Here is a 115343-nt window from a genome sequence, read left to right on the forward strand (position 1 = left end):
TTTTTAGTGACCGTCAGGTTTTCTTCATTGGCAACGGTGCCGATATCAACCGTATCACCCGCTTTGATTGCACCGGCATTGGCACCATTGCTTTGCAGATTCCAGCCTTTATCCAACTCAGTGATGGCATCGCCAACATTGCTCACGTTATTGCCATTGACGCTATAACTTGGTGCACTGACCGTACCATCTGGATTGACAACCGAGCCACCGCCTAAAGCATCCGATACGCTCTTCGCTGTTCCTGCCAATTGACTGCCATTAATGGCATCGGTCGAAGTCGCATTGATATCGCCTGCGGCAACACCACTGATTTTGCCCGTCGTGCCATCAAGATTGATATCACCTACTTTTACTGAATCAAAGGCAACATCATTGGCTGTGGCAACGTTATAGATATCTTGTCCATCTGTACCCGTGGTTTTGGTCACGGTGATGTTTTTACCTTCAGTCACTTCAGTTTTAGCGGCTGCGGCTGCATTGTCGAGTTGACCTTTATTCACCGCATCAGTGTTATTGACACCTGCTGCAACATTTGTAATTGAATTTCCTGCGGCATTAATCCCCGACTTGGTCATGCTTGGGCCATTGCTGATGGTCACGCCATTGTCATTAATGACGGTATCACCTGCAGTTACGCTATCAACTTTCAGATTACGGTTTAAACCATATTGAATCGTCTTGCCATTTTTAGTGACCGTCAGGTTTTCTTCATTGGCAACGGTGCCGATATCAACCGTATCGCCTGCTTTGATTGCACCGGCATTGGCACCATTGCTTTGTAGATTCCAGCCTTTATCCAACTCAGTGATGGCATCGCCAACATTGCTCAGGTTATTGCCATTGACGCTATAGCTTGGTGCACTGACCGTACCATCCGGATTGACAACTGAGCCACCGCCTAGATGATTAGCTGTGGATTCTGCAAGGTTTCCTAAGGCTTGTTGTGTCGAATAAAGCTGAGAACCATTAATTGCATCGGTACTTGTTTCGCTGACACGACCAGCTGCCACATTGGTCACTTGACGTTCATTACCAGCACTACCCACACTAACCACACTGCTTGGGCTTGTGTCTGCATAGTTATAAGTGACACCACCTACCGTACCATTGGCAGTTGGATTGGCTGCATCAGTCACAGAGCCCGAGCCCAATGCAACGTCACTGGCATTGGCTGCCGTTGCACCCGAACCAAGCGCTATACCACGCACTGCCTGTGCACTCGCATTATCGCCCAATGCGATTGCACCTGCCGCCGCTGCCACAGAAGTATGTCCTAATGCCACAGAACCTTGACCGATGGCCTGATTTTCATAACCGAGTGCAACTGCACCATTCGCTGCAGTATTTCCTGCAGTGTCGCCTGCTGCTCTATTGTTTTTACCTAGTGCAACAGCTCCATCTCCATTCACGACGTTCGGATCACCTATTGCAACAGCACCATCACCTGTCGCTGTTTGAGCTCGCCCGATTGCAACTGCACCACCTATACCAGTTCTAGAATTGGCTGTGGTGCCATCCGAACCAATCGCAATATTTTTTCCAGTTGCACCAGTAGTGACACTATTCCCCATAGCAATATTATCGCCACCCGATCCTGCAGCTGTCGCGGCATTACGTCCAATGGCAATATCATTATTACTTATTCCTTTTGCACCTGTCCCTAATGCAATGCTATCCATTCCAATTGCATTGGGTGCCGTAGCGGTATCATTCTGCGCCCCACCCGTGCTGCTGCCAATCGCTATACCACGTACTCCTGTTGTAGTTGCGGAGTTTCCTAAAGCAATCCCTCCTGTCGCTCCAGCTGCCACTGTCGCTGTATTACCCTGTGCAATTGCAAAATCAGCCAGTGCCTGTGTACCACGCCCCATGGCAATACCCGTATTACCACTAGCAATATTATTCACCCCAATTGCGGTACTACTTATCCCTTTTGAAACATCATTACCAATACCAATACCTGTATTGTATGCTTGACTTGCCAAGTTACCCTGACCAATCACAACATTATAACCTGCAAGAGCAGGATCGCTGGCCGCCGTAATGCTGTTATTACTCCCTATTGCAGTTCCTGCGCCACGATTGGTTATTTTATTGTTTTGACCAACGGCAGTACCTCGACTGAGTACATTATCTTTACCGTCTGGATATACATTAGTTGCCCCAGCTACATTACTGCGACGGTCTGCCAACCGTTGCTGCATGCCAATATCTGTCCCTGTTACTTCACTGCCAGCACCAATTGCAACAGATTCAAGTGTACTTGCATTGGTTCGTGTTCCAACAGCAACAGAGTCCTCTGCCGCATTTGCAGATGTACCAGGGTCATAGTTCCGAATTCCTGAAGCACTTCCAATTGCTACCCCATGCTTGCCTGAAACTGTAGCTGAAAAGCCCAAGGCTATCCCTCCAGTTGCCCCTCGCTGCACTGTTGCAACATTTCCTTGGGCAATTGAGTAATCTGCATCGGCATAACTTTGACGTCCAAAAGCAATGGACGTTTGCCCTGTAACACGGTTTGCAACTCCAATCGCAATACTGTTAGTACCAACTCCTGTACCATCGGTTGAAGCAGCAGCATCGTCCACAATCTGGTTACCAATCCCCATTAATGTATTATAGCCGCCAGTCCCCACTGTACTATTACCTTGGCCCATCAATACATTATGAAAATTAGAACTCGTGTTCGAAACATTAGATGAACCGAAAGTTGTCGCTCCACCAGCTCCTCTGATAATATTTTGCCGACCAACTGCAGTTGATGAACCAAATACTCCTCCAGTATCACCTACGGGCACTCCTGGTGCATAACCCACATCTGTTGTACCTCTTCGGTTAACAATCTGCTGTTGAAATCCGGCATTCGTACCACTGATATTATTACCACAGCCAACTGCTGTGCCGTTGTCTCCATTGACTGAAGCCTGTCCTCCCGTACCACACTGAGCCCCCGTTGGTGAAATCGCCATACTGCTGCCATTACTATTGTTCACCACCCCTCCATTGGTGTTGGTCGCAGCAAAAGCTCCTGTACTAAAAAAAACCGAGCTTAATGCAAGAGCAATAAGAGTCGGTTTAAGTTGGGCTTGTTGATCTGTAACAGCAGAAGAGTTGATCTTTGTTTTAATTGAGATATTTGTGTTTACATTGCGTTTTTTAGTTGTACCACGTGCATTTTCAGAAACTACAGTCCATAAATTTAGACTCTTATTCCAAACTAAACGATAAATTTTATTCATAATAAGTACTACTTTAGAGGATTCTAACCTGTACAAATCTAAATAAATAAAACCTACATAAACTTAACAACCAATACACAATTTTAACAATCACATCACATATTTGTTTAATTACATGAATCATTCCTCAAAAGAATATTATTAAACATGATTGTCATAAATCTTTAACAAAATGGGACTTTAAATCTCAAACTCATAAAAATATATTCAGCTGATGTATAAGTATTTTAGATCTATCTCTTAATTTTATTTTAAAATTTATGAAAAAACAAATGCTTAACATTCACAACGATTATCTAAAAATACTTGTGGATACTGCAACCACATTTGGTGTCCCAAAAGGTGAAGTCATTCGATATTGTCAAATTCCTTTATCTTTGCTAACAGATAATAACAACAATGACCGTATAACTTTTGATCAATGGACCGATATTGTGATTCGGTTACTTGATTTATTACCTAACAAAGGAGTTGGCTATCAATTAGGGCTAAATTGTAAATTGACTGCCCATGGTGCGATCGGATTTATACTCTTGAGTAACAGTACAATTGGGAGAGTACTGATTGATTTACAAAAATATTATAGTATGCGCATTCATAAAATGGATTTAGCCATCCTTAACAAAAACAATAAAATTATTATTCGACTTACCCCACTCTATCAACTACCCGATCATTTAAACGAAGCCAAAAAAAATATGATCAATAAGTTCTTCATAGAAAGTGCATTGATTGACATTATTACTAATTTACAAATGATCACTAACTTTAATTTAACCGGGATTAATATTCATGTGACATGGGATAAAGAGGAATATCACAATCTCTATGAAAAACGTTTACCTGCTTTTCATTTCAATCGGGATCATAATCAAATTATTTTTGACCTTAAATGTCTAGATCTTCCTCTGACTTTTAGTTCAGATACTGCTTACCAACTTGCAATGGAACTGGTCAATAAAGAGTATCTTTTTTATAGAGATCAAGATAATAAAATTATTTTAAAGGTCAATCAGCAACTCAAATTTACACCTGGTCTAGGTTTTCCTAGTCTCGTTGATGTTGCAAATAAACTAAAAATATCAGAAAGAACCTTAAAAAGAGAATTGGCACTCGCTAATACAACCTTCTCGGCATTGCTGCAATCCAAAAAATTTGAATTGGCAAAAAAGTTAATTGATTCAAATCGAAATATTCAAGAAATATCTGATTTATTAGGCTATAGCCATATTAGCGCATTTTCCAGAGCATTTTTTGGCTGGACGGGGAAAAAACCGAGTGACTATATTCGTGAACAAAGGGTTTCTATTAAAAACTATTATCTAGAACCACCACAAAAACCATATTAATCGTTTTTTAATTATTCCTTTTTCACCGACTGACTAAACATATTAACTCTTAAAATTAAACAGATTATGCCTTTTCAATAAAAGTCATTTCTTTATTTTAAAAATGAGGTTAGATTATAAATACTCAGTTTCCCCCTCAGTTGTCGATACCCCGAATTAGGCAACTGAGGCTTTTTATTTTTTATCAAAGTGATTTTTTAACATCTAGTTAATTTAATATACTAAATCAGCATCAAACAATTAATTTAAACTTTCAGTGAACATCGTCTAAATTTTTCAAATGGTTATCTTTATATATTTTCAACCGTAATATACATTTCTGATTAAAAAGAACTAAATTTCTCTAACTCATCAATCAGTTGTTTCTTTAATTCATCATCATAAATTTTAAATTTTAGGTTTTCAGTATAACTTTCCGCAAAAATTAAACGGCTAAACTCACTGTTCGCCAACCCCTTGGTCAGCAAGAATGCCTGATAGGCTGCCAGTAAAGCACTCACTCGATGATTGAGTGGCTTTTTATCTCTTGTATTAACCCTTTCATTCTGCATATAAATATTTCCCTCATCCTTAAAATCCCCATATCCACAGTGATTTAAAGTTCTCAAGATATAGCTTCATCTTTTTATCATTATTTTTTATTATGTAAATTACCATAATATTTTTACATGACATTTTTATGACAACCAACACATTCATAAAAAAGCAATTAAGATCAGCTAGATAAGTTTTCTTATATAGACTATGCTGTATAAGCCTCTGATATGTGATCTATAACAATGAGCGATACCAGTCTGTTAATCGAATTGAATCAAATGATTGATTATTATATTTCGCGTAACGGCTATCGTCCGACTCGGATTCTGCTAGGCTATAAATCCTATACCGCACTGATGCAAGATCAACATTTTGCTCAAGATGTTATAAATTCTGCTTTAGATCCAAATAAGCGAAAATATAAGAAGCTGAAAATCAAAGTCACCAAAGATGACCATCAATTAGAACTTGAATAATCAAAGTGATCACTTTTATGTCGAATTCAAAGGATAGAAATCTCTCATAAAATGCTTGAAAATAGCCCCCATAAGACAGCCTGCTTGAAGTGAATCCATGATTATAAAAGCAACCCAACACGATCATTCTACGTTAATAGAAATATGGGAAAAATCGGTTAGAGCGACACATGACTTTTTACCTGAAACCATGATTTCAGAACTCAAACCGCTGATCCTGAATGAATATTTTCATCATGTTACACTGCATAAATATGTGATTGAGCATAAAATTGTCGGCTTTTTAGGCTGTAGTAGCGACAATATTGAAATGCTGTTTATTCTGCCAGAATATCGAAGATCAGGGATCGGCAAAGCTTTACTCGATTTTGCAGTTAAACAACTTCAGATCTATAAAGTTGATGTCAATGAACAGAATCTCCAAGCTGTTAACTTTTACCAAAAAATGGGATTTCATACGGTAAGTCGCTCAGAACTCGATGGCCAAGGTAATCCCTATCCGGTTTTACATCTACAAATGACCCCTTAAGCAGCAATGCTTAGGGGGCTATTCTCCCTCATAGATAAACACTTGTTCAATGCTCAATCCAAAGGCATGTGAAATCTTAAAGGCAAGCGTTAGACTTGGATCATAACGCTCCTTTTCAATCGCATTGATGGTTTGCCGCGACACGCTGACATAATCCCCCAAGTCACTTTGCGACCAGCCTTTGTGTTTTCTCAATTCAGGTAGATTATTTTTCATCTATATTTCCAAGTTCCAACGATGGTCGCAATCGACCAAAGCATTGCCATCATTGGCCAAATGATAAACATTGTGAGTTTTGGAAATCCAACATTTTCCAGAAAACCATAACTAAAGGTGATCAGTGATGTTCCGATAAAACTCATACCCAAGGCTTGTAATTGTATCTTCTGTTGCAGCTCATCAAAGCGCTTGAATTGTTGAATAATCACCCATGCAATGACCAATGCAGGTAACATCGGCGTTAATGAAACAACAATTTTAAGCCATTGTATATCAATAAAATTTAAGGATTTTAATGAGCCAATCAAAACCACCATATAAATTGAAATTGCGATGAGCAATTGCAACAAGTTTCGAGAATGATTCATACTGCACCATGTAAAGTAAGCTTTACAACAATATATAAACCACTCCGCAAAATGTAAAGTACACTTTACATTATTTTTTATTCAATCCTTAACATTTTGTGTTTATCTCCTTACCGAATTGATCATTTTGAAAGACAAGTTAAGCAAATGAGTCACTGAGCAAATTTATTTTTTCTTCTAATATGCCGCTATTGAATAGCAACCTTCGAGCTTTAGGTTCACATGACTCAATCACCAAAAGTTAAACGCAGTTTTCTTCACAGTCCAACTGCACAAAAAATGCTGAATAGCCGTAGGGGACGTCAGGCACGCCAAGTCCTCTCCAATGCAACAGATCGTCTCTTACGTGGTCAGCAACTGGCACTTTCAGGCAGAACACCTTTTGATATTGTGTATCAACGTGAAATTATTAGCTTACGCCACTATACGGTTGCAACAGACAGTACCGTAAAGCATCGTATTCCTTTGGTCATCGTGCCACCGCTTGCCGCGAATATGCTGATCTATGACTTATTCCCAAGCCGTAGTCTGGTGGCTTATTTTCTCGCACAAGGTTTTGATGTTTATCTGATTGATTGGGGGACACCAAGCCTACGCCAAGCCAAATATAATCTGGGTACATATGTGAAAACCTTTATGCCAGACTTTATTGAGAAAATCCGTGCGCATAGTGGTCAGCAACAATTATCGCTGTATGGTTGGAGCTTGGGTGGTGCGTTATCACTCTGCTATACCGCGCTGTTCAAAGATAAAAACATTCAGAATATGGTCATCTTGGCATCCCCGATTAATACCCATAAATCGGGTTATATGGGTAAGTTCTACCAACGCCTGACCGTTCCAGCACAATGGATTCGTAGCAATACCAAGTTTCGTATCCATCAAGTGCCTAGTCGCGTGTTTCATATTCATGGCTGGCAAAATACCTTAGGGTTTAAATTGACCGATCCAATTGGCAACTTTAAAAATTATTGGGAACTGCTAAAAAATCTGAATGATCGCCAATTTGTGATTAACCACGCCACTTCCAGTTCTTTTGTCGATCATATGCTGGCTTATCCAGGTGGCGTGATGCGCGATATTATTCTACGTTTCTGGATTGATAATGAGCTATCTACAGGCTCAGTCCAATTTGGTGAGCAAAGTGCCAACCTGAAAGATATTGATTGTTCCGTACTGGCAGTAGGCGGTCGTACCGATATTATTGTAACGGCGGAAGCAGTGCGCCCTCTTATGGATTTAATCAGCAGTACCGACAAACAGTTTGAAATTGTTCCTGGAGGGCATATGGGCTTGGTTTCAGGAAGTCAGGCACCCGAATTGGTCTGGCCTGTCGTCACTCAATGGTTAGCGCAACGTTCTGACTAAAATTATCCTTAAAACAAAAAGGCTGCCGATAGGGGCAGCCTTTAACATAAGCCGATCTTCGATTTATCCATCATGCAAAGTGCTGATAGCGATGCAATACCAGACCTTCTATATTGACGGGCGTACCTAATAAATAGCCTTGTAGTTGATTGCATCCCAAACTGGTCAGGATATCCGCTTGCTGTTGTGTTTCAACCCCTTCTGCTGTCACGACTAAGCCCAATTTTGCAGCCAGATGGATAATACTTTCTAAAATGGCCTCTTCTTTTGAATTCGGTTTCAGATCAATCAGGAAACCTCGATCAATTTTCAATTCATCGACTGGTAAATCTTTTAAATACAAGAAACTTGAATAGCCTGTACCAAAGTCATCAATTGCAATTCGAATCCCAAGTTTACGTAAACGTTCCAAGGTACGAATACTGGAATCAATATGATGCATTGCTGTAGATTCAGTAATTTCAAGAATGAGATGATGCGGTTGGATCTGATATTGTTCTAATAATTGTTCTAATACACTAAAAAGCTTTTTATTTTCAAATTGCAGAGCAGATAAATTAACAGCGATTGGATAAAAAGGACTGCTACTTCGTTCCCACTGCTGAATCTGTATACAGGCCTGTTCAAGTGCCCAATATCCCATCGGAATAATCAATCCAGTTTTTTCAGCACCCTCAATAAACATTTGCGGTGTCAATAAGCCCAGTGTTGGGTGTTTCCATCGAATTAAGGCTTCTACCCCACAGACCTCATAATTCGAGGTAAATTTGGGTTGATAAAACAGCACAAATTGTTGCTCATCAACCGCCTTATAGAGATCATTGATCAGTTTGGACTGACTGCGTACATCTTGCTGATCTGACATTGAGTGGAACATGGTATAGGTGTTACGGCCCTGATCTTTGGAAATCAGCATTGCAACATCCGCATTAATCAACAGGTCTTGAACATTGGTACCATGTTCAGGGTACATTGCAATCCCGACGCTGGCAGAAATATTAATATCTTTTGCCGCAATCAGATAAGTTTCCTGAATGTAATGCAAAATATCTTCTGAAAGCTGCATCGCTTCATTGATATCGGTATTCTCAGAAATTAAGACGAACTCATCTCCACCAATCCGAAACAGCTTATGACTTGAGCCCAGCTTATTGTATAAACGATTCGCCATCTGAATCAGTAACTGATCACCAATATGATGACCAAAAGCATCATTTACTGATTTAAAGCGATCTAGATCGATATATAAAAATGCCGCTTTTTGCTTATTTAAGCGATGATGATTGAAGACCTCTTCTGCATGCTCAGTCAGGTATAAACGATTGGGTAATTTGGTCAGTGTGTCATGTAAAGACTGGGTGGCTAGTTCTTTATTAATTAAAGTGAGTTGCTCATTCCTTTCTTCAAGTCTAGCCTCCAGTATCGCAACGGCAAAACCAGCAACAAAAACCAGACTGGTAATAAAAATAATCGTAAACAGTAAAACGCTTTGCCCTGTCTGCTCTGAAGTCAAAACTTGCGCCAGACTTTCATCAAAGTAGGTTGCAGCCATCCCTGTATAGTGCATTCCCACAATACTAAAGGCCATGAGCACAGCAACAACCCCCTTGAGCAAGGTACGATATTTGACTGCTGTTTTATATTTAAAAATAAAAAAGAAACTTAGACCTGAACCACTAATTGCAATTAAGACTGAACACAAGACCAGTAAAGGGTCGTAATGCATGGCATGATGTTCAACCGTCAGTGCCGCCATACCCGTATAGTGCATTCCGGATATACCAAGTCCCATAAACACGGCACCGAGAATCAAGCGCGGGATAGGCAAAGTCGGTCTTGAAGTCAGCCAAACAGCAAAGGTAGAAGCAACGGCCCCCACTAGGTAGGAAAGAACGGTCAAATTAACATCAAAAAGATAGCCTTCTGGCAAATGGCTAGCCAGCATTCCCACAAAGTGCATTGACCATATGGCTAATCCTAAAATCAGCCCACTCGCCATTAAAATGCTTTTTTCAAACTTTTTATAAGCAGCTTTAAAAACGAGTTCTTCCATCGAAACTGCAGCGTAACATGTCGCGACTGCAACCAAAATGGAAACGATGACCAATGTGCTATCGTAATCAACGTGAACCATAAAGGACTTCCATGATTATTCAGTACTTTTTTTTATATGATGAGCAAAAATGCCCGAAATCCGAACGACGTTTCACACCCAAAGAAGCCATGAAGACTGGATTCATAAACTTTCCTTAACAATAACATCATCTAGCATAAGGTCAAGTCTTTTTCACTTTATAAATCAATAGAATAAAAGCACATAATCATTTCAAACCAATGAAAAATCTTGTTTTTTTATTACATTTTTTTTACCAAAAGACTCATTTATTTTTACTAGATCATTTTAATTTTTAAGTCATGACAAATTCTTTGTTTTTAATCGTGCAGATACCCCAAAGCATGCAACACTTTTTCTATTTAATCAGAACCTCTTACAGCAATCAAGCTGATTAAAACACCAACAATATAAGCTTATTTTTTTATCTATATTGTTATAACTCTGTTATTGACTGGCATAAAAAAGCTCGCTTATTTCAACATGTTTTTTTGCTGAAATGAGCACCTAACCTCGTTCTTGTTTTTACCTACGGTTTTGTTCGCTGGAATCCTGAATAGGATCTTTTTCACAACGGTGGTGATATGCTTCGCTAACGCATGTAGCAGCTCGATTATCCAATAAAAACCCCCTGTACAAACCGGGGCTTTTAAAGATTAGAGCAGAACTTAGTTCTTCTCTTTATCTACGATTTTGTTTGCTTGCTTGAATCCAAGGTATGAACAAAAATGGGAAGCGTTGCTTCCCATTTTTTGTGTAAGGCACGTAACCTTAGTTCTTTTCTTTATCTACGATTTTATTCGCTTGAATCCAAGGCATCATCGCACGTAACTTGTTACCTGTTACTTCAATACCATGCGCAGCGTTTTGACGACGACGTGCTGTCATTGATGGGTAGTTTAATGCACCTTCTTGGATGAACATCTTCGCATATTCACCAGACTGGATACGTTTCAATGCATTACGCATTGCTTCACGAGACTGTTCATTAATGACTTCAGTACCCGTCACATATTCACCATATTCAGCGTTGTTAGATACTGAATAGTTCATGTCCGCAATACCGCCTTCGAACATCAAGTCAACGATTAACTTCAATTCATGCAAGCATTCGAAGTAAGCCATTTCAGGTGCATAACCAGCTTCAACCAAAGTTTCGAAGCCCATTTTAACCAATTCAACTGCACCACCACAAAGAACTGCTTGCTCACCAAACAAGTCAGTTTCAGTTTCTTCACGGAAAGAAGTTTCGATGATACCGGTACGACCACCACCTACACCAGAAGCATAAGAAAGCGCAACGTTACGCGCATTACCAGAAGCATCCTGGTGGATCGCGATTAAATCAGGAACACCTGAACCACGTTGATATTCCGAACGTACAGTGTGACCTGGTGCTTTTGGAGCAACCATAATCACGTCTAGGTCTTTACGTGGAACAACTTGGTTATAAAGAATAGAGAAACCATGCGCAAATGCTAAAGTTGCGCCTTCTTTGATGTTTGGTTCAATCACGTCACGATAAAGTTGCGATTGAAACTCATCTGGTGTCAAGATCATGACTAAATCAGCTTGAGCAACCGCAGCTGGAACTTCAGAAACTTTAAGACCTAAGTTTTCAGCTTTTTTCCAAGAAGTAGAACCAGCACGTAAACCAACAGTTACGTCTACGCCAGAGTCTTTCAAGTTAAGTGCATGTGCATGACCTTGTGAACCATAACCAATGATTGCAACTTTCTTGCCTTGGATGATTGATAAGTCACAGTCTTTATCGTAAAAAATTTGCATCTGTTTTCTCCGCTAAAATTTTTGTCATTTCCCTTGTTCTGCAAGGACAGATCTTTTGTAGGCTCCCCCATGATTACCGTTCTGGGTGATCCCCCCTCTTTTTCAAAGAGGGGTTTGGGGGAGATTTTTTAAATTGTTAAAACTTTTTCACCGCGCGCGATGCCTGATACACCAGAACGAACAACTTCTAGAATGGTATTTTCTGCCAGCGCATCAATAAAACCATCAATTTTTTCAGTTGTTCCTGCGATCTGAATCGTATAGGTCGTTGGTGTTACATCCACAATCTGAGCACGGAAGATGTCAGCCGTACGTTTGATTTCCGCACGTGCCGCACCCAATGCCTTGACTTTGATCAGCATCAATTCACGTTCAATGTGTGAACCTTCAGACAGATCAACCACTTTCACTACTTCAACCAATTTGTTCAATTGCTTGGTGATCTGCTCGATTTTGTGGTCATCGCCATAAGTGGTTAAGGTCAAACGCGATAAGGTTTCGTCTTCTGTCGGTGCAACATTGAGGGTTTCAATGTTGTAGCCACGTTGACTAAATAAGCCAACCAGACGAGAAAGCGCACCAGCTTCGTTTTCAACGAGTACTGAAATAATATGTCTCATTATGTACGCTCCCCTTTACCTAACCACATATCCTTCATGGACTGACCTGCAATCAACATTGGATACACATGTTCTGTACGATCAACCATGACATTAATGAACACGCATTTATCATTAATTGCCATCGCTTCAGCTAATTTAGAATCGAGCTCGTCAGCATGGTTAATCTGAATGCCCACATGACCATAGGCTTCCATTAACTTGGCAAAGTCAGGTAATGAATCGACATAAGAACTTGAATGACGTCCTTCGTAGTTCATGTCTTGCCACTGCTTCACCATGCCTAACGCCTGGTTGTTCAAGCAAAGAATTTTCACATTCAAGCCATATTGCTTGCAGGTCGACAATTCTTGGATACACATCTGAATTGATGCTTCGCCTGTAATACACACCACCTGCTGGTCAGGGAATGCCAGCTTTGCAGCCATCGCATACGGTAAACCAACACCCATAGTGCCTAAGCCACCAGAGTTGATCCACTGACGTGGACGTTTGTATTTGTAGTAGTTCGCACCAAACATTTGATGCTGACCCACGTCAGAAGTAATGATGGCTTCACCATTGGTCGCACGATCTAATGCCTCAACCACTTGCTGAGGTTTCATTACACCATTTTGACCTGCTTCATAACGCAAGCCATGTACTTTACGCCATTCATTGATCTGAGACCACCATGCTGCAATTGCTTCAGGGTTTGGCTTCGATACATTCATTTGTTTCAATTGCGCCAACATTTCTTGAAGAACAGGCTCTACTGCCCCCACGATTGGGATATGCGCCATAATGGTCTTCGAGATGGTTGCCGGATCGACATCAATATGAATGACTTTTGCATTGGTACAGAATTTTGCTGGGTTATTGGTCACACGGTCATCGAAACGTGCACCAATCGCTAAGATCACATCGGCATTATGCATCGCCATATTGGCTTCATAAGTACCATGCATCCCCAACATTCCCACGAATTGCGGGTCGTTACCCGGGAAAGCACCTAAGCCCATTAAAGTATTGGTGACTGGGTAGCCCAACAAGTGTGCAAGTTCAGTCAATAATCCAGAGGCATTACCTTGAACTACACCACCACCCGTATAAATCATCGGACGTTTCGCGGTAATTAACTCATCAATCGCTTTGCGAATTTGACCCGAGTGACCACGTGAAGGCGGCTGATATGAACGCATCTTCACTTTTTCAGGATATTCGTAGGCAAATTTTTCCGCAGGATTCGTTGCATCCTTTGGAATATCAACCACAACAGGACCCGGACGGCCAGACGCAGCGATATAGAAGGCTTTCTTAATAATTGCAGGTATTTCACTCGCGTGACGCACTTGGAAACTGTGTTTTACGATTGGACGAGAAATACCCACCATATCAGTTTCTTGGAACGCGTCTTCTCCAATCAGATGGCTTGCAACCTGACCAGACAAAATCACCATTGGGATTGAGTCCATATAGGCTGTTGCGATTGGAGTGACGGTATTGGTTGCGCCCGGTCCTGAAGTGACCAGTACTACACCAGTCTTACCTGTTACGCGCGAGTATGCATCTGCCATGTGACCAGCAGCTTGCTCATGACGAACGAGGTAATGGTTAATTTTGTCTTGTTGAAATAGCGCATCATAAATATGTAATACAGCGCCGCCTGGATACCCAAAAACATGCTCTACGCCTTCGTCCGCAAGGGCACGAACGAGCATTTCACCACCAGATAAAAGTTCCAACGTGATTCACCCTAGTGTTAGCACAATTTATGGGAGACATAAATTGTGTGTTATTCATTAACTTTTGCACTTCTTATAAGTGTGCGTATTCTACTCGTTTTTGCTGCAATAGGAAAAATTTTCTGAGACTCATCAGCCGTATAAACTTGATGACATCTCGAATCAAAATGTGCTGGGATAAGCAGATTTCAAAACGTCATTCTCTCGGCTAGAAAGAATGTCCATTGCAAGCCATGACATTTATTCGAAGGGTGATCAAATAAACACATATAAAACTTGAGAAAGCATTCTTGTTTCTTTCATAAGCAATGTCAAGAACAAAGAAAAGGTTTTTAACGAATATTTTTTGGCTGTTGTTTTTTTAAACACATTTCACGAAATATTTTGGTCTTTTTAAATGCCCTTTTATCAAAAAACTATTTTCTTTTTATTGAAAACTAGGCATTGTAAACTACTTGATTAGGCACTTTGGTCGAATATAAATATATTTTCTTGGGGAGATCAAATATGAAATCATCTTATTTAAAAACAAGCTTATACACGATTACAGCAACGATAATGCTGCTCTGTTCAAGCCAAAACCATGCACAGCAATATTATAAATGGGTCGATGCCAGTGGTTCGACCCATTACACCACCACACCACCACCGAAAGGTGCAAAACGTTTGGACAAAGTTTCGACTTATGGCAATAGCCATCAAACCACCACCCCAACCACTCAGCAAGGGCAGCAAGCCAATCCTGAAGCTGCGCCCAATATACCGCAACAGACATCTCAAACAGCACCTGTAGCACCAGCAAATACAGTTAAACCGCAGAGCCCGCCACCTGCCTCTGCTGTATCTGCTAAATAAACACAACGACAATCCTGCAAGGTCATCTTCAATACAGTGGCCTTGTAGATAAAATCCCGATCTAAAAACTGACAATTACTACAATTTTGCGCTATGCTGTGCAGCAATCTTAACTTTACTTTTTTGTTGTATCGCATATCCCTATGACGACTTCTCACATTGACTCCGAATATCAAGCAAGTGCCATTGAGCCCCAAGTTCAACAAGACTGGGACAATCGCAAAGTTTTTAAAGTTGCAGACACTGTAGAGGGCAAACATCGCTATATCCTGTCGATGTTCCCGTACCCAAGTGGCAAACTGCATATGGGGCATGTGCGTAACTATACCATTGGTGACGTGATTAGCCGTTTTTATCGTTTAAAAGGCGAAACCGTATTACAGCCGATGGGTTGGGATGCATTTGGTTTACCTGCTGAAAATGCAGCGATTGCGCATCAGGTAGCACCTGCAAAGTGGACCTTTGAAAACATCGCTTATATGCGTGATCAATTAAAAAAATTGGGTTTGTCTGTGGATTGGGATCGCGAATTTGCGACCTGTACACCAGAATACTACCACTGGGAACAATGGTTATTCGTACAACTTTATAAGAAAGGCTTGATCTATCGTAAGCTTTCAACTGTCAACTGGGACCCTGTAGACCAGACCGTGTTGGCCAATGAACAAGTTGAAAATGGTCGTGGCTGGCGTTCAGGTGCATTGGTAGAAAAACGTGATATTCCAATGTACTACTTCCGCATCACTGACTATGCACAAGAATTATTAGACGACCTAGATACCTTGCAAGATGGCTGGCCACAACAGGTCTTGACCATGCAACGTAACTGGATTGGCCGTTCGACGGGGATGGAGATTACCTTCCCTTCTGCCAATACTGAAATCTATGCAGATGGCTTAACGGTTTATACCACACGTGCTGATACCTTGATGGGGGTGACTTATGTTGCTGTTGCAGCAGAGCACCCTCTGGCCCTCAAAGCAGCCGAGAACAACCCTGAACTTGCTGCATTTATTGAAGAATGCCGTATGGGTTCAGTCGCAGAAGCTGATTTAGCCACCGCTGAAAAGAAAGGCATGGCAACAGGCTTATTTGTGAAGCATCCAGTGACAGGCGAAGACCTCCCTGTTTGGATTGCCAACTATGTCTTAATGTCATACGGTTCAGGCGCGGTGATGGCGGTGCCTGCACACGATGAACGTGATTTTGAATTTGCCAATAAATTCAACTTGCCAATCAAGCAAGTGATTGATGCCAAAGGCGCCGATGATGCTGAATACTCAGCAACTGAATGGCAAGAATGGTATGGTTCAAAAGAAGGCAAACTGGTAAATTCTGGCGAGTTTGATGGTTTAGCATTCCAAGCTGCTTTTGATGCTTTCCTTGCAAAATTAGAACCACAAGCTTTGGCCAACTCTAAGGTTCAATTCCGTTTACGTGACTGGGGGGTTTCCCGTCAACGTTACTGGGGTTGCCCAATTCCAATGATCAACTGTAACAGCTGTGGCCAAGTGCCAGTTCCAGAAGATCAATTGCCTGTGGTATTACCAACCGACGTGGTTCCAGATGGTTCTGGTAACCCATTGAACAAGATGCCAGAGTTTTACGAAACCAAGTGCCCAAGCTGTGGTGCCGATGCGCGTCGTGAAACAGACACCTTGGATACCTTTGTAGAATCATCTTGGTACTATGCACGTTATGCCTCTCCTGATTTCACTGGTGGTATGGTAAAACCTGAAGCGGCGCAAAACTGGCTTCCAGTCAACCAATACATCGGTGGTGTTGAACATGCGATTCTGCACTTACTTTATGCACGTTTCTTCCATAAATTGATGCGTGATGAAGGCGTAGTACAAGGCAATGAACCATTCACCAACTTGCTCACCCAAGGCATGGTGTTGGCCGATACCTTCTATCGTGAAGCGGAAAGTGGCAAGAAAACCTGGTTTAACCCTGCTGACATCGAATTAGAGCGCGATGAGAAAGGCCGTATCCTGTCTGCGAAATATTCAGGTGATGGTCAGGAAGTTGTGATCGGCGGACAGGAAAAAATGTCCAAGTCGAAAAACAACGGTATTGATCCACAAGCCATTATTGACCAATACGGCGCAGATACTGCACGTGTCTTCATGATGTTTGCTGCACCACCTGATCAATCATTAGAATGGTCGGATGCTGGTGTTGAAGGCGCCAACCGCTTCTTGAAACGTGTCTGGCGTTTGGCAGCTGGTTTCCTTGAAAAAGGCAATCAAGCGATTGCGATTGATACTGCGAATCTTTCTAAAGATGCACAAGACTTACGTCGTAAAACCCATGAAACCATTCAGAAAGTGGGTGATGACATCGAGCGTCGTCATGCCTTCAATACGGCGATTGCTGCATTGATGGAATTACTCAATGCCAGCAACAAGTTTGAAGCAAAAGATGACAACGATGTTGCTGTTGCACGTGAAGCCATCACCACCTTGTTAACTTTGCTTGCTCCATTTGCACCGCACTTGAGCCAGACCTTGTTAACCCAGTTTGGTTTGGAGTTAACAACGGTTGAATTCCCGCAAGTGGATGAGTCAGCGTTAACCCGTAATACACAAACGATTGTTGTACAAGTGAATGGTAAACTTCGTGGTAAGTTAGAAGTCGCTGTCGATATGTCTAAAGAGGACGTATTGGCTTTGGCAAAAGCATTACCTGAAGTTCAACAATTCTTGACTGGTCCAACCAAAAAAGAAATTGTGGTACCGAACAAACTCGTTAATTTAGTTGTTTAATAATTCGTTCTTGCCTCTCTTTGTAAAAAGAGAGGCATCCCCTCGTGAAACCAGAGGGATAAGAATAGATTTCATTAGAGGAATAAATATGCACTTAGCGCAACGTGCAGCTGCTATCGTTCTCACTTTAGGCCTAAGTGCAGGCTTAGTCGGCTGTGGCTTTCACTTAAAAGGAAGCAACACTACAGCAGCACCATTGGTTTATAACAAACTAACTTTAGTATTGCCTGACAATACCGATGAGTTGGAAAATCGTCTCAGTATCTATCTCAGTGCGACAGGTGTACAGCTCAGTAACGCGAATGATGCTTATGTACTTCGTATTCTGGATTACACGCCGCGTCGCCAATTGTTGAATGGTAAGTTGACCGAAGTATTGCTACGTTTAACCGTGACCTTCCAGATTGAAGACCGTCAAGGTAAGAAAATCACTGAACCACGTACCTTAACCGCCTCTCGTACCTATCAATACGATGTGGCTACAGTGAACACGGATAACCAACAAGAAATCTATCTCAATCGAATTATTGTTGATGATATTGCACAGCAAGTGACTCGTCAGATTGCGGCGAACCGTTTACCCAAAGCTCAGCCATAATCACGCTTTATGAAACTGGATTATGTTCAAGCCTTAAAACGTGTAGGTGAGGCTCGCGGTGCATGGATTATCCATGGACAAGAGCCTTTACTGGAGCAAAACCTGCTCGATGCATTCCGTAAGAGCTGGCAACAGCAAGAAGTTGAACGGCAACGCTATGATATCAATAGCGTGAATGACTGGAAAAATGTCTTTAACGCACTGAATAGTTTATCCCTGTTTTCACAACAACTTGCGATTGAAGTACATGGCAATATCAAGCCCGATGCCAATGGCTTGAAACAGCTGAAAAGCTATATTCAACATAATGAACATAACCTCTTATTGGTTGTTTTACCCAAACAGGACAGTAGCAGCTTAAAGTCTGCCTTCTTCCAAGTGGTTGAGGCCAATGGTGTGGTGGTTCCACTCACCGCAACCTATCCACAAGATCGACAACGTATCTTAGCCTTAGAAGCAGAAAAGCTTGGTATTCAGCTCAATCATGATGCATGGCAATGGCTGATGCAGCATCATGAACATAATCTTCTGGCTGCCAAAAATAGCCTGATGCGTGTTGCCGATACCTTTCCCGATATTCAACAGATTCAGATTGAACAGCTTTATGCCTGCTTACAGGATCAATCGCGTTATACCACCTATGATCTAAGTGATGCTTTACTGGCAGGAAATCTGGCACAGTCCGTCAAGATTTATCAATATCTGATTGCTGCGGGTGAACCTGATAGTCTGATCTTATGGACCCTGAGCAAAGAAATGCGCTTATTGATGCAATTGTTTGAACAACCGCATAATGCAATTCAACTCGGGATCTGGAAAACCAAAGTTTCACAGTATCAACAAGCGCTACGCCGTTTAAATCCAAGACAGTTTCTAACTTGGTCTGATTTATTATTGCGTATTGATGCAGCGATTAAAGGCATGTCTAAGGAAAATCCAGAACAACTAATGCTACAAGCTTTAGCTGAACTCTGTGGTACGACCTTATTCACACAACCTAGTTAAGCCTAAGCATCCAAAAATAAAAATAAGGGATGACATGATGTCTTTTGATTTAAATCCCCTCTACATTGAGCAGATAAAAAATCTATTTAAGCATGCAGACAGCCTGATCATCAGTGCTGGTGCGGGTATGGGTGTCGATTCAGGTTTACCTGATTTTCGGGGCAATCAAGGCATGTGGCAAGCTTATCCAGAGCTGGGCAAACAGCGCATCGATTTTAGCGAAATTGCTAACCCTGCTGCGTTTAAACGGCATCCACATTTAGCTTGGGGTTTTTATGGGCACCGCTTGGCACTCTATCGCCAAACCACGCCTCATCAAGGCTTTGCCCTGCTGAAGCAATTGGCTGAGCAATTAGAACTGCCCTATTTTGTATTTACCTCGAATGTCGATGGGCAATTTCAAAAAGCAGGCTTTGCACCTGATCAAATTTATGAATGCCACGGCAGTATCCACTATTTGCAATGTCTGAATGTCTGTCAGCAGCATATCTGGTCAGCGAATGAATTGAGTCCAGACATTGCTCAGTCAAGATGCAACCTCACGTGCCGAGCTGGAAGCGGCATTAGCCAACTTTAAAACAGCACAGGCACAGATCACATCGATTAGCGCGCAGATTGAGCAGTCCCGCTTAACCTTGGCAACAGCGAAGGAAAATTTAGGCTATACCCGTATCATTGCGCCGATGGATGGAACCATTGTGGCCATCGTGACCGAAGAAGGTCAAACGGTAAACGCGAACCAAACGGCGCCGACCATTGTCAAATTGGCGAAACTCGACACTATGACCATCAAGGCGCAGATTTCTGAAGCAGATGTCATGAAAGTTGAAAAAGGCCAAACCGTTTATTTCACCACCTTAGGGAATAGTGACAAGAAACATTACGCAAAATTGCGTCAAGTTGAACCCGCACCAAATTCAATTAATACCGAAACCAGCAGTAGCAGCAGTTCATCAACCTCCAACGCTGCGGTTTACTATAACGCGCTATTTGATGTCCCGAATGAAGATGGCAAACTCCGTATTGATATGACCGCACAAGTGTATATTGTGCTGGCAGAAGCGAAGAATGCACTGACCGTTCCTGCTGCTGCCATTCAGACCCAACGTGGCAACCGTGGTAGTGGTAAAGGTAATTCAGCCAATGCCAACAAATCAGAACAAGCGAAAAAACCAGATGCTGACCAGACCCAACGTCCAAAACGTCTGGAGTTGAGCGAAGAAGAAAAAGCCTTGATTGCACAAGGTAAAGCATCAACAGGTATGGTTCGAGTCCTACAAGCCGATGGTACAGCTCAACCACAGCCTGTACTCATTGGTCTGAATAACCGTGTTACAGCACAAGTGCTGAAAGGCTTAAAACTGGGTGATCAAGTGGTGATTGCCGATGCATCTGACAGCTCAAATGAAGCAGCCAAACGTAGCAGCCAACGTGCAATGAGAATGTAATATGACTCAAGATCAAATACATTCATCACAGCCACTGCTCGAGGTCAGTCAGCTCACCCGTGAATTTCCGGCAGGTGAAGGAACAGTACAAATCCTGAAAGGGATTGATCTCAAGATTTATGCAGGTGAACTGGTTGCCATCGTTGGACAATCAGGTTCTGGTAAATCGACCCTGATGAATATCTTGGGGTGTCTGGATAAACCGACTGCAGGCAGTTATCAGGTCAATGGTCGGGAAACACGCCAGCTTGAACCGGATGAACTGGCACAGTTACGCCGTGAATATTTTGGTTTTATTTTCCAGCGTTATCATTTACTTGGTGATTTGAGTGCTGCGGGCAACGTTGAAGTCCCTGCCATTTATGCTGGCGTAGACAGTCACATTCGCCAAGAACGTTCTGCGGAACTGTTATCTGAACTGGGCTTGGCTGAACGGTTGCACCATCGCCCGAGCCAGCTCTCAGGCGGTCAGCAACAACGTGTTTCGATTGCCCGTGCGTTAATGAACGGTGGGGATGTCATTCTTGCCGATGAGCCCACAGGTGCCTTGGATAAACATAGTGGTATTGAGGTGATGCGTATTTTGCGTGAACTGAATGCCAAAGGTCATACCATTATTCTGGTCACCCACGATCTCAATGTTGCCAAAAATGCGACACGTATCATCGAGATCAGTGACGGAAATATTATTTCAGACCGTGCCAATACGCCCGAAAATACCGATCCTGACCTAGAACGCCAGCCACTGCAACGCACAACACAGAAGAAAACCTCTGCTTGGCGCTCTTTCTTCGACCGTCTGGGTGAAGCCTTCCGTATGGCGCTGCTGGCCATGAATGCCCATCGCATGCGTACGTTTTTGACCATGCTTGGGATTATCATCGGGATTGCATCTGTGGTCTCGGTAGTGGCGCTCGGCAATGGCTCACAAAAACAGATTCTGGAAAATATCAGTAGTCTGGGAACCAACACCATTACCGTCTATCAAGGACGTGGTTTTGGTGATAATTCACGTGCCTCCCAAGTTAAAACACTGGTTCCCGCCGATGCAGAAGCACTGGCTGAACAACCTTATGTTGATGGGGTCAGCCCTTCAGCCAATACCAGTGTGACCTTACGTTATAAAGATACCGAAGCCTCAGCAACGGTCAATGGTGTGAGTGCTGACTTCTTCTATGTTCGGGGTCTGACCTTTAAATCGGGGCAGCCTTTTGATAAAAGCAGCGTTACCCAACGTGCGCAAGATGTGGTGATTGATACCAATACGGAAAAGACCTTCTTTGCGGATGGTACCAATCCTGTTGGTCAAGTCCTGCTCTTGGGGAGCGTGCCGAGCCGTATTATTGGCGTGATTGACGCACAGCAAGGCTTCATGAGCTCAGACAGCCTGAATGTCTATCTGCCCTACTCGACCGTGATGAGCCGGATGTTAGGACAATCCAATGTCCGTAGCATCATCGTGCGGATTAAAGATGAATATCCAAGCAGTGCTGCCGAGAATGCGATTTTAACCCTGCTTGAACAGCGCCATGGCGCACAGGATGTGTTTACCCAAAACTCTGACAGCATTCGTGAAACCATTCAGCAAACTACAGCCACCATGACCTTGCTGATTTCAGCAATTGCCGTCATTTCTTTGGTTGTTGGTGGTATTGGCGTCATGAATATTATGCTGGTCTCGGTGACCGAACGTACACAGGAAATCGGGGTGCGTATGGCAGTGGGTGCACGACAAAGCGATATTTTGCAGCAATTCCTGATCGAAGCAATTCTGGTCTGCTTATTAGGCGGCGTGCTTGGTGTTCTCCTGTCCTTGGGGATTGGACAAATCATTGGCCATTTTGCCAAAGGGGTAATTGAAATGAGTTATTCAACCACCTCCATTGTCGCAGCCTTCGTCTGTTCAAGTCTAATTGGTATTGTATTTGGCTTCTTGCCTGCACGAAACGCAGCACAACTCGACCCAGTTGCTGCCTTAGCGAGAGAATAAGGAATTTGAGTATGTCTTTTCAATTCACAAAATTAGGACTCGCCCTGGTACTTACTGGTTCCTTAGCTGGCTGTTCTGCTGTGGTCAAAACACCCTATAACGCACCAACAGTCCAAGTGCCGCAACAGTTCCAATACGATGCACAGAAAAACAAGAGTCTGAATCTAACCGATCAATGGTGGACCCTGTTTAATGACGCTCAACTAAATCAGTTGGTCTCTCAAGTCTTGGCTAAAAACAGTGACTTAAGCGTTGCAGGGATAACCCTCAAGCAAGCACGACTACAAGCAGGTCTGGCTGAAAACAGACAAGGGATTCGAACCAGTTCCAGTGTTTCCGCAGGGCATAATATTGATCTACGTTCCGGCGATGGCTCTGACCGCGGTTTATCCACCAGCGTCGGTGTCAGCTATGAACTGGATTTATTTGGCAAACTGGCCAATCAAACCGAAGCCAGTCGTTGGGAAGCGCTCGCAACTGAACAGGACTTACAAGCAACTGCTCAAAGTTTGGTAGCAACCACAGCCAAACTGTATTGGCAACTGGGTTATCTGAATGAACGTTATCAAACCATTCAGCAAAACTTGGCATCAACCCAAAAAATCTATTCTTTGGTTCAATCACAGTATAAAGCGGGTGCCGTATCTGGTTTGGATTTAACCCAAGCTGAGCAATCGGTACAAAGCCAGAAAGCCAGCCTTAGCCAGATCGAACAGCAACGCGTCGAAGCACGTACCGCGATTGCCGTTTTGCTACATGAACCTGTACAACAACTGAATATTCAAGAGCCTGCGCAGTTACCTCGTAATGCCCTCCCGAATATTGCGGTCGGACTCCCTGCTGATATTTTATCGCGTCGTCCTGATTTACAAGCATCTGAGTTACGCTTGCGTAAGACTTTAGCCAATAAGGATGCGACCAAAGCCAGCTACTATCCGTCGATTAACCTGACTGGGAGTCTCGGCTCTACAAGTACATCATTAACTCAGTTATTGAAGAACCCTGCTCTAACCTTGGGTGCGAGCCTGAGCCTGCCCTTTCTTCAATATAACGATATGAAGAAAGACATTGCGATCAGTGATCTTGAATATGAAAAAGCCATAATCCAATACCGCCAAACGCTATACCAAGCTTTTGCCGATGTAGAGAATGCGCTATCCAATCGTACTCAACTGAATCAGCAAGTACAGTTACAGCAACGTAATGTTGAGCTGGCAGATAAAACTGAACGTTTAACCGAAGTGCGTTATCGCAATGGTGCGATTGCCTTAAAGAACTTACTGGATGCGCAGGAAACCACACGTAATGCACGACTGAGTTTGGTTGAAACCAAGCAGAATCAATATATTGCTTATGTGACTTTAATGCAGGCCTTAGGTGGCAGCCCAGTAAAAGAACTGCCATAACCCTAATTTAGACTGCTATGTTTTTGTATTCACTCTACAACAGGCGTTGCAGCATTTTGAATGAGCTTGGCACTTTTGATATTGTCTCGATCATCAAAAACAACCTCATATGAAAGTTGTTGACCATTGAAATATATTTCTGTGGGAGAACCAATAATCTCCCACAGACCAATGGTCGCAATATCCGCGGTGGTATGCCACAGTGTACGGCTGATTCTTGCCCCTTTTGAATATCCCTGCTGGAAGGTATAGATCTCTTTGCGTTCACCATTCTGGATTTCAGATGTGACTGGCGCGCCAAGTTCAGAAATCACATTATTTCGATGTTTGCCAACTTCTAAAACCGATAGATTCTTTTTATGCGGTTGGTTACTTGCCATCACTGCGGCACAACCTTGCAGTGAAAGTACAATTACCAGTCCTAAAGCCACATATGTTTTCTTCATGTTTAAATTAACTTCCCCGAACGCTAAAAAATAATCTGTTTATCGAGGCTTTGTTGCATAAATAAATTTCATCCCCATACATGTTAGATGAATACAGAATCAAAAAGCCGATATAAAACAACGAACTGGTCTGAGTACAATCAGGCTTTACGTCAACGGGGTGCTTTCACCATTTGGTTTGATCCCCAAATGCAATGGTCTGCAACACCTAGTGGAAAAAAAGGACGTCAACCTACCTACACTGATATAGCAATTCAATTTGCCCTGACGATACGAAACCTGTTCCAACTGGCTTTACGCCAAACACAAGGTTTCATTCAAAGCCTTTTTCAAATGGCTCACCTCGACTGGAATGTTCCAGACTTCTCAACATTGAGTCGGCGAGCAGATAAGCTCCAGCCACTTCTACATAAATCAGCAAAAAATCCACAGGAAGACTTGCATATTTTAGTTGATAGCACAGGGATCAAAGTTACAGGCGATGGGGAATGGGTGCGTAAAAAACATGGCGTAAACCAACATCGTCAATGGCTGAAATTACATCTTGCGACAGATGCAAACAGTGGAGAAATACAAGCGGTTGAAGTCACGACCTGCCAATATGGTGATGCTGAAATGCTCCCACCTCTTTTAGATCAAATTGATGAACCCATTGCATCTGTCACGACTGATGGTGCTTATGACACAGTGAATTGTTATGATGCGATTTTGAAACGGCAAGCAAATGTAATTATCCCTCCTCGTTCCAATGCTGCTTTATGGGTAGAAAATGAAATTGGTAAAGCAAGGAATCATGCAGTACAAGGCTGTTGGGACAAGGGTCAAAAGCAGTGGAAACGAGATATTGGTTATCATCGACGATCCAGAATAGAGGCTAAAATGTTTGCCTTGAAACGACTTGGACATGGTGTATCTAGTCGATGCTTTAATCGTCAGGTGGTTGACTTGCAAATAAGAGTCGATATTTTGAATAAATTTACTCAACTTGGTACAGCTAAAACGGTGGCTGTTGCATAAATATCTGAAGATTAGAACAACTCTACCTTTCGTCTATTTGTGCAACAAAGCCGTTTATCGAGATTCTCTTCAGAATTTTCGACTCAAACAAAACCAGCATTAATTAGCATATAAAGTATTTGATGACAAATGATTAATTATACTTATCGATATATTTTCAACTGATCGCTTATTGTTGAATTGAATATTATGTTAAAAATTATGAAACAAGGCTTACTAGTTTTTTATTGACGTAAATATTACTGTTGCATACGCTAATCAGAATAAATCTAAGTAAGATCGAAAATTTAATTGGTTATGCATAGTCTATGTTTAACTATGCATTTAGGGAGAGGAGAAAAGCAAAAATGCTTAGAAAGTTAGGAGAGTTTCCAAATCGAAATACTGTAGAGTATGCAACCTTACTTGTTCATATAAAAAACGTTCTTTTGCCGCAACATCTCCGCTCTTATCATTGGGAGCATGATGAAGACTCAATGATCATTGTAGGCGTTTCATCAAACGGACGGTTGTGTAGGAAAAGTGTTTACCTTGATTCATTAGAATTAGCCGAAGATTTTGCCATCTACTTACATGAACTATTTAAAAAAAGAAAATATAATTCAGACTACAAAATTGAATTACTTGTTGAAACTACTTCTAGCGGTAAAACCGTATCTCGCTGGAAAGAAATTGACTCTAAAAAGGTAAGAGAAGTACTCTCGTCATAAATACACACCAAGACAAAATATTTAAGTAAAATTTGACATGCGTAGCATTCGCCCAAAAATGAGATCAGAGAAAATCCTATGGCAGCATGGCAATTTAAAGTCTGCTTAATTCCCAAAAGCTGGTTCAATGCCAATGGGATAGACGTTTCTAGATTTTATGATGCAGAAGGTCATTATGATGTCTCTTTTACTTGGAAAAATCGTCCAGTAAATAATGTAAAAGATGAAATTATAAAATATTACCCCTTATCTAAATCATGGCATGAGGACTTAGTTATTTTCGGGGATGAAGAAAAAACTGACGGGCAAGCATGGTATGAAAAAGGTGAATTAAAAAACATTCAGTTTCGAATAGATATGCGTGGCAATTTTGTTTTAGATATTGAACAAATTATTGCTATTGCACAAAAGCTTTGTTGTGTATTGTTTATACCTGAACAAAAGCGTATAGCTGAACCAAATGTATTTAAAGTAATCAGTCATATTAAAAAATCAAATGCGTATTTATTCGCTAAAGATCCTGAACAATGGTTTAACAGTATAGAAAACCATAATAAATGAGTTCAAAAGATGGGTTATAGTTTTTAGAATTCCATCATATTGTTAAAAAAACAAAGCCGCTATAAAAGCGGCTTTATCAAATAATTTAGATTAATCTAATTATTCATCATCCATCATTGACTGGCTCATACCAACCGTGTTAAAGCCACCATCAACATACATGATTTCGCCTGTAATACCCGAAGCCCATGGCGAGCAAAGGAATAATGCAGCATTACCCACTTCTTCAATGGTCACATTACGTTTCAGTGGCGCAATTTTTTCATTGGCATCTAACATTTTACGGAATGATTTAATCCCTGATGCAGCCAAAGTACGGATTGGGCCCGCAGAAATTGCATTGACACGAATACCGTCTACACCCAAGCTTGACGCCAAATAACGTACGCCTGCTTCTAATGATGCTTTAGCCATTCCCATTACATTATAGTTCGGCATCACACGCTCAGAACCTTGATAAGTCAAAGTCAATAAACAACCTTGGCGCGCTTGTAATAATGGTTTAGCCGCACGTGCCATTGCGATAAAGCTATAGGCACTAATGTCATGCGCAATTTTAAAACCGTCACGATCGGTCACGTCGGTAAAGTCACCGTCAAGCGTATGTGCAGGGGCAAAACCAATTGAATGCACTACACCGTCTAAACCATCCCAGTGTTTTGCCAATTCAACAAAGGCATTGTCAATTTCTACGTCAATCGCAACATCACAAGGGAATACCAGTGTTGAACCAAACTGTGCTGCAAAATCATCGACACGTTTTTTCAACTTCTCGTTTGGATAAGTAAACGCAAGCTCTGCACCTTCACGGTGGAGTGCTGATGCAATACCAAAAGCAATCGATAATTTACTTGCAATACCAGCAATCAAAAAACGCTTACCAGCTAAAAGTCCTTGTGACATCTTATTCTCACTCGAAAAATTTTCACCACATCATGCCAATATTCCGTCTAGAGCGGAATTGCATAATCCATCTTTTTTACAATCTTGCATAAAAAAATCGCCTTCAAGTGAAGACGATTTGTATTTTTACCTAAATTGGAACTTAATCATCACCACGAAGTAAGCTCAATAAACGCAGGAATGAATAATACATCCATACCAAAGTCGCCAATAAGGCGATGGCACAGATCCATTCAAATGCTTTTGGCGCACGTTGTGCAGCCGCATTTTCAATCAAGTCAAAATCCAAGATCAGGTTTAATGATGCAATCACGGCAACAAAAGCAGCAAAACCAATCCCTAACCAGTTGCTTTCAAAGATATAAGGAATGCTTGAACCAAATGCTAAACGCAAAATGATCTGTACGACAAACACCAAGGCAATCGCAATCGATGCTGAAATGACAATGGCTTTAAACTTTTCAGTGGCACGGATCACTTGGAATTTATATAACGCAAATAAAACTAATGTGGTCACGAAAGTCGCCAGCAATGCTTGTAATGGCACGCCCGGATATTTCAACTGAAAAATAAACGACACACCGCCTAAAAATGCCCCTTCAAATAAAGCATATGGAATGGCCAAAGCAGGTGCGGTATTAGATTTAAAGGTAGTAATCAGAGCCAGAATGAAACCACCTACGGCCCCGATGATTGTCGCAGCATAGGCAATGGAAAGGTTGGCGGTCATCGCACAGTAGAAAAATAAAGCCATGCCTAAAACAGCCGCAATCACGGTTAACAGCACTGACTTCTGGATCGCTCCCTGAATGGTCATGGGTTCAGCCAAATCCTGATAAGTTTCTACCCGCGTTAAAATAGGGTTGGTACTTTGCATGTACGCTCTCTTTTTTATAGTTTGCAATTAAAAGCTGAGTTTAAGCGATTTTTTAATCAATCCCAAACTTTTTGGCGCATTAAAAAAGGAGCTGACGCTCCTTTTAAATATTCTATCAATCGATTAGTTATCGTTGTTCATGATAAAGAAGTATTCCCGATAATATTTCAGTTCTGCGATCGAATCACGGATGTCATCCATTGCCAAGTGTGAAGCATTTTTCTTTAAACCGCTCATGATTTCCGGTCTCCAGCGTTTCGCTAACTCTTTCACTGAAGAAACATCTAAATTACGGTAATGGAAAAACTGTTCCAGCTCAGGCATTAAACGATGCAAGAAACGGCGGTCTTGGCAAATTGAATTACCACACATCGGCGAAGATTTTGGACTCACCCATTTCTTGAGGAACTCAAGCGTTTGCTGTTCTGCATCTTCAGCCTTTAACTTACTGCGGCGTACTCGCTCAATCAGACCCGACTGGCCATGTTGCTTGGTATTCCACTCATCCATCGCATTTAGAATCAAATCAGATTGATGTACCGCTAAAACAGGTCCTTCAGCCAAGATATTCAAATGGTCATCTGTAATAATTGTTGCAATTTCAATAATCTTGTCGTTATCGGTATCGAGACCTGTCATTTCCAGATCGATCCAAATTAATCGTGTATCAGGGGTGCTGCTCATGGATGGCGATTCTAATGTGCTTAAAAACATCAATAGTAGCAAATTAATTACATCTTGGCTGTAATTCTATAGCGGCTTCGTGCTATTTTTGCGGTCTTCTAAGTGTGGATTTTTTGGGATATGAATGGCTTTAATTCGTAAGCGTCGTTTAACCGAACAACAGCAACGTCGTATTGAGAAACAGCATAAATCACGTCAAGACGACATTGATACATCGCAAGATCTGGATGGACTGGTTGTTCAGCATTATGGTCGTCAACTCGAAGTACAAGCTTTATCTGTGGCTGAACAGCACCCTGAAAAACCACACGTGGCTGAAGGTGAACCGGAACCATTCTGGAAACCGATCGAGCTCGACAGCATTTGGCGTTGTCACACCCGTACCAACCTAGAACTTTTGGTCACAGGTGATCGGGTTAAATGGCAAGCCGATCCCATTACGGGCTTGGGCATTATCACCGCGATTTATCCAAGACAGTCATTGCTGACTCGTCCAGACCGTTATCACAAGGTCAAACCCGTCGCTGCCAATATCAGTTTGATTGTGATTGTATTTGCCCCGCTGCCAGAACCTGCACCGACATTGATTGACCGTTATCTGGTCGCGTGTGCCGATGCCAACATTCCAGCCTTACTGGTGTTAAACAAATCAGACTTGCTCACTGAAAATGATCCGATTCTGACGCTATTGAGTGAATATGAGGCGTTGGGTTATGAAACCCTGATTTGTCATTCACGTGGCGATCTCTCTGAACTATCGGCACGTCTGGATAATGAAACAGTGGCCTTCGTTGGACAGTCAGGTGTCGGTAAAAGCTCCTTGATCAATACCATTGTTCCAGATGCTGCGCAGAAAACCAACGTGATTTCAGAGAACTCAGCGCTCGGTCAACACACCACCACCTCCACCCGTTTGATCAAATTTGGAACAAACGGCGCCTTGATTGATTCTCCCGGAATCCGTGAGTTTGGGCTATGGCATCTGAATCTGGAAAAAGTACGAACTGGCTTTCCTGAAATTGAAGCCCATCTCGGCCTTTGTCAGTTCCGTAACTGCACCCATACCCATGAGAAAAATTGTGCGTTGAAACAAGCGGTTGATGCAGGTGAAATTTTACCGCGTCGTCTAGACAGTTATCTGCGCCTATTGGATGAAATTCAGGAAGCACAACAAAAAAGTTAATTTTCTTCGGCTTCTGCCCTTGAACTAACATTTTTGATCACCATTGAGATAAGTTATACTCAGCATCAATTTTGATTTTAACTTTAGGTGACTTGTGGAACGCTGGTTAGAGTTTATGGGGAATCACCCCTTCTTATTTGGTACGCTCGGCGTGTTAATCGTGTTGTTCTTTATTTTAGAAGGACAACGCAATGGTCGTAAAATTTCACCACAATCACTGGGTATTTTGGTCAAGGCAAAAAATGCCATGTTGATCGACCTGCGTGATGGAAAAGATTTCCGTGATGGCCACATCAGCGGTAGCCGTAACATTCCATATAGCCAGATCACCAGTCATATTGATGAATTAAAAGCAAGTGATCGTCCTTTGGTCTTCATTTGTAACTTAGGGCAGGTTGCAGGCTCAGCCTTGCAAAAAGTTGCCCATGCTGACAGTTACCGCTTAGACGGTGGCATTAGCAACTGGAAAGCTCAAGGCTTGCCTTTAGTGAAAAGCAAAACCAAAGCTTAAGGAGCGATAAAATGACTACTGAAAACGTCACCATTTATTCAACGCTATCTTGCCCGTATTGTGTGCGTGCAAAACAATTACTCGAGCGTAAAGGTGTGGCTTTTAAAGAAATTAATCTTTCCAATGAAGCACCAGAAGTTCGTCTTGAGTTAATGCAACGTACCAATCATCGTACGGTGCCGCAAATTTTTATTAAAGATCAGTTTATCGGTGGTTTTGATCAACTTTATGCTTTAGAGCGTGAAGGTAAACTCGACCAATTATTAGCTTAACAACATCTAAATCCAAGATTTAAGGAAAAACAATGAGCGAAGAACAAGTTCAACCACAACTCGCGTTAGAACGTATTTACACTAAAGACATTTCTTTCGAAGTTCCTGGTGCACAAGTTTTCACGAAACAATGGCAGCCAGAACTCAACATCAATTTATCTTCTGCTGCAGAAAAAATTGATGCGACCCACTACGAAGTGTCTTTAAAAGTTGTGGTTCAAGCAAACAACGAAAATGAAACTGCGTTCATCGTTGATGTGACCCAATCAGGGATTTTCTTGGTTGATGGTGTAGAAGAAGATCGCCTTCCATACATCTTGGGCGCTTACTGCCCAAATATCTTGTTCCCGTTCTTACGTGAAGCGGTGAATGACCTTGTGACTAAGGGTAGCTTCCCGCAATTGTTGCTTACACCAATTAACTTTGATGCTGAATTTGAAGCAAATATGCAACGCCTACAAGCGGATGCTGATGCACAAGGCCAAGCATAAGCACTCTTGCTGTAAGATAAAAGGACTGATTTTTCAGTCCTTTTTTTCTAAGATCAATATACAATCGTTCTAAAGGTTAAATTAATCCGCGCCGCGCTCACTTTCTTGGTGGGAGGCAGACGGTGTAACCAATACGTCTGCGTGGTGTCTTTCATCACCAATAAGCTGCCATGTTCTAAATATAGTTCGACTTTTTCTTTGCTCTGCTTATGTTTAAAGGCAAATTTACGCTCTGCGCCAAAACTAAACGATGCAATTGCACCATCTTTTTTTAAATCAGTTTCACCATCGCTATGCCAGGCCATTCCTTCTTCACCACTATGATAAAGATTGAGCAAACAAGAGTTAAATGTTTCACCCGTTAGCTTTTCGGCCAGTTGTTTTAATTCAAGTAACTCCGTTGTCCATGGCAAGGCATATTTATTTATATTGGAATAGGTATATTCAAAACGCTGATCGCCATACCACGCCACTTTGCGTTTAGTCGTTAATAACTTGCCAAAGATCATGGCTTGGTCGTTTTCCCATGCAATCGTTTGCATCAGCTGATCAAAATAATGATCGGCTGCCGCAGTCTGCACGACTTTGCCGTAGTACTGTACCGTACCGTCATAGGGCAAATGATTCTGCTCTGGGTCAGCTTCAATATCAAATAGTTGCATCTTTCCACTTCTTATAGGCCTGCCGCATACAATGTCCACAAGGTCGGTAGCCCTGTGCAATCGCTTCATGCTCATCGACAAAAAAGACTCGATTGTTTTTCAGCATGCGCTTCCCTGAGGCACAGGTCAATCTGCCATAGATTTTAAGCTGTGCGTTTCCAGCATACAAAATTTCCTGCTGTTTCAGTTTCAGATGCAGCTCGGTCTGCGCCAGTTCACAATGTCGCCACATCAGACTAACTCAGCGCATCATGAAAAATAATCCCTAAGCTATAACGCTCCCCTTGATGAACTGGGCTGACCCCATGTTTCATATTGACCCGATAATAGCCCTGACTGCCTTTTTCAGGCTTAAACTGAGTCGTGAAAATCAGGATATCACCTTGCTGTGGCTGCATCACCATGGCTTTAGACTGCGCTCGTGGGTTTTGCTGAGTGAAGACCAACTCTCCACCCGTAAAATCTACATTGGGCTGGCTCAGCACAATCACCAGCTGTAAAGGGAAATACACCTCACCATATAAGTCCTGATGTAAGGTATTAAAGCCCCCTTGCCCATATTTCAAGATCAATGGCGTTGCCAACGTTTGCCCATGTTGATGGCACTGCTGTAAAAATTCAGCATGGGAGGATGGAAAGGAACGTTCTAAGCTCAGCACCCGAAACCATGCATTGGCAATCGGTGCCAAATAAGGATAGAGCTCATGTCGTATCCGTCCAATCAGATTTGGTAAAGGGTAAGTAAAATATTTATATTCACCTAGACCAAAACGATAACGCTGCATCTCTACGGTTTTACGATAGCGCTCTGGTTGCGAATACATCTGTTTTAGCAACTCACATTGCGCACTCGATAAGACCTGCTCAATCTTGGCAAAACCATGCTGATGGAGTTGTTCAGTGATTAGCTCCCAATCTCCCGCATGGATTTTACTGATCGCCGTTTCGATTTGAATCTGTTCAGATAGCAGCATGGGTTTGTGCACCTTCCCAACCGATCAGTGCGGTTTTACGCAATGTTCCCCACTCATAGCCACCGAAAGCACCAGTCGACTGAATCACCCGATGACACGGAATCAAAAATGCCACAGGATTACTGCCAATCGCAGTCCCCACAGCACGAGCCGCTTTAGGATGATCAATGGCTTTGGCCAACTGACCATAAGTTGACAGCTGTCCCATTGGAATCTTGAGCAGGCTTTGCCACACTTTCAGCTGAAATTCGCTACCTTTTAAATGCAATTTAATATCAGCCAATTGCCGAGGTGCTTTTTGAAACAAGGCCAAAGCACTTTGCTGCAAGGCATCAATCTGCTCGATAAACTGAGCTTGAGGAAATTGGCTCTTTAACTGCTGCAAAGCATCAGCCCGATTGTCCACAAAACTCAGCGCACAAATGCCTTTATGGGTGGACGCAATCAGCACTTCGCCAAATAAGGTCTCTGCAAATTGATAATGAATCGTCAGGCTCTGTCCACCATGTTTATATTCGGCTGGGGTCATGCCTTCAATCTGGATAAACAGATCATGCAGGCGACTGGTGCTGGACAGTCCTGTAGCAAAGGTTGCATCAAAAATACTGCCCTGCTCCTGCTTTAAAATCTGCTTGGCATATTCAACACTCATATACTGCAAAAATTTCTTCGGACTGGTGCCGACCCACTCGGTAAATAAACGTTGAAAGTGCGCTGGGCTTAAATGGATATGCGCAGCGACCTCATCCAGTTGTGGCTGTTGCTGAAAGTTTTGTTGGATATACTGAATCGCTTGAGCAATACGCTCATAATTACGTTGTTGTGAGGACATATCATCACCTCTCATCATTCATATTTTCACTGTAGCAACTTTGCCATACAGAGAAAATCTGAATCATGCTCAGTCTGCATTTTGTCTTTCTATCGTCTCAAATATCAATAAAAAAGCTGCACTCTTTTAAGTACAGCTCTCTCATTTCGATGACCAATCTTGATAGATTAATGGGTGTAATACTTATGCCCTTGGTCACGTAATTCAGCAATCTTTTTGCCTTGTTTTTTCGCTTCATCCAGCTTACCCGCTTGAACCAGCAGTTTAGCTTTATCAATTTCTACGACAATCTGGTCAAATAAAACGGTCGATGCTGGCACTTTATCTTTGGTATTCGGCGCCAGTTTATATTGTTTTGAATGGGTCGCAGCTGCACGCATATTATCCAAAGCAGCTGTTGCAGCCTGTGGCGTTGCAGCTTGGTTAAACGCTTTATAATTTTTCCCCAGCGTTTTCATATCATCTTCTAAACCCGCAGCCATTGCCGTATGGCTGAAGGCAAAAGCGGATAACATCACAACGGTGGCTAAAGTTTTTTTAATCATTCGGATATCCTATCAAAAACTGTGGCTATGCTTGATTTGTCTTCAGCAAATACCTCGTACTGTGTATTCCGGCGTACAAGAGAAATTGCTGATTTAGCATACATAAAAAATGCAACGATTTCGTTGCATTTTGATAAATGAGATCAGTCCAATTTTATAGACGACGGCGTAAAGCATCCGCAATCGACTCAACCAACTGCTGCGAAATCTCTTGTTTAGATGCCTTTTCCAGCTCACGCTTTTTCATATGATAAGACTGGGCAAAGAATACAGTCATGGCATTTTCATCTGAGGCAAAGCCAATATCTGGACGTGACACATCATTGCAGGCAATCATGTCTAGTTTTTTCGCCACCAGTTTACCTGCAGCGTATTCTTCAACATTTTGCGTTTCAGCAGCAAAGCCAACCATGAAAGGACGCTCATCTTGCTGTGCAATGGTCGCCACAATATCTGGATTTTTAACCAGCGCAACCGCAAGTTCATCACCTGCTTTTTTAATCTTGTGCTCTGCCACTTGTGCCACACGATAATCTGCCACAGCCGCAGTTGCGATAAAGATGTCACAACCGTCTTTCAGTTGATTCATGCTGACATCCAGCATCTGCATTGCAGAACTGACATTAATACGTTGCACACCATTCGGAGTATCCAGACTGACAGGGCCTGCCACCAAGGTCACTTTTGCCCCTGCGGCATAACAGGCTGCTGCCAAGGCAAAACCCATTTTACCAGTACTGTGGTTAGAAATATAACGGACTGGGTCAATCGCTTCACGGGTGGGTCCCGCGGTAATGGTGACGCGTTTTCCAGCCAGCAGACCAAACTTTTCTGCCAAGGCACGTTGTGCCTTATGAAAATAGGCTGCAACTTGACGCGCCAAATCTTCAGGCTCAGGCATACGGCCCAGCCCAACATCACCACAAGCTTGCTCACCTGCATCTGGCATGATCACATGCACGCCATCTTCCACCAAAGTTTGCAGATTACGCTGTGTCGCTTTTGCTGCCCACATTTGCTGATTCATTGCAGGGGCAACCCAAACCGGTGCTTTGGTGGCCAGATATAGCGTACTGAGCAGATCATCTGCCAAACCATTGGCAAATTTTGCGATACTGTCACAGCTGGCAGGTGCAACCAGAACCAAATCGGCCCAACGTGCCAATTCGATATGTCCCATGCCTGCTTCGGCTTCAGGATCAAGCAATTCGGTATGCACAGGATTGCCTGAAAGTGCTTGAAAAGTCAGTGGGGTAATAAATGCTTGTGCGCCATGGGTCATGACCACACGGACATCAAAACCGAAATCTTTTAAACGGCGTACCAAGATGGCACTTTTATAGGCAGCAATACCACCTGTAACCGCTAATATAATGTTTTTATGGGGAATAACACTTAGATCGAAGCTCACAAACAGGATACCTTACTGTTGCAGTGGCGCTCACAATAGCATTAAATAACGGGATACCCAAGTAGCATCCTCAACATTTCAGCGCAGATCACAAACGAGAATTGTGTTGAGATGAGGTCATATAAAAGGAAAAGGCGCGCAATTATTTTTGCCCGTTAAAACAATAATCACAATAAAATCAAAGGGAAATAAACGATTGAATCAATCTATTAAAACCTGGCCTGAACAAGAGCGTCCAAGAGAGCGACTTTTATCCCAAGGTCCACAAAGCTTATCCGATGCTGAACTGCTGGCAATTTTTCTGCGTTCAGGCTCAAAACAGCATTCTGCAGTGGAATTGGCGCGTATTTTAATTCAACATTTTGGCGGGCTTAATTTGATATTTGATGCCAATCTTGAAGATTTATCCCAATTTAATGGCATTGCTTCAACCAAATATGCACAGCTGATGGCCGTAAAGGAACTTGGACGGCGTTATCTGAATAATCATTTCCAGCAACAACGACTTTGTCTGGATACTTCAACACTGGTGCTCGACTATTTACGTTATGAACTGCAAGGTGAAAAACAGGAGGTTTTTGCGGTGCTGTGTTTAGATGCCGAACTGAGAAAATTGCATTTCAAAAAGCTATTCTTCGGTTCACATCATTCCTGTACTGTTTCGCTGAATCAAACCCTCCGCTATGCCCTGCAACAGCAGGCCTGCCAAATTGTGGTGGCACATAATCATCCTTATGGCATTGCCCAGCCATCAACAGAAGATATTTATCTGACCCAACAACTGAAACAAGCCTGCAAACTGTTGGAAATTCACTTGATCGATCATTTTATTATTTCAGCTGAAGGCTATTTTTCATTTTCTGAACAACAACTACTCAACCCTATTCAAACCAAGCAATCTCGCCTTGACAAAGCTTAATTCAAACAGGAATATCAAGACATAAAATTAACGATTCAAATAACATGATTGTCCGTGACCAGCCGAGTATTTTTAAAGTTTTATTCTCATGGCGGGGGACGATTTTACCCAAAATTTTGCCCTCTCTCGGTTTCGTCATGCTGATCTCTGCCATCATTGGTGGGGTCGAGTATGTTAATCTGTATCGTTTCCCAGAAATCCCCTTGGTCGGCTTCACCTTAATTGGTGTGGTACTGTCCATTTTCTTGGGCTTTAAAAATACCGCCTGTTATGACCGCTGGTGGGAAGCCCGTAAACTCTGGGGCGTGTTGATTGCCACGGCGCGCCATTTTGACCGTGATTGCCGCGTGCTGACCCAAGCACGTCGTGAACGGATTATTCAAAACGTAATTGTCTTTGCCAATGTACTGCGTGATCGTCTGCGTCATCAAACCGCCAATCCAACCGAATTGACTGAAACCAGTGGACTTAGCCAGCAGGCACTGACCCAACTATATCAACAGCATAATGCGCCGCAGTACACCTTGAGCCTGATTCAATGGGAACTGTTACAAGCCATGAAAGAAGGTGAAATCTCGGATATCATTTATACCCAGATGAACCGTCATGTTGCCGCTTTAAGCGAAATGCAAACTGGGTGTGATCGCATTGCCAATACCCCGATTCCATTCGCCTATTCGGTTTTGCTGAATCGTACCGTGTATTTCTTCTGCTTTATGTTGCCATTCAGTCTTGGTTCGCTCTTGGGCTTAGTTACACCGCTGCTCGTAGGTATCCTCGCTTATACCTTCTTAGGTCTGGATGCTTTAAGTACTGAAATTGAAGAACCTTTCGGCACACAAAGCAATGACTTACCGCTTGATGCGATGGTACGTTCGATCGAAATCGAATTATTGGGGACGCTTGGTCGCCCAACCCCACCGCCGATTCAGGCGCATGACCATAACTTACTCTAGTTGCAATGCCCTCCAATGAGGGCATTTTTTTCAGCTTAACATCACTTAAATAAATTGTGATGGGATGATGGACTTAAAGCGTTCGGTAAACTGTCCATTCCAGTAGGGATAATAAGGATAGGGCGGGTAAACCGCACTGACCTGATTTAAGCGTTCGCTCTGTTCAAGCGACAGCTGAATATCCTTAGCTTTGAGATTATCTTGCAGTTGCGTTTGATTACGCGCCCCAATCAAGACACTGGATACAGTGGGTCGTTGCAACAACCAATTTAAGGCAATTTGCGGAATCGTATAGCCAGTTTCGACTGCAATCTGTTTGAGCACATCAATCACAGCATAGAGATGTGCCTCATTGACTGGTGGTGCAAATTGCGCGGTCTCATGTAAACGGCTCTGTGCTGGAATCGGATTCTCGCGATCAAACTTACCTGTCAATCGCCCCCAGCCCAAAGGACTCCATACCACCGCCCCAATGTGCTGGTCATCATTTAAGGGCATCAGCTCCCATTCATAATCACGGCCAATCAATGAATAATAGACCTGATTGACCACAAACTTTTCATAGCCATATTGTTCGGCAATCGCTTGGGCTTTCATCAGTTGCCAACCTGCAAAATTAGACGCGCCGATGTAACGCACTTTGCCACTCCGCACCAACTCGTCCAAAGTTTTCATTAACTGAGGCAATGCAGTAAAACTATCAAACTGATGCAGCTGTAATACATCAATATAATCGGTTCCCAAGCGTGTTAAGGACTGTTCAACTGCGGACAATAAATAACGCCGACTAAATCCAGCATCATTGAGATGATCTGAACTACGAATACCGATTTTGGTGGAAATAATATTATGTTGACGTTCAGATGCCAAAGCCTTGCCCAGCATCCGTTCAGACTCTCCATCAGAATAGACATCGGCGGTATCAAAATAATTAATGCCCGCATCTAAACCAGCACGAATCATTTGATTGGCTTCTGTTTGACTGGCTTGCCCCCAAGCCGCAAAGATTTGTCCTTGTCCACCCAAGGTTCCTGCACCAAACCCCAGCGCTGATACTTTTAATCCTGAATTTCCTAAAAAGTGATATTTCATGATCTGTCTCTTCAACCTGTGATGATTTAGATACAAAAATAGCGCTAGGGATTTATTCGAAAAACCACGATAATCAAGAAATACTTTTCTGATTTTATTGATAATGAATACAGAAGATTTTCAGTTTTTTATTCGTGTTGCAGACTTGGGCTCAATCAGCAAAGCTGCTCAGGATGCTAATCTCTCGGTGTCGGTGGCCAGTCAGAAATTGCAGCGCCTAGAACAAAACCTGCAATTACGCTTATTCCATCGCACCACCCGAAAGTTAACCTTAACCGAAGAAGGCAAAACATTGCTTGAGCATGGACGTGGCTGGATCAACGATTTTGTCCATTTACAGCAAGCTCTAACCTCTCCAAATCAAGCTTTATCTGGGACCTTAAGGATTAGCACCTCAACCACTTTTGGTACTCAGGTGTTAATGCCCGTGATTGCCACATTTTCCCACTTACATCCTCAGCTAAAGATTTACTTAGATTTAAATGATCAGAATATCGACCTGATTCAGCAAGGCATGGACTTGGCCATTCGAATTGGTCAGTTAAAAAGTTCAAGCTTGATTGCCAAACGCTTGAGTACCAATCCACGTTTACTCTGTGCTTCTCCAGCCTATTTACAACAATATGGTATGCCAAAAACCTTGTCCGATCTGAAGTTACACCGCTGTATCTTACAGCAGCATGGTCAGGGGCTCACCGATCACTGGCATTTGGTCAATGCAGAAGGGAAAGTTGAACAGGTGCATGTTGAGGGTTATTTTGCAACTAACTCAGGCGAAAGCGTTCGGCAAGCTGCCCTAGCCGGTCTTGGGATTTCCAATCATTCGATCTGGCATGTGTCTGAGGATCTTGCTTCAGGAAAATTAGTACAAGTTCTACCCGACTATCCTGTAGAAACAACCGCAATTTATGCAGTATTTCCGCATCGAGAGCTGATCGCGCCTAAAGTACAACGCTTTTTGGATTATTTAGTCGATTACTTTCAGCAGCGTGAATCATAAAAACTTTAGTCGTTCAGACGAGCCTTAAGGTTGCAGTACTTATTAGCCCCCTCCTGCAAAACCATGAAACATCGATTGCACGCCCCATACAAGCAGCATGAAAAACACAAGGATGAAGCAAAATTCTAATTTTTTTCATAGCACAGGTGATTTAAAGCGTTCCCAAATCCCTTTCTGCCCCTCTTTCAGGCGTGGTGTCTGTCCCAATTTAATCCACGGCATATTCTCGCCATGGAAATCACTGCCAATTGAAACCGCCAGATCAAATTGCTGAATCATGCGATCGACCATTTGACGTGTCGAAGCAGGCTCGATACTCGGCGGTAGTTCTACGGCATCCCCCCCTGATTCAGCAAAGAGCTCAATCAAATAACGGATATTGGTGGCAGACAGGTCATAACGGGTCGGATGGGCAAGCACAGCGAAACCCTGACTGGCATGAATCACATCAATGGTTTCTTTAAGGCCCATGCCTTCAAACTTTACAAAGGCTTTTTTGCCTTCTTTCAGGAAACGGTCAAAGGCCTGTTGCGGACGACTGACAATATTTTTTTCGACTAGGGCTTTGGCAATATGAGTTCGGGTGACACGATCTGCTTCACCGTCGACTTGTGTAATCACATCAGGATAGATATCAAAATCAATACATTTTTCTAAGAGCTGACAAATCACTTTTGCCCGTTCGGCACGGACTTTTTTCTGCTGTTCCAGCATGGCTTTGATCGGCGCATCATCCTGCATATCCAAGGCCACTATATGTACACCATAGCTCTTTTTGGTATTCGGTCTAGACCACTGACTGGAAACTTCTACCCCAGAAATAATTTGAATATCATGTGCTTGAGCATAATTTTGGGCACGTGACAAAGCATCCATGCTGTCATGATCTGTGACGGCCAAAGTATGAATTTTTAAGTCCACCGCAGCCTGTACCAGTTGCTCCGGAGAGAAGGTACCATCGGAAATGAGTGTATGTGTGTGTAAATCGACACCGAACATGGTTTGTATTATGCTATCTGACCTATTTCATCATCGTACTGTAACATGAAAGCGTTGCTCGACTATCTTCCGATTATTATCTTCTTTTATTTTTATAAAACCACCGATCCTAAAGATAGTCATCACCCCCTATTACAACTGGTGGGAAGTGCTGGAAATACTGATCAAAATCATATCCTTGTTGCAACCTGTGCGCTGCTCATTTCAACCTTGGTGGTTTATGGCTGTCTGTTCTTTTTCCAGAAATTTAAATTGGAAAAAATGCAGTGGTTCATCGTGGGTATGTCCGTTATTTTTGGTGGAATCACCCTGATCTTTAGTGATGTGACCTACATTAAAATGAAGGCGATTATTATCAATATCGGGATTGGTTTGGGCTTTTTAGTCACTCCGTTATTCAATAAAGAACGTATGCCAATTATCCAGAAGCTCTTGGGCTCTTTACTCGAACTTAGCCCAAGAGGCTGGATCAAATTGAATTGGGCATGGTGTGGACAATTCTTTTTACTGGCTGCTTTGCATTTCTTCTTTGGTTTTGTCTATATGCAAGGAAAATATTGGGGTGAATTCACGGCTTTTGGCGATATTATCGTTTCTATGAGTTACCTAGCTGCTATACTGTTTTTCTTAAGAAAGCATTTTAAAACCACTGAATAGATTTTAAATCATCGAGCTACTGCCATGCCATATTTTGTGCTGACTTGTACTGATCGCGAAGGTACTTTGGAAAAACGTTTAGCAACTCGCCCGCAACATATTGAACGACTACAAAAGTTAGATGATGAAGGTCGTTTAATTGCAGCAGGTGCGCATCCTAAAGACCCAAATAATCCACAAGCAGGCTTTTTGGGCAGTACCATGATTGTTGAATTTGAAAATCGTGCAGCGCTAGATGCCTGGATTCAGGAAGAGCCTTTTTTAAAAGAAGGGATTTACTCAAATATCGAAGTAAAACCATTCAATAAAGCTTTTCCAAAAGGGTAAATCATGCAAGTTGTTGTAAAAAGTCTATTCGCATTATCTCTACTCAGTTCGACTGCATGGGCGGTTGAATCCCCTGCACCTGCTGCTCCAGCCACGGCTGCTGCAACAGCGCAAACCCAAGCCGCGGCCGTCCCCGCTACAGCCACGACAACAGCAGTAAAACCACTGACTGCTGAGCAAATTGCCAAAGCCAAACAGCAGCAAGATGCAAAAGTAAAGGCCATGATTCAAGATCAGGCCAGTCGTTTGAAACAACTTGAACACGCCAACCTCGAAGCGCTCTCTCAAAATCAAGAGTTGCAGTTAAAAAATGATAATTTAACGGTACAGGTTCAGGTGTTGCAAAGTGAACGCAGTGCACAAATGTTTTTATATGGTGCGATGACCCTTGCTGTCGGCGTGATTCTGGGTTTCTTGATTTCCAGCTATATTCACACTAAACGTCGTCGTCAGTGGTAAAACCGTCTGCTTTATTTATGTCTCACTCAGCAAAAATACAAACAGCCGAATTAGACTGGGAACTCATCGATGGCATCGAAGTTCCCATTTCTAAACAGTTCGGTGATGTCTACTTTTCTAAAGATAATGGTTTACTTGAAACACGGCACGTGTTTTTAAATGGCAATGACCTCACTGAACGTCTGTCGCAACTGAACGACTACCAATACTTTTGTGTGGGCGAAACGGGCTTTGGCACAGGTTTAAATATTCTAACCTTGTGGCAGCTTTGGCAGCAGATTCGTCCTGACAATCACAGCCATTTACATGTGGTCAGCGTCGAAAAATTCCCGTTGAGCAAAGTCGATCTGATCCGTGCACTGAATGTCTGGCCTGAGCTCAAACCATTCGCCGACCAACTGATTGCACAATACCCTTTGGCCATAGCAGGCTGTCATCGTTTAAGCTTTCCAGAAGAACGCTTTAGCATTGATTTATGGTTAGGTGATGCACAGGATATTTTTCCAACGATCCCCAAGACCCAAGCCGTAAATGCATGGTTCCTTGATGGCTTTGCGCCTTCATGTAATCCAGACATGTGGCAGGAAAATGTACTGAATCACATGGTCCGTTTATCCGACTATGGAACGACGTTTGCGTCCTTTAGTGTTGCGGGTGTACTAAAACGTGGACTCAAGCAACATGGTGTGCAAATTAGCCGCCCACGTGGTTTTGGTCATAAACGTGAAATGCTCAAAGCCATCTGGCTTGATCCTACGCACGTTAAAACTGAAGACTTGGATGCAGCATCAGAAATTAAGGTTCAATCTGAACGAGCACCAATGGCATCCCGTTCAAGACCTCGTCAGATTGCCATCATTGGCGCTGGGATCGCAGGTTTAAGCACAGCATGGGCCTTTGCTCAACGCGGCCATCAGGTCACGATCTACGAGCAAAATGAGCCACTTTCAGGTGCCTCGGGCAATCCTCTGGCTTTACTCAACCCCAAGCTGTGTCCAATTGAGCAAGCCCATGAACATCTGATGACCTTAAGCTGGCAACATGCCTTGAATTTCTATTCACGTTTCAAAGCATTTAGATCCATTCAAGTCCAGCAAATGGCTTTAAAAAATGCAGATGAATTGCTTGGCTTAGCGGAACAATATCCTGAAGCGGTGTTATCTGTACCAGATCAACAAGATGCACCCCCTGAAACAGATTATCCAAGCTTGACGCTTCATCAGGCAGGTGCAGTTTCTCCACAGCAACTGCGTGATGAAATATTGCAGCATCCGAATATTCAATGCATAAAAGCAAAAATTTCTCGCTTAAAAAGCACAGACAAGCAAACTGAGCTTTGGCAAGAACAGCAACTCATCGCAACAGCCGATGATGTGATTGTTTGTTGTGCCAAGCAAAGTGCTGAGCTATTTGAAAACTACCCCGTGTTAAAGCCGATTCGTGGACAGGTCAGTTGGGTTGAAAATCGCGAGCAAGCTTTAGCTCTAGATCAAGCCTATAGTTATGGCGGTTATTGTATGCAACTGGATGCTGCACAACTGCTCTTAGGTGCATCTTTTTATCCCAATCGAGACGATGTTGATGTCTTGGCAGAAGATCATGTGCATAACTATGAACTTATCCACAGCGTGTTCCCAGAATATGCGCAGCAGCTCCCTACGGTAGAACATTGGCAAGGTCGTGCGTCTGTGCGTGCACAAAGTCTAGATTATTTCCCTTTGGTTGGAAAAATACAAAATGATGGACAGATATTTACCTTTGCAGGCCTAGGTTCAAAGGGATTCTTGTTTGCGCCGTTGTGTAGCGAAGTATTGGCAGCCCTTGTTTTAGATGAGCTTTGTCCAATGCCTCAAAACCTGTTGGATAAGTTGAATCCTCAACGCTTTCAGAAGAAAGTAAAAGCCAAGAAGCCTTATTATTCTGGTTAAATATTTTTAATTTTAAAATAACTGAAATCTAGAATTTTGAATTGGCCAAAATACAGCTGTATTTTGGCCAATCTTTTGAGTGATTTAAGCACCTTGTTCTAAAGGCAAGCCCGCATCACGCGCTGCGCGTGTGCCACCCATCAATACAACATATTCACGAGAACCATCAATACCGTCTAAAAGCTCTGCTGCACGCGGTGCTTTGCTGCCACCACCACATAGAATATAAATCGGTTGATCCGCTGTAACTTGAGTCAAACTATCCGCAGTTATTTCAGTAATTGGACGATTCACCGCCCCTTTGACATGAGCCTCTGCATACGCTTTGGTATCTCGGACATCCCAGATGACTGCGCCTTCTGGGAACTCAAATGTTGTAATTTCTTGTTTACGGATCATTGTGCACTCCTTTGATGTAAACAACACTTGGCAAATGAAGAAAACCCCCTTAGCATCTCAAATATTCTTTCCCTTTGTAAAGGTCTAACCATGCCTTCTTTTGATATTGTTTCTGAATTAGAGTTATTTGAAGTCAATCATGCTGTGCAAAACACAGAAAAAGAGATTGCAACTCGTTTTGACTTCCGTGGACAAGACGTTTCAATTGAGTTAAATGAGAAAAATAAAGAAATCAAAATCTCAACTGAAAGTGATTTCCAGTGCGAACAAGTTTATACCATGCTTGAAAACCATTTTTATAAACGCAAGATTGATGTACAGGCTTTAGACCCACAAAAAGCCACAGCTTCAGGTAAAAACGTCGTCCAAGTGATCAAGCTCAAAGATGGACTTGACTCAGATACCGCAAAAAAAATTAATAAAGCCATTAAAGAAAGCGGCATCAAAGCGCAATCTTCTATTCAAGGAGACAAAATCCGTGTCACAGATAAAAAACGCGATACTTTGCAACAAATCATGAACTTTTTACGTGAACAACAATTTGGTCTGCCACTGCAATTTAATAATTTCAAAGATTAAGCAATAGGTTCACTATGGCAAAAGATAACCGCCTTTATAAGCTGGTTAAAACCACCTCTAAATTTCCAAAAGGCATCCGCAGCACACTCTGGAGCAAGGCGTTTGGTCGTGTGGTTCCGATGGTCGGAACGGCGAATATTCGCTATTTAGAAGTCGACAAAGACCACGTGACTGTGCGTATTGAAAACCAGCGCAATATGCAAAATCATATTAAGGGTGTTCATGCGGCAGCTATGGCATTACTCGGCGAGACTGCGACGGGTTTTTTAACAGGTTTACATGTCCCTGATGATCGCATCTTGTTGATCAAATCATTGCATGTCGATTATTTAAAAGTGGCTCAAGGTGGTTTAACCGCAACGGCAACATTGTCAGCAGAGCAACAACAGTTCATAGCGGACAATGAGAAAGGCGAGTTATTGATTCCTGTAACCGTACTAGATGATTCAGGCAATACCCCCATCCAATGCCAAATGCTTTGGGCTTGGTTGCCAAAGCGTAAAAAATAGCACTGAATTCCCTAACAATAAGGCCCAAAGTAATTTGGGCCTTATTGTTATCAAGCGGTTAAATAAATTTTTCAATCAACGGCATGAGCTGTTTCAAGTATTCGGCATCAATTTCATCAAATTGATTGAGTTCATCACTATCAATATCCAATACTCCGACGCACGTCCCATTTTTCATGATCGGCAGTACAATCTCCGACTTTGAGGCAGAGCTACAGGCAATATGTCCTGGGAACTGATCGACATCGGGTACAATAACGACTTGCTGTTGCTGCCACGCAGTCCCACATACGCCACGACCTTTAGCAATACGGGTACAGGCAATCGGGCCTTGAAATGGACCTAACACCAACTCATGCTCTTTGACCAGATAAAAACCAATCCAGAACCAGCCAAATTGCTGTTTTAACGCAGCGCAGATATTGGCGAGATTGGCAATTACATCGGTTTCATCTTCAATAATTGCTTGAATCTGTGGAAGGATACTTTGATATTGCTCAGCCTTATGGCCGTGCTGCAAAACTAATTCTTCAGCCATACATCATTCCAAATAAAAGAATATCGGCTTGCTCAACAAAACAAGAGCGAGCTGGCCTTGCAATAGATCAACTTGCGGCAAATGTCTGCTTGATCTCTTCTGAGATCAAACGTTTCTTACCATTTACATCAACTGCCACAAAGGTAAACACCCCTTCGGTAATCCGTATAGGTTCACGTGAATTATCGTGACTATTCCATACCTCAATTTGAACTTGCACCGAACTGCTACCGACTTTCAAAATCTTGGTATAACAGCTAATCACATTGCCGACCTTTACCGGTACAAGAAAAGTCATCTGATTGATCGCAATGGTGGCACAGCGGCCTTTACTAAAACGTTCAACATGAATCGCTCCTGCGAGATCCATCTGAGACACAATCCAGCCGCCAAAAACATCGCCACTCCAATTGGTATCAGCTGGCATGGCAATATTCTGTAGTGATAGAGTCCCTTCAGGATGAGTTGGGCGTTCGCTCATGTTAATGTCCTTGGTGTTGCTGTAATTGCTGATCTAGCCATTGCTGTAATTCAGGGCTACGCAATGCCCCGCTAATTCTTGCCAATTCAGTGGTTTTATTCATTAAGACCAAAGTCGGTATACTACGCACGTTAAATGCAGCACTTAAACGTGGATTGGCTTCAGTATCAATTTTGGCAAAAACCACATAAGGATTTTGCTTCGCCACCTGCGCAAAATGTGGTGCCATCATCTTACAGGGACCGCACCACTCTGCCCATAGATCGATCAATACCGGCAGGTCAGAGTTACTGATAAAGTTGCTAAAATTTTGTTCGTTTAATTCAATCGGGGCCTGCGTCAACAATGCTTGATGACATTGACCACAATTAGGATGAACTGCTAATTTTTCTTCGGGTACACGATTTTTTGCACCACATGATGCACAGACAATAATCATCTACATCACTCCAATATGTTGATGTAAAAATTCTAATTGGGTTGTGACTGCTTTTTCAAACCAAGAACCATGATAAATATCAAAATGTTTCATTTCCCATTCATAATAGCTCACAAATGGCGCAATATTGGTGGCAGCTTCACGACTTGATTCAATCGGAATCAGAGAGTCATGCTTGGCGGCGATAAATAAAACCGGGATATTAATTTTTCTTACAAACTGAATCGGACGATAACGCATGAGATTAAAGAACACCCGTGCAGGGACTTCTCCGCTCCAATAGTAGTCAGGGTTCACAATCGAGTGATAACCAAAATAACTATCTGACGTTGGCAAGAAACAGAGTCGATATTGATCGACCACAGGCAGGGTTTTTGGCGCTAAACCCATCTTGGAACCCATATAATCCTGACTAAAACGTTTTAATGCTTCAGGATAGCGCTGTAGCGGATAAAGCTTGGCTGTTTCAGCTCCATCCACATAGGGAACCTGCACCATCACCGCTTGAATATTTTTAAGATCAGTTGCCAAACTGAGTGCATATCCACCACTTAAAGATGTTCCCCATAAAATAATGCGTCGACTATCAATTAACTTGCAGTTAGATGCGTATTGAACGATGGTCTTCCAGTCATCCAACTGTGCGTTCAGAGAAACCAACTCTCGAGGTTTACCCGTACTCCCGCCCCAATAACGATAATCAAATAAGATAACGGCATAACCCGCTTGTGCAAAACGCTGCGCATACTGGATAAGTTTGAATTGACGCAATCCTGCAAAGCCATGCGCCATAATAATCACTGCAGGTCTGATATTGGCTTTAGGAAGATAGAAGTCCGCAGCGATGGTTTCATCACCACTGGAAACATACAACGGCTCAACAGTGTAAGTATGCATGCGCGCTCCATTGCGTTATCTTTTACTTATCATCAGTTATTTAATTTAGACATTTAAACTCAAGATCGAGCTTAATGCTATGATAGAGCATAAAATGTTTTATTTGTTTTTGGAGTGACAAGATGACAGAGAATGTTGGTTTCGCAGGTCAAATCGGCCCTGAGCATATTGGGCAAGTCGTTGAAAAAGGTTTTAAATCGATTATTAATAACCGTCCTGATCTGGAAGGCGGCCCAGACCAACCCACCAGTGCGCAAATCGAAGAATCAGCGCGTAGTGCAGGTCTAGACTATGTTTATCAACCTATTGTTGCTGGGCAGATCACTGAGCTCGATGTCCGTACATTTGCCAATCATTATAATGAACTGCCAAAACCAATTCTGATGTTCTGCCGTACAGGTAACCGTTCAAATAATTTATATCAGATCGCTAAACAAATGGATTTACTTGACGATTAAATCCATTACATTTCATTACCTGATCAAAATAGTGAAATCCCTCTGTTTATAAGATGATGGTTCTTTTTCACGAGATAAAGAACCATGTCAAAACTCGCGCTTATCCTTTTATGTCTCTTCGCGGTTTCGGCTTGTAGCTCACTACAAGTTCGTCCGACTGCCTCCGTTAGTGTAGGTACAGCCCTATAAAAAACAGCACCGAAGTGCTGTTTTTTTAAATTGTGATTATCGCGTAAATCTAAACGTCGTCGTTTTATTTGGTGCTGTTACGGTTACAAGAATATTGTCGCCTGTATCACAACCTTTTAGTTGAACTGCGTATCTTGTAATACTGCTATTACTAAATGTAGAAGGTGTCATCAAATTCATCACTGAAGGAACTGGATTATTGCCACTAATAATTTCAGCCGAACATGATAAATTATTAGCATCAGTATTATCTTTAACCGAAACACTGATTGAAGTTCCTGAAGGCATTGGTACCGTTAACATACTATTGCCAAATAATTGGAAAACAAAATTATCTTTAACAATATCACCATTAATGCCAGAGTTTGCAACGAAAGTTGGTGTATCAGAAGCGAAAGAAAAAATCATTTGCTTACGTAAGGTCGTAGCAAGTTGATCATCACAGGTATAAGGGATATTTGGTTGGTCAATTGAAGATGCGGCACAAGTATCAGTAGTATATGGGGTCGTAACTCGTTTATAGAGGAATTCTCCATTGTTACTATCGTAAATAGCATTTTCATTATCATCGCGGAAAAAGTTACCAATATTACTAACGAGGGTATCAACACCGCCTGCACTGATCGGTGTATAAACACCATCCCCATCTTGATCAAGATATGACTTATCCCCTTCAGCATAAGCAAGTACAGTTACACGCCCATTGGCAGGCCGAGGATTTTGTGTTCTCAACGTCACACTACATTGACCATCGACGGTTTTACAGCTACCGTCAATTTTACCGCCTTCTGCCACAAAATTGACGACTGTTCCATCTGGGACACTGTTCGAGTTACGATCTGCCAACATTGCAGTAACCGTTGCGGTATCACCATCTTTATCCGTTTGTAAAGATTGCTTGCTTGCTGACAAACTAAAACTGTTTTGAGTCGCTCGCCCCGTTGTTACTGTTACATTTTTAGATAATGCACTTAAACCATTAGGTAGAGTTGCTTTAATTTCTACTGGGCCAGGAATATTACCAGGATATAATGTTACAGTAACTTTACCAGAGCTATCACTCTTAACGGTTTGAGCCGTACGATTACCTAAACTAATAAAACTTAAATCTGTAGGCGCTTTCTCTAAACTCAATGTAATATTTTGATTTTTAAGTACTGTACCATTTGAATAAACTGTGAATTCAATTTGACCAGACGAAGATGAACCACTTGTATTAATTCCTAACTGAACAGAATCTTTTGTCGTATATACGACAGAGGTTGCAACTGCTTGTGCGATCGACACCGATGTTGTATTTGATGCCCCTGTAGTTGTTGTCGCTATAATTTTTTGATTACCATCACACAAGTTACCTTTTGAATCGAATGCATAATAGGTTGTTGCTACATTTCCTTGATTTGAAGAAGTTACACTACCGTTGCTAAAGCTACCACAATCAGCTGTAAAGTTTACCGCGATATTATTCTGATAATTTCCCTTAGAATCCTGAGTCACTAGACTCACCAATGTTGATCCGCCAGACTCTAAACTCGTACTTGCGGCAACCATATTCGTCAGTGCAATGTCCTGTTTAGAAAAAACTAAATTCCGTGTTGTAGCAGCAGAAGTCACATTATTATAACTAGCGGTTGCACTCAAGGCATACACACCTGTTACCGTTGCGTTAGTAGGTAAAATGGATATGCTAGCAACACCGTCTGCATTTGTCAGTGCTGTAGCATTAGATGTACCAAAAGTCATATTATCGCCAGTGAAAGTTACAACAGCACCACTGATCGCTTTACCACTTCCATCTTTCACAACAACTTGTGCGGTTACACCTTGATTTGTAATAGTTGTCGCAACATTGCCATTTGAGTCAGTTAAAGAAATATTACCAACATTCACTGCTGTGATCGGTGTCTGACCATTTCCACCGGATGTATTTCCACTGCTATCATTTGAACCATAATAACCGCCCCCACCTCCACCACAACTCGCTAATAATATAGAAACAGCAATTGCAGACAACTTTAAGGTAAGTTGTTTTTTATTCATAATCATTCCTTTTAACCCCGATCAAATCCCCAAATGGAATTAGATTTTCATTATAAAAATACGTCTAATGTAACCATAATATAGATTTTGTGTAAATAAAGTTTATCTTCAAGTAAAGGATATTAAAGTGAACCCTATCAAACTATTTTATTAAATCGAGATATTTTCTATAACTTTTAACAAATAAATAATGAATAAAATAAGTTGAGAACCAAACTGAATTTGAGCATACAAAACGAGTCACCTACTTATAATACTTTTTTCTTATTCTTTCCTTTTTTCCCACACATAAAAAAACACCCCCTAACATTAGTTAGGGGGTGTTTATTATTTAAAAGCTGGCGATGACTTACTCTCACATGGCAAGTGCCACACTACCATCAGCGCTAAGAGGTTTCACTTCTGAGTTCGGGAAGGGATCAGGTGGTTCACTCTTGCTATTGTCGCCAGCAAACTGTTGTGGTGCTTTCGGGTCTTAATCACGATGTATTCATCGTATGCCTTACTTACGGTCCAAAGAGTTATTAACGGATTAGTTAATTGAGTCGGTATTGTAACTAGTTTTCACACTAAATCAAGTTATGTATTGAATTTATCTTGAATACAACAACTGTTTGGGTGTTGTATAGTCAAGCCTCACGAGCAATTAGTATTGGTCAGCTTCACACGTCACCGTGCTTCCACACCCAACCTATCAACGTCCTAGTCTCGAACGGCTCTTTAGAGGAATAAATTCCTAGGGAAATCTTATCTTGAGGTAGGCTTCCCGCTTAGATGCTTTCAGCGGTTATCCCTTCCGAACATAGCTACCCGGCGATGCGACTGGCGTCACAACCGGTACACCAGAGGTTCGTCCACTCTGGTCCTCTCGTACTAGGAGCAGATCCTCTCAAATTTCCAGCGCCCACGGTAGATAGGGACCGAACTGTCTCACGACGTTCTAAACCCAGCTCGCGTACCTCTTTAAATGGCGAACAGCCATACCCTTGGGACCTGCTTCAGCCCCAGGATGAGATGAGCCGACATCGAGGTGCCAAACACCGCCGTCGATATGAACTCTTGGGCGGTATCAGCCTGTTATCCCCAGAGTACCTTTTATCCGTTGAGCGATGGCCCTTCCATACAGAACCACCGGATCACTAAGACCTACTTTCGTACCTGCTCGACTTGTGGGTCTCGCAGTTAAGCGCGCTTTTGCCTTTATACTCTACGCGTGATTTCCGACCACGCTGAGCGCACCTTCGTACTCCTCCGTTACTCTTTAGGAGGAGACCGCCCCAGTCAAACTACCCACCAGACATGGTCCTCGCCCCGGATTACGGGGCAGAGTTAGAACCTCAACATTACCAGGGTGGTATTTCAAGGACGGCTCCATTAGAACTAGCGTTCTAACTTCAAAGCCTCCCACCTATCCTACACAAGTAAGGTCAAAGTTCAATGTCAAGCTGCAGTAAAGGTTCACGGGGTCTTTCCGTCTAGCCGCGGGTACACTGCATCTTCACAGCGATTTCGATTTCACTGAGCCTCTGCTGGAGACAGCGCCGCCATCATTATGCCATTCGTGCAGGTCGGAACTTACCCGACAAGGAATTTCGCTACCTTAGGACCGTTATAGTTACGGCCGCCGTTTACTGGGGCTTCGATCAAGAGCTTCGCTTACGCTAACCCCATCAATTAACCTTCCAGCACCGGGCAGGCATCACACCCTATACGTCCACTTTCGTGTTTGCAGAGTGCTATGTTTTTAATAAACAGTTGCAGCGGCCTGGTTTCTGTGGCTGCCAATAGCTCAGGGAGCAAGTCCCATCACCGTCAGCAGCGTACCTTCTCCCGAAGTTACGGTACCATTTTGCCTAGTTCCTTCAGCAGAGTTCTCTCAAGCGCTTTGGTCTACTCGACCTGACCACCTGTGTCGGTTTCGGGTACGATTCCTGTGTAACTGAAGCTTAGAGACTTTTCCTGGAAGCATGGTATCAGCCACTTCACTGTACAAGTACAGCTTGCTATCAGTTCTCAGCATAGAGTACCCCGGATTTGCCTAAGATACATGCCTACAACCTTCCACCTGGACAACCAACGCCAGGCTGACTTAACCTTCTCCGTCCTCTCATCGCATTACACAGAAGTATTGGAATATTAACCAATTTCCCATCGACTACGCCTCTCGGCCTCGCCTTAGGGGTCGACTCACCCAGCCCCGATTAACGTTGGACTGGAACCCTTGGTCTTTCAGCGAACGGGTTTTTCACCCGTTTTGTCGTTACTCACGTCAGCATTCGCACTTCTGATACCTCCAGCATACTTCTCAATACACCTTCATCGGCTTACAGAACGCTCCCCTACCACTTGACTTAAAGTCAAATCCGCAGCTTCGGCACATAGTTTTAGCCCCGTTACATCTTCCGCGCAGGCCGACTCGACTAGTGAGCTATTACGCTTTCTTTAAAGGGTGGCTGCTTCTAAGCCAACCTCCTAGCTGTCTATGCCTTCCCACATCGTTTCCCACTTAACTATGATTTTGGGGCCTTAGCTGGCGGTCTGGATTGTTTTCCTCTTGACTACGGACGTTAGCACCCGCAGTCTGTCTCCCGGATAGTACTCATTGGTATTCGGAGTTTGCATCGGTTTGGTAAGTCGGGATGACCCCCTAGCCGAAACAGTGCTCTACCCCCAATGGTATTCGTCCGAGGCGCTACCTAAATAGCTTTCGGGGAGAACCAGCTATCACCAGGCTTGATTAGCCTTTCACCCCTATCCACAAGTCATCCCCTGGCTTTTCAACGACAGTGGGTTCGGTCCTCCAGTTAGTGTTACCCAACCTTCAACCTGCTCATGGATAGATCGCCTGGTTTCGGGTCTATACCCAGCAACTAAACGCCCTATTAAGACTCGATTTCTCTACGGCTCCCCTATGCGGTTAACCTTGCTACTGAATATAAGTCGCTGACCCATTATACAAAAGGTACGCAGTCACCGAACTAGTCGGCTCCCACTGCTTGTATGCATGCGGTTTCAGGATCTATTTCACTCCCCTCACAGGGGTTCTTTTCGCCTTTCCCTCACGGTACTGGTTCACTATCGGTCAGTCAGGAGTATTTAGCCTTGGAGGATGGTCCCCCCATATTCAGACAAGGTTTCACGTGCCTCGCCCTACTCGTCATCATTGTGTGTGCCCTTTCGTGTACGGGAATATCACCCTCTACGTTCGCACTTCCCAGAGCGTTCCACTAGAACACACACAACTTAATGGGCTGCTCCCCGTTCGCTCGCCGCTACTAAGGGAATCTCAATTGATTTCTTTTCCTAAGGGTACTGAGATGTTTCACTTCCCCTCGTTCGCTTCATAAGCCTATGTATTCAGCTTATGATACCCGCCTTATAGCGGGTGGGTTCCCCCATTCAGAAATCTCCGGATCAAAGGATATTTGCCGCCTCCCCGGAGCTTTTCGCAGGCTATCACGTCTTTCATCGCCTCTGACTGCCAAGGCATCCACCACATGCACTTAATTACTTGACTATACAACCCCAAACAGTCGCTAACACATACAAGTGAGTGTTATCGTTGCAAACTTAATTGCTACTGATTCGTTGTCTGTGCATTTAAGCACTGTACAGCTTCAATCTAAATTCATATACCAAAACGCTTGATTCAGTGTTTTTGCTAGTTCTCAGATTAACTCTTCATCTAACTGAAATACTTACGTATTACCGTTAGTGTCAAATTAATCGAGTTTGAACAATTTATTTCAGACTCAATTCTACTAATCTGTTAATGATTAACTACCACCTCGTCGGTGCGTAGTAAACTGTGATAAATCACAGAGATTAATAAACCAGTCAACTTGGACTGTATTCACTAAACTCTATAATCTTCTTAGCTTTGAATTAATTTCGTTCTTACAAACTCTTTTAATTCATGGTGGAGACTAGGAGAGTCGAACTCCTGACCTCCTGCGTGCAAAGCAGGCGCTCTACCAACTAAGCTAAGTCCCCAGCTTATCACTTAATGAACGACATATCTTTTAATCTAAGCTACAGCAATCAGATTTGGTGGGTCTGACAAGACTTGAACTTGTGACCCCACGCTTATCAAGCGTGTGCTCTAACCAACTGAGCTACAGACCCTCAGATACATCTTCGAAGAACAACTTGTTGTGGATTCTTACCAGTCACCAATCTTTCGTTAAGGAGGTGATCCAGCCGCAGGTTCCCCTACGGCTACCTTGTTACGACTTCACCCCAGTCATCGGCCACACCGTGGTAAGCGTCCTCCTTGCGGTTAGACTACCTACTTCTGGTGCAACAAACTCCCATGGTGTGACGGGCGGTGTGTACAAGGCCCGGGAACGTATTCACCGCGGCATTCTGATCCGCGATTACTAGCGATTCCGACTTCATGGAGTCGAGTTGCAGACTCCAATCCGGACTACGATCGGCTTTTTGAGATTAGCATCCTATCGCTAGGTAGCAACCCTTTGTACCGACCATTGTAGCACGTGTGTAGCCCTGGTCGTAAGGGCCATGATGACTTGACGTCGTCCCCGCCTTCCTCCAGTTTGTCACTGGCAGTATCCTTAAAGTTCCCGGCTTAACCCGCTGGCAAATAAGGAAAAGGGTTGCGCTCGTTGCGGGACTTAACCCAACATCTCACGACACGAGCTGACGACAGCCATGCAGCACCTGTATGTAAGTTCCCGAAGGCACCAATCCATCTCTGGAAAGTTCTTACTATGTCAAGACCAGGTAAGGTTCTTCGCGTTGCATCGAATTAAACCACATGCTCCACCGCTTGTGCGGGCCCCCGTCAATTCATTTGAGTTTTAGTCTTGCGACCGTACTCCCCAGGCGGTCTACTTATCGCGTTAGCTGCGCCACTAAAGCCTCAAAGGCCCCAACGGCTAGTAGACATCGTTTACGGCATGGACTACCAGGGTATCTAATCCTGTTTGCTCCCCATGCTTTCGTACCTCAGCGTCAGTATTAGGCCAGATGGCTGCCTTCGCCATCGGTATTCCTCCAGATCTCTACGCATTTCACCGCTACACCTGGAATTCTACCATCCTCTCCCATACTCCAGCTTCCCAGTATCGAATGCAATTCCCAAGTTAAGCTCGGGGATTTCACATCCGACTTAAAAAGCCGCCTACGCACGCTTTACGCCCAGTAAATCCGATTAACGCTCGCACCCTCTGTATTACCGCGGCTGCTGGCACAGAGTTAGCCGGTGCTTATTCTGCGAGTAACGTCCACTATCCTAGAGTATTAATCCAGGTAGCCTCCTCCTCGCTTAAAGTGCTTTACAACCAAAAGGCCTTCTTCACACACGCGGCATGGCTGGATCAGGCTTCCGCCCATTGTCCAATATTCCCCACTGCTGCCTCCCGTAGGAGTCTGGGCCGTGTCTCAGTCCCAGTGTGGCGGATCATCCTCTCAGACCCGCTACAGATCGTCGCCTTGGTAGGCCTTTACCCCACCAACTAGCTAATCCGACTTAGGCTCATCATTTAGCGCAAGGTCCGAAGATCCCCTGCTTTCTCCCGTAGGACGTATGCGGTATTAGCATTCCTTTCGGAATGTTGTCCCCCACTAAATGGCAGATTCCTAAGCATTACTCACCCGTCCGCCGCTAGGTTAGGTAGCAAGCTACCCTTCCCCGCTCGACTTGCATGTGTTAAGCCTGCCGCCAGCGTTCAATCTGAGCCATGATCAAACTCTTCAGTTTAAAATCATTAGTAGCTTATGGCTACAAATCTTGGCTCATCAATTTTCTGACTAAAAATTCGCTCAAATAAACTTCGAGAAATTTCTACTCTTCAATCAATGAAATATTTTCGATTGATCAACTAGTAAAAATCCACACAAGTTGTTCTTCTATTCTCTTAATGATCTTCTCGATGATTCGTCATCATCAAGCTAGGTCGGCTATATTACTCTCAATTTCTTAAAAGTCAACAGGTAATTTAGATATTTAGTAAACTTATCAATCAACTCAAGAATCCAACCTTTTCAGCCAAATCCTTGTTTCTCAACAAGTTTTTATCTGCATCACCGCCGATGGATGTGCATTCTACAGCATTTCAGAACCGTTGCAACCGCTTTATTCAAATTTATTTAAATTATTGCATCGACCGACTATTTTTTACACAAATAGGGCTGAAAATGTGCGATTTGGTCGATTATTTGCTCAGTTTTATTTTTTTCTTGCCAGTGTAACGGCCTGCAATCAATATATTCACAGTATCCAGTGCCCTCATAGTTTTCATTTCCCCATAAGAGTTGATAGTGAAAGCTGCCCACATAGCCTGCAGCCAAACCGAATTTATAATCGCCCCGACTTTGGGCTTTCAATTGAAAGACAACGTCATCCTTTTCCGAATATTGCCAGATAAATTCTCGCGGTAAATACATGTCACGTCCATTCGGTGTTTGCACCTTTGGATAAACACGGCTGACATCAAAAATCACTTGATGATCATAAAGTACCGAATGTTGTTCATTCGACTGAATTTCAATGCGAGAAAAAATGATGTTATTCCATTGATTTCTAAGTTCGGACAAGATGATCTGAAAGTCTGAATTTACCTGAATAATTTGATAGGTAAAAAAGTGAAAAGCAATAAAAGGTAAATAGATGGCTCGGGCATGTTTTAAAACTCCTTGCGCCTCAATTTGATATTTTTGTTTTTTATAAATGATTTCACCTTCACATTGGCAACGCACATACCAGTAATCCCCGACTCCCCATTGCAAAGCCGAATGGTTTTCAATGTCCTTGCCAATATTTACTTTGAGTTGGCAACTAAATTCTTCATCATTACGCTTAAAATAATAATTAGGGAAATCAACCTGAATATGATCGACATCCAAAAACTGATAACGATCTTGCTCTAATTGACACTGCTCTTTAGCGCTATAACTTTTAAGATGTCCAACAGTGGATAAACTACTGGCAACTAGAACCGTCGCAGTGTCGATTGCAGTCGTAGTAATGGCACTGGCGTTATAACAAATCGGAATACGGGGTTGCCCAATCAGGCTAATGAAATTTAAGTAATGAAAAGGTTCAGGCAAATTGGGCAAGATCAACGCTTGATAGACGATCTTAAATAAGCCTTTAGGCGGGTGAAACGTTAAAGCATCTGACTTATTGAGGTTCAGCTGCTTTAATTGATTGTTATTCATCAATATTGGCATACTGAACCTCCATATTTTAAGTTGTTATTTTGGCATCATTCTTTTTGGCAAATAGTGTCGTTACAAATCCTGAAAGGGCATAAAGGATACAGACAATCAATATCCCTACAGGAATGTTGTACGTGATTGCAGCAAAAATCAAGATCACAGGTAACATCACGACGAAAGGTACACGCTTACGATCCATTTGTTTAAATGAATAGTACTTGATGTTGGAAATCATCAATAAACCCACCGCAACCATGACCACTGAGTTAATCACCTGAATCACAATATCTTTTAAATCAAAGATGAATGGGTAATCACGCCCTACCCAGACCAATGAAATCACGGTCACCGCTGCAAGTGGACTGGCGATACCAATAAAGTACCGCTTATCGACCACACCAATCTGTACATTAAAACGCGCTAGGCGGAACGCTGCACAAGCCGTATAGATAAAGCAGCAGGCTAAACCGATACGTCCCAGATCATGCAAGCTCCAGCTATACATCAAGATCGCAGGAGCAACACCAAAGGCCAACAGGTCAGAAAGCGAATCATATTGCTCACCGAATGCACTTTGTGCACCAATGGCACGTGCTACACGACCATCTAAACCATCCAGCAATGCAGCCAAGAAAATGGCATAAATCGCTTGGTTAAAATTTCCATTCATGCTGGCAATAATGGAATAAAAACCAGAAAGCAGTGCAGCCGTTGTAATGAGATTCGGCCATAAATAAATACCACGGCGTTTCACTTTTTGTCCTTCGTGCGTATGCTCTTCTTCTTCTACTTCAAAAGTGATTCCATCAAAAGAATGATCATCTTTATTTAACTCAGAATCAGGTTTAAGAGAATTTGTCATTATTTTCAATTCCTCGAGAATATTTGGATGTTGATGGGTTATTCACCCACCAACCAACGCACAGCGGCATGTCCACCAGTTTCATTCATACGTAGATGTGGAAATAACCATTGTAATGCTTGATCCGCATCTTCCGAGAATTTCCAAGGCGGGTTAATTACCAATAAACCACAACCATTTAATCCAACTGGCGTGTCATCTGGCCATACACAAATTTCACAAATCAACTGACGGCGAATTCCAGTTTTAAGCATTTTCTTTTCAAAACGCTCAATCATCGCGCGATCTTTAATTGGATACCATACGGCAAATACACCCGTTGGCCATTTTTTATGTGCAGCCTGGAGTATTTCAACCAATTGTGGGAAATCTTTACGCTCGATTTCGTAAGGAGGGTCGATCATGACCAATCCGCGCTTTTCTTTAGGCGGAATAACGCCCATCAGACCTTCATAAAAATCACGTTCATGTAAGCCCGCACGTTTATCGCGAATATTAAAATACAGCTGTTGAAATACATCACGCTGCATTTCAAATATAGTCGCTTTATCCATCTCACGCATGCCTTCAAGAGCAAACCAAGGTGAACCTGGATAAGCACCTTTACCCGAACCTGCTCGCATATCTTCAACAATTTTAAGATATTGTTTTACACCTTCAGGCGCATTGCGTTTAATCGAATCGTCAAGCTTGACCAAACGATGGATACCCGTTAAAAATTCACCTGATTTTTGTGCTTCAGACGTAGATAAATCATATTTACCTGCACCACCATGGGTATCGATATATCGATAAGGTTTATCTTTAGCATTTAAACGAGCGAGTAGTTGAAGCAAAAGTACATGCTTCATAACATCGGCAAAGTTACCCGCATGGAAATGGTGACGGTAATTCATGTTAACAATTATTCCTCAATTCAGCGGGTAGTTTAACATGAAAGAAAAAAGTATTCTTTAGCGTTGATGTGATCGTCTAAAATTGTCCTGTAATCAAACCGATGCCACTGGAGTGCCATGCAAGCAACCTCTTTTCCCCAAGCATTCAATCTTCAGTCTTGGAATTTGGACCACGTCCTGAATGATTTAAATGAATTTGGTTTTGCCTTGATTGATCAAGTGTATTCAGATGAATACGTACATGCACTTGCACATGAATGTAGCGCTCATCTTGCCGAATTCAGAGCAGCAGGGATACAAAATGGCGTAGTCAGCCATATCCGCAGTGATCACATTTTATGGATTAATGAGCAACTCCCCATTGCACAGCAGCATTTACAAACTTTAGAACACTTATCGCAAGCCTTGAATCAGGCCTTCTATTTAGGTATTCAAGAAGTTGAGGCCCATTTTGCCTGTTATAACGCAGGTGAGTTTTATGCTTTGCATCGAGATAATCCACAGCAGAAAAATGACCGAATGATTTCCACCGTGTTCTATTTACATGAATGCTGGCAAGAGGAATGGGGTGGGCAATTACGCTTACAAGATAAGCAGGATCAATGGCATATTATCCAGCCACAACCCAATCGTCTGGCTATTTTTCAAAGTGATGTTTTACACGAAGTGTTGCTTTCCAAACAGCAACGCCTGTCAATCACCGCGTGGTTACGTAGTGGCAGTTCAATCTGGAATAACTAGGCTGTATTGATATTTCAGCCTTTAAATTGCTAAAAACAGCCTTATATACCTCGCATAACTGACGATTTTGGATCAATACATGTCGAATGAAACTAAACAAGTGATTGCTCGAATTGGTGAAACTGACCAACGCTTTTTAGAGGGCAATACACCTGAACTTGCTTTAGAACGTGCAGACCTGCGTTTACAATTGGTCATGCTCAGTCATGTTCGTCAGGAACAACTGCATTTCTTACAAGAAGCAATTGTGCTGCTTGAACAGGCGCGCATCGAATATGATGAAATGCCGTTAAGCTTATATTTAAATCTGTCGTTATATTTAGCCAAAGCCTATATGATTTATTTCGAGCTGACCAAGGAACAGCGTTTTGCGCTGATCACTCAGCAAATTTTAAAGCCTTTGGCGCACCATGAGCATTTGGATGTCTATTTCTTTTTGGCTTATGCCTCTGCAACCAAACAGGAACAAGCATTAACTCGCCACTGGTTAAAGAAATATACATCTTGCCTAGACCACGATCTGGAGTTACTACAGCTTCATCCTGCGTTTATTCAACTTCGTCAGGAAGACTGGTTTAAAACCCTCATTCAAAATAAAGCTCACTAATGTGAGCTTTATTTTTGCTTGGGCGAATCAATTATCGGGTACTGTCCACATGGAGTTGCTGATTCAGTTCATCAATCACAATCGCCCACTCATCATCTTTATCCCAATGACTCTTGAGAAAATCACGCTGCCCCACACTCCAAAATTCAGCTTCATGCAACTTTTGGTCGGCACTCAGTTGATGAGTTCTCACAAAGTTTTCGATTGCTGCCTCATCTGCTCCAAGCCCGAGTTGCTCAAATAAAAGCTCAAGTGTCGGTTGCTGTTCAAACATTGTTATTCTCCAAGTGATGTCCTTTATCAAAATAATCTAACAGTAAATCACCTAGGTATGCAGCGCTAGGTCCATATTTTCTTGTTGTTTTTTGTTTTAACCAGCATAAAAAAAGCACTCTCATCGAGAGTGCTTTTCAATTTATCCAAAAGATAAATTATTTAACCATGTCAGCAATTGCTGCACGTTCTTCTTCAAGCTCATTCAGCGTGAAGTTGATACGCTCACGGCTGAACTCATCAATTTCTAAGCCTTGAACGATTTTGTATTCACCGTTTTCAGTCGTCACTGGGAAACCGAACATTACGCCTTCTGGAATACCATAAGAACCATCAGATGGAATACCCATGGTTACCCATTTGCCGTTAGTGCCCAACGCCCAATCACGCATATGATCGATTGCAGCATTTGCAGCTGAAGCCGCTGAAGACAAACCACGCGCTTCGATGATCGCAGCACCACGTTTACCAACAGTTGGAAGGAACACATCTTTGTTCCATGCTGCATCGTTGATTTTGTCTTTTAAGCTTACGCCATTTGCAGTTGCAAAACGGTAGTCCGCATACATTGTTGGAGAGTGGTTACCCCAAACAGTCATGTTTTCGATGTCAGAAACTGCCACACCAGCTTTTTGAGCAAGTTGAGTCAAAGCACGGTTGTGGTCAAGACGTAACATTGCAGTAAAGTTTTTCGCTGGAAGATCTGGAGCAGATTTCATTGCGATGTATGCATTGGTGTTTGCCGGGTTACCAACAACCAATACTTTAACGTCACGACTTGCAACTTCATTGAGTGCTTGGCCTTGACCGATAAAGATTTCGCCATTCACTTTTAACAAGTCCGCACGTTCCATACCTGGACCACGTGGGCGAGAACCAACCAATAACGCGTAGTCAGCATCTTTGAATGCAACTTTAGGATCATCAGTCCCGATCATGCCTGCCAATAATGGGAAAGCACAGTCATCAAGTTCCATCATCACGCCTTTAAGCGCTTGTTGAGCTTTCTCAAAAGGAACTTCAAGCAATTGTAAAATTACTGGTTGATCTTTGCCTAACATTTCACCGCTTGCGATACGGAATAATAAGCTATAACCAATTTGACCAGCAGCGCCTGTAACGGCAACACGAACGGGTTGCTTCATGTGATATTCTCCAATGAGATGCGTTTGCACGATTGAACGCTATTATTATTCAATCGAATTATCATAAACGGCAAAGATTGTACTCTAAAGCGAATACAGATGCATGTAAAAGAGAATGAATTTCAACGAAAGTCTAATAGAAAATACAAATCAAACTAGGTAAATACCTAGTAACTGCCTTTAATTGTAAATTCACTTGGACAGCCTGTTACAATATGGCTTGCGCATTGTTTATATTGACCATTTTTCTGATAACACACCCGAATTTCGGTCAAGACCGAATCAAATCTCGATGACTGACAAGTAAAGCGAATTCCATTCGGTGGTAATGAAGGATTCAATTTGACAAATTGCTGTCTAAGATTTTCTTTCTGTACTTCAATCGTATTGGGGCTGGTCAAATCTGCCGGTATTTTCAAACGTTCTGCAAAATTAATAATGGTTCGAAAATATTGGCTGGCATTCATCGGCATACAACCACCCACATCTTGCCATAACTGTATGCGCGCATTTTCATCAGGCATGACACGTGCAACTACTTTTGCCTGCAACGGTGATAACTTGGCCGAGGTTTTCGTTGAGCAATCCCGGTTTAAAGGTACTTCAGGCAATAGGCTGGCAATGGTCAGTGAATAACCTTCCAGACATTTACGTTGCTTTTGTCTTGACGAGTCAAAAGAGCATGCTGCCGGTGTCATTTGTACATGCATGACATAACCAGCAACATCAGGATTACTCGCAGCGTGCGATGGCGCAGTAAAAGAGAAGATTGCAGCACAGCTTAATATCTGTGCCACGCTCATCAACTGCGTTTTGAGTAACTGGATTGATTTCATCAAATGCAAAAACTTCATTGTTTCACTTAAACATCTGGCTGTGTCTTAAGGCCCACTGCGTACCGGAATCGTGCTCATGCGTTTTTCCAACGATTGTGCACCTTGCCCTAATACCACACCATAATGGGTAGCATTGGTCATGACATGTTTTACATAGTCACGTGTTTCCAGTAATGGAATGGTTTCTGTGTATTGATCCGCTGCCATATTCTGGGCATCAGGTTGCCAGCGACGTGCACGATTTGGGCCCGCGTTATAACCTGCTGTTGCCAATACCGCATTACCGCTCAACTGACTTTGAATCATTGAAAGATAATAGGTGCCATAACGAATATTGGTATTCATCTCACTCAAGGCTGCCGGGTTATAAGTTTCACCCATTTGTCTTGCTATCAGTTTGGCAGTGTTCGGCATAATCTGCATTAAACCTCCTGCCCCAACATGAGAACGTGCAGAAGTGACAAAACGGCTTTCTTGGCGCATTAAACCATAGGCCCATGCTGGATCAATACCGGCATTGTAACTATGGCTAGTCACATTGCTACGATGCGGTGTGGCAAAACGATAGGTGTCATTATGCCGCGATGTGGTACGATCAGCGGCATAAATGGCACGATCATACCAACCCATATCATGCGCACGTTTTGCAGCGGCTAAAAGCAGACCATCGTCGTGTTGCAAATACGCTTGACGCACTGCCCAGTTCCATTCACGGTTGGTATAGTTCGCAGGTGCATTCACATCTCTAAGGGCAAATGCACGTCTAAAATGAATATTTTGATTTAAACGCTGTGTATCTTGCGTACTTGGTTGTTCGTTATATGGCTGATGATTATAGCGCTCACCTAAGCGGTCTTTTGCCAACAGGTTATGGTAATCATCGCCACCCTGTGCCAGTTTGCGATAGATCTGTTGCGCTGCCTGTTTTGACCCACCGTCAGAACGTTGCTCCGATGCACGTGCTAACCAATACTGCCAACGATCTTCCTGCTTTTGCGTGACTGACATGGCATCAATCGCACGAATCAAACTTTCCCAAGCGCCAAAGCGAATCGCCTGACGTGCATAAATTTCTGCTTCTTCTGGACTTAATGGATAACCATAACTTTGGTCGTAGGCATTTAGGACTTCACGATTAAAGCCATTTTTCATTACGGTAGTACCACCAACATAACCAATGGTACGATACAAATATTGCTGGACTGGCTGCGGCACACCTTGAGCAGCACGCTGTACATTGCCCAAAGCATTGGTTAAATCGCTATCTGCAACACGGCCTAAAGCAAAAATCAAATAGGCATAATCGGCATCATTTGATTTCGGTGCACTCCACAAATAACCCAATGGATTGGCTTGAATTTGATTGAACTGTGCCAAAGAAAGGTTCAAACCCATGGTTTGAGCAGTGGCAATCGCAGGGCCTGATTGCCCTGCTCGTAGTTGTCCCCAAAGTCTTTGTTGACGATCTTGAGTAGTCATTAAAGGACTAGACAACATCAAGCGACCTAAACCATTACACGCTTCAGGCTGAGAATTAGTGGTAAGCCAAACGTCTTTATATTCAGCAAAAACCAGACTATCGCCTGTTTTGGCACGGACTTGCGCAACAGCACAACTTTCTTCTTGGTCTGGATTGGTGACATAACTCAGTACAGGCTTGGCATCAGCAAAGCTACCAAGTTTGACTTTTTCTTCGACATAATCCGCAGAGAGTTTTTCTGCCATCGCCGATTGTGGATAGCGCTGCGCATAGCTAATAATTGAAGATGCAGGTTGAAAACCCAGATTGGTATTGAGTTTCCAATATTCAGGGTAGTAACCTAAAACATCATTTTGCATTTCAAATTGGTATTGATCGAGCAATGCCGTATTATTGGCATTAGCAGCACGCAATGCATCATTAAATTGTTCATCTAAAGCATAGACAGACGAGCAGGCGATCACTCCCCCCACTGCAATAAAACAACGGAAGCTCTTCTTGTTATTCAATTTATGAGTTAGGGTTGTTCTAAAATCACGCTGCTTTTTCATCTTCATCAATATCTATGCCTAATTTTGCCCAGCCATTATAGTGTAATAAGTCTCGCCTTCCACTATTGTTGTGTTATGTAAATTACTGATTCATATTCATTAAAATTCACACAATTTTATTCACAAACTGTCCATTTTTGTCAGTTTTTTATTCTCTCCGTTCCGTTTAAAATACTGCTATAATCCGCCGTTTATTTAAATCCACCCTGTTTAGGAGCCTGCATGACGGTTCAAACATTCATTCCCAGTGCTGTAAAAGCTGCTTCAGAAAACACTGTTACCCAGCCAATGCACACCGCTGATGTTTCAATCAAGAAATTGTTTATTGAAACTCAAGGGTGTCAGATGAATGAGTATGACAGTCATCGTATGGCAGATTTATTGGGTGATTCACATGGCTATGTGCTGACTGACAATCCAAATGAAGCAGACATTCTGCTGATGAATACCTGCTCAATTCGTGAAAAAGCACAAGAGAAAGTATTCAGTGGCCTAGGCCGCTGGCGCAAATTGAAAGAACAGAATCCCGACCTCGTGATCGGCGTGGGAGGATGTGTTGCTTCTCAAGAAGGTGACAACATTCAAAAACGTGCCCCTTATGTGGATATGGTATTTGGTCCACAAACCCTGCATCGTTTACCTCAAATGCTGGATCAACACCAGGCACAAGTGGAAAAACCAAAGAAAGAAAAAATCAAATTGGTTGATATTTCTTTCCCCGATATTGAAAAGTTCGACTTTTTGCCAGAACCACGTGTCGAAGGCTTCAAGGCATTCGTTTCCATCATGGAAGGTTGCTCGAAGTACTGTTCATTCTGCGTAGTTCCTTATACCCGTGGCGAAGAAGTGTCTCGTCCATTGGATGATGTGTTGGCAGAAATCGCTGGCTTGGCTGAAAAAGGCGTGCGTGAAATCAGCTTACTGGGTCAAAATGTAAATGGTTATCGTGGCGAAACCTTTGAGGGTGAAATTTGTACCTTCCCTGAATTATTGCGCCTCGTTGCAGAAATTCCAGGGATTGGTCGTCTACGCTATACCACTTCTCATCCACTTGAGTTCTCTGATGAGCTGATCCAATGCTATCGTGATTTACCACAGATGGTTTCTCATTTACATCTGCCGGTACAAAGTGGTTCAAATGACGTACTTCAAGCGATGAAACGTAACCACACCATTGATGTCTATATCGATAAAATTGCCAAGTTACGTAAAGTCCGTCCGGATATGCATTTATCCAGCGATTTCATTATCGGTTTCCCAGGTGAAACAGATGCACATTTTGCTGAAACCTTACAGTTCATTAAAGATTTAGATTTCGACCACTCTTATAGTTTTGTCTATTCTAAGCGGCCAGGTACGCCAGCTTCTGACTTACCAGACAGCACGCCTGAGCAAGTGAAAAAAGATCGTTTGGCTCAAGTACAGGAAGTGATTAAACGCTCTAGTATCGATAAAACAGATGCCATGCTCGGTAAAATTGAGCGTGTGCTGATTGAAAAGGTTTCTGATAAAGATCCAAATGTTTTAATTGGTACAGCAGACAATACACGTTTAGTGACATTTATCGGTGATGCCGCGTGGATTGGGCGTTTCGCAGAGATTGAGATCACGGAAATTAAAACTTTAAATTTAGTTTACGGAGAACTCTTGAATCTTGAACCTGACGTGGCGTAATGTAAGGGTATTCCTACAGAGCAACAAAAAGGGTTTATCTTGACTGCAGCGATTCGACGTACAGTAACGTTCCCTGAGATTCAATTGGAACGTTTGAAAAGCATGCTCGGTGCGTATAACGGGCATTTAAAACAAATCGAACAACGTTTAGATGTCAAAATTACTCACCGTGGCGATGCCTTTTATCTCGATGGTGATATAGAAGCGGTCGAAAGAGCCGAAGCACTATTGCAACGGCTCTATCAAGAATCAGAAATTTCCTCACAAATTAGTGCCGATGTGATTCATTTGATGATCCAAGGTTCACAGACAGATCGTGAACTGATGGATGATTCAGATCAGGAGCATACTGGTGTCGATAGCGTTTGGTTACAGACCCGCAAAGGGCGAATTAATCCACGCGGTGCCAATCAAAAACGCTATGTACAACGTATTTTACAAAGCGATATTTCCTTCGGTATTGGCCCAGCCGGGACAGGTAAAACTTATCTGGCGGTTGCTGCTGCGGTTGATATGCTGGAACGCAATGAAATTCAGCGGATCTTACTGGTTCGTCCAGCTGTTGAGGCGGGTGAAAAGCTCGGTTTCTTACCTGGTGATCTTACCCAGAAAATTGACCCCTACTTACGCCCGCTTTACGATGCGCTGTATGAAATGCTGGGCTTTGAAAAAGTCGCCAAACTGATTGAACGTCAAGTGATTGAGGTTGCTCCACTCGCCTACATGCGCGGACGTACCCTGAACCACTCATTTGTCATTTTAGATGAAGCACAAAACACCACTCCTGAACAGATGAAAATGTTCCTGACCCGTTTAGGTTTTGGTTCACGTGCCGTGATTACGGGTGACGTGACGCAGGTTGACTTACCGCGTGGGCAACAATCAGGTTTAGCACAAGCATTACGTGTCCTTGAAAATGTCCATGAGATTCATATCACCCGTTTCCATTCACGTGATGTAGTTCGACATCAATTGGTACAAAAAATTGTTGAAGCTTACGAAGGTTGGGACAGTGAACAGCAACGCCTGTCTGCTGAAGCCCGTGCCGAACGCAAAGCCAAACAAGAAGCGCTGATCGCAGAAAATGATGAGAAAGCGGATGCTCAGTATTAAACAATATTGACCTAATTCGATACTCGGAACCGTCATTCGCAACCTGAGCGAAGATAAACTAAGCGATGCTTTGTCTGAGCGCAAGATGAACAGCTATGCTGTGAAGGAAGGATGCGGATCTGACCTTATAATCATGTAAAATCAGGTTTTACCTACTTTTGCCAAAACAAAAGTAGGTCACGCCGAAGGCTTATCCCAAACATGGATAAGCATGTGGCAGGATTCCACCGTGATCTTTATCTACATTTTTAGATTCAATCTAAGAATGTAGATGTCATTTATATCTAAGGATCTACTTTGAAAATCAATTTAAGTCTTCAACAAGACTTTCAAGCTGCTGAATTGCCACTCAAACGTGGTCAAATCAAAAAAAATATTGAAACTGCACTGCGTCACGTCGGTTTTGATGTCAATTGTGAAATTGGAATTGCCTGTGTTGATCTAGCTGAAAGCCATGAGCTCAATCTGCAATATCGCGAAAAAGATAAACCGACCAATGTACTGTCTTTCCCTAGTGATATTCCGGAGGAAATGCTCAGCTTACTCGATGCAGAGCCTTTAGGTGACTTGGTCATTTGTATTCCTGTGGTTTTACAAGAAGCTGCAGAACAACAAAAAATACCAAGTGATCATTTCACTCATCTACTGGTTCATGGCATTTTACATTTACTCGGTTATGATCATGAAACCAGTGAAGCTGAAGCAGAAGAAATGGAAGCTTTAGAAATTGAAATTCTAAAAAAACTCGGCATTGCCAATCCTTACCAAGCCGATGAAAACTAATTTAGGCTTCTATGTATATCGTTATTTTTAAAGCCACCATCAAACAGCTTGATGCAACTTACTCAGACATGGCTCAGAAGTTGAGAAATAAGGCTCTGAGTGAGTACCACTGTATCAAGTTTGAAGCCTGTAATGAAAATGGCTTTGAAATTGCGTTGTCTTACTGGAACAGTCTTGAAGATATCAAGCAGTGGCAACGCGATGCAGAACATCTGGTTGCTCAGCGCTTAGGTAAAGAAAAATGGTATCAGGATTTTAGTGTCGAAATCTGCACAGTTGAACGTGCTTATTCAAGTCAAAATGGCTTGTGAATAAACGCAAACTTATCCACACATTAAATAAAAAACGGCTAAATCTAGCCGTTTTTTTATTTCTCAAAGTCGAAGAAAGACCAAATGCTCTATGCTACATCACCCTTCAAGAATGCTATTAATGCACTTCAAACTCAGCATCCACAGGATCAAAACGCCAGGTCCGAATAATCCTCAACTCAGAAATATCTTTTTTCATGGCCGCATCAAATGGACCAAAGGGTGCACCACGACGCACAGAAGCCTTTGCCGCCTCATCTAAAATTGCATGACCCGAGCTTTCAATTAAACGAATGGCCCGAATACCCCCTTCAGCATTGAGAATCACCATCAAACGAACCTCACCTGCCAAGTGCTGCTGTTTCGCCTCATCTGGATAGTAACGGTTGCCATAAAGTTCGACTTTTTGACGGAATTTATCCAGATAAGCGGCGGATGCATCTTGCTTGGCTTGAATGCCATCGACGGTTTTAATGCGCTGTTTACGGCTAAAATTCTGTTGGCGTTGTAAATATTGAGCTTCCAAGCTCGCGACCATGGCCGCTTTAGCTTGAAACTGACTTTGTAAATCATCCAAGGTCTTTTTACGTTCACTCTGTTCTGCTTGTTTTTGCCAGCTTAAAACCGTCATCAACACTTTTTCTTCAAATTTTAATTCTCGTTTTTGCTGAATTTTTTCCAGACTTTCTAACTCTTTCTCACCCGCAGTCGCATCGGCTTGCATCGGCGTAGGCATATCACTCGACATCCGATGCGCTTCGCGAAAGTCACCAGAACCGTGTTGATCGGCTTGTGCTAAAAAATCAGCCTCTTTGACTTTTTCTTGGCTCGGACGAACGGTTACTGCAATTTCTTTGGTTGATGTATCAGATGGCGATGGCATGGTAAATTGGATGGCAAGCACAGCAGCATGCATTAGCATCGCTAACAGCACCGCCCCAATAAAAATGGGATCTTGCCACCAAGAAGGAGACAATTCTGAACGAAAATTTATTTTATTCCACATGGTATTTAAGCGACAAAGAATGTCCCATCCCCAACGGTAGCACCGTACAAAACCCAACTAATATTCAATTTTTTACAAAAATGTGATCCACTTATGGTTACAGTGTTTCCATACCATCATTTTATGAAAATGTAGCAATTAATTTTGCTACACTGCAAGTCAGAAATTTATTTTTTATTTTTTAGTGAATACAACGATTGCGGCATTACATGGCTCATCAATTCACTTTCTGGAACAACTTTTATGCAAACGCTAATTTCATCCGTTGCTAAACGTCTACGTAAAGTTTACCAAAAAGCAGAAGAATTCATCGAAGAAGAAAGAGAATTTTCACTTTCCCAAGTTTTTGTAAATGCGACCATGGAGCGTTATGTCACCGAAAATGTTGGCATTATGCAAGACCTGCATGCCGATCTATATGATGGCTGGTTACGTTTATATACCACTTTAGATGTGAAAGGTTTGCATACCACGCTTTCGGTCGATTTGAAGTTGATTCAAATGGAAATGAATCAAAATGTCCAGCTAATGGTATTCGAGCAAATCAGTAACACGCAAGTGATTGAAGCCAAATTCAAAAATATCTTGCAGAAGTGGGGCTTTTATGTCGCGATCTGGTACTACCAAAAATTTCGTGAAGAAGATCCACTCGGTAAAATATTAGAACACTTTGAAGTGGTCAAAGTGAAAGATGACTTGCTTTATCTTGACCTAAACCGCTGGCTGGGTAAAAAAGCCAGCATTATTGAAACGCTGAGCAAAGTCCATGTCAATCGTGCCAGAGTTCGTCCTGCCGAGCTGATTGTTTGGGGCAACGTCAATCTCGCTGCAATTTTATCGCCCTCCAATGAAGATGACCTTGATGAGGATGACTTATCAGACAGTGAAGTCACACCTATCCAGCAAAAAGACGGCAAAAAGTAAATTCGATGCGTTGTGGCATATCTTCAAGGTGCACAATATGCCACTGAAAAATACACATCTTCATGATTTATACGAAAAATTAACACGCGCTTAGTAAAAAACCTGATCTTTTCTACATAATCTACAGGCATAATATCTCTAAATCGTAATGATAAATGAGTGGTTCACTTATCACATCACTCAAAGGATAAAGTGTTATGACAAAGAAATTAATGAAAGTACTGGGTATTACTTCCGCAACCCTTCTCAGTGCAGGCTTATCTAGTCATGCACTGGCAATGGCACCCTTCCAAGCCAGCTATCAATTCAGCTACAACAATAAAAACCTAGGTTCAGCAACACGCACCCTGTCACAGCAAGGCAATAACTGGACCTATCAATTCAGTGCCAAAGCAGGAGGTATCGCCTCTGCTTCTGAAACCAGCCAATTTAGTTTTGCTGACAATAAAATCAACTCCCAAAAATTTAACCGTAGCAGCAAAATCCTGATTCATAGCAATAGCATGAGTATTAATTTCAACCCAAGCACCAAGGTTGTGAATACCAAAAAAGATGATACGGCGCGCTCATTTGCATGGCAGGCTGGAGCGCTGGATGAGCTGAATGCAGAGTTGCAAATCCGTGAGGACTTGAAAAACAATTCGCTGAAAACCAAATATCTGATTGCCGATGCCAAAGCTATTGATGAACGTCGCTTTGTGAAACAAGGTACTGAAAACATCAAGACCCCTTATGGTACATTTAGCACCATCAAAGTGGTGATGCAGCATGATAAACCTGAGCGCAATACGGTGTTCTGGTTAGCACCAAAACTTGACTATTTACCCGTCAAAATGGCGCATAACGATGGAAAATCATCATATGGTCTGCTTTTAACAGGCTATTCAGGTAAAACAAACTAAGCATCTGGTCAATTTTGGCTTGCATTTTTTTTGATGCTTTTTAAAATATGCCTTTGCTTGAACAAGCATCCGTTTAGAGGATTCTCCCGTGTACGCTTTAGAACAGAAAATCTTAAATGAAGGTATCGTTCTATCTGATCAGGTTTTGAAAGTTGATGCTTTCTTAAACCACCAAATCGATCCTGTGTTAATGCAGCTGATTGGTAAAGAGTTTGCCGCTCGCTTTAAAGATGCAGGTATTACTAAAATCATTACTATTGAAGCTTCAGGTATTGCACCTGCAATCATGGCAGGTTTAGAACTTGGCGTTCCTGTCATTTTCGCGCGTAAGTACCAGTCATTAACACTGAAAGACGACCTTTACCGTTCTAAAGTGTTCTCGTTTACCAAACAAACTGAAAGTACCATTGCCATTTCAAACAAGCACATCAGCTCAAGTGATAAAGCACTGGTGATTGATGACTTCTTGGCCAATGGTCAAGCAGCACTTGGTTTAATCGACTTGATTCACCAAGCCAAAGCAGAAGTGGTGGGTGTCGGTATCGTGATTGAAAAATCATTCCAGCCAGGCCGTGACGTACTGCTGGAAAAAGGCTATCGCGTTGAATCCTTAGCACGCGTTAAATCACTGGAAGGCGGCAAAGTTACTTTTGTTACTGAATAAGATTTAAGACCAATCAAAAAAGCGGATGATTACTCATCCGCTTTTTTATTTAACAACAATCCCAGTTATACAGCACTTTGGAAAAATCTCGTTTCTTTAGGTCTTCAGGATGAATAAAGAAATTCCCCACGCCTGAATCTCCCCACATAATCTCGTTTTCCGCATCATCAGTATCCAGCTGGAACAGCAGCACATAATCTTGAACTTTTTCATTATATTGACGTGGATCAGTTTGGGTAAAATAAGGATAACCGCCTAAACGATGCCCACTTGCGGAAGCGACTTCATCATAAGGTTCGATAAAATCATCTTCGAAATCACCACCTTCAAATTGATCTTCAAAATCATAAAGGTCTTCAACCCCTAAAATTTTCGGCGCAAAAGCAAAATCACCCAAACTGATCGACTGAGTGCTTAAAACAAACTCAATCGAGTATTGTCCCGTAAAGGGCAAATACTCATCTTCGCCCAACTGAACTTCAGCGAAGTCTTGTTTTAATTGTGACGCATCCTCAAGCACTTGATCAAAGTACAACACTTTAAAACCCGATTGCTGCTGTTGGTCATCAAAGTTCATTCCATACAGATCATCAGCAGCGATATAGAACTGTAAAATCCCCTGATCTGGGAAATTGGGCAAACTTGGAATTTCGGCAAAATTAAACTGCGCCAATAAAGCCAATGGCTTGCCATTCGAATCGACTGGATAAGTCGCATCCAAAGGCAAATAAGGCACTCCTCCCACCTTGCTTTGCCATACACTCAAATTATCGTTAGCGGTGAGTTGCATGGTGACGGTAGGTTGAATTGTGGCCGAAATTTTTTCTAGATATGGCTGCAAACTATTCGGCAAAGCCTCTGCTTTAAAATTCATTCTGTTGGTGATCACTCTACTTATTTATAGAATCTACTATAAAACAACTAAATAAAATCAGATAGCAGCCAACCTGCTTCCCACGACAAAAGCTGACGCGTAATTGCAGCATTATTTCTGCCATAAATTCTGATAAGATGAGCCCAGGCAAAATCTGCGGTAGGAATGACAATGCGTACATATTTAGACCTTTTACAACATATCTTGGACAATGGCGGCGATAAAGGTGACCGCACAGGCACAGGTACACGTTCAGTATTTGGTCATCAGATGCGTTTTGATCTTTCTAAAGGCTTTCCACTGCTCACCACCAAGAAAGTCCACTTCCGTTCGATTGTGATTGAGTTGCTTTGGTTCCTCAAAGGAGATACCAACGTTCAATATCTCAAAGACAATAAAGTAAGCATTTGGGATGAATGGGCAACTGCTGAGCAAACCGCACGTTTTGGTCGTCCTGAGGGTGAGCTTGGGCCAGTGTATGGTCATCAATGGCGTAACTTTGGCGCAACTCAAAATGAAGATGGTAGCTATCAACAGAATGGTTTTGATCAGATTCAATGGTTGATCAATGAAATCAAGACCAATCCAAATTCTCGTCGTTTGATCGTGTCTGGCTGGAACCCCAATGAAGCAGGCAAAGTGGCCTTACCACCTTGTCATACCTTGTTCCAGTTTTTTGTGCAAGACAACAAACTGTCATGCCAGCTCTATCAACGCAGTGCCGATGTATTCTTAGGTGTACCGTTTAATATTGCCAGCTATGCCCTGCTGACTCATATGATTGCACAAGTCTGTGGCTTAGGTGTGGGGGACTTTGTCTGGACAGGCGGAGATACTCATCTCTATGCCAACCACTTTGAGCAGGCACAATTACAGCTTAGCCGCGAGCCACTACCGTTGTGTCAATTAAAACTCAATCCTGAAATTACCGATATTTTTGACTTTAAATTTGAAGATATTGAAATTGTAGGTTATGAGTCACACCCTGCAATCAAAGCACCTGTCGCAGTTTAAATTGCTTAGTTAGAGAGAATATAAAAATGGCATGGCAAGGCACTGAAGTAGTCCACGTAGTCGCAATGGATAAAAATCACTGTATCGGCAAAGGCAATGCTTTGCCTTGGCATATCTCTGCTGATCTGAAGCACTTTAAAGCCATTACCCAAGGGGGTGTGGTGATTATGGGACGTAAAACGCTTGAGTCAATGGGCCGTACCCTGCCAAATCGCGTAAATTGGGTGATTACCCGAGATCCCGCTTGGCAATTTGAAGGCGTTAAAGTTGCACATAGTATCGAAGCCGCACTCAATGGCGCACTTACAGACGTACAACATTCAGAAAAAGCCGCCTTATTTATTATTGGAGGTGGAGAGATTTTTACTCAAACGCTGGCCATTGCCGATCGTCTCGAGTTGACCCATGTGGATCTAGATGTACAAGGTGATGCACACTATCCAAAAATCTCTGAAGATTTTCATAAAGTAAACTCTGAACAGCACAACGATGAAAAATCAAATATTGCCTTTGAGTTTGCAACCTACCAAAAATAAAAACGGATCGCACTTGCCATGCATAATATTGGATCACGTGAATTTTTTATTGCCTTAGGTGTTGGACTATTACATAGCCTATTTACCTTATTCGTGGTTCTTTCCAGTGTATGGCTCTGTCTTGCCTTATGGATTCAGCAGCCACTCGGCACATTGTTTAGCCGAGTCAGCATTATTCTGTGGAGCCTATTTGCACTCAGTTTGCTTGGTGTTTATGTGAGTGGTCATCTGGTCAGTCGCCGCACCGATATTATCATCTACTGTGTTGCGTTTGCCTGTTCACTGATTTGGTATTTCTCCCTCGAAGCCCGACAAGACCGGGACTGGAACCCTGAGGTTGCCGAACAGCTCAGCTATGAAAAGAATGGTGATCTTGTACAACTCCACAATGTGCGTAATTTTAACTGGCATGCGGATGGCAGCTACGACATTCACTGGGAAAATCGCACAATTGATCTGAATAAAATTACCGGGATCAATGTCATTACCTCCTACTGGATGGGACCACAAATTGCCCACACCTTAGTTAGTTTTGATTTTGTCGATCAAAAACCGTTGGTATTCTCGATTGAAATCCGTAAAGAAAAAGGCGAAGACTTTTCCGCGATTGGTGGCTTTTTCCGTAAATATGAGCTCAGTTTGGTGGCTTCAGATGAAAAGGATATCGTGTATACCCGTAGCAATATTCGCCACGAACAAGTCTACCTCTTTCCAATCAGAATGCCTGCAGCTGAACGCAAAGCCCTGTTTATTGAATATCTGCATAAGGCCGATGAACTGCGTGCAGAAGCCAAATGGTACAACACGCTCACCAGTAATTGCACCACACTGGTCTTTGATATGGTACAGGCCATTAATCCACAACGCTTACCCAAAGATTACCGTTTATTGGCCTCAGGTTATCTCCCCAATTACCTCTATGACTTAAAAGCACTTAATCAAAACTACAGCATGAAAGAATGGTATCGCTTGGCGCATATCAATCCACGCGCCGAACAATATGAGCAGCAAGCCAACCAGAGTAGCGAATATTTTTCAACGGACATTCGTGCCGGGATTCCAAAAAATGAATAATATTTCTACTCATTTTATTAAAAACACCTGAACATTTACAAAAGGATACGCAATATCCTGTTCCACTCCATGTTGTTTTATTCTAATACCAAACATAGAAACACAATGATTTGGACTTAAATTTTATGTTAAAGCCTTTTTTAACAACATGTACTTTGGCAATTGCGGTCGCAATGACGGGCTGTGCAACCACAGAATCGCTCCACACCTCACCGAATGCCTCACAAAAAGAAAGCATCGGCCTCTATAACCGTAATTGGATTGCAACCCAGATCAATGGTGTAGAGATTAAGAGCAATGATCTTTCTGGCAAACGCCCTGCAATTCAGTTCGATGCCAAAGGCAAACGTTTCTTTGGTGCAGACGGCTGTAATCAGATTCAAGGTAGCTTTGAAAGCCAGGGTTCTATCTTACGCCTAGGCCCAATTGCTTCAACCATGATGGCCTGTATCGGCAACGACAACAGCACCCTCTCTCGCCAATATGCTAATGCTTTGGCTAGTACCACAAGCTATGAGCTCAAAGGTCATGAGCTTAAATTCATGGATCCATCAGGCAAGGTTCTGGTGAGCTTTGTTACGGTGATTCAACCACTGCCGTAATTTACAGATCACAATAAAGTAAAAGCTCGTTGCAAACACGGGCTTTTACTTTTTAAGCACTTCGTTTACTTTAATAACATTGTTAAAATTAAAAATTGGGGAGTTGTATGCAACAGGCACTATTTGGTGGTGGATGTTTTTGGTGTGTCGAAGCCGTATTTCTACAACTCAAAGGTGTAGGAAAAGTTGTTAGTGGTTATGCGGGTGGAGTCAGTCAAAACCCGACTTATGAACAGGTCTGCCAAGGCACGACTCAACATGCTGAAGTCGTTCTGATTGATTTTGACGAGCAGCAGATCAGCTATACACAATTGTTGAATGTGTTCTTTACCACACATGATCCAACCACGCTAAACCGTCAGGGCAATGACATTGGAACGCAATACCGCTCTGTGATTTATTACTTCAATGATGAACAAAAGCAGCAAGCTGAGCAGGTGATTCAAAGTCTGGAAAATGAAGGACTAAATATCGTAACTGAGCTCAGCCCAGTACCAACGTTCTACCCTGCGGAAGAGTATCATCAGAACTTCTTTGCACGTAACCCGTCACAAGGCTACTGCAACTTTAGTATTCCGCCTAAGCTGTCTAAACTCCGTGCCAAATATCTTGACCTGCTCAAAGATGAATAAGCATAAAAAAAGCAACTCACCGAGTTGCTTTTTTATGGGCTATGTTGTCTTAGTTTTCACTGACAAACGCAATATCACTTAAACCTGCTTCACTAGCACGCGACATGACTTGTGCAACCGTATCATATTTTGATTCTTTGTCAGCACGTAACTGAACCGTCGGTTTTGTCTCAGCCTGACCCGCTTCCTGGAAACGCTTCTCTAGCTCATCCAAGCTAATGATTTGCGCATCCCAAGCCACTTCACCTTTACTATTAATACTGATGGTAATGGCTTTTGGTGGCGGATCAACAATTTCAGCAGTTGTTTTTGGTAAACTTAATGGAATTGATGGGTTAGCAACCGTTGCTGTGACTAAAAAGATAATCATCAATACCAACATAATATCGATCAGAGGAATGAGATTCATCTCATTCATGCCACTGTCGTGGTCTTCACCCAATTGAAAGCCCATCTTAAGCTTGACCTCCAACTAAACTTTGTTGAGTCGCTTTAGTTTCTGTTTTTGTCGCTGTTTCTTGCTGCAACATGGTATCAATTAACAGGCCATGCGCTTGATCTTGTAAATCATGTGCCAAACCACGGTTAAAACGTACACAAATGTTATAAGCCATTACCGCTGGAATCGCCACTGCAAGCCCTAGCCCCGTCATAATCAAGGCTTCACCTACGGGTGTTGCAACCTGAGCTAAACCAGCCTGTCCGCTTTTACCTACTGCAACCAGCGCATGGAAAATTCCCCACACAGTACCGAATAAACCCACAAACGGTGCCAGTGAAGCAATTGTTCCAAGCACAGAAACGCCTTTTTCTGCTTGAGATTTCTCAGCAGAGATCTGGCGAAGCAAGGCTTGTTCAGCCACAGCTTTACGTTGTTCAAACGATAAAGGTTGTAACTTTGATTTAAGTGCCGCCAGCGCTTGCACAAGTTGGTTATAAGCCTGTTGTTTTAATTGGCGTGTTCCTAAAATGCGCAGAATGAAAATAGTCCACGTTGCAATCGACATTGCTAATAGGATGAAATACAGTGTTTTACTTACTGCATCTGCATGTTGCCAATAAACTGAAAAGTTCATATACGAACTCCTGATTTAATCTGTCGCAAGGACTCAAATTTATTAAGGACTAAGATCAAACGGTTGCTCTGCTCGAATTGGGTAAGCAACACCATTTTCCATATACGGTTTAAATTTCGCACTTCTGACAGCACGTAAAACTTTTTCATCTAAACTCGGTAAACCACTGCTACGAGTTACCCGAGCATTGGTAATTTTACCTTTTTCATCCGCTTCAATCAGTACCATCACGGAACGTGCCTGATTATCTAAATCTTTTGCTGTTACAGATAATTTCGGTGAACGACTCCACTGTACGCCTGAACCACCAATCGATACACGTTTTGGAGATGGATCAGCAGCTGGTTGCGGTTTGGCAACTTCCTGAACAGGTTGCGGTTTTTCAACCACTTTTTCAGTTACTGTTGTCGTAATTTTGGTTTCAACTTTTGGTTCAACCTTGGGTTCAGTTTTCTGAAGCACAGGTTTTGGCGCTTCTTTAACCTGTTGCACCTTTTCAATTTTTTTCGGTGGTGGCAACGGTTTTTCAACAACCTTCACTTCCTTCACTTCTTTTTTAGGTTCAGGCTTTGGCTTTTCTTTCGGTTTTGGTGGTTCTGGCTTAGGTGGCTCTTTAATTTTAACGAACTTTACCTTAAGCGGCTCTTTCTCGACTGGTTTTAACTCAATCGTTTTCATGTGGCTCACCGCCCACAGAACGCCTACATGTCCAATCACAACTGCAACTAAGGCAGCGATGATCTTCTTTTTCATCGGGTGTGGCGTGTTGAATGTAGCAGGAGATTGACTCATAAGAATCTAAGTACCTAATAGATGGTGACGCTTTGAAAAAAACGATTTCACTCATCGGATAGAACAATGAAAGTGCCGTAATAATAAATGAGAAGTGTTTTCATTTGCAACCGTTTTTTCTTGTATATTTGCTAAGCTTTTAAAAATAGACATAAAAAAACATGCCTTTCGGCATGTTCTGTTTAAATAGAATCAAGGCAGCGATTTAGAAAACAACGGTCTTGTTTCCGTCGACAATAATACGGTCTTCTAAATGCCATTTCACAGCGCGCGCCAAGACATTACGCTCAACGTCTTCACCCAATTCACGCAGCTGTTCAACGTTGTAATCATGGCTCACACGTTCTACATCTTGCTCAATGATCGGGCCTTGATCGAGATCAGCCGTGACATAATGTGCTGTCGCCCCAATCAACTTCACCCCTTTCTCATAGGCTTGCTTATATGGATTTGCTCCTACAAAAGCCGGCAAGAATGAATGGTGAATATTGATAATTTTCATTTCCCATTGTGATACAAAGTCCTCACTCAGGATCTGCATATAACGTGCCAAGATCAACAGGTCATTGCCTTGCATCATCTCATTGATCTGTGCATAGGCTTCAACTTTATTGTCTTTATTGACAGGGACCACATGGAATGGGATACCAAAATTTTCAACTGATTCACGTAAATCTGGATGATTTGAAATCACTTGGGTAATTTCACACGGCAATGAACCACGTGCATGGCGCCATAACAACTCCAAGAGTGCATGGTCAACTTTAGAAACCAGAATACCAACTTTTTTCAGTTCACCGACAAAATTTAGTTTCCATTGCATACCATAGCGTTCAGCAACATTTGCAGCAAAGGTCTGCATTAATGCTTCTTTACGCGATTGCAAATGATCAAGTTCAAACTCAACACGCATAAAGTAACGCCCGCCTTGAGCTTCTGTCGCGTACTGATCAAGTGCGGTAATGTTTGCTCCCTGATGATACAAAAAGCTCGATACGGCTTGCACGATCCCCGGCTTGTCTTCACAAGTAATCAGTAATCGTGCTGTGTGGGCTGTAGTCGTGTTCATTTGGTTAATATCACTTATTCGAATCAAATTAAAATCAAGCCGAGCATTCTAACCCTTTTTTGCGGTTGACTAAATAGCTGCTGTCGATCTATTCATCATCATTTTTAAGATTAGATAAACTGGCAAACAAATCTGATGGTCCCAGTGATTTCAGTAATTGCTCATAAGTTTGACGGCTTTCACCCATTAAATATGGACCTTCCAAGAACACCATTTGGCGTAAGGCCTGCCAGACCCACTTTTCTTCAAGACGATTGTTATCGCTAATATGCCCCGACATATATAAGAAGTTGGTCCAGTTAGTCAGTACAATCCACAAGTTGATGATCAAGGCTTCAATTTCCGAGTCAGTCATGTTCATCAAACCGGCATCCACGAAGGCACGATAAATTTTCTGACCCTGCTGCATGACCTGACCAGCAAAACGCGGGTAAATCTTCCGAAAGTCGTCATTATTTTCAACAAGATGATAAACATCACGGTGAATAAAGCGGTAAGCCCAAAGCTGATTACTCAGCACCTGAAAATAACTGATTTTATCGTTGGCATTTAACGGACGATCTGTTGGTAAAGCCAACATTTCCAAAGTTTCAGCCTGATACTGCTGTGCCAGTTCCTTAATAATTTCCTGCTTATTACGGAAATGATAGTACAGATTGCCAGGACTAATCCCCAACTCAGCCGCAATGTGATTGGTTGTAACCGAACGCTCTCCACGCTCATTAAACAACTGCAAACTGATTTGCAAAATTCTATCTTTTGTTTTGTTAGGTTTAGCGTGCGACATTGATTGTAACCATCTATAACATTATCAATAGGTTATAAAACAAACCTATAAAGCGACTTGACACTTTAGAGTATTTACTCTAAAAATTAAAAAATAATAAGCTTTCTTTTGGTCCACTCCTATGAACAGTCAAACAAAAACAACCGCTATGACACCTCATGCTGATGTGAAACGGCTACATGATTTGCTTGAGCAGCAAAAAGCAGCTTACCAACGCCATCCTGTGCCAAGCGCCAAAGAACGTATTGAACGCTTAGCTCGACTTAAAAGTATCTTGGTAAAATATCAAGATCAATTTGCTAACGCAATTAGCCAAGACTACGGCAATCGCGCCGTGATGGAAACCAAAATTGGTGAAGTTCTGACGTGTCTAGAACATATTAAATACTATAGCAAGAACTTAACCGAATGGATGAAACCATCTAAACGCCATATCAGCATGTTACACCAACCAGCAAAAGGGTGGGTAGAATATCAACCGCTGGGCGTGATCGGCATCATTGCACCATGGAATTATCCTTTATTACTTTCATTGGGCCCGTTGATTTGTGCCTTGGCTGCAGGCAACCATGCCATGATTAAAATTTCGAGTGCATCCTCAAACTTTGGCTATGTACTTGAAAATGCATTGGCAGAAGCCTTTCCTCAAGAGTTGGTTGCGGTTGTCAACGGTGGTGGTGTCATTTCAGATGCATTCAGCCACCTTGCTTTCGATAAAATGATTTTCACAGGCTCAACCTCGGTGGGGAAAACTGTGATGGCTGCGGCAGCAGAGAATCTTGTCCCAGTGATTTTAGAATTAGGTGGCAAGTCCCCTGCACTGGTTCATTCGGCCATGAACATTCGTGATGTGGCACAACGTATTGCTGTCGGTAAACTCTGGAATGCGGGTCAAACCTGTGTTGCACCAGACTATATGTTCCTGCCTAAAGGCAAAACTGCCGAGTTCACCAAGCATTATAATGACTTTGTGACCACCATGTATCCAAGCCTACGTGACAATAACGACTATACTTCGATTGTGAATGACAAGCAGTACAACCGACTACAAGGCTATTTGGAAGATGCGCGCGATCAAGGTGCGACCCTTGTTGAACTGAATGCCAAAAATGAATCTTTAACTGAAGTTCGTAAAATTGCACCAACCTTATTAACCGGTGTGACCACGGAAATGGAGATTATGAAGAATGAGATCTTCGGTCCAATTCTGCCTATTTTAGAGTACGAACATATCGAAGAAGCACTTCAATTTATTAATCATCGTCCACGTCCACTGGCTTTCTATTATTTTGACATTGATAGTGCGCGTGCAGATTATGTGGCTAGCCGTACCCATTCAGGGCACTTCGGGATTAACCAAACCCTGACTCATGTGGCACAGGATGACCTCCCATTTGGCGGCATTGGTGCATCAGGTATGGGCAAATATCATGGTAAAGAAGGGTTCTTTAGCTTCTCACATGAACGCTCAATGATGTCGAATCCAGTCAGCCCTAAACTTTACAGTTTAAAATTCATCCTTCCGCCGTATAATAAAGCCACACATAAACTGCTTTTGAAAACACTATTTCGCTAAGCTGGTTAAGGCATGAGCTATCACACCAGTTCATGCCTTGTTTTTACCAAATTCGCTTGTCTTTTAATCGTATTTTTGGTATAAAACGCCCCTTGAATGATTTCATCCGTTTACTTGAATGGCTAGTTGCACGAAATTGTGCTGTATAAACTAGCAATGGAGTTCACCATGTCTAAGGTTTGCCAAGTTACCGGCAAGCGTCCTATCGTTGGTAACAACGTGTCGCACGCAAACAACAAAACCAAACGCCGGTTCGAGCCGAACCTGCACCACCACCGTTTTTGGTTAGAAAGCGAAAAGCGTTTTGTACGTCTTCGTTTAACCACTAAAGGTATGCGTATTATTGATAAATTGGGTATCGAGAAAGTTGTTGCTGATCTCCGTGCTCAAGGTCAAAAGATCTAAGGAGTCTGAACAATGCGTGATAAGATTCGCCTCGTTTCTACAGCTGGTACAGGTTATTTCTATACCACTACTAAGAACAAACGTACTATGCCGGAAAAAATGGAAATCAAAAAATTTGATCCAAAAATCCGTCAACACGTCATTTTCAAAGAAGCTAAAATTAAATAATTTTAGTTCTTTAAAAAAAGCGGCTTCATTTGAAGTCGTTTTTTTTGCCTAAAAAAACAGCCATAATAAAAAACATGAAAGCACGATTTACATGATTTTTTTTGATAAATAAAAAAATTGTCATCAACAAATTCGATTTTAGTTGCTACACTTTATTCGCTGTTTTCTTGGCATGTTTTATGCTCATTTATTTCTACCTTAACCGCAACGATTAAGGAGCTCGAATGCCACATGATGTTGATTTAATTATATTACTTGCTGTTGGTTTTGGTATGGCCCTTATTTTTGGCTATATCGCAGCACGTTTACGCTTACCTCCTTTGATTGGTTACCTCGTTGCAGGCATTATTATTAGTCCAAATACACCTGGTGTGGTTGGTGACATCCAACTCGCTAACCAGTTGGCTGAACTCGGGGTCATGTTCCTGATGTTCGGCGTAGGGATGCACTTCTCCCTCAAAGATCTACTGCAAGTACGCCGTATTGCCTTACCTGGCGCCATTTTGCAAATTGCGGTTGCAACACTGCTCGGTATTGGCGTGTCAATGTTTTGGGGCTGGAGCTTTGGCTCAGCGTTAATCTTTGGCCTCAGCTTATCCTGTGCCAGTACTGTAGTGCTGCTGAAGGCATTGGGAGATCGCGGTTTACTGGACTCGGTGAACGGCAAGATTGCGGTTGGCTGGCTCTTGGTTGAAGATCTGGTGATGGTTCTGGCCTTGGTGCTTTTACCTGCAACAGCCGTGTTACTGGGTGGACAAGCACTACCGGGCACAGATACCTCACAAAGTATCTGGATTACCATTGGCATCACCTTGCTTAAAGTCACAGGCTTTATTGCCTTTATGCTGATTATTGGTAAACGCTTAGTACCAATCATCATGCAATTTGTGGCTCGTTTAGGTTCGCGTGAACTATTCACCCTTACTGTCGTTGCCGCTGCAGTATCCATTGCCTACGGTTCTTATGCCGTGTTTGGGGTTTCAATGGCACTGGGTGCCTTCTTTGCGGGAATGGTGGTCAAAGAGTCAGACTTTAGTCATCGAGCGGAAGAAGAAACCCTCCCCTTACGTGAAATCTTCGCGATTCTATTCTTTGTTTCGGTTGGCATGCTGTTTGATCCGAGCATTTTAGTTGAAGAACCATTACGTATTTTAGCCGTGGTTGCCATCATCATGGTCGGCAAAACGCTAGCAGCCATGGCACTGGTGCTGTTCTTCCGTTACCCGATCAATACCGCCCTGACCGTTGGTGCGAGTTTGGCACAAATCGGTGAGTTCTCCTTTATTTTGGCAACATTGGGCTTATCACTTGGTTTACTGACACCTGATGCTCAAAACCTGATTCTTGCCGGCGCCCTATTCTCAATTACCCTAAACTCATTTGTGTTCTCTGCAATTGAGCCTGCGCAACGCTGGATTCGTGAGCGCTCGCATTTGGCCCGTTTACTAGAGCGTAGTGGTGACCCACTGGCCATGCTCCCAGATGAGGTCGATCAGGCTTACCTGCGCGATCAGGTGGTGATTATCGGCTATGGTGGCGTTGGTCGACGTATCAGCGAAAATCTGATGCAACAGAATATCAAAGTGGTAATTGCCGAAGAAAATCGTGAAATCGTTGAAAAATTGCGTGCCGAAGGCATTGCTGCTGTGAGTGGTGAGGCAACCGAACCGAATGTCTTGATTCAGGCCCACATTCAACATGCTCGTCTGCTGGTGATTTCACCAATGGACATTTTGGATATTCATCGTATTGTCGATATTTCCAAACAGCTTAATCCCGAAATTCAGGTGTTGATCTGCGCAGAAACGAAAGAAGAAGCAGCGGTGATTCGAGAAGAAAATATTGGTGAAGTCTTCTATGCCAAAGAAGAAATGGCTAAGAATATGAGTCATCATATTCTGAACCAGATCGAATTGGCGCATCAGTCAGAAACCCACTAATTCATTGTGGAAACATAAAAAAGCGTACTTCAAATACGCTTTTTTTATGTGTTTGAATTAGCTCAAATGAGTCGGCTGTTCGTCCATGACTTCCGCTTGCCATTGGTTCATCTGCTTTTCTAAAAGACCAAACAAAGCTGCCTGAATCATGTGTTGCGCAACCGTTGGGGTCTGATCACCCAAAATCGCTTTCACTTCATCACTAAACTGAATCTTGACTAAAGGCTCATTTTCTTCAGAACCCGCATTGCGCAAAGCCAGCTCACCACCCTCGAGTTGAACCAATTCAAGAACGGCTTCTTGATTACCAAATAATTCTTTTAACTGTTGCATTGACATAAATTTTCTCCATGCTTCAACATGGTGGCAAAGTATTTTGCGCTCACGTCTTATTTATATAAGTACTGTTGGCAAAGATTTCAAGTCATCTTCAAGATTTGACTTAGAACTCCACCATTTCATTACGAAAACCATCAATTAAATGACTTAACTCGCGATGCCATTCACGTAGAATTTTGGCATCCGGCAACCACGCCTGTGGGCTTTGGGTCACTTTAATAATCAGATTGGAAGAAGTCTCGTTTTCTGGTTCTGGCGCTGTCGGCTCAGGCGCATATTGGCACATACGATAAGCACGCTTCAATTCAGCCACAAAACCATCTTTTGCCAATTGCTGCAACACCAGCACCTCAGGTGACACCTGCCCTTTATCTGCCATGTGCTCTTCAATGGACTTAAAGGTTGGCTGTAAGTCATTGAGACGGTAATAGCGTACCAATTCTTGTAAGAAAGCTAAAATTGCACCATGTAAATGAAACACTGCTGCTTCACGATAAGCTTGTGCCTGCTGGATATGTTCAGTTTGCTCCGCTTGTTGACATGCCAGACGAGCAAAATACAGTTTTTGATTGGTGCGATCAGCATGGTAACGAGCAACACGGGACATAATATTTTCCTTCAAGATCCTTTCGCTTGGATAGCTTAAGATTAAATGCTTTAATGATAAAATCAATATCTTTTGAGCCTGCCCATGCGTCATATTCAACAAGCCATACTGAGCTTAATATGCTGTATGGCTATTCCCGTCTCGCATAGCTGTGAACCTACAGCCTTGGATTGGGACAAGCTCTATGCCGATTACGATCTCAATCATGATCAAATGATTGATCAAAATGAATGGAAACAACTGATTCACTTAAAAGACCAACCCGTTTCTTGGCAGAAAAAAGCTTTCGCAATTGACCCCAACCGAATGAAAATTTTTAAAGCACTCGATCAAGATCATAATGGTTTAATTGACCAACAAGAAATCAACAATATATATGGCTATTTCATCAATCCTTGTCTAGGCTGGGGTTCGACTTGGGGTAAATGAGACAAGGTCCATGAGCGAATCTCAAGGATTTTAAGCCCTTATACAATCCGCTCAGCACTTGGAGCGACAATTCGATAAAGCCTTATATTGCTTGCGCATTTAAACTTAAGCGTTATCTTCTGCTATTTTCACACGGATGCCATAACCTTTGACTTTCAAAGTATTGAGACCTTTCACTGCTTTGATCGCTTCACGTGGATTTGGCATTTCAACAAAACCAAAGCCCTTGGACTTACCTGTTTCAGCATCTTTGACCACCACGCAAGACTCGACTTTGCCATAGGCTTTGAATAAATCGAGAATCTCCGCATCAGTCACGCTACGATCTAAATTACGAACTAAAATTTTCATGCTAAAACCTAAAAGATGATTCATTCTGTCATGGAAGAGTGCTGTATTTACTGCCCCACAACATCAATCAAGAAATTGAATCTGCTTAGTCTAATCGAAATCAATGCCAAAACCTAAATTGATTGCGGTTTGATGCGAACGCTTGGCTTGCGCATAAGCACGTGGGACATCGCGATGGATCTGCGTATCCACTAAATGTTGAGGTAAATCATTTAGAAAATAGCTTTCTATTTTTCTACCCAGTTCATCATATTGATCATGTGACCATAAATTTAAATTTTGTTTGGTCAAAATCAATTCATTCTCGGCACGGGTTAAAGCCACGTACAGTACACGGCGTTCTTCTTCGACATCATCAAAATCACCTTGCGCACGTGCATGTGGATATTGATTGGGAGAGACATGCGGTACATAACAGACTTTTTGTTCCGCTCCTTTGGCGGAGTGGATGGTAATCAACGTCACTAAATCTTGATCAGGGGTTTTATCAATTTCTGACACTGAAATTGGATCGAGCACATACTCTTCTAGAAATTCACCAAGTGAATTGTGTTTGCGTGCCAGTTGCTTGACCAGATCAAAGTCTTTGATCCGACGCGTCCAGTCTTTGGTCTTATAGTTATTTTCTAACTGCTCGTTCAAGGCATCCAAGGCTAAACCAATACAGGCTTCAACATGTTGCTGCAGCACATCCAGTTGCATCAAGATCAAAATTGCCTGTTGTGGTACTTTGCCATGTCGCTCTAATCGCTGACAACGTGCCTCAATATCAGGCAGTTGAATCAGCTCCTGTGCCAACTTGCTGGCACCAACATCCCCTACGCCATCCCACAGCGTCAGAAAACGCATCCAAGCCAAGTCATCCTGCGGATTGACACTGACCCTGAGCAAGCTCAAAACATCTTTAACATGCGCTGATTCTAAAAGCTTCACCCCACCAATAAACCGATAAGGGATATTCGCGGCAATTAAAGCCCCTTCCAAATAGCGACCACTAAAACCTGAGCGCAGTAACACCATATGTTCTGCCCAAGCCGCACCGTGCATATGGCGCCGATTCAAATCTTGGATAATCCAATTGGCCTCTTCAAACTCATTGCTCAGAATATGCAGTTGTGGTTTTAAGCCTGTACCACGATAAGCTTGTAGATGCTTGTCATATTCAATCTGACTTTGATCCAGCAACCAATTGGATAAATCTAAAATGCCTTGCGTAGAACGGTAATTCATTTCTAGCGTCAAGACTTCAGCATCAGCTACACGTTCTTTAAAATGATGGATATTTTCAAAATCTGCACCGCGGAAACCGTAAATCGACTGTGCATCATCTCCTACACAAAACAGTTTCACCTTCCCCACCAAGGGCTGTAAGAGTGCCCATTGCAAAGGGTTGGTATCCTGCATTTCATCGACCAATAGCGCCGAACAGAAACTGGTGACCCACTTCACTAACTCAGGTGAATTCTGCAAATGCACTGCCACGATAGACAGGATGTCATCATAATCGAGAAAATTACGTTCTTGCTTACGTTGCTCGTATGCTTTCATCAACTCGGCAATCTGCGCCTTATACTCCACTGCTTGCGGTAATTGCTCAAGCAAAGCATCCGACAATTTGGTTCTGGTATTGCGCGCATAGGAATAGAGATCGCACAGCTCCGCGGCTTTCGGCAACACATTGCCCTTATCTTTGCCACGCAACAGACGGAACATCAACAATTGATCATCTCGATCAATAATACTGAACTGACTCAGACCAAAAGCAGTTGGGTTGCGACGTAATAGATACATACAGAAAGTATGAAAAGTTGAAGCACGCAAGCCTTTGGCCTGTGATCCCATATGCTGTTCAACACGGGTAACAATTTCACTGGCCGCCCGACGGGTAAAGGTCAAAATTTGAATCTGCTGTGCAGGCAAGCCCTGATCAATTAAATAGGCTGCTCTGGCCACAATGGTCTTGGTTTTACCACAGCCTGCCCCTGCCAAAACCAGACAATTCTGTGCAGCCGTTGTGGCTGCTTGTTTTTGTTGTGGATTCAGTTCATCAATTAGCTTGGCAAGCGTCATACAATCGGTCAATTAGAAATGAACCGCTATTTTAGCAGACTCCAGCGATTGAATTGTTCTCGACTACAAAAACAAAAAGAGCATGTAAATACATGCTCTCAGGTTTAAACCAAGACTTTAGACTGTGGTTGAACTATGCGGCAACTGTTTGATTGCACCTGCAAAAGTAAGATAGTTAATCCCTTGAAACAAAATATCAATCGCAAGGAACATGCCCAACACCCAAAATGGTGAATCAGGCGATGATAAAATCAGAATACCGGTTAATAGAGTCAAGATCCCTGAAAACAGTACCCACCCCCAACCTGAAATCGGTCTCAGGATAAAGGCATTTACGGTACGAATAATTCCGGCAACAATTAAGGCAATGGCCAAGAAACTGGTGAGCACCACCGCAGTAATCACTGGTGTGGTAAAGGCAAAATAACCCGCGGCCAGATACAACACACCAAATAGCGCCCACAACCACCGTGTGCCCCCTTTAAACACCATAAATGCGGCCACAAAATGCAGAATACCACCCAACATCATCAATACACCAAACAACAAGACTGCTGATAATGTTGCAAATGGTAAGGCGGCTAAAAGAACCAAGCCGAAAATCACCAAGAGTACGCCTAAGAACAGATACCATTTACGATCGGCATGCAGTTGGTTGCGAATCAGATCATTACCCACTGTTTTCATCATTATTTACTCTTTTATCATCAATGTTATATCTCTATATTGATCGTGTTTATCCGCAAGTTCTGTATAAGGCATGTTGAAAATTAATGACGGAATGTCAGAAAACAGATGTTTTATTTGATCTTTTTTCAGTTGAATGATTTTTTCAAAGATAGGGATAAGTCAAAACTTATCCACAATTTACTTGATCCAGCCAACTTCTTTTGCAGTCAGTGTACCAATAAGTGTTTGTTCTAAATCATCGGGCATTTTACTTTTATGTTCGGACAGCGCAATCCGTCCACCCATAATTTCAGCTTCGGTTTGCGGATAGAGCGGCTGTTTATCTGCCTGTGCATAGCCAATCGGGAAAATAGGCTCGCCATTGACTAAGTTATATTTGTCAGTCGCGCCAAAACCATGCAGTAACTCATGTACCAATACCACATTATTTTGTTGGGCCTGTTTGACTGAAGCAAATAAATTAACGGAACCGATCCGCCCACGTTCCAACGCAGTGGAATGCTTGAGTTCCCGGCTTTGCTTCGGATCATAGTAATTCAGATACAGGGTTAAACTTGGCGAGCCATCGATCGATTGATGTTGTTTCCATGCATAGAATCTAAACTTTAAACTCCATAGAATATTATTCAGAATACTGGATTGCTCTGACATCTTCGGCGGTGCTTGATTTAACTCACGCCCGATTTCAATGATAAAATAGCTACTCTGTCCGCGATATTGCTGACTATTTTTTTCCAGATATTGTTTCACCCCAACAAAATCATCTTGCTGTAAGTGCTGAATATACTGTTGCGTAGCGGCTGAACCATCGGCATTAATCGGATGCAGCAGAACACGAATCGGCTGATTCCAATCCTGATTCTGATCCCGATAGGCATTGATCGCAACAATCAACAGCACCACCAATAAGCAGGCAATTCGGATATTTTTCCACATGTTGCTCCCCCATTTAAAAACCATTGTTGTTTTTCTTTCTTCAATAAAAAATGCCAGCAATCGCCAGCATTTTTTCAAACTTAAAGGGTTAAGCCTCTACCCATTTTCCATCTTGGAACACCAGACTCCACTTGGTTTGTTTACCTTCAGCGGTCTCTGAACCTACATATTGCGCTTGGTTCTTACGGCTGAATTTCACGACCGTTGGGTTGCCTTCAGGATCCACATCGGGTGCTTGCAACAAGAACTGATATTTCGGATCAAGTTGCTCTGCCACACTGCGTAGTTCAGCGACCTTCGGTGCACGTGTTTCACGAATTTTCGGGAATTTGCTTGCAGCCAAGAATAACCCTGCCGCACCATCACGTAACACAAAGAAATCATCATGTTTAGCAGAACGGAGATGTTCCATTTTGATTGGATCCACACGTGGCGGCGCAGGTTGCCCACTCTTCAATACTTTACGGGTATTGTCACAGCTTGAACAAGCGAAATATGGACCAAAACGCCCTGTCTTCAACTGCATTTCACCATCACATTTATCACATGGAATGGTTGGACCATCATAGCCCTTGATCTTGAATTCGCCTTCTTCAACTTCGTAGCCATCACAATCTGGGTTATTACCACAGACATGTAATTTACGACCACCATCAACCACATAGCTGTCCATTGCGGTACCGCACTTAGGACAACGATGTTTCGACATGAGGTCAGCCGTTTCAGCACCATCATCATCAGACAAAGCAGCCAAAGACTCGACTGGGGTTAAGTTGAGGGTGCCTTTACAACGTTCTTTCGGTGGCAAGTTATAACCTGAGCAACCCAAGAATACGCCTGTCGTACCGGTACGTACCTGCATTGGACGTGAACATTCAGGACACGGCACATCAGGCACTTCCACAGGCTGATTGCGACGCATGCCGCTTTCACCCTGTGCGTTGGTTAAACGATTTTTGAAATCCCCGTAGAACGTATCCAACAGCTCTTTCCAGTTTCGCTCACCCATCGCAACGCGGTCGAGCTGACCTTCTAAATCCGCAGTAAATGCATAATTCATCAGGTTATTAAAACTTTCATCCAGACGGTCAGTGACAATCTCGCCCATCTTCTCGGCAAAGAGACGACGGTTTTCCAGTTTGACGTAACCACGTTCTTGAATGGTCGAGATAATCGCCGCATAAGTTGACGGACGACCAATGCCTTTTTTCTCTAATTCTTTCACCAAAGACGCTTCGGTAAAACGCGCAGGTGGCTTGGTAAAATGCTGACTTGGATCAAGTTTTTCCAGCTTAAGCACTTCACCCACTTTCACCGCAGGCAATAAAATATCATCATCGGACTTGTTGGCCCCGCGCACGCGAGTAAAACCATCAAATACCAAGGTACGGCCTTTGGCCTTTAATTCAACATTTGACGCTTCAACCGTTAAGGTTGAAGACAGATATTCAGCGGGTGTCATTTGACAAGCAACAAACTGACGCCAAATCAAATCATATAAACGCTGTGCATCGCGCTCTACGCCAGCCAGCTTGTCACCGGTTAAGCCAACATCAGATGGGCGAATCGCTTCATGGGCTTCTTGTGCCCCCGCCTTATTGCCGTAACGATTTGGCTTGGCTGGTAAGTATTTATCACCAAAGTTTTGCTGAATATGATTACGCACCATATTCACGGCGTCATCGCTCAAAAACGTTGAGTCGGTACGCATATAAGTAATAAAACCACCTTCATACAAACGCTGCGCCAACATCATGGTTTTCTTGACTGAGAAACCTAAGCGTGTACTGGCCGCTTGTTGTAAGGTTGAAGTGATATAGGGTGCACTTGGATTAACCTTGGTTGGTTTATCTTCGCGTAATGCAACTTTATATTCCGCATCTTTTAATACGTTCAATAACGCATCAGTTTCTGCTTTATTTTTTAGTTTAAGGGTTTTGCCCGCTTGCTTAACCGCTTCAAGGCGAATGTCATCTTTCTTGGAAATCGTGTCTGCAAACACTTGCCAGTATTCTTCAGGGATAAAGGCACGGATTTCACGTTCACGCTCGACCACCAGTTTCACTGCAACCGATTGCACACGACCTGCCGATAATCCACGAGCAATTTTTTCCCAGAGCAATGGCGAGACCATAAAACCCACTACACGATCAAGGAAACGGCGTGCTTGCTGTGCATTAACTCGGTTTAAATCGAGGCGTGTGGGCTGTTTAAAGGCTTCCTGAATGGCATTTTTGGTAATTTCGTTAAACACCACACGATGGTATCGGCTGTCATCACCGCCAATCACTTCTCTTAAATGCCAAGCAATGGCTTCCCCTTCTCTATCCAAATCCGTTGCGAGATAGATGGCATCGGCATCTTTGGCGAGTTTTTTGAGTTCAGCAACCACATGTTCTTTGCCCGGCAGTACTTCATAATGCGCAATCCAGTCATGCTCTGGATCAACCCCCATACGGTTAATCAATGCAGACTGTGCTTTTTCAGCCTTCTGTTCATCGGTCAGTTTGGCGCGGGTTGCGGGCTTCTTTTCAGTGGATTTTGCCCCGCCTCCTGTAGGTAAGTCACGGACATGCCCTACAGATGACTTCACCACGAATTGTGAACCCAAATATTTATTAATTGTTTTCGCTTTTGCAGGCGACTCCACAATCACTAAGGCACGTTTCTTTGCAGCAGATGCGGAAGCTGCTGTGCTTTCTGAAGCAGAGCGTGGAGTTTTCGCCATAATAAATCATTTTTCCTGTGTTCAATCAAATAATTAGCGTTGTGCCAGTTCATGTAAATAAGCTTTCATCGCTTCAAGCTGTGTGGCTTTTAAGTCAGTTTCTTCATCCCAATATAGCCCGACACAGTTTGCCTGCATATCAATAGCATAAACTCCTTTTAATGCAATGGTTAAATCATTAAATTTCTGATCACCTTGCACCACCTGAAGCTTGCCATCAATTACTCTTGCGCGCATTAAACTTAAACGAGCATCTGGAATCAATACACTATAATAGGCCACCATGCTGGCACGCTTTTCCGAGGCCATTGGGATCTTGGTCCATTCTGGCGCGGCAATTAAACGTGGATGCAACCCCATCTTGCGAGCTTGATCACGCATCATGCCCAATGCTTTTTCTCGTGGACTGACACGTAAGCCAAAAATTGAGCCAAGTACAAACAGTACAATCGCAACTGTGATCCAAATTCCAATATTACTCATAAGGCCGTCCAAAACTTCCTTTTATTAGCGTTACATAAGTTGAATCCAAAAGGCAAGTTTTCCTTACATGTAGCTATTCAGGACATTGGTTTAAAATTCAAACTTGAATATATCGCCATAATCTAACCTTATTATTCTAAAGTTTAAAATATTATTCATACCTTAAATACATAATAAATACATCACTTAATTTTGACTGTAAACCATTCATCAAAACAGTCACAGTTTGAATGGCTTAATAATGCGGTGGTTTATCACTCATTGGGTCAAACGGAGCAATACCTTCGGATAAATCTGAAGCCTCGACCCGTTGATAAAGTATCTGCATTTGTTTTTTCAAATCTGCAATCTCTTTGGCCTGAATCGCAAGTTGATCATTCAATTGTTCAACTAATTCATCCAAAAATGCAATTCGGACTTGCAAATCTTCAATGGGTGCGGAAAATGACGCGTGATCATCAAAATTTTGTGGTTTAGTCATTTCAGACCTCATCTGAACTTTTAGGAAACATTATGGCCTATATTACTTTAAGGGATGTCCATCTCGCATTCGGCGGACCTGCCTTACTCGACGGCGCGAACTTTAACCTGGAACGTGGCGAACGAGTCTGTTTAATTGGTCGTAATGGCGAAGGTAAGTCTACTTTATTAAAACTGATTGAGGGAAGCTTGTTACCCGATAACGGTGAAGTTTCGATTCAAAATGGTTTAACTGTTTCAATGTTAGCCCAAGACGTGCCAATGGACTCGGGCAAAGTTGCCGACATCGTTGCCGATGGTGCCGGTGAAGCTGCCATTGTGTTAAAAGAATACCATGAAGCAAGTGATGCCTGTGTCCTCGGTGATATGGATGCTTGCGACCGTATGGGGATGCTACAGCACAAACTGGATCAACTGGATGGTTGGGCATTAGAAAACAAGGTTAACTCCATTCTAAGTAAAATGGGACTTGATCCCAATGCCGATTTAGCCGATCTCTCAGGCGGTCGTAAACGCCGTGTACTGTTGGCGCGAGCCCTGCTCACGCAGCCAGATGTGCTGTTGCTGGACGAACCAACCAACCATTTAGACGTTGAAAGTATCGAATGGCTAGAAAAGTTCCTGCTCGATCAAAACAATCTCACGTTATTATTTATTTCGCATGACCGCTCATTTGTGGACAGTATTGCGACCCGCATTGTCGAACTTGATCGTGGTATTTTACGTGGCTACGAAGGGAACTATTCGCGCTATCTCGAACTGAAAGCACAGCAAATGGAAGCAGAAGAAAAACAAAATGCTTTATTTGATAAAAAGTTAGCGGAAGAAGAGGCTTGGATTCGTCAAGGGATTAAAGCGCGTCGGACCCGTAATGAAGGTCGTGTCCGAGCCTTAAAAGACTTACGTGAGCAGTCTAAAGCCCGTCGTTCACAACAGGGCAAAGTCAGTATGGCAACGCAAGAAGCCAACCGCTCTGGTAAGTTGGTGTTCGAGATTGAAAACCTAAGTGTCGGTTACGACAACAAAGTTCTGATTCATGATTTCTCTGCAATCGTGTTACGTGGCGACCGTATCGGTCTGGTCGGTGACAACGGTGTCGGTAAAACCACCTTGATCAAAGCCATTTTAGGCGAGATCGAACACGGCGGGTCAGTGAAAACTGGTACACAACTGGAAGTTGCCTATTTTGATCAGTTGCGTAATGCACTCGACCTGGAAAAAACCGTGATGGCCAACGTGTCGGAAGGGTCTGACTTTGTCGATGTAAATGGTAACCGTCGTCATATCTATAGTTATCTGCAAGACTTTTTGTTCTCACCAGAACGTGCCCGTACACCGGTTAAAGCCCTATCAGGTGGTGAGAGAAACCGTATCCTGTTGGCAAAACTATTACTCAAGCCATCAAACTTGATCGTGATGGATGAACCAACCAATGACTTGGATATGGTGACACTTGAGTTACTTGAAGAAATGTTGTCTGACTACAAAGGTACTTTGCTACTGATCTCGCATGACCGTGCCTTCATGGACAATGTTGTGACCTCAACTTGGGTATTTGATGGTAAAGGTCAGATTGATGAATACATCGGTGGCTATCAAGATTACTTGGAACAGCGTCCTGACCAAAAAGTAGTTGACCAAAAAAGTGATGTAAAAAAAGCACAAGCCAAAGCTGAAGCAGCAGCACCGAAAAAAGTGAAGCTCAGTTATAAGGATCAGCGTGAGCTTGAACAACTGCCAGCTGAAATTGAAAAACTGGAGACTGAACAAGCAGCATTATCAGAAAAACTAGCGGATGGTTCATGGTTTGTTTCGGATGCCAATGCAGCCACAGCAGCCAGTCAACGTTTAGCAGAAATTGAAGAGTTACTGCTGGAAAAGCTAGAGCGTTGGGACATTTTAGAAAATATGTCGAAAGGCAGCTAAGCAGAGTAAGCATTTATCCTTTCGAGGGTAAATGCTTATTTCCCATATATTCGATTTACTCTAAATTAAAATCATCTTTAATTTGTTGGTAAATATTCAAGTTTTCATCATCAAAACAAACAAAAATCACCTCCTGTACAAACTGGCTTTGACTTAATTCTTTACTGATTGTAGTTAAGGCAATTTGAGCAGCAAGTTGCTTAGGGAAACGATAGATTCCTGTTGAAATATTTGGAAAGGCAACATGCTCCAGTTCCAACTGCTCTGCCAATTTAAAGCAATTCCGATATGCATTTTCGAGCAATCTGGCTTCCTGATGTTGTCCATCTACCCAAGTTGGCCCAACAGTATGAATCACATATTTTGCAGGTAAATTCCCAGCCGTCGTCACCACAGCTTCTCCAACAGCACAGCCCCCTTGCTTAGCACGAATCTTCTGACAATCAGCCAAAATTGCAGCTCCACCCTGCCGATGAATCGCCCCATCAACACCCCCACCGCCTAATAGTGAAGTATTCGCTGCATTGACAATCGCATCGACAACAATTTGAGTAATATCACCTTTTATAATATTGATGCTTTTCAATCTTTTCTCCTTTTATTTTAGCTAAACAATTATAAAAACAAACTTCATTTAATATGACATTTAAAGTCGCCACCCACACTTCATGCTACACTGCTGCAAAATTCAACGTTATTCATTTTTCGCATTTATGAGTCAAAAACAGCCTTATCCCCCTGGCGAATTTCAATGGGAATTTCTCTTACCCAAGTATTGGAAAATCTGGATCGCCATTACTTTTTTAATGCTATTGGCCGTCTTACCTTGGGCAATTCAGTGGCGCTTGGCTCATGGCTTGGCGGCTTTGTGTTGGCGCCTCCTTAAATCACGCCGTAAAACCACACTTCGGAATTTAGAACTCTGTTTCCCAGAGTGGTCTCCTGCGGAAGTTGAAGCACAAGCCAAACAGGTGTTTGTGGATATGATGCTGGGGGTATTTGAAACCCTGAATGCATGGTACTGTCCAAAGTGGTTTAAAGGTCGCCACAGTGTTGAAGGCTTAGAACATATCACCCATGCACAGGCACAAGGCAAAGGCGTATTATTACTCGGTACACACAGTACTTTGCTCGATGCAGGCGGTTATATTTCAGCTCAATACTTTGAACCTGATGTCGTATACCGACCACAGAATAATCCGCTGTTAGATATGCTGATTTATCGTTGCCGCGCGACGATTTATCAACATCAGATTGACCACGATGACATGCGTGGCTTAATTCGTCGCCTCAAAGACGGCGGTGCAATCTGGTACAGCCCAGATCAGGATTTTGGTTTAAAACAAGGCGTGATGGCGCCCTTCTTTGGTGTGCCGGCAGCAACCGTAACGGCCCACCGCCGTTTGTTAAAAATATCAAAAGCCGTCGCAGTTCCCTTGTATTTTTACCGTTATGGCGATATTCGCAATCCGCAATATAAAGTGTTGATTGAGCCAATGGTGGAAAATATGCCAAGTGAAGATGAAGTGGATGATGCAGTTCGCGTCAATCAGATTATTGAAGCACAACTGCGCATCGCACCCACCCAATGGATGTGGTTCCACCGTCGTTTTAAAACCCGTGCCGAAGGTTACGACAAAATTTATTAATGCATTAATGCAAAAAGAGCCGCTTCATTCTTTAATGAAGCGGCTCTAGATTCAATCAAGAACAACAATTAATTCGGGAAAATCACACCGGTATTTAAATCAAAATAGGTTGGCGTGTTGCTATACACTGAACCTAATTTAACATTAATGAACCAGCCTAAATTGCCCTGATCTTGTAAACGATTTTGGACTTCACTTGGCAGATCCAGTTTATAAATCGCATCTGCTTTAAAAACTTTTGATTCAATGCTGGTTGTGCTTTCACTATCGCGTTCAAATAAATAGCCTTTGGTATTGAAGAACTGAATCGCATTGTCCTTATCAATTAGGTGATAACCTTCAGCAGCTTGTTGCTTCAGCAATACATCCAGCTTGGTTGGATTGTCATCATAAAATCCCGCATCGGACTTGGGCATTTCAAAATAACGATAACTATAGGTTCCATTATGGGTACTACTGTTGACACAGGTAGGTACATAGAATGTTCCTGTGGTCGTTCCATTATTGGTAAAAGTACTGCCTGCATAAATTAACTTACAACCTTGCGCTCCGAGTTCATTGAAGGCTGCCAAAATATTGGTGCGATTTGCATTACTATTCAGAATAAAGCGATTATCATAACTATAGGTTACTGATTTTTTGTCGTTTTTCACGAATAGATATTTATAATTATTGCTTGGGTCTTCACCTAATGAAGACTTATAGGCAAAACCAGACTCGCCTTGCTTTTTAATTTCAGCCAACCAGAACAAATAAACATTGGCGACCACATTGGTTTTAACATCCGCAATTTTATAGCTATAGGTATCGGTTGAAGCATTATTTTTTATATATAAATTCTTCGGCTCAGGGAAATCACTATTGGCTTTTTTCACATCCAAAGAGCTACCCGCTAAGGCAAAACCTTGCCCCCCCTGCTCATTGGCTTGCGCCAAGAAGTTTGTCCACGCCGCTTGATTATCGAGTAGACGATAACTTGCGGTTGCCTTAGCCAGCGTCGGTTTTAATAAGCTATAGCCTTCAACATTGGTACGGGTATAACACGTGACAACTTTAGATGGATCGACTGAATCCATATAGGTTTGAATATCTTTGATACTCGCTGTTTCACTCACAGCACACATGCCGTCACCTTTAAAGGCATAAGCTGAAGCAATCCCATTTGGTCGGTAGCGATCACTATATTTCACTCGGTTCGCTGTGGTTGTGCCGCTGGTTTCAGTCGGAGCAATCTCGGTAATCAATGCATCATCTGTAGCAACTGCATAGGTTTTAATGACCGCCCCTGTACAGTCCTGTTTTTCGAACTGACGGGTTTCCGTGGTAAAGCGAACACTATTATCTGAAGCCTTATAGACCTTCAAATTTGAACGACGCCCTTCAAAACAAAAGCCTCCCAACCAAGATCCCACAAAACGATCCGCCACAACAGGCGTTGGAGTCGGTGTTGGGGTTGGCGTGGGAGGCGTTGGGGTCGGTGGTGTCGGCGTAGGTGGTGTTGGGGTTGGTGGCGTTGGAGTTGGGGTTGGGGTTGAATCCCGATCATTATCAGATCCACAACCAACTAAAAGTGCGCAAGTTACGCTAAGTGCAAGTTGAGTCCATATATTTTTCATTGCATCACCCTCTGTGTGATTTTTTCACATATTGTGTATGTGAAAATTTAACACTTTTATTCTTGAGTGCAAATATGTTTATGCGTAAATTAATAACGAAAGGTCAAAATCATTTTGTATGGATGGTTCGAATGTATGGATACTCAACAGAACTTAGCAAGACAATTCAGTGCTTTACCTGAAGCATGGCGTGCATGGTTAGAGGAGAATTTAGCGCGCGGTTGTGCTCCGATCGACTTAGTCAATATTTTGTTGCGTGAAGGTTTAATTGACCTGAATAAAGATTTCTCTACTTCAACACAGGCTGAAGAGCAACATTACAGAGAACTTGAACAGGCCGCAGTAGCAAACCCAACCCAACCCAACAGTGTGTTTCCTCCTGAACAAAAGAAATGGCTGGCTCAGGCGGTACTCGATGGTTTAAGTAAAGCGGATATTTATCAAACTTTAAGCCAACAAGGACTGAGTGAAATTGATATTGCGCTGGAATGGGTGCAACTCAAGCAACATCCTTATTTTCAAATTGCTCAAGAACAACATTTTCTGCTCAAAAAACGCAATTGGCTCTTGGATACCCTCGATCGTTTTGCCCGTTTAAATCCTGACTATCAGCAGATTAAGCGAATTTCAAAACCTACCTTCTCAGAATTTATTCAAGATTATTACAGCCGTAACCTCCCTGTAATTTTGACCGATGCCATCCAACATTGGCCTGCTTTGCACAAATGGTCGCCCCAATATTTCAAACAAACTGTCGGTACACAAGAAGTCGAAGTCCAATTCAATCGGGAACAAGACCCTTTATTTGAACGAAATTCAACTCAACATAAAACCAAGATGCAGATGCATGACTTTGTCGATTTAGTCGAGCAGAGCCAACATTCCAATAATTTTTATATGACCGCAAACAATGCCAAGGCCAGCCACGCCAGTCTGGCAGCTTTGTTTCAGGATATTGATCATTTTCATGGCTATACTGACCATACTCAGGTCTATGATCGTAGCTTCATCTGGTTCGGGCCCAAAGGGACATTTACGCCTCTACATCATGACTTAACCAATAACGTTCTGGTGCAAATTTATGGGCGGAAAAAAGTTACCCTGATTCCAGCCTTACAAACACCGCATCTCTATAATGATGTGGCCGTATTTAGTAGAATTGCCGATCCTCATCAACCCAATTTAGTTGAAGCATTCCCTGATTTTATCCATAGCAATAAAATCGAATGCATCCTGAACGAAGGGGAATCCTTGTTCATTCCGCTGGGTTGGTGGCATTGTGTCGAAAGTCTAGATATTTCGATGAGTGTTTCTTTTACTCATTTTAATATCGATAATGGGGGCGCTGAATCGTTCCCATCTCCAAGCTGATGCTTAAAGTAATTTATGTCGAATCCATTGTTAAGGTGATTTAATGGTCAAACCCGCAGCCCCAGTCATAATAAACAATGAGCAACCTCTGCCGAATGCATCTGGCGTGATTCCACAAGATGCAGAAACCACATTGGAAAGCATTTTTCCAATGATGCAACATATTGCGCGTTGGCTGATTCATTCGGGGGTCGGCTATACTGATTTTGTTGCTGCACTGAAACCGATTTTTTATCAACAGGCATTGGCTGAGTTAGAACGCATCAAACAAAATAAAACCGATTCAGCGGTCAGTTTATTATCAGGGTTACATCGCAAAGATGTCAGTGCCTTTAGACAGCAAGCCAATCAAGCCAGCACTGAAGCCCCTAATTTTGCCATTAGTGTCCCTGCCCGTGTGATTGCACGCTGGATTGCCTTGGATCTTCCTCATCAAATTCCAATCTCTGGTGAGAAAAATAGCTTTGAGGCATTGGTGAAACATATTTCTACTGAAAAACATCCTCGTTCAATTTTATTCGAATTACAACGCTTAGGTGTCGTTGAGCAAATTGATCAGCAAGTTGTATTACAACAAAATAGCTTTACTCCAGATAATCAGATGCAAGAAAGCAAAGCCCTCTTCTCTGCAAATCTCAGCGACCATTTGGCCGCAGGGGTTGATAACTTTATTAGTGAAAAACCTTTTACCCATCTAGAACAAGCCGTACATGCCGAAAAATTAACAGCAGCATCGGTTGAAGCACTTCGACAGTTGAGTATCCAACTTTGGCAAGACATGGCAAAACAACTCTTAAATGCGGCGATCCAGCATTGTGACCAAGACCAAGAAAAAGATGATGCGGATTATCAATTTCGCTTTGGTGTCTATCAGTACGATACTCAGATAACGCTACAAGTGCCTTATATTTTTAAGGATAAATAACAATGAGAAGCTTATTGCTCGTTACGGTTTCTTTCATTTCAGTGGTTGTGTTAACTGCGTGTGGAGAAAACTTTTCTGTTGCCAATGTCAGTCTGGGTGGGAGCGGTTCCGGTACACAAAAACCATTGCCTGGTGGTGGCAATGGTGGGGGTTCTAATCCTTCGACCGGCGACAAAGATGAAGCTTATGAATATGTGGTCACTGTTCCACAAGAAACCCAAGATACCTGTATGGGAATACAGCGCAATTTGCGACTGATCGATGCAGAGTCAAAACAACCTCTGCCTCTTGGTCATGTTCAGCCACTCAACATCACCCCACTACAAATCGAAATTAAAAACACCACACCGAATTATGTCTATCAATTGACTCCGCTCTGTCGTCCAATTGAATATCAAATTGATCAAACTACAATGTTTCATGGTCAAGCTCTACGGTGTGGCGCAGATCAAGACGAACTTCAAGTCTTGCGTCCATATGAAACACGTATATATGAGCTCGATCTTAACTTTGCACAAACCGAACTTCCCTTCACTGTAAAATATAATGCTTTTTATCAGACTGAATTGCCGAAGAATGATATCCCTTGGGAAAAATGTGATGTAGCCAAAATTACTGTTCCTATTCACAAACGCCGTATTTCAAAAGATATTGGAACAGAGCAACCTCCTATCACACTTCCTGAAGTGCCAAATGGTGAACACCCTGAAATACCGAAGGGAGAAAAACCCGAATAGAATATTGTCATATCACAAAATTAAAACCCGAGTTCTGCATCCTGCAAAACTCGGGTAAATGAGGTTGTGCTTTCACTTTATTTTTATTTTCCTGCGTCCATCGCATGCATCATATCCATGATGACTTTTCCATCTCAGCGTTGCTATCCTTAAACGGAAATCCATTCCTGCATCCTTGTGCTGATGTATTTAGAATAAACCTTTTAGGCATGTCCGACTATTCGTTACAGACTTAAATCTATGTACGAAATAACGTACATTAATTAGTTAAACTTTAAAATCAAGCCATTGCCCAAGTCCCTCTCGGATAACATCAGTTTTGCATGCGTTGCTTATGCGGTTGAGCTAAAGAATCGGTCACTGCTTTCTCTTCTTGTTCAGCCTTTTCAATCCCCTCCTGTATCGCTTCTTGCGCCTCTTGTTCATCCTCAACAGACTGCTCCAACGCCTGTTGCTGCTGCTCAAACACCCGCCCCGTCTGTAAGACCACATATACGGGAAAATGATCTGAACCAATATGAGCGACACGTTTCATTTCCACTAAACCAAAATCAGTGCTATGAAAGATATGATCCAGCGACCATCTCAATAACGGATAATCTGCATGAAAGGTATTTATAAAATAACGCCCGACGCGTGGATCAAGCAAACCACTGATGCGCTGAAATAAACGGGTTGTTCTGGACCACGCCACATCATTTAAATCTCCCATCACGATACAGCTCTGATCAATATCTTTGATCTGATCCCCTACAATCAGCAACTCGGCATCTCTTAAAGTTGAGTCTTTGGCTTCTGTTGGACTCGGTGGTTTGGGATGTAAACAATACAACTGCACTTGTACGCCAGAAGGCAATGTCACCGTGGTATGAATTGATGGAATTTCATCACTCAGAATAAATTTAACTTCCGTATCATTTAAGGGCAAACGACTATACAGGTGCATGCCATATAGATTTTCTAAAGGTACAGGGACACGGAAGGGATAATCAGCTTCAATTGGACTAAGGGCTTGCTGCCACGCTGAATTCGATTCAAGCGTCAGTACCAAATCGGGTTTCAAGCGATTAATCTGCTCAATCAAAAGATGGTATTGATGGTTTGGGGTTAACACATTCGCCACCAGTAAAGAAATTTGTTGCTCAGGATTGAGTTGTGCCTTTTTGACTTTCTTCACCTGTTTGCGCCATAACGGTGTATAAGGCAATACCATTTTGAGTTGATAGGCAATTGCCGCCACCAAGCCTATAAACAGCAACTCGGTACTTAAAGTCCAATTGGGGAGTACAAATAACATCAGAAAAAATACGATGATCCCCAATGCCAATATTTGTAATCTAGGAAAATCTGCTCCTCGAATCCACCATTCATCTCGGGGAATCAAGGACCAAAATGAAAGCCATATCACCAGCACCGCACCAATCTGAATCCCGATCATGTTGTTTTTTCTCTTTGGGGTAGCATACATTTACAATAAAGTTTTCGCTTTATCAATTTTCTATCTAATATAAACAAGTTATTTCACTCAATAAACGCACTGTTTTATTTCAGTAAAGCTTGCAGTTGTGGGCACTTTTGATACACTCAAACCCCTTTTAATTTTTTTACATACCGAGGCACAATGACATGAAAGTAGGTCTGGTCGGTTGGCGTGGGATGGTGGGTTCTGTCCTGATGCAACGTATGGTTGAAGAGAATGATTTTGCTCATATTGAGCCATTCTATTTCTCTACCAGTAATGCAGGTGGTGAAGCACCTTCATTTGGTGGTAAGACTGCCCCAGCACTTATGGATGCAACGGACATTAACAGTCTGAAGCAAATGGATGTCATTTTAACCTGCCAAGGTGGTGATTATACCTCTGAAGTTTTTCCTAAGCTGAAAGCTGAGGGTTGGAATGGTTACTGGATTGATGCAGCATCAACACTGCGTATGGCAGATGATGCGATTATCGTTCTTGATCCAGTCAACTTAAACGTGATCAAAGATGGTTTAGTCAATGGCACTAAAACTTTCGTGGGCGGTAACTGTACCGTTTCATTGATGTTGATGGGCTTAGGTTCACTGTTCCAAAATAATTTAGTGGAATGGGCAACCTCAATGACCTATCAGGCTGCATCGGGTGCAGGTGCGCAAAACATGCGTGAACTGATCACAGGTATGGGCTATTTGTATAACAATACTAAAGAATTATTGGATGATCCTAAATCTGCAATTCTTGATATTGACCGTCAAATCGCAGATTTGCAACGTGGCGAAGGCTTCCCTAAAGCTAACTTTGGCGTGCCACTGGCAGGCTCATTGATCCCTTATATCGACAAACAACTCGAAAGCGGTCAATCGAAAGAAGAATGGAAAGGTCAGGTTGAAACCAACAAGATCTTAGGCAACCAGCAGATCGTTCCGATTGATGGTCACTGTGTTCGTATCGGTGCAATGCGTTGCCACTCTCAAGCGATTACCTTGAAATTGAAAAAAGATGTTGCGCTTGATGAAATCGAAGACATGATTCGTCATTCAAGCCAATGGGCAAAAGTGGTTCCAAATACCCGTGAAGCATCAATGACTGATCTGACTCCTGTTGCCGTTACCGGTACTTTAACTGTTCCTGTCGGTCGTTTACGCAAACTCAATATGGGTAAAGAGTATCTTGGTGCATTTACAGTCGGTGACCAACTGCTTTGGGGTGCTGCTGAGCCACTACGTCGTATGCTTCGTATTCTGGTGGAATACAAGAACGCTTAAGCAAAAATTGCTAAAAATCAAAAGCCGATCACATTTGATCGGCTTTTTTCATGTGATGAAAGATGAATAATTTACAATTCATTTACATCACGGTAATGTATACTTTTTCCAGACCATAACATCACTTTTTCATGGATCGAGATGACTGTTTATAACAAATTAAAAATTGCCATTTTAGCCATACTTTCATCGCAACATCTTTATGCAATTACACTTGATCCATTACAAATCCAGTCTGCACCTGGTGAATTACTGTATGCGGAAATGGGCTTTCACCAAGCCGATAACAACTCGAAATTAGAGGTGAGTCTGGCAACCCCAGAAGATTTACTGATGCTTGGTGCTGCACATCAGCCCCCCTCTAGTCTTAATTTTTTTACCCGTCGAAATAATCAGGGTGAAGGTGTGATTGTGATCACCTCTTCACGCCCCATGACGGATACCGAACTGAATATTATTGTAAAAATTCAAGAAGGTGGCGCATCTCATTTAAAACATATCCGCCAGCCGATGCGTCAAATTGCAAAAGCACCCTTAGCCAAAAATACCAATGAAAAATCACTGACGCCTCAATTTATTGTCAGTGAAAAAGACATCGCCTTAAATCTACCGGAAAGTACCCGCTTTAATGTCGCAAATGCAGGTCCCCAAGAAGTCAATAAAAAACAAGAAACACTTTTAAATGCCCCATTTGCACTCCCCCCTGTATTAGAAACATCAAAATCTTCTGCATCGGTACCTGAAGTGAGTGCTGTTTCAATTGCCGCACCTGTTCAAGTCCAAACAACCGCACATTCTACAGCTGTACCACAGCCAGCAATGCCAGCCCCAGACAAAGTAAAACAGCAACCAGAAGCAGCCCCTCTCAAGCAAGAAACCGCTCAGACTGCGAATGCTGCAACCCACAGCAAACCCAATACGGCATTGGATGAAGAACTGAAAGCAGCTCCAATCAAGCCAACGGAAACCAAAGAAAAAAATAAAATAGCAGATCAGGTCAAAGAAACGGCCAAAACGGTCAAAAAGAAGACTCCTGCAACCCCAGCACCAGACACTGAAAAAAATCAACAACATGTGGTGCAGCGTAATGAATCGTTATGGAGTATTGCTCAACGTATTGCAGGACAAACGCAGCAGCCTGTTGCTCAGGTGATGAACCAAATCAAACTACAAAATGAGCATGCCTTTATTGGTGGCAATGCCAACCGACTCAGACAAGGTTCTCATTTAAACTTTAATCTTAGCGCAACATCTGCTCAGCAAAATAAAAACAGCAATCAAATTGCAGCACAAACACAGCGTCCTGTCACAGGAAAAGCCAAATATCGTTTGCAACAGGCAGAAATGTCATTGGTTGCAGAAAGTAATCAAGATGCGAGTACTGGAAGTGCCAAAAAAGACACATTACAGCAAAAAACCAGTGCTGACTTATCATTAAAAGTTATGACAGCACGGGAAAAAACCGTTACATTACAAAGAAACGTAACACAGTTAGAATCGGCACTACGTCAGAAGGAACAACGTATTCAGCTGTTAAATGCCCGGCTTGCCGAGTTACAAGATCAGTTGAAAGCGCAGCAACAAACTAAAAAGCCAACACACTAGGTTACGAGAAGATTCTCATAAATTTGCTTAAAAGCGGCTCTATCTTTAAGGGGTATAGATCATGTCAACGATAATTATTGTACTGCTGGTCATTGTACTGGTCGTTGCGATCGTTTTAAAAAAACGTGAAAGCAGTCAAGCCAATACAACACCGAAAAAAGGTGCGACGAAAGCCACTAAAAAAACCGCAACAAAAACGGCTTCACGCACCACGCTGGTTCGTGAGGAGCAAGAACTTGCCCCTCAAGTCACAACTGCAATTTCTGAAAGCCTACGCCAACAACTTGAACAGCAAATTCAAAGTGGTCATTTTCAGTCTGCCGAAGCACAAATCAATCAGGCTTTAAAACAAGATAACTCTCAGCATGAGCTCTATCTGTTTTTATTGGATATCCATTTAAAGCAAAAAGATGATCTCGCAATCGATCAGTTGATCAAGCACATTCATGCCTTAAAACTAGAAGATATTGCACAAGCGGCTGAAACAAAACATCGAGAATACGAACAGAATAAACAACCCGATTCACTCGAATTTAATTTGCCTTCACATAGCTTTCAACAAGCACCTGCTTCACCAGAACCTCAGGTGCAGAGTAAGGTCGCTGACTTCGATGCTTTAGTGCAAACACCCGCAACACAATCATTTGACAACTTACAGTCAGAATATGTTGCTCCCGCAATCGAAGAACCCAAGCCAGCCGAGCCTGTGCCAGAAGTGCAGCCGCTGGACTTTAATTTTTCCTTCGAGCAGAAAACAGCTGTTGAGCCTGCGCCTACGTCTCCTGCTGAAACACCTGAAAGTAAAGCACAGCAACCACTTGAGTTTTCTTTTAACTTAGAACCAACATCGCCCAATACGGAAGAAGCGAAAGTTGAGGAAGCAAAACCTGAACTGGATTTTAACTTTGCCAATTTAGAGCTGGCATCACAACACACTGCAGAAAAAGCACCTGTTGAAGAAGCTGCGCCAAGTTTAGATTTTAATTTTGAACCTGCCCTAGAAAAAACTGAACAACCCGCGCCACTTGAAACAACAGAATTTTCATTTGACCTTGCAGAACCTGCCAAAGTTGAAACACAACCCGAGGTTATCGCTGCTGTTACTGCACCTAGACCTGCCACTACGGTTCACGACCCATTGGCACAGTCATTCCCTGATCTGCAACAGCTTGATGAAGCACAGCTGAATTTAGAACTTGCAGCGCAGTATATTGAACTGGGTGCTTATGACTCTGCCCGAGAATTATTAAAAAACACACCGTCGTTGAATTCAGCGCAACAACAACAGGCAGAAAATTTACTGAATAAAATAGCTTCCTGAATTTGATCAGTCTAATATAAGCAGTCTCTCAGACTGCTTTTTTTATGATGAAAACAATCGCTTTAATTTATATGGGTGGGACGTTTGGTTGTATTGGTGAACCGCTGATGCCAATGCCTGAACACGATTTTTTGCCTTTATTAAGTAAGGTGATTCCGCCTCATTTACAAGTGGAATGTTTTGCTGCACCCAGCATTCAAGACAGTAGTGCATGCACAGCAACAGATTGGTTAAAACTGGTACAACAAATTCAACAATTACAGCTGCAAGGTTTCCATCATTTTGTGATTATTCATGGAACCGATACCTTAAGTTATGCCGCAGCGACCTTAGCACGTTTCCTTGGACACTCTTGCCATGCCATTATTACAGGTAGCCAATATCCCTTATTGAATATTGAAGGCAATGATACCCGCGATTTCACCGACGCCATTGGCAACCTCTATCTCGCATTGGAACAAGTCCTTGCCTTGCCAACGGGCGTTTATCTCGCCTTCCATGAGCAGGTCTTTCATGCACAAACGACGTTAAAAGCCCACACCACTGAATTAGATGCCTTCGTTGGCGTTAAAGCAGAGCAAAGCTGTGATACCGCAGCCGATTCTTTTATTGTCCAAAATGAACACATTGAGCAAGCCGCTCGACTTAGTATCTTGAATCTGATGTTGCAGCCAATCGCAAAAGAACAGCTCATTTTACAGTTAAACAATATTTTACTTGCCCCACCCAACTTTCTCGTCTTACAGGGTTTTGGTACCGGGAATATTGCCGTAAATGACGAAATACTCGAATTATTCGAGGCATGCTATCAAAAACAGTGTCTGCCAATCATCAGTACGCAAGTCACTTTTGGACAACTTGATCAACGCTATGCCGTGAGCTCATGGATTCAATCTGCTAAAGTTTTGGTCAATGATAGTCATAGCCATGCTGATTTGTATGCAAAAGCCTTGCAAATGTATTTAAAATACCCGACCCATGAACAATGGTTCGAACATTGGCATCAACACTAATTTTTGAGGTTAAAACATGCAACGTTATGCAATTGGTATTGAATTTTGCGGTACTCAATACCGTGGTTGGCAAACCCAACAGGCTGGCGTTGTAACTGTTCAGGAAACCCTAGAACAAGTCCTGAGCCGCATTGCCAATGAGCCGATCATTTTGCATGGCGCTGGACGAACTGACGCAGGCGTACATGCAACCAATATGGTGGCGCACTTCGACACCGAAGCCATTCGCCCGGAACAGGGCTGGATTCGTGGTGCCAATAGCCAACTGCCCAAAGATATTTCAATCCAGTGGATCAAGCGTATGGATGAAAATTTCCATGCACGCTTTAAAGCCGTGGCACGCCGCTATCGTTATGTGGTGTATAACGCACCAACTCGCCCAGCCTTAATGTACAAGCAAGTCACCCATCTTTACCAAACCCTTGATGTACAAAAGATGATTGCGGCAGCTGCAAAATTTGAGGGTACGCATAATTTTGAGACCTTCCGCGCGGCAGCCTGTCAGTCCAACCAACCTGTACGCCATGTAAGCCACTGTCGTTTATTCGAGCATGGCCGCTATCTGGTCTTAGATATTCAAGCGGATGGCTTCTTGCACCATATGGTCCGCAACATCATGGGCTGTTTACTTGAAATCGGACAAGGTCAGTATGAAATCGACCATATTGATAGCATGTTTGCCGCTGAAGACCGGACGGCTGCAGGTATTACCGCCCCACCTGATGGCTTATATTTTATTCAGTCTTATTATCCAGATGAATTCGACTTACCACAGCTGCCTTTGGGTCCACACTGGTTGAATCTGTCTGAATAAAAAAAAGCCTTATCAGATCGATAAGGCTTTTTCTTTAGAAGCATTTAACGTTGTTTACGCTTACGATATTCAACAGGTGTTTCATTGGTCCAACGCTTAAAGGCGCGATAGAAAGTACTTGGCTCAGAGAAACCAGTTAAATAGACAATCCGCTCTACACTTTCATTGGTATTCGCCAATAGCTTTTTCGCCAAACGGCAGCGATAATCGGAAAGAATTTGCTGAAAGCTAGTATTGGCTTCACTGAGTTGGGTTCTTAAACGACGTGGCGTGATATTGAGCTGTGCTGCAACTGTTTCTAACGTGGTTTCACCACTTTCCAGTGTTGAACCAATGGCACGGCGTACTTCACCTACCAAGTCATAGCGCGCCAATTCTTGTAATTTTTCAATCGCCAATTGCTCATGCAATTGTAGTAATTCTGGCTCTGCTTGCCACAATGGATAATCCAGCACCGCCGCATCAAAATAAAGGCGGGTTTCTTTTTGTCCTAGACTAACAGGACAGCCATAGACACGGAAGTATTCATCATCCGTCGCGCCTTCATGGAAGTTAAAGTCGATATAAATGGGATGAAACTGCCCTTCAGTAATAAATTTAAAGAAGCGTAAAATGCCTGACATGGCACATTCAGAAAAATGGCGGTTCACCAGATTATCAGGCCAATACTGCTCACCATTACTTAAATAACAGCGACCATCCTCAATCACCAATTTGGCATCAAAGGCATCACTAATCAGACGTTGATAGGCCAAGGCACGTTTCAGGCCTTCACCAAAAGTCTCACTGCTGATAAATAGATGTTCAATCACCTGGCCACGATAAAGCGGTAAGTGTTCACCGAGATGAAGTCCAATATCAGGATCATTACTAACATCCTGTGCAGCAATCCAGAAGGCATTCTGTGCACTTAATGGCGTTCTTGCATTGGTATCTACCTGATTTAATGCAACCCCTGCCTTTGTTAAAATCTCTTCAGTTGGTAATCCTGCTTTACGAATTGCCTGATAACCAAAGCGCAATACAACTGATGCATCTGTTAGCTGACCCACGCAATGCCCTTCCCTGTAGATACGTTATTATGACAATGAACAACAATTTTAGATTAACGTTGATTGACCAAAGTGACAACAATATTCTGCTTATTTTGTTAAAAAAATTCCTAAATTGTCTGACAGTTTCTTTCGGTTAATATCTGACAGCCTCTCACCGACTTGATCTTGTAAATTTTAAATAAATTGACTATAATTTGCGCCTTCCCAATTTGATCATCAGGTAGGCTATGGCCAATAAAGAGGAACTCATTGAGTTCGAAGGCGTTGTCACCGAAACGCTTCCTAATACGATGTTCCGTGTACGTTTAGAAAACGGTCACGAAGTTATTGCTCACATTTCTGGTAAAATGCGTAAACACTATATCCGTATTTTAACAGGTGACAGTGTAAAAGTTGAAATGACTCCTTATGATTTGACCAAGGGTCGTATCACTTATCGTGCGCGCTAAGTCAGATTAGTGAATGCAAAAAAGCCACATTATGTGGCTTTTTTTATTGCGCTTATGCCGATTTATTCACTTAAACGCGTGGTTTTACAGCCGATCGTCTGACACTCACGGATACGCTCCTGTAACCAGTTATTCCGTTCTTGTGTCGTCGTAAGACGGCACTGTACATTGACTGAGCTTCTTTCATCATTGGTGCATTCAGCATCGCGATGGCGAATCCAGGCCAGTTGTGATTTTTTCAAAATTTTTTGTTGTGTTTCATTGAGCTGTTTACGTAATTGCTGATAATTTTTATTTAAATCAGCATCCGCACTGGCATAAATTTTATTGGTACAGTAAATGTCATCATAGGTGTTGCGCGCATTGTCGCAATTATCTGCATAGCTGAATGTTGCGAGAGCCCCACAGATCAAACCAAATATTATTTTGCGCATGAATTTATCCAAATCATTTAGTTATAATTACTATGAAAGCATATTTTTGATCGCTTGAACATTCCCCGAAAGTGGACAAGTTCGTATCTTTTTGTCTTTGCATTATTAGAATGTTCACGTACATTTATCACTGATAAATAGGGAAATTATGATGAAAAATTATAAAATGTATCTCGCTGCTACACTCCTTATCTTGCAGGGATGTGCAACGCCAGGAATGCAATCTGTTCAACTACAGGATTATTTACAACCTTATCTAGGTCAGCCTGCCGACCAGATTCAGCAGAATCTGGATCTTAGAAACTTAGGCTTTCAGACGTTAAAACAACCGCAGAGAAACAATCAAAATTTAATTTTTACCATACTTCGTCCAATTAATATCCCTGTACCAATGAATATGGGGATTTCAGATGGCTCCCGTCTTTCAACTAACATGACTTATGGCCAATCTTATGATGTTAACTTTTACTGCCATATTATTTTCGAGCTTGATCAGCAGCAAATCGCGCGCGCGATTCGTTATGAAGGCAAAGCCTGCTAATCAAAGCAATAAAAAAAACGCAGCTGTTGCTGCGTTTTTTATGATCAGGGCTAGTTAGTTCAATGCCGCAACCACAGCGTCACCCATGGCATCGGTACCCACCTTGGTCATGCCTTCAGACATGATATCTCCAGTACGTAAGCCTTGATCTAAAACCTGCCCCACCGCATCTTCAATGGCTTTGGCCGCAGCTTCTTCGCGGAAGGTATAACGCAACATCATCGCCACTGAAAGTACAGTTGCCAATGGATTGGCAATATTCTGCCCTGCAATATCCGGTGCAGAGCCATGACATGGTTCATACATGCCTTTACCCTGTTCATCCAGTGAGGCTGAAGGCAACATGCCAATTGAACCTGTTAACATTGCCGCTTCATCTGACAAGATATCACCAAACAAATTGCCTGTAACAATCACATCAAACTGCTTAGGTGCACGAACCAATTGCATCGCAGCATTATCCACATACATGTGCGATAACTGGATATTCGGATACTGTGCCTGCTGAAGGTCAGTAACGGTTTGTTTCCATAATTCAGTCACTTCAAGTACATTGGCTTTATCAACTGAACATACTTTGCCACCACGTAATCCCGCCAGCTCAAAAGCCACTTTGGCGATACGCTTAATTTCACTTTCTGAATAAACGTCAGTGTTATAACCTTGCTTCTCACCATTCTCGAGTTCACGAATACCACGCGGTTGACCAAAGTAGATCCCGCCGGTTAATTCACGAACGATCAGAATATCCAGACCAGCAACGATTTCTGGCTTTAGGCTTGATGCATCCGCCAACTGTGGGTAAAGAATTGCAGGGCGTAAGTTGGCGAATAAATTCAATTCACTACGGATTTTTAATAAGCCGCGTTCTGGGCGAATTGAACGTTCGATACTATCCCACTTAGGACCACCAACCGCCCCCAGTAAAATCGCATCGGCTTTTTTTGCCTGCTCACTGGTTACCGCTGGATAGGGTTCACCATGCGCATCAATTGCAGAACCACCGAGTAGCCCATGTTCCCATGTCAAACCTAGATTAAATTTATCATTGACCTTGGTTAAAACTCGTTCAGCAGCAGCTACGATTTCAGGGCCAATGCCATCACCCGCCAAAATTAAAATATGTTTAGACATTTATTGTTCCAGTTTCCCTATGCGCAGCGTTGATACTGCGAGCCGATTAAATCTTTTTCTCAACAAATTCGCCTAAACCTGTGCTGACATCAAAAGGACGGCAGAAACGGCGAATCGTATGTTGCCCTTGTTGTAAATCTACACATAACGGATCAGGCACAGAAACGTTAATTAAACTGCCTGAACGACGTGTTCGGTCTCGGTACATTTTAAAGGTATAGTTCACATGCGGTTTAAATGCATGAATCACATGAAAAGTCTCAGCACGATCAGGAGAAATCGGATAGAAGCGAATCACAACTTCATATTGCTTGGCGGGTACACTCAGGTAAACCTGCTGTTTACGGCTAAATAAGGAACCATGCAAACGTACAATGCCACGTTCCATCGCTTGTTTGCTAATCCGATGATTTTTAGCATCAATGACTGCAATATCACCGATTCGCTCAAACTCACAATTCTCAACACCTGAACAATATAAAGTTGTGTTGTCCGCCTTACTTTCCAATGTGTTTTGTGCGATACGAACCTGATCCACCACATTGGGTGCGTTTTGACATGCAGTCAAAGCCGTCGTAACACCTAGACACAGTAAAATACTGCGAGCGAGTCTTCTTTTCATTATTCAAGCCCAGTCCTCATGTCTTGTTAACATGTAAGCAAAATATTATCCGCTAGCATGTTAACAAGAGTTCAATCTCTGCGCTATGCCTATATTAAAAATGTCCAAAACACAATCTTGTTTCGTTTACCCAAACCTAAGCCTGAATATCTTGAAACACCCATGGACGCGCTTGTTTCGCCTTGGCTTCAAAAGCACGAATATCATCTGCAACCTGTAAGGTTAAGCCAATATCATCCAATCCATTCAATAAACAGTGTTTACGGAAAGGATCTATTTCAAATTGAAAGGCTTCACCTGTCGGGGTTCGTACTTCCTGTGCATCCAGATCGATGGTCAATTGATAGCCTTCGGTCTCGGCACATTCCTTAAATAACTGATCGACCGTTTCCTCAGATAAAATCACAGGTAACATGCCATTTTTAAAACA

115 protein-coding genes, 2 tRNA genes, 3 rRNA genes and 2 pseudogenes (1 of these 122 only partly in view) are annotated in these 115343 nt (G+C 42.6%); 60 read left to right on the top strand and 62 right to left on the bottom strand.

The window, feature by feature from the left end; translation table 11 throughout:
- The coding region (locus F895_RS13785; RefSeq protein WP_005239713.1) for an ESPR-type extended signal peptide-containing protein at positions 1–3242 on the bottom strand (3242 nt) is incomplete at its 3' end.
- A gap of 260 nt (positions 3243–3502) precedes the next feature.
- Between F895_RS13785 and F895_RS13780 the strand changes: the two genes are divergently transcribed.
- Positions 3503–4591 carry a helix-turn-helix domain-containing protein gene (locus F895_RS13780; protein WP_005239714.1) on the top strand — a complete coding sequence of 363 codons (1089 nt, stop codon included), beginning with the start codon at positions 3503–3505 and terminating at the stop codon, positions 4589–4591.
- A 323-nt stretch (positions 4592–4914) separates the two neighbouring features.
- On the opposite strand, the gene F895_RS13775 is transcribed toward F895_RS13780, so the two are convergent.
- On the bottom strand, positions 4915–5142 hold the full coding sequence (locus F895_RS13775; protein ID WP_005239715.1) for a hypothetical protein: 228 nt from the start codon (positions 5140–5142) through the stop codon (positions 4915–4917).
- A 228-nt stretch (positions 5143–5370) separates the two neighbouring features.
- Here F895_RS13775 and F895_RS20150 point away from each other — a divergent pair, with 228 nt between their 5' ends.
- Both F895_RS20150 and F895_RS13765 read left to right on the top strand, forming a co-directional pair.
- Positions 5371–5604 (top strand): hypothetical protein, encoded by a 234-nt coding sequence (locus tag F895_RS20150; RefSeq protein ID WP_005239718.1) that lies wholly within the window; start codon positions 5371–5373, stop codon positions 5602–5604.
- A gap of 97 nt (positions 5605–5701) precedes the next feature.
- Positions 5702–6133 carry a GNAT family N-acetyltransferase gene (locus tag F895_RS13765; RefSeq protein WP_005239720.1) on the top strand — a complete coding sequence of 144 codons (432 nt, stop codon included), beginning with the start codon at positions 5702–5704 and terminating at the stop codon, positions 6131–6133.
- An 18-nt stretch (positions 6134–6151) separates the two neighbouring features.
- On the opposite strand, the gene F895_RS13760 is transcribed toward F895_RS13765, so the two are convergent.
- Both F895_RS13760 and F895_RS13755 read right to left on the bottom strand, forming a co-directional pair.
- A complete protein-coding gene (locus tag F895_RS13760) occupies positions 6152–6349 on the bottom strand; it encodes a helix-turn-helix transcriptional regulator (RefSeq protein ID WP_005239721.1) in 198 nt (65 codons plus the stop codon).
- On the bottom strand, positions 6346–6720 hold the full coding sequence (locus F895_RS13755) for a hypothetical protein (RefSeq protein ID WP_005239722.1): 375 nt from the start codon (positions 6718–6720) through the stop codon (positions 6346–6348). Before F895_RS13755 ends, F895_RS13760 begins: the two co-directional genes overlap by 4 nt.
- A 222-nt stretch (positions 6721–6942) precedes the next feature.
- Between F895_RS13755 and F895_RS13750 the strand changes: the two genes are divergently transcribed.
- The gene (locus F895_RS13750; RefSeq protein WP_005239723.1) at positions 6943–8088 is read left to right on the top strand and encodes an alpha/beta fold hydrolase; all 1146 of its coding nucleotides are present in this window, start codon (positions 6943–6945) and stop codon (positions 8086–8088) included.
- A 70-nt stretch (positions 8089–8158) separates the two neighbouring features.
- Here F895_RS13750 and F895_RS13745 read toward each other — a convergent pair whose 3' ends face one another.
- The 4 genes from F895_RS13745 to F895_RS13730 form a co-directional block, all read right to left on the bottom strand.
- Positions 8159–10222: a putative bifunctional diguanylate cyclase/phosphodiesterase gene (locus F895_RS13745; RefSeq protein WP_005239724.1), complete on the bottom strand. Its 2064-nt coding sequence runs from the start codon at positions 10220–10222 to the stop codon at positions 8159–8161.
- A gap of 750 nt (positions 10223–10972) precedes the next feature.
- Complete coding sequence (ilvC, locus tag F895_RS13740) at positions 10973–11989, bottom strand: ketol-acid reductoisomerase (RefSeq protein WP_005239725.1); 1017 nt, start codon at positions 11987–11989, stop codon at positions 10973–10975.
- Between the two features lie 128 nt (positions 11990–12117).
- A complete protein-coding gene (ilvN, locus tag F895_RS13735) occupies positions 12118–12609 on the bottom strand; it encodes an acetolactate synthase small subunit (RefSeq protein ID WP_004655854.1) in 492 nt (163 codons plus the stop codon).
- Positions 12609–14333 (bottom strand): acetolactate synthase 3 large subunit, encoded by a 1725-nt coding sequence (locus tag F895_RS13730; RefSeq protein WP_004655856.1) that lies wholly within the window; start codon positions 14331–14333, stop codon positions 12609–12611. Before F895_RS13730 ends, ilvN begins: the two co-directional genes overlap by 1 nt.
- A 507-nt stretch (positions 14334–14840) precedes the next feature.
- On the opposite strand from F895_RS13730, the gene F895_RS13725 reads away from it, so the two are divergent.
- The 8 genes and pseudogenes from F895_RS13725 (at position 14841) to F895_RS13690 (ending at position 24403) form a co-directional block, all read left to right on the top strand.
- Entirely contained in the window at positions 14841–15188 is a 348-nt protein-coding gene (locus F895_RS13725) for a DUF4124 domain-containing protein (protein WP_005239726.1), read from the top strand.
- 143 nt (positions 15189–15331) lie between these two features.
- Positions 15332–17956, top strand: a complete 2625-nt coding sequence (leuS, locus tag F895_RS13720; RefSeq protein WP_005239727.1) for a leucine--tRNA ligase — start codon at positions 15332–15334, stop codon at positions 17954–17956.
- An 88-nt stretch (positions 17957–18044) separates the two neighbouring features.
- Positions 18045–18554 carry an LPS-assembly lipoprotein LptE gene (lptE, locus tag F895_RS13715; protein ID WP_005239730.1) on the top strand — a complete coding sequence of 170 codons (510 nt, stop codon included), beginning with the start codon at positions 18045–18047 and terminating at the stop codon, positions 18552–18554.
- Between the two features lie 9 nt (positions 18555–18563).
- On the top strand, positions 18564–19559 hold the full coding sequence (gene holA / locus F895_RS13710; RefSeq protein WP_005239731.1) for a DNA polymerase III subunit delta: 996 nt from the start codon (positions 18564–18566) through the stop codon (positions 19557–19559).
- 37 nt (positions 19560–19596) lie between these two features.
- Positions 19597–20094, top strand: a pseudogene (locus F895_RS13705) (SIR2 family NAD-dependent protein deacylase); the annotation flags it as partial.
- Positions 20072–21007 (top strand): annotated as a pseudogene (locus F895_RS13700) (HlyD family efflux transporter periplasmic adaptor subunit); the annotation flags it as partial. The pseudogenes F895_RS13705 and F895_RS13700, both read left to right, overlap by 23 nt.
- A 1-nt stretch (position 21008) precedes the next feature.
- A complete protein-coding gene (locus tag F895_RS13695; protein ID WP_005239735.1) occupies positions 21009–22997 on the top strand; it encodes a MacB family efflux pump subunit in 1989 nt (662 codons plus the stop codon).
- A gap of 11 nt (positions 22998–23008) precedes the next feature.
- Complete coding sequence (locus F895_RS13690; RefSeq protein ID WP_005239746.1) at positions 23009–24403, top strand: efflux transporter outer membrane subunit; 1395 nt, start codon at positions 23009–23011, stop codon at positions 24401–24403.
- Positions 24404–24432: 29 nt separating this feature from the next.
- Here F895_RS13690 and F895_RS13685 read toward each other — a convergent pair whose 3' ends face one another.
- Positions 24433–24849: a hypothetical protein gene (locus F895_RS13685; protein WP_005239748.1), complete on the bottom strand. Its 417-nt coding sequence runs from the start codon at positions 24847–24849 to the stop codon at positions 24433–24435.
- Between the two features lie 87 nt (positions 24850–24936).
- On the opposite strand from F895_RS13685, the gene F895_RS13680 reads away from it, so the two are divergent.
- The 3 genes from F895_RS13680 (at position 24937) to F895_RS13670 (ending at position 27137) form a co-directional block, all read left to right on the top strand.
- A complete protein-coding gene (locus tag F895_RS13680) occupies positions 24937–25866 on the top strand; it encodes an IS5 family transposase (RefSeq protein ID WP_005238191.1) in 930 nt (309 codons plus the stop codon).
- A 308-nt stretch (positions 25867–26174) separates the two neighbouring features.
- Positions 26175–26576 carry a hypothetical protein gene (locus tag F895_RS13675; protein WP_227501378.1) on the top strand — a complete coding sequence of 134 codons (402 nt, stop codon included), beginning with the start codon at positions 26175–26177 and terminating at the stop codon, positions 26574–26576.
- Positions 26577–26654: 78 nt separating this feature from the next.
- Positions 26655–27137 (top strand): hypothetical protein, encoded by a 483-nt coding sequence (locus tag F895_RS13670; RefSeq protein WP_005239758.1) that lies wholly within the window; start codon positions 26655–26657, stop codon positions 27135–27137.
- 99 nt (positions 27138–27236) lie between these two features.
- Here F895_RS13670 and F895_RS13665 read toward each other — a convergent pair whose 3' ends face one another.
- The 3 genes from F895_RS13665 to orn all read right to left on the bottom strand — a co-directional run bounded on the left by F895_RS13665 (position 27237) and on the right by orn (position 29601).
- Positions 27237–28040: an enoyl-ACP reductase FabI gene (locus tag F895_RS13665; RefSeq protein ID WP_005239760.1), complete on the bottom strand. Its 804-nt coding sequence runs from the start codon at positions 28038–28040 to the stop codon at positions 27237–27239.
- Between the two features lie 142 nt (positions 28041–28182).
- Positions 28183–28917: a Bax inhibitor-1/YccA family protein gene (locus tag F895_RS13660; protein WP_005239762.1), complete on the bottom strand. Its 735-nt coding sequence runs from the start codon at positions 28915–28917 to the stop codon at positions 28183–28185.
- Positions 28918–29040: 123 nt separating this feature from the next.
- Positions 29041–29601 carry an oligoribonuclease gene (gene orn / locus F895_RS13655; RefSeq protein ID WP_005239763.1) on the bottom strand — a complete coding sequence of 187 codons (561 nt, stop codon included), beginning with the start codon at positions 29599–29601 and terminating at the stop codon, positions 29041–29043.
- A 124-nt stretch (positions 29602–29725) separates the two neighbouring features.
- Between orn and rsgA the strand changes: the two genes are divergently transcribed.
- From rsgA to secB, 4 genes are all read left to right on the top strand, one after another.
- Positions 29726–30784 (top strand): ribosome small subunit-dependent GTPase A, encoded by a 1059-nt coding sequence (gene rsgA / locus F895_RS13650; RefSeq protein ID WP_005239764.1) that lies wholly within the window; start codon positions 29726–29728, stop codon positions 30782–30784.
- 94 nt (positions 30785–30878) lie between these two features.
- The gene (locus F895_RS13645) at positions 30879–31295 is read left to right on the top strand and encodes a rhodanese-like domain-containing protein (protein WP_005239768.1); all 417 of its coding nucleotides are present in this window, start codon (positions 30879–30881) and stop codon (positions 31293–31295) included.
- A gap of 11 nt (positions 31296–31306) precedes the next feature.
- Positions 31307–31567 carry a glutaredoxin 3 gene (gene grxC, locus F895_RS13640; RefSeq protein WP_005239771.1) on the top strand — a complete coding sequence of 87 codons (261 nt, stop codon included), beginning with the start codon at positions 31307–31309 and terminating at the stop codon, positions 31565–31567.
- Positions 31568–31599: 32 nt separating this feature from the next.
- On the top strand, positions 31600–32058 hold the full coding sequence (gene secB / locus F895_RS13635; RefSeq protein ID WP_004804306.1) for a protein-export chaperone SecB: 459 nt from the start codon (positions 31600–31602) through the stop codon (positions 32056–32058).
- Between the two features lie 53 nt (positions 32059–32111).
- Here secB and F895_RS13630 read toward each other — a convergent pair whose 3' ends face one another.
- The 6 genes from F895_RS13630 to coaBC all read right to left on the bottom strand — a co-directional run bounded on the left by F895_RS13630 (position 32112) and on the right by coaBC (position 36482).
- Entirely contained in the window at positions 32112–32720 is a 609-nt protein-coding gene (locus F895_RS13630; RefSeq protein WP_005239772.1) for an alpha-ketoglutarate-dependent dioxygenase AlkB family protein, read from the bottom strand.
- Positions 32707–32952, bottom strand: coding sequence for an Ada metal-binding domain-containing protein (locus F895_RS13625; protein ID WP_005239774.1), 246 nt, complete (start codon positions 32950–32952; stop codon positions 32707–32709). The genes F895_RS13630 and F895_RS13625 overlap by 14 nt, the downstream gene beginning before the upstream one ends.
- Positions 32953–32956: 4 nt before the next feature.
- A complete protein-coding gene (locus tag F895_RS13620; protein WP_005239775.1) occupies positions 32957–33694 on the bottom strand; it encodes a 2OG-Fe(II) oxygenase in 738 nt (245 codons plus the stop codon).
- Positions 33681–34526 (bottom strand): methylated-DNA--[protein]-cysteine S-methyltransferase, encoded by an 846-nt coding sequence (locus tag F895_RS13615; RefSeq protein ID WP_005239776.1) that lies wholly within the window; start codon positions 34524–34526, stop codon positions 33681–33683. Before F895_RS13615 ends, F895_RS13620 begins: the two co-directional genes overlap by 14 nt.
- Before the next feature lie 167 nt (positions 34527–34693).
- Complete coding sequence (locus tag F895_RS13610) at positions 34694–35071, bottom strand: cytochrome b562 (RefSeq protein ID WP_005239777.1); 378 nt, start codon at positions 35069–35071, stop codon at positions 34694–34696.
- A 154-nt stretch (positions 35072–35225) separates the two neighbouring features.
- On the bottom strand, positions 35226–36482 hold the full coding sequence (coaBC, locus tag F895_RS13605; RefSeq protein ID WP_005239779.1) for a bifunctional phosphopantothenoylcysteine decarboxylase/phosphopantothenate--cysteine ligase CoaBC: 1257 nt from the start codon (positions 36480–36482) through the stop codon (positions 35226–35228).
- 196 nt (positions 36483–36678) lie between these two features.
- Between coaBC and radC the strand changes: the two genes are divergently transcribed.
- Both radC and F895_RS13595 read left to right on the top strand, forming a co-directional pair.
- Complete coding sequence (gene radC / locus F895_RS13600; RefSeq protein WP_005239780.1) at positions 36679–37401, top strand: RadC family protein; 723 nt, start codon at positions 36679–36681, stop codon at positions 37399–37401.
- Between the two features lie 44 nt (positions 37402–37445).
- A complete protein-coding gene (locus F895_RS13595; RefSeq protein ID WP_004655906.1) occupies positions 37446–38357 on the top strand; it encodes a bestrophin family protein in 912 nt (303 codons plus the stop codon).
- A 45-nt stretch (positions 38358–38402) separates the two neighbouring features.
- Here the strand turns inward: F895_RS13595 and F895_RS13590 are convergent, their stop codons facing one another.
- Entirely contained in the window at positions 38403–39449 is a 1047-nt protein-coding gene (locus tag F895_RS13590) for an aldo/keto reductase (RefSeq protein ID WP_005239782.1), read from the bottom strand.
- Positions 39450–39552: 103 nt separating this feature from the next.
- Here F895_RS13590 and F895_RS13585 point away from each other — a divergent pair, with 103 nt between their 5' ends.
- Positions 39553–40449 (top strand): LysR family transcriptional regulator, encoded by an 897-nt coding sequence (locus F895_RS13585; protein WP_005239783.1) that lies wholly within the window; start codon positions 39553–39555, stop codon positions 40447–40449.
- 135 nt (positions 40450–40584) lie between these two features.
- On the opposite strand, the gene F895_RS13580 is transcribed toward F895_RS13585, so the two are convergent.
- Positions 40585–41448: a PHP domain-containing protein gene (locus F895_RS13580; protein WP_005239784.1), complete on the bottom strand. Its 864-nt coding sequence runs from the start codon at positions 41446–41448 to the stop codon at positions 40585–40587.
- A gap of 45 nt (positions 41449–41493) precedes the next feature.
- On the opposite strand from F895_RS13580, the gene F895_RS13575 reads away from it, so the two are divergent.
- From F895_RS13575 to mnmC, 4 genes are read left to right on the top strand one after another with little or no spacing between them, the layout of a single operon-like run.
- Positions 41494–42105, top strand: coding sequence for a septation protein IspZ (locus F895_RS13575; RefSeq protein ID WP_005239785.1), 612 nt, complete (start codon positions 41494–41496; stop codon positions 42103–42105).
- Positions 42106–42129: 24 nt separating this feature from the next.
- The gene (locus tag F895_RS13570; RefSeq protein ID WP_005239786.1) at positions 42130–42432 is read left to right on the top strand and encodes a YciI family protein; all 303 of its coding nucleotides are present in this window, start codon (positions 42130–42132) and stop codon (positions 42430–42432) included.
- Between the two features lie 3 nt (positions 42433–42435).
- On the top strand, positions 42436–42891 hold the full coding sequence (locus F895_RS13565) for an SH3 domain-containing protein (protein WP_005239787.1): 456 nt from the start codon (positions 42436–42438) through the stop codon (positions 42889–42891).
- Positions 42892–42908: 17 nt separating this feature from the next.
- On the top strand, positions 42909–44819 hold the full coding sequence (gene mnmC / locus F895_RS13560) for a bifunctional tRNA (5-methylaminomethyl-2-thiouridine)(34)-methyltransferase MnmC2/FAD-dependent 5-carboxymethylaminomethyl-2-thiouridine(34) oxidoreductase MnmC1 (RefSeq protein ID WP_005239788.1): 1911 nt from the start codon (positions 42909–42911) through the stop codon (positions 44817–44819).
- Between the two features lie 84 nt (positions 44820–44903).
- On the opposite strand, the gene F895_RS13555 is transcribed toward mnmC, so the two are convergent.
- A complete protein-coding gene (locus tag F895_RS13555) occupies positions 44904–45218 on the bottom strand; it encodes a rhodanese-like domain-containing protein (protein ID WP_005239794.1) in 315 nt (104 codons plus the stop codon).
- Between the two features lie 90 nt (positions 45219–45308).
- On the opposite strand from F895_RS13555, the gene F895_RS13550 reads away from it, so the two are divergent.
- Both F895_RS13550 and F895_RS13545 read left to right on the top strand, forming a co-directional pair.
- Complete coding sequence (locus F895_RS13550) at positions 45309–45797, top strand: YajQ family cyclic di-GMP-binding protein (RefSeq protein ID WP_005239796.1); 489 nt, start codon at positions 45309–45311, stop codon at positions 45795–45797.
- Between the two features lie 14 nt (positions 45798–45811).
- Entirely contained in the window at positions 45812–46306 is a 495-nt protein-coding gene (locus F895_RS13545) for a DUF4442 domain-containing protein (RefSeq protein WP_005239799.1), read from the top strand.
- 58 nt (positions 46307–46364) lie between these two features.
- Here F895_RS13545 and F895_RS13540 read toward each other — a convergent pair whose 3' ends face one another.
- The 4 genes from F895_RS13540 to F895_RS13525 form a co-directional block, all read right to left on the bottom strand.
- Entirely contained in the window at positions 46365–46844 is a 480-nt protein-coding gene (locus F895_RS13540; RefSeq protein WP_005239800.1) for a GAF domain-containing protein, read from the bottom strand.
- Positions 46845–46911: 67 nt separating this feature from the next.
- A complete protein-coding gene (locus F895_RS13535; RefSeq protein WP_005239802.1) occupies positions 46912–47325 on the bottom strand; it encodes an acyl-CoA thioesterase in 414 nt (137 codons plus the stop codon).
- Between the two features lies 1 nt (position 47326).
- Complete coding sequence (gene trxC, locus F895_RS13530; RefSeq protein ID WP_005239804.1) at positions 47327–47764, bottom strand: thioredoxin TrxC; 438 nt, start codon at positions 47762–47764, stop codon at positions 47327–47329.
- Positions 47765–48661: an alpha/beta hydrolase gene (locus F895_RS13525; protein WP_005239807.1), complete on the bottom strand. Its 897-nt coding sequence runs from the start codon at positions 48659–48661 to the stop codon at positions 47765–47767. It lies immediately after the preceding gene.
- Between the two features lie 122 nt (positions 48662–48783).
- On the opposite strand from F895_RS13525, the gene F895_RS13520 reads away from it, so the two are divergent.
- Positions 48784–49119 (top strand): protein tyrosine phosphatase family protein, encoded by a 336-nt coding sequence (locus F895_RS13520; RefSeq protein WP_005239808.1) that lies wholly within the window; start codon positions 48784–48786, stop codon positions 49117–49119.
- Positions 49120–49344: 225 nt separating this feature from the next.
- Here the strand turns inward: F895_RS13520 and F895_RS13515 are convergent, their stop codons facing one another.
- The 9 genes from F895_RS13515 to F895_RS13475 all read right to left on the bottom strand — a co-directional run bounded on the left by F895_RS13515 (position 49345) and on the right by F895_RS13475 (position 60288).
- Complete coding sequence (locus tag F895_RS13515; protein ID WP_005239810.1) at positions 49345–51348, bottom strand: Ig-like domain-containing protein; 2004 nt, start codon at positions 51346–51348, stop codon at positions 49345–49347.
- A 336-nt stretch (positions 51349–51684) separates the two neighbouring features.
- Positions 51685–51799: ribosomal RNA gene (gene rrf / locus F895_RS13510) — 5S ribosomal RNA — on the bottom strand.
- Positions 51800–51973: 174 nt separating this feature from the next.
- Positions 51974–54865: ribosomal RNA gene (locus tag F895_RS13505) — 23S ribosomal RNA — on the bottom strand.
- 400 nt (positions 54866–55265) lie between these two features.
- Positions 55266–55341 (bottom strand) — tRNA-Ala (locus F895_RS13500).
- A gap of 55 nt (positions 55342–55396) precedes the next feature.
- Positions 55397–55473 (bottom strand) — tRNA-Ile (locus F895_RS13495).
- A 59-nt stretch (positions 55474–55532) separates the two neighbouring features.
- Positions 55533–57070: ribosomal RNA gene (locus F895_RS13490) — 16S ribosomal RNA — on the bottom strand.
- The 16S, 23S and 5S rRNA genes sit together here with 2 tRNA genes alongside, the layout of an rRNA operon.
- 410 nt (positions 57071–57480) lie before the next feature.
- A complete protein-coding gene (locus F895_RS13485) occupies positions 57481–58542 on the bottom strand; it encodes a DUF6670 family protein (protein ID WP_005239812.1) in 1062 nt (353 codons plus the stop codon).
- Positions 58543–58558: 16 nt separating this feature from the next.
- On the bottom strand, positions 58559–59392 hold the full coding sequence (gene pssA, locus F895_RS13480; RefSeq protein WP_005239814.1) for a CDP-diacylglycerol--serine O-phosphatidyltransferase: 834 nt from the start codon (positions 59390–59392) through the stop codon (positions 58559–58561).
- A 38-nt stretch (positions 59393–59430) separates the two neighbouring features.
- Complete coding sequence (locus F895_RS13475; RefSeq protein WP_005239816.1) at positions 59431–60288, bottom strand: 23S rRNA (adenine(2030)-N(6))-methyltransferase RlmJ; 858 nt, start codon at positions 60286–60288, stop codon at positions 59431–59433.
- 117 nt (positions 60289–60405) lie between these two features.
- On the opposite strand from F895_RS13475, the gene F895_RS13470 reads away from it, so the two are divergent.
- On the top strand, positions 60406–61029 hold the full coding sequence (locus tag F895_RS13470) for a 2OG-Fe(II) oxygenase (protein ID WP_005239817.1): 624 nt from the start codon (positions 60406–60408) through the stop codon (positions 61027–61029).
- Positions 61030–61108: 79 nt separating this feature from the next.
- On the top strand, positions 61109–61636 hold the full coding sequence (locus tag F895_RS13465; protein WP_005239819.1) for a hypothetical protein: 528 nt from the start codon (positions 61109–61111) through the stop codon (positions 61634–61636).
- A gap of 31 nt (positions 61637–61667) precedes the next feature.
- On the opposite strand, the gene F895_RS13460 is transcribed toward F895_RS13465, so the two are convergent.
- The 4 genes from F895_RS13460 to F895_RS13445 all read right to left on the bottom strand — a co-directional run bounded on the left by F895_RS13460 (position 61668) and on the right by F895_RS13445 (position 65927).
- The gene (locus F895_RS13460) at positions 61668–61910 is read right to left on the bottom strand and encodes a DUF2789 family protein (protein WP_005239821.1); all 243 of its coding nucleotides are present in this window, start codon (positions 61908–61910) and stop codon (positions 61668–61670) included.
- Between the two features lie 157 nt (positions 61911–62067).
- A complete protein-coding gene (locus F895_RS13455; RefSeq protein ID WP_005226708.1) occupies positions 62068–63054 on the bottom strand; it encodes a malate dehydrogenase in 987 nt (328 codons plus the stop codon).
- A 167-nt stretch (positions 63055–63221) separates the two neighbouring features.
- Positions 63222–63890 carry a ribonuclease T2 family protein gene (locus tag F895_RS13450; protein WP_005239824.1) on the bottom strand — a complete coding sequence of 223 codons (669 nt, stop codon included), beginning with the start codon at positions 63888–63890 and terminating at the stop codon, positions 63222–63224.
- A gap of 45 nt (positions 63891–63935) precedes the next feature.
- Positions 63936–65927: a lytic transglycosylase domain-containing protein gene (locus tag F895_RS13445; RefSeq protein WP_005239825.1), complete on the bottom strand. Its 1992-nt coding sequence runs from the start codon at positions 65925–65927 to the stop codon at positions 63936–63938.
- A 216-nt stretch (positions 65928–66143) separates the two neighbouring features.
- Between F895_RS13445 and miaB the strand changes: the two genes are divergently transcribed.
- From miaB to F895_RS13425, 4 genes are all read left to right on the top strand, one after another.
- Positions 66144–67595 (top strand): tRNA (N6-isopentenyl adenosine(37)-C2)-methylthiotransferase MiaB, encoded by a 1452-nt coding sequence (gene miaB / locus F895_RS13440; RefSeq protein WP_005239826.1) that lies wholly within the window; start codon positions 66144–66146, stop codon positions 67593–67595.
- 39 nt (positions 67596–67634) lie between these two features.
- On the top strand, positions 67635–68708 hold the full coding sequence (locus F895_RS13435; RefSeq protein WP_005239827.1) for a PhoH family protein: 1074 nt from the start codon (positions 67635–67637) through the stop codon (positions 68706–68708).
- 297 nt (positions 68709–69005) lie between these two features.
- Entirely contained in the window at positions 69006–69491 is a 486-nt protein-coding gene (gene ybeY / locus F895_RS13430) for an rRNA maturation RNase YbeY (RefSeq protein WP_005239828.1), read from the top strand.
- An 11-nt stretch (positions 69492–69502) separates the two neighbouring features.
- Positions 69503–69802, top strand: coding sequence for an antibiotic biosynthesis monooxygenase family protein (locus F895_RS13425; protein ID WP_005239829.1), 300 nt, complete (start codon positions 69503–69505; stop codon positions 69800–69802).
- A 118-nt stretch (positions 69803–69920) separates the two neighbouring features.
- Here F895_RS13425 and F895_RS13420 read toward each other — a convergent pair whose 3' ends face one another.
- The gene (locus tag F895_RS13420; RefSeq protein WP_005239830.1) at positions 69921–70808 is read right to left on the bottom strand and encodes an energy transducer TonB; all 888 of its coding nucleotides are present in this window, start codon (positions 70806–70808) and stop codon (positions 69921–69923) included.
- Positions 70809–71051: 243 nt separating this feature from the next.
- Here F895_RS13420 and F895_RS13415 point away from each other — a divergent pair, with 243 nt between their 5' ends.
- The 3 genes from F895_RS13415 to F895_RS13405 all read left to right on the top strand — a co-directional run bounded on the left by F895_RS13415 (position 71052) and on the right by F895_RS13405 (position 73298).
- Positions 71052–71732 (top strand): hypothetical protein, encoded by a 681-nt coding sequence (locus F895_RS13415; RefSeq protein WP_005239832.1) that lies wholly within the window; start codon positions 71052–71054, stop codon positions 71730–71732.
- A 197-nt stretch (positions 71733–71929) separates the two neighbouring features.
- Entirely contained in the window at positions 71930–72634 is a 705-nt protein-coding gene (locus F895_RS13410) for a DUF3108 domain-containing protein (protein WP_005239834.1), read from the top strand.
- 88 nt (positions 72635–72722) lie between these two features.
- The gene (locus F895_RS13405) at positions 72723–73298 is read left to right on the top strand and encodes a xanthine phosphoribosyltransferase (RefSeq protein WP_005239835.1); all 576 of its coding nucleotides are present in this window, start codon (positions 72723–72725) and stop codon (positions 73296–73298) included.
- Positions 73299–73347: 49 nt separating this feature from the next.
- Here F895_RS13405 and F895_RS13400 read toward each other — a convergent pair whose 3' ends face one another.
- Positions 73348–74172, bottom strand: coding sequence for a YwqG family protein (locus F895_RS13400; RefSeq protein ID WP_005239836.1), 825 nt, complete (start codon positions 74170–74172; stop codon positions 73348–73350).
- Positions 74173–74343: 171 nt separating this feature from the next.
- On the opposite strand from F895_RS13400, the gene thyA reads away from it, so the two are divergent.
- The 5 genes from thyA (at position 74344) to msrA (ending at position 78030) form a co-directional block, all read left to right on the top strand.
- Positions 74344–75186, top strand: a complete 843-nt coding sequence (gene thyA / locus F895_RS13395; protein ID WP_005239837.1) for a thymidylate synthase — start codon at positions 74344–74346, stop codon at positions 75184–75186.
- Between the two features lie 26 nt (positions 75187–75212).
- The gene (locus F895_RS13390; protein WP_005239838.1) at positions 75213–75722 is read left to right on the top strand and encodes a dihydrofolate reductase; all 510 of its coding nucleotides are present in this window, start codon (positions 75213–75215) and stop codon (positions 75720–75722) included.
- 18 nt (positions 75723–75740) lie between these two features.
- Positions 75741–76796, top strand: coding sequence for an Lnb N-terminal periplasmic domain-containing protein (locus F895_RS13385; protein ID WP_005239840.1), 1056 nt, complete (start codon positions 75741–75743; stop codon positions 76794–76796).
- 125 nt (positions 76797–76921) lie between these two features.
- The gene (locus F895_RS13380) at positions 76922–77398 is read left to right on the top strand and encodes an META domain-containing protein (protein ID WP_005239842.1); all 477 of its coding nucleotides are present in this window, start codon (positions 76922–76924) and stop codon (positions 77396–77398) included.
- Positions 77399–77505: 107 nt separating this feature from the next.
- Positions 77506–78030, top strand: a complete 525-nt coding sequence (msrA, locus tag F895_RS13375) for a peptide-methionine (S)-S-oxide reductase MsrA (protein ID WP_005239844.1) — start codon at positions 77506–77508, stop codon at positions 78028–78030.
- A gap of 49 nt (positions 78031–78079) precedes the next feature.
- Here msrA and F895_RS13370 read toward each other — a convergent pair whose 3' ends face one another.
- The 5 genes from F895_RS13370 to F895_RS13350 all read right to left on the bottom strand — a co-directional run bounded on the left by F895_RS13370 (position 78080) and on the right by F895_RS13350 (position 81754).
- Positions 78080–78484 (bottom strand): ExbD/TolR family protein, encoded by a 405-nt coding sequence (locus F895_RS13370; protein ID WP_005239846.1) that lies wholly within the window; start codon positions 78482–78484, stop codon positions 78080–78082.
- Between the two features lies 1 nt (position 78485).
- The gene (locus F895_RS13365; protein ID WP_005239848.1) at positions 78486–79106 is read right to left on the bottom strand and encodes a MotA/TolQ/ExbB proton channel family protein; all 621 of its coding nucleotides are present in this window, start codon (positions 79104–79106) and stop codon (positions 78486–78488) included.
- A gap of 42 nt (positions 79107–79148) precedes the next feature.
- Positions 79149–79898, bottom strand: coding sequence for an energy transducer TonB (locus F895_RS13360; RefSeq protein ID WP_005239850.1), 750 nt, complete (start codon positions 79896–79898; stop codon positions 79149–79151).
- A gap of 205 nt (positions 79899–80103) precedes the next feature.
- Positions 80104–80967 carry a formyltetrahydrofolate deformylase gene (gene purU, locus F895_RS13355; RefSeq protein WP_005239854.1) on the bottom strand — a complete coding sequence of 288 codons (864 nt, stop codon included), beginning with the start codon at positions 80965–80967 and terminating at the stop codon, positions 80104–80106.
- A gap of 88 nt (positions 80968–81055) precedes the next feature.
- A complete protein-coding gene (locus tag F895_RS13350; RefSeq protein WP_005239855.1) occupies positions 81056–81754 on the bottom strand; it encodes a TetR/AcrR family transcriptional regulator in 699 nt (232 codons plus the stop codon).
- Between the two features lie 121 nt (positions 81755–81875).
- On the opposite strand from F895_RS13350, the gene F895_RS13345 reads away from it, so the two are divergent.
- The 4 genes from F895_RS13345 (at position 81876) to F895_RS13330 (ending at position 85843) form a co-directional block, all read left to right on the top strand.
- Positions 81876–83330 carry a coniferyl aldehyde dehydrogenase gene (locus tag F895_RS13345; protein ID WP_005239858.1) on the top strand — a complete coding sequence of 485 codons (1455 nt, stop codon included), beginning with the start codon at positions 81876–81878 and terminating at the stop codon, positions 83328–83330.
- A 168-nt stretch (positions 83331–83498) separates the two neighbouring features.
- Positions 83499–83735 carry a 50S ribosomal protein L28 gene (rpmB, locus tag F895_RS13340; protein ID WP_004649871.1) on the top strand — a complete coding sequence of 79 codons (237 nt, stop codon included), beginning with the start codon at positions 83499–83501 and terminating at the stop codon, positions 83733–83735.
- 12 nt (positions 83736–83747) lie between these two features.
- Positions 83748–83903, top strand: coding sequence for a 50S ribosomal protein L33 (rpmG, locus tag F895_RS13335; RefSeq protein WP_003654787.1), 156 nt, complete (start codon positions 83748–83750; stop codon positions 83901–83903).
- A 224-nt stretch (positions 83904–84127) separates the two neighbouring features.
- A complete protein-coding gene (locus F895_RS13330) occupies positions 84128–85843 on the top strand; it encodes a cation:proton antiporter (protein ID WP_005239860.1) in 1716 nt (571 codons plus the stop codon).
- A 57-nt stretch (positions 85844–85900) separates the two neighbouring features.
- Here the strand turns inward: F895_RS13330 and F895_RS13325 are convergent, their stop codons facing one another.
- A complete protein-coding gene (locus F895_RS13325; RefSeq protein WP_005239863.1) occupies positions 85901–86182 on the bottom strand; it encodes a hypothetical protein in 282 nt (93 codons plus the stop codon).
- A gap of 103 nt (positions 86183–86285) precedes the next feature.
- Positions 86286–86789, bottom strand: a complete 504-nt coding sequence (locus F895_RS13320; RefSeq protein WP_004655987.1) for a DUF6586 family protein — start codon at positions 86787–86789, stop codon at positions 86286–86288.
- Positions 86790–86873: 84 nt separating this feature from the next.
- On the opposite strand from F895_RS13320, the gene F895_RS13315 reads away from it, so the two are divergent.
- Positions 86874–87218 (top strand): EF-hand domain-containing protein, encoded by a 345-nt coding sequence (locus F895_RS13315; protein ID WP_005239864.1) that lies wholly within the window; start codon positions 86874–86876, stop codon positions 87216–87218.
- Between the two features lie 105 nt (positions 87219–87323).
- Here F895_RS13315 and F895_RS13310 read toward each other — a convergent pair whose 3' ends face one another.
- The 7 genes from F895_RS13310 to F895_RS13280 form a co-directional block, all read right to left on the bottom strand.
- Positions 87324–87569, bottom strand: coding sequence for an RNA recognition motif domain-containing protein (locus F895_RS13310; RefSeq protein WP_004655993.1), 246 nt, complete (start codon positions 87567–87569; stop codon positions 87324–87326).
- A gap of 90 nt (positions 87570–87659) precedes the next feature.
- Entirely contained in the window at positions 87660–89639 is a 1980-nt protein-coding gene (locus F895_RS13305; protein ID WP_005239867.1) for an ATP-dependent helicase, read from the bottom strand.
- Positions 89640–89756: 117 nt separating this feature from the next.
- A complete protein-coding gene (locus F895_RS13300) occupies positions 89757–90329 on the bottom strand; it encodes an HdeD family acid-resistance protein (RefSeq protein WP_005239869.1) in 573 nt (190 codons plus the stop codon).
- Positions 90330–90506: 177 nt separating this feature from the next.
- Positions 90507–91265, bottom strand: coding sequence for a hypothetical protein (locus tag F895_RS13295; protein WP_005239879.1), 759 nt, complete (start codon positions 91263–91265; stop codon positions 90507–90509).
- An 88-nt stretch (positions 91266–91353) separates the two neighbouring features.
- The gene (gene topA / locus F895_RS13290) at positions 91354–93993 is read right to left on the bottom strand and encodes a type I DNA topoisomerase (RefSeq protein ID WP_005239880.1); all 2640 of its coding nucleotides are present in this window, start codon (positions 93991–93993) and stop codon (positions 91354–91356) included.
- A gap of 33 nt (positions 93994–94026) precedes the next feature.
- On the bottom strand, positions 94027–94476 hold the full coding sequence (locus tag F895_RS13285) for a hypothetical protein (protein ID WP_005239881.1): 450 nt from the start codon (positions 94474–94476) through the stop codon (positions 94027–94029).
- Between the two features lie 235 nt (positions 94477–94711).
- Positions 94712–94957: a SlyX family protein gene (locus F895_RS13280; RefSeq protein ID WP_005239882.1), complete on the bottom strand. Its 246-nt coding sequence runs from the start codon at positions 94955–94957 to the stop codon at positions 94712–94714.
- 32 nt (positions 94958–94989) lie between these two features.
- Between F895_RS13280 and F895_RS13275 the strand changes: the two genes are divergently transcribed.
- Positions 94990–96882, top strand: a complete 1893-nt coding sequence (locus tag F895_RS13275; RefSeq protein WP_005239883.1) for an ATP-binding cassette domain-containing protein — start codon at positions 94990–94992, stop codon at positions 96880–96882.
- A gap of 55 nt (positions 96883–96937) precedes the next feature.
- Here the strand turns inward: F895_RS13275 and F895_RS13270 are convergent, their stop codons facing one another.
- Complete coding sequence (locus tag F895_RS13270; protein ID WP_005239884.1) at positions 96938–97468, bottom strand: O-acetyl-ADP-ribose deacetylase; 531 nt, start codon at positions 97466–97468, stop codon at positions 96938–96940.
- Positions 97469–97595: 127 nt separating this feature from the next.
- Between F895_RS13270 and F895_RS13265 the strand changes: the two genes are divergently transcribed.
- A complete protein-coding gene (locus tag F895_RS13265; RefSeq protein WP_010589771.1) occupies positions 97596–98531 on the top strand; it encodes an LpxL/LpxP family acyltransferase in 936 nt (311 codons plus the stop codon).
- A 68-nt stretch (positions 98532–98599) separates the two neighbouring features.
- On the opposite strand, the gene F895_RS13260 is transcribed toward F895_RS13265, so the two are convergent.
- Positions 98600–100147: a PT dipeptide repeat lipoprotein gene (locus F895_RS13260; protein ID WP_005239886.1), complete on the bottom strand. Its 1548-nt coding sequence runs from the start codon at positions 100145–100147 to the stop codon at positions 98600–98602.
- A gap of 135 nt (positions 100148–100282) precedes the next feature.
- Between F895_RS13260 and F895_RS13255 the strand changes: the two genes are divergently transcribed.
- From F895_RS13255 to F895_RS13245, 3 genes are read left to right on the top strand one after another with little or no spacing between them, the layout of a single operon-like run.
- On the top strand, positions 100283–101518 hold the full coding sequence (locus F895_RS13255) for a cupin-like domain-containing protein (RefSeq protein ID WP_005239888.1): 1236 nt from the start codon (positions 100283–100285) through the stop codon (positions 101516–101518).
- Positions 101519–101561: 43 nt separating this feature from the next.
- Positions 101562–102443 (top strand): DUF6502 family protein, encoded by an 882-nt coding sequence (locus F895_RS13250; protein WP_005239893.1) that lies wholly within the window; start codon positions 101562–101564, stop codon positions 102441–102443.
- A 2-nt stretch (positions 102444–102445) separates the two neighbouring features.
- Positions 102446–103180 carry a hypothetical protein gene (locus F895_RS13245; protein ID WP_005239895.1) on the top strand — a complete coding sequence of 245 codons (735 nt, stop codon included), beginning with the start codon at positions 102446–102448 and terminating at the stop codon, positions 103178–103180.
- Between the two features lie 313 nt (positions 103181–103493).
- Here the strand turns inward: F895_RS13245 and F895_RS13240 are convergent, their stop codons facing one another.
- The gene (locus F895_RS13240) at positions 103494–104618 is read right to left on the bottom strand and encodes an endonuclease/exonuclease/phosphatase family protein (protein ID WP_005239897.1); all 1125 of its coding nucleotides are present in this window, start codon (positions 104616–104618) and stop codon (positions 103494–103496) included.
- 188 nt (positions 104619–104806) lie between these two features.
- On the opposite strand from F895_RS13240, the gene asd reads away from it, so the two are divergent.
- From asd to truA, 5 genes are all read left to right on the top strand, one after another.
- Positions 104807–105925, top strand: coding sequence for an aspartate-semialdehyde dehydrogenase (gene asd / locus F895_RS13235; RefSeq protein WP_005239899.1), 1119 nt, complete (start codon positions 104807–104809; stop codon positions 105923–105925).
- A gap of 141 nt (positions 105926–106066) precedes the next feature.
- The gene (locus F895_RS13230) at positions 106067–107530 is read left to right on the top strand and encodes a FimV/HubP-related protein (protein ID WP_005239901.1); all 1464 of its coding nucleotides are present in this window, start codon (positions 106067–106069) and stop codon (positions 107528–107530) included.
- A gap of 61 nt (positions 107531–107591) precedes the next feature.
- Positions 107592–108851, top strand: a complete 1260-nt coding sequence (locus tag F895_RS13225; RefSeq protein WP_005239902.1) for a hypothetical protein — start codon at positions 107592–107594, stop codon at positions 108849–108851.
- Positions 108852–108895: 44 nt separating this feature from the next.
- Positions 108896–109864, top strand: coding sequence for an asparaginase domain-containing protein (locus F895_RS13220; RefSeq protein ID WP_005239903.1), 969 nt, complete (start codon positions 108896–108898; stop codon positions 109862–109864).
- Positions 109865–109880: 16 nt separating this feature from the next.
- A complete protein-coding gene (gene truA / locus F895_RS13215; protein WP_005239904.1) occupies positions 109881–110678 on the top strand; it encodes a tRNA pseudouridine(38-40) synthase TruA in 798 nt (265 codons plus the stop codon).
- Between the two features lie 44 nt (positions 110679–110722).
- Here the strand turns inward: truA and F895_RS13210 are convergent, their stop codons facing one another.
- On the bottom strand, positions 110723–111730 hold the full coding sequence (locus tag F895_RS13210; protein WP_005239905.1) for an AraC family transcriptional regulator: 1008 nt from the start codon (positions 111728–111730) through the stop codon (positions 110723–110725).
- A 230-nt stretch (positions 111731–111960) separates the two neighbouring features.
- Here F895_RS13210 and infA point away from each other — a divergent pair, with 230 nt between their 5' ends.
- Positions 111961–112182 (top strand): translation initiation factor IF-1, encoded by a 222-nt coding sequence (infA, locus tag F895_RS13205; RefSeq protein WP_001284370.1) that lies wholly within the window; start codon positions 111961–111963, stop codon positions 112180–112182.
- A 62-nt stretch (positions 112183–112244) separates the two neighbouring features.
- Here infA and F895_RS13200 read toward each other — a convergent pair whose 3' ends face one another.
- On the bottom strand, positions 112245–112616 hold the full coding sequence (locus F895_RS13200) for a lysozyme inhibitor LprI family protein (protein ID WP_005239907.1): 372 nt from the start codon (positions 112614–112616) through the stop codon (positions 112245–112247).
- A 151-nt stretch (positions 112617–112767) separates the two neighbouring features.
- On the opposite strand from F895_RS13200, the gene F895_RS13195 reads away from it, so the two are divergent.
- Positions 112768–113157, top strand: coding sequence for a hypothetical protein (locus F895_RS13195; RefSeq protein WP_010589773.1), 390 nt, complete (start codon positions 112768–112770; stop codon positions 113155–113157).
- Positions 113158–113211: 54 nt separating this feature from the next.
- Here F895_RS13195 and leuB read toward each other — a convergent pair whose 3' ends face one another.
- From leuB to leuD, 3 genes are all read right to left on the bottom strand, one after another.
- Positions 113212–114291: a 3-isopropylmalate dehydrogenase gene (leuB, locus tag F895_RS13190; protein WP_005239910.1), complete on the bottom strand. Its 1080-nt coding sequence runs from the start codon at positions 114289–114291 to the stop codon at positions 113212–113214.
- Between the two features lie 46 nt (positions 114292–114337).
- Positions 114338–114913 carry a hypothetical protein gene (locus F895_RS13185; RefSeq protein ID WP_005239912.1) on the bottom strand — a complete coding sequence of 192 codons (576 nt, stop codon included), beginning with the start codon at positions 114911–114913 and terminating at the stop codon, positions 114338–114340.
- Between the two features lie 136 nt (positions 114914–115049).
- Positions 115050–115343, bottom strand: partial view of a 3-isopropylmalate dehydratase small subunit gene (leuD, locus tag F895_RS13180; RefSeq protein WP_005239913.1) — the final stretch only. Its footprint extends 357 nt past the window's final position; 294 of the gene's 651 nt are visible here — the last part of the coding sequence; its start codon lies off the right edge, out of view; it ends in the stop codon at positions 115050–115052.

It is taken from the genome of Acinetobacter sp. CIP 64.2 (genome assembly GCF_000369645.1).
In the GTDB taxonomy this organism is placed as follows: Bacteria; Pseudomonadota; Gammaproteobacteria; order Pseudomonadales; family Moraxellaceae; genus Acinetobacter.

Coding starts and splice junctions, on each gene's coding strand:
- F895_RS13780 (WP_005239714.1), top strand. CDS start 3,503: ATGAAAAAACAAATGCTTAACATTCACAACGATTATCTAAAAATACTT.
- F895_RS13775 (WP_005239715.1), bottom strand. CDS start 5,142: ATGCAGAATGAAAGGGTTAATACAAGAGATAAAAAGCCACTCAATCAT.
- F895_RS20150 (WP_005239718.1), top strand. CDS start 5,371: ATGAGCGATACCAGTCTGTTAATCGAATTGAATCAAATGATTGATTAT.
- F895_RS13765 (WP_005239720.1), top strand. CDS start 5,702: ATGATTATAAAAGCAACCCAACACGATCATTCTACGTTAATAGAAATA.
- F895_RS13760 (WP_005239721.1), bottom strand. CDS start 6,349: ATGAAAAATAATCTACCTGAATTGAGAAAACACAAAGGCTGGTCGCAA.
- F895_RS13755 (WP_005239722.1), bottom strand. CDS start 6,720: ATGAATCATTCTCGAAACTTGTTGCAATTGCTCATCGCAATTTCAATT.
- F895_RS13750 (WP_005239723.1), top strand. CDS start 6,943: ATGACTCAATCACCAAAAGTTAAACGCAGTTTTCTTCACAGTCCAACT.
- F895_RS13745 (WP_005239724.1), bottom strand. CDS start 10,222: ATGGTTCACGTTGATTACGATAGCACATTGGTCATCGTTTCCATTTTG.
- ilvC (WP_005239725.1), bottom strand. CDS start 11,989: ATGCAAATTTTTTACGATAAAGACTGTGACTTATCAATCATCCAAGGC.
- ilvN (WP_004655854.1), bottom strand. CDS start 12,609: ATGAGACATATTATTTCAGTACTCGTTGAAAACGAAGCTGGTGCGCTT.
- F895_RS13725 (WP_005239726.1), top strand. CDS start 14,841: ATGAAATCATCTTATTTAAAAACAAGCTTATACACGATTACAGCAACG.
- leuS (WP_005239727.1), top strand. CDS start 15,332: ATGACGACTTCTCACATTGACTCCGAATATCAAGCAAGTGCCATTGAG.
- lptE (WP_005239730.1), top strand. CDS start 18,045: ATGCACTTAGCGCAACGTGCAGCTGCTATCGTTCTCACTTTAGGCCTA.
- holA (WP_005239731.1), top strand. CDS start 18,564: ATGAAACTGGATTATGTTCAAGCCTTAAAACGTGTAGGTGAGGCTCGC.
- F895_RS13695 (WP_005239735.1), top strand. CDS start 21,009: ATGACTCAAGATCAAATACATTCATCACAGCCACTGCTCGAGGTCAGT.
- F895_RS13690 (WP_005239746.1), top strand. CDS start 23,009: ATGTCTTTTCAATTCACAAAATTAGGACTCGCCCTGGTACTTACTGGT.
- F895_RS13685 (WP_005239748.1), bottom strand. CDS start 24,849: ATGAAGAAAACATATGTGGCTTTAGGACTGGTAATTGTACTTTCACTG.
- F895_RS13680 (WP_005238191.1), top strand. CDS start 24,937: ATGAATACAGAATCAAAAAGCCGATATAAAACAACGAACTGGTCTGAG.
- F895_RS13675 (WP_227501378.1), top strand. CDS start 26,175: ATGTTTAACTATGCATTTAGGGAGAGGAGAAAAGCAAAAATGCTTAGA.
- F895_RS13670 (WP_005239758.1), top strand. CDS start 26,655: ATGGCAGCATGGCAATTTAAAGTCTGCTTAATTCCCAAAAGCTGGTTC.
- F895_RS13665 (WP_005239760.1), bottom strand. CDS start 28,040: ATGTCACAAGGACTTTTAGCTGGTAAGCGTTTTTTGATTGCTGGTATT.
- F895_RS13660 (WP_005239762.1), bottom strand. CDS start 28,917: ATGCAAAGTACCAACCCTATTTTAACGCGGGTAGAAACTTATCAGGAT.
- orn (WP_005239763.1), bottom strand. CDS start 29,601: ATGAGCAGCACCCCTGATACACGATTAATTTGGATCGATCTGGAAATG.
- rsgA (WP_005239764.1), top strand. CDS start 29,726: ATGGCTTTAATTCGTAAGCGTCGTTTAACCGAACAACAGCAACGTCGT.
- grxC (WP_005239771.1), top strand. CDS start 31,307: ATGACTACTGAAAACGTCACCATTTATTCAACGCTATCTTGCCCGTAT.
- secB (WP_004804306.1), top strand. CDS start 31,600: ATGAGCGAAGAACAAGTTCAACCACAACTCGCGTTAGAACGTATTTAC.
- F895_RS13630 (WP_005239772.1), bottom strand. CDS start 32,720: ATGCAACTATTTGATATTGAAGCTGACCCAGAGCAGAATCATTTGCCC.
- F895_RS13625 (WP_005239774.1), bottom strand. CDS start 32,952: ATGTGGCGACATTGTGAACTGGCGCAGACCGAGCTGCATCTGAAACTG.
- F895_RS13620 (WP_005239775.1), bottom strand. CDS start 33,694: ATGCTGCTATCTGAACAGATTCAAATCGAAACGGCGATCAGTAAAATC.
- F895_RS13615 (WP_005239776.1), bottom strand. CDS start 34,526: ATGTCCTCACAACAACGTAATTATGAGCGTATTGCTCAAGCGATTCAG.
- F895_RS13610 (WP_005239777.1), bottom strand. CDS start 35,071: ATGATTAAAAAAACTTTAGCCACCGTTGTGATGTTATCCGCTTTTGCC.
- F895_RS13595 (WP_004655906.1), top strand. CDS start 37,446: ATGATTGTCCGTGACCAGCCGAGTATTTTTAAAGTTTTATTCTCATGG.
- F895_RS13590 (WP_005239782.1), bottom strand. CDS start 39,449: ATGAAATATCACTTTTTAGGAAATTCAGGATTAAAAGTATCAGCGCTG.
- F895_RS13585 (WP_005239783.1), top strand. CDS start 39,553: ATGAATACAGAAGATTTTCAGTTTTTTATTCGTGTTGCAGACTTGGGC.
- F895_RS13580 (WP_005239784.1), bottom strand. CDS start 41,448: ATGTTCGGTGTCGATTTACACACACATACACTCATTTCCGATGGTACC.
- F895_RS13575 (WP_005239785.1), top strand. CDS start 41,494: ATGAAAGCGTTGCTCGACTATCTTCCGATTATTATCTTCTTTTATTTT.
- F895_RS13570 (WP_005239786.1), top strand. CDS start 42,130: ATGCCATATTTTGTGCTGACTTGTACTGATCGCGAAGGTACTTTGGAA.
- F895_RS13565 (WP_005239787.1), top strand. CDS start 42,436: ATGCAAGTTGTTGTAAAAAGTCTATTCGCATTATCTCTACTCAGTTCG.
- mnmC (WP_005239788.1), top strand. CDS start 42,909: ATGTCTCACTCAGCAAAAATACAAACAGCCGAATTAGACTGGGAACTC.
- F895_RS13555 (WP_005239794.1), bottom strand. CDS start 45,218: ATGATCCGTAAACAAGAAATTACAACATTTGAGTTCCCAGAAGGCGCA.
- F895_RS13550 (WP_005239796.1), top strand. CDS start 45,309: ATGCCTTCTTTTGATATTGTTTCTGAATTAGAGTTATTTGAAGTCAAT.
- F895_RS13545 (WP_005239799.1), top strand. CDS start 45,812: ATGGCAAAAGATAACCGCCTTTATAAGCTGGTTAAAACCACCTCTAAA.
- F895_RS13540 (WP_005239800.1), bottom strand. CDS start 46,844: ATGGCTGAAGAATTAGTTTTGCAGCACGGCCATAAGGCTGAGCAATAT.
- F895_RS13535 (WP_005239802.1), bottom strand. CDS start 47,325: ATGAGCGAACGCCCAACTCATCCTGAAGGGACTCTATCACTACAGAAT.
- trxC (WP_005239804.1), bottom strand. CDS start 47,764: ATGATTATTGTCTGTGCATCATGTGGTGCAAAAAATCGTGTACCCGAA.
- F895_RS13525 (WP_005239807.1), bottom strand. CDS start 48,661: ATGCATACTTACACTGTTGAGCCGTTGTATGTTTCCAGTGGTGATGAA.
- F895_RS13520 (WP_005239808.1), top strand. CDS start 48,784: ATGACAGAGAATGTTGGTTTCGCAGGTCAAATCGGCCCTGAGCATATT.
- F895_RS13515 (WP_005239810.1), bottom strand. CDS start 51,348: ATGAATAAAAAACAACTTACCTTAAAGTTGTCTGCAATTGCTGTTTCT.
- F895_RS13485 (WP_005239812.1), bottom strand. CDS start 58,542: ATGCCAATATTGATGAATAACAATCAATTAAAGCAGCTGAACCTCAAT.
- pssA (WP_005239814.1), bottom strand. CDS start 59,392: ATGACAAATTCTCTTAAACCTGATTCTGAGTTAAATAAAGATGATCAT.
- F895_RS13475 (WP_005239816.1), bottom strand. CDS start 60,288: ATGAATTACCGTCACCATTTCCATGCGGGTAACTTTGCCGATGTTATG.
- F895_RS13470 (WP_005239817.1), top strand. CDS start 60,406: ATGCAAGCAACCTCTTTTCCCCAAGCATTCAATCTTCAGTCTTGGAAT.
- F895_RS13465 (WP_005239819.1), top strand. CDS start 61,109: ATGTCGAATGAAACTAAACAAGTGATTGCTCGAATTGGTGAAACTGAC.
- F895_RS13460 (WP_005239821.1), bottom strand. CDS start 61,910: ATGTTTGAACAGCAACCGACACTTGAGCTTTTATTTGAGCAACTCGGG.
- F895_RS13455 (WP_005226708.1), bottom strand. CDS start 63,054: ATGAAGCAACCCGTTCGTGTTGCCGTTACAGGCGCTGCTGGTCAAATT.
- F895_RS13450 (WP_005239824.1), bottom strand. CDS start 63,890: ATGAAATCAATCCAGTTACTCAAAACGCAGTTGATGAGCGTGGCACAG.
- F895_RS13445 (WP_005239825.1), bottom strand. CDS start 65,927: ATGAAGATGAAAAAGCAGCGTGATTTTAGAACAACCCTAACTCATAAA.
- miaB (WP_005239826.1), top strand. CDS start 66,144: ATGACGGTTCAAACATTCATTCCCAGTGCTGTAAAAGCTGCTTCAGAA.
- F895_RS13425 (WP_005239829.1), top strand. CDS start 69,503: ATGTATATCGTTATTTTTAAAGCCACCATCAAACAGCTTGATGCAACT.
- F895_RS13420 (WP_005239830.1), bottom strand. CDS start 70,808: ATGTGGAATAAAATAAATTTTCGTTCAGAATTGTCTCCTTCTTGGTGG.
- F895_RS13415 (WP_005239832.1), top strand. CDS start 71,052: ATGCAAACGCTAATTTCATCCGTTGCTAAACGTCTACGTAAAGTTTAC.
- F895_RS13410 (WP_005239834.1), top strand. CDS start 71,930: ATGACAAAGAAATTAATGAAAGTACTGGGTATTACTTCCGCAACCCTT.
- F895_RS13400 (WP_005239836.1), bottom strand. CDS start 74,172: ATGAATTTTAAAGCAGAGGCTTTGCCGAATAGTTTGCAGCCATATCTA.
- thyA (WP_005239837.1), top strand. CDS start 74,344: ATGCGTACATATTTAGACCTTTTACAACATATCTTGGACAATGGCGGC.
- F895_RS13390 (WP_005239838.1), top strand. CDS start 75,213: ATGGCATGGCAAGGCACTGAAGTAGTCCACGTAGTCGCAATGGATAAA.
- F895_RS13385 (WP_005239840.1), top strand. CDS start 75,741: ATGCATAATATTGGATCACGTGAATTTTTTATTGCCTTAGGTGTTGGA.
- F895_RS13380 (WP_005239842.1), top strand. CDS start 76,922: ATGTTAAAGCCTTTTTTAACAACATGTACTTTGGCAATTGCGGTCGCA.
- msrA (WP_005239844.1), top strand. CDS start 77,506: ATGCAACAGGCACTATTTGGTGGTGGATGTTTTTGGTGTGTCGAAGCC.
- F895_RS13370 (WP_005239846.1), bottom strand. CDS start 78,484: ATGGGCTTTCAATTGGGTGAAGACCACGACAGTGGCATGAATGAGATG.
- F895_RS13365 (WP_005239848.1), bottom strand. CDS start 79,106: ATGAACTTTTCAGTTTATTGGCAACATGCAGATGCAGTAAGTAAAACA.
- F895_RS13360 (WP_005239850.1), bottom strand. CDS start 79,898: ATGAGTCAATCTCCTGCTACATTCAACACGCCACACCCGATGAAAAAG.
- purU (WP_005239854.1), bottom strand. CDS start 80,967: ATGAACACGACTACAGCCCACACAGCACGATTACTGATTACTTGTGAA.
- F895_RS13350 (WP_005239855.1), bottom strand. CDS start 81,754: ATGTCGCACGCTAAACCTAACAAAACAAAAGATAGAATTTTGCAAATC.
- F895_RS13345 (WP_005239858.1), top strand. CDS start 81,876: ATGAACAGTCAAACAAAAACAACCGCTATGACACCTCATGCTGATGTG.
- rpmB (WP_004649871.1), top strand. CDS start 83,499: ATGTCTAAGGTTTGCCAAGTTACCGGCAAGCGTCCTATCGTTGGTAAC.
- rpmG (WP_003654787.1), top strand. CDS start 83,748: ATGCGTGATAAGATTCGCCTCGTTTCTACAGCTGGTACAGGTTATTTC.
- F895_RS13330 (WP_005239860.1), top strand. CDS start 84,128: ATGCCACATGATGTTGATTTAATTATATTACTTGCTGTTGGTTTTGGT.
- F895_RS13325 (WP_005239863.1), bottom strand. CDS start 86,182: ATGTCAATGCAACAGTTAAAAGAATTATTTGGTAATCAAGAAGCCGTT.
- F895_RS13320 (WP_004655987.1), bottom strand. CDS start 86,789: ATGTCCCGTGTTGCTCGTTACCATGCTGATCGCACCAATCAAAAACTG.
- F895_RS13315 (WP_005239864.1), top strand. CDS start 86,874: ATGCGTCATATTCAACAAGCCATACTGAGCTTAATATGCTGTATGGCT.
- F895_RS13310 (WP_004655993.1), bottom strand. CDS start 87,569: ATGAAAATTTTAGTTCGTAATTTAGATCGTAGCGTGACTGATGCGGAG.
- F895_RS13305 (WP_005239867.1), bottom strand. CDS start 89,639: ATGACGCTTGCCAAGCTAATTGATGAACTGAATCCACAACAAAAACAA.
- F895_RS13300 (WP_005239869.1), bottom strand. CDS start 90,329: ATGATGAAAACAGTGGGTAATGATCTGATTCGCAACCAACTGCATGCC.
- F895_RS13295 (WP_005239879.1), bottom strand. CDS start 91,265: ATGTGGAAAAATATCCGAATTGCCTGCTTATTGGTGGTGCTGTTGATT.
- topA (WP_005239880.1), bottom strand. CDS start 93,993: ATGGCGAAAACTCCACGCTCTGCTTCAGAAAGCACAGCAGCTTCCGCA.
- F895_RS13285 (WP_005239881.1), bottom strand. CDS start 94,476: ATGAGTAATATTGGAATTTGGATCACAGTTGCGATTGTACTGTTTGTA.
- F895_RS13280 (WP_005239882.1), bottom strand. CDS start 94,957: ATGACTAAACCACAAAATTTTGATGATCACGCGTCATTTTCCGCACCC.
- F895_RS13275 (WP_005239883.1), top strand. CDS start 94,990: ATGGCCTATATTACTTTAAGGGATGTCCATCTCGCATTCGGCGGACCT.
- F895_RS13265 (WP_010589771.1), top strand. CDS start 97,596: ATGAGTCAAAAACAGCCTTATCCCCCTGGCGAATTTCAATGGGAATTT.
- F895_RS13260 (WP_005239886.1), bottom strand. CDS start 100,147: ATGAAAAATATATGGACTCAACTTGCACTTAGCGTAACTTGCGCACTT.
- F895_RS13255 (WP_005239888.1), top strand. CDS start 100,283: ATGGATACTCAACAGAACTTAGCAAGACAATTCAGTGCTTTACCTGAA.
- F895_RS13250 (WP_005239893.1), top strand. CDS start 101,562: ATGGTCAAACCCGCAGCCCCAGTCATAATAAACAATGAGCAACCTCTG.
- F895_RS13245 (WP_005239895.1), top strand. CDS start 102,446: ATGAGAAGCTTATTGCTCGTTACGGTTTCTTTCATTTCAGTGGTTGTG.
- F895_RS13240 (WP_005239897.1), bottom strand. CDS start 104,618: ATGATCGGGATTCAGATTGGTGCGGTGCTGGTGATATGGCTTTCATTT.
- asd (WP_005239899.1), top strand. CDS start 104,807: ATGAAAGTAGGTCTGGTCGGTTGGCGTGGGATGGTGGGTTCTGTCCTG.
- F895_RS13230 (WP_005239901.1), top strand. CDS start 106,067: ATGACTGTTTATAACAAATTAAAAATTGCCATTTTAGCCATACTTTCA.
- F895_RS13225 (WP_005239902.1), top strand. CDS start 107,592: ATGTCAACGATAATTATTGTACTGCTGGTCATTGTACTGGTCGTTGCG.
- F895_RS13220 (WP_005239903.1), top strand. CDS start 108,896: ATGATGAAAACAATCGCTTTAATTTATATGGGTGGGACGTTTGGTTGT.
- truA (WP_005239904.1), top strand. CDS start 109,881: ATGCAACGTTATGCAATTGGTATTGAATTTTGCGGTACTCAATACCGT.
- infA (WP_001284370.1), top strand. CDS start 111,961: ATGGCCAATAAAGAGGAACTCATTGAGTTCGAAGGCGTTGTCACCGAA.
- F895_RS13200 (WP_005239907.1), bottom strand. CDS start 112,616: ATGCGCAAAATAATATTTGGTTTGATCTGTGGGGCTCTCGCAACATTC.
- F895_RS13195 (WP_010589773.1), top strand. CDS start 112,768: ATGAAAAATTATAAAATGTATCTCGCTGCTACACTCCTTATCTTGCAG.
- leuB (WP_005239910.1), bottom strand. CDS start 114,291: ATGTCTAAACATATTTTAATTTTGGCGGGTGATGGCATTGGCCCTGAA.
- F895_RS13185 (WP_005239912.1), bottom strand. CDS start 114,913: ATGAAAAGAAGACTCGCTCGCAGTATTTTACTGTGTCTAGGTGTTACG.